General features: G+C 60.4%; 106 protein-coding genes, 1 other RNA gene, 1 pseudogene and 1 riboswitch (2 of these 109 running past the window's edge). Of the genes and pseudogenes, 39 read left to right on the top strand and 69 right to left on the bottom strand.

The features are described from left to right. The 3 genes from ABWL43_RS04905 to ABWL43_RS04895 form a co-directional block, all read right to left on the bottom strand. A protein-coding gene (locus ABWL43_RS04905; protein WP_404488369.1) for a transporter substrate-binding domain-containing protein crosses the window boundary here: on the bottom strand, window positions 1-622 show its 5' portion. It extends 542 nt beyond the left edge of the window; only the first 622 of its 1,164 coding nucleotides appear in the window; it begins with the start codon at window positions 620-622; its stop codon lies off the left edge, out of view. 529 nt (window positions 623-1,151) lie between these two features. Next, window positions 1,152-1,943, bottom strand: coding sequence for a transporter substrate-binding domain-containing protein (locus ABWL43_RS04900; RefSeq protein ID WP_404486970.1), 792 nt, complete (start codon window positions 1,941-1,943; stop codon window positions 1,152-1,154). Between the two features lie 164 nt (window positions 1,944-2,107). After that, complete coding sequence (locus tag ABWL43_RS04895; RefSeq protein ID WP_106579552.1) at window positions 2,108-2,341, bottom strand: hypothetical protein; 234 nt, start codon at window positions 2,339-2,341, stop codon at window positions 2,108-2,110. Between the two features lie 219 nt (window positions 2,342-2,560). On the opposite strand from ABWL43_RS04895, the gene ABWL43_RS04890 reads away from it, so the two are divergent. The 4 genes from ABWL43_RS04890 to ABWL43_RS04875 are packed head-to-tail and all read left to right on the top strand — an operon-like array spanning window position 2,561 to window position 8,861. Then, window positions 2,561-3,727, top strand: coding sequence for an efflux RND transporter periplasmic adaptor subunit (locus ABWL43_RS04890; RefSeq protein ID WP_404486968.1), 1,167 nt, complete (start codon window positions 2,561-2,563; stop codon window positions 3,725-3,727). Beyond that, window positions 3,724-6,819, top strand: coding sequence for a multidrug efflux RND transporter permease subunit (locus tag ABWL43_RS04885; RefSeq protein WP_106579554.1), 3,096 nt, complete (start codon window positions 3,724-3,726; stop codon window positions 6,817-6,819). The genes ABWL43_RS04890 and ABWL43_RS04885 overlap by 4 nt, the downstream gene beginning before the upstream one ends. A gap of 10 nt (window positions 6,820-6,829) precedes the next feature. Further along, entirely contained in the window at window positions 6,830-7,507 is a 678-nt protein-coding gene (locus ABWL43_RS04880; RefSeq protein ID WP_053254480.1) for a heavy metal response regulator transcription factor, read from the top strand. Next, window positions 7,497-8,861 (top strand): heavy metal sensor histidine kinase, encoded by a 1,365-nt coding sequence (locus ABWL43_RS04875; protein ID WP_404486965.1) that lies wholly within the window; start codon window positions 7,497-7,499, stop codon window positions 8,859-8,861. The genes ABWL43_RS04880 and ABWL43_RS04875 overlap by 11 nt, the downstream gene beginning before the upstream one ends. Before the next feature lie 925 nt (window positions 8,862-9,786). On the opposite strand, the gene ABWL43_RS04870 is transcribed toward ABWL43_RS04875, so the two are convergent. Then, window positions 9,787-10,911, bottom strand: coding sequence for an IS481 family transposase (locus ABWL43_RS04870; RefSeq protein ID WP_262207404.1), 1,125 nt, complete (start codon window positions 10,909-10,911; stop codon window positions 9,787-9,789). A 442-nt stretch (window positions 10,912-11,353) separates the two neighbouring features. Here ABWL43_RS04870 and ABWL43_RS04865 point away from each other — a divergent pair, with 442 nt between their 5' ends. The 3 genes from ABWL43_RS04865 to ABWL43_RS04855 all read left to right on the top strand — a co-directional run bounded on the left by ABWL43_RS04865 (window position 11,354) and on the right by ABWL43_RS04855 (window position 15,811). Continuing rightward, the gene (locus ABWL43_RS04865; protein ID WP_404486962.1) at window positions 11,354-12,676 is read left to right on the top strand and encodes an OprD family porin; all 1,323 of its coding nucleotides are present in this window, start codon (window positions 11,354-11,356) and stop codon (window positions 12,674-12,676) included. Window positions 12,677-12,763: 87 nt separating this feature from the next. Further along, the gene (locus ABWL43_RS04860) at window positions 12,764-14,257 is read left to right on the top strand and encodes a diguanylate cyclase (RefSeq protein ID WP_404486960.1); all 1,494 of its coding nucleotides are present in this window, start codon (window positions 12,764-12,766) and stop codon (window positions 14,255-14,257) included. A 60-nt stretch (window positions 14,258-14,317) separates the two neighbouring features. Then, on the top strand, window positions 14,318-15,811 hold the full coding sequence (locus tag ABWL43_RS04855) for a diguanylate cyclase (protein ID WP_404486958.1): 1,494 nt from the start codon (window positions 14,318-14,320) through the stop codon (window positions 15,809-15,811). Window positions 15,812-15,934: 123 nt separating this feature from the next. Here ABWL43_RS04855 and ABWL43_RS04850 read toward each other — a convergent pair whose 3' ends face one another. From ABWL43_RS04850 to rsmI, 19 genes are all read right to left on the bottom strand, one after another. Continuing rightward, window positions 15,935-16,933: a hypothetical protein gene (locus ABWL43_RS04850; RefSeq protein WP_404486956.1), complete on the bottom strand. Its 999-nt coding sequence runs from the start codon at window positions 16,931-16,933 to the stop codon at window positions 15,935-15,937. 260 nt (window positions 16,934-17,193) lie between these two features. After that, window positions 17,194-18,105: a UDP-3-O-acyl-N-acetylglucosamine deacetylase gene (gene lpxC / locus ABWL43_RS04845; RefSeq protein WP_003216227.1), complete on the bottom strand. Its 912-nt coding sequence runs from the start codon at window positions 18,103-18,105 to the stop codon at window positions 17,194-17,196. A gap of 112 nt (window positions 18,106-18,217) precedes the next feature. Beyond that, on the bottom strand, window positions 18,218-19,423 hold the full coding sequence (gene ftsZ, locus ABWL43_RS04840) for a cell division protein FtsZ (protein ID WP_017138180.1): 1,206 nt from the start codon (window positions 19,421-19,423) through the stop codon (window positions 18,218-18,220). A 66-nt stretch (window positions 19,424-19,489) separates the two neighbouring features. Further along, window positions 19,490-20,755 carry a cell division protein FtsA gene (ftsA, locus tag ABWL43_RS04835; protein ID WP_017138181.1) on the bottom strand — a complete coding sequence of 422 codons (1,266 nt, stop codon included), beginning with the start codon at window positions 20,753-20,755 and terminating at the stop codon, window positions 19,490-19,492. Between the two features lie 15 nt (window positions 20,756-20,770). Next, a complete protein-coding gene (locus ABWL43_RS04830; RefSeq protein WP_106579561.1) occupies window positions 20,771-21,640 on the bottom strand; it encodes a cell division protein FtsQ/DivIB in 870 nt (289 codons plus the stop codon). A gap of 4 nt (window positions 21,641-21,644) precedes the next feature. Next, window positions 21,645-22,601: a D-alanine--D-alanine ligase gene (locus tag ABWL43_RS04825; protein WP_145166181.1), complete on the bottom strand. Its 957-nt coding sequence runs from the start codon at window positions 22,599-22,601 to the stop codon at window positions 21,645-21,647. Further along, window positions 22,598-24,043 (bottom strand): UDP-N-acetylmuramate--L-alanine ligase, encoded by a 1,446-nt coding sequence (gene murC, locus ABWL43_RS04820; RefSeq protein WP_145166180.1) that lies wholly within the window; start codon window positions 24,041-24,043, stop codon window positions 22,598-22,600. Before murC ends, ABWL43_RS04825 begins: the two co-directional genes overlap by 4 nt. Continuing rightward, window positions 24,036-25,106, bottom strand: a complete 1,071-nt coding sequence (murG, locus tag ABWL43_RS04815) for an undecaprenyldiphospho-muramoylpentapeptide beta-N-acetylglucosaminyltransferase (RefSeq protein ID WP_145166179.1) — start codon at window positions 25,104-25,106, stop codon at window positions 24,036-24,038. Before murG ends, murC begins: the two co-directional genes overlap by 8 nt. Next, on the bottom strand, window positions 25,096-26,313 hold the full coding sequence (gene ftsW / locus ABWL43_RS04810; protein ID WP_106579565.1) for a putative lipid II flippase FtsW: 1,218 nt from the start codon (window positions 26,311-26,313) through the stop codon (window positions 25,096-25,098). The genes murG and ftsW overlap by 11 nt, the downstream gene beginning before the upstream one ends. After that, window positions 26,310-27,656 carry a UDP-N-acetylmuramoyl-L-alanine--D-glutamate ligase gene (gene murD, locus ABWL43_RS04805; RefSeq protein WP_169368248.1) on the bottom strand — a complete coding sequence of 449 codons (1,347 nt, stop codon included), beginning with the start codon at window positions 27,654-27,656 and terminating at the stop codon, window positions 26,310-26,312. The genes ftsW and murD overlap by 4 nt, the downstream gene beginning before the upstream one ends. A 6-nt stretch (window positions 27,657-27,662) precedes the next feature. Then, a complete protein-coding gene (gene mraY / locus ABWL43_RS04800) occupies window positions 27,663-28,745 on the bottom strand; it encodes a phospho-N-acetylmuramoyl-pentapeptide-transferase (protein ID WP_003171875.1) in 1,083 nt (360 codons plus the stop codon). After that, entirely contained in the window at window positions 28,745-30,115 is a 1,371-nt protein-coding gene (gene murF / locus ABWL43_RS04795; RefSeq protein ID WP_404486950.1) for a UDP-N-acetylmuramoyl-tripeptide--D-alanyl-D-alanine ligase, read from the bottom strand. Before murF ends, mraY begins: the two co-directional genes overlap by 1 nt. Continuing rightward, window positions 30,108-31,571, bottom strand: coding sequence for a UDP-N-acetylmuramoyl-L-alanyl-D-glutamate--2,6-diaminopimelate ligase (locus ABWL43_RS04790; protein WP_369303435.1), 1,464 nt, complete (start codon window positions 31,569-31,571; stop codon window positions 30,108-30,110). Before ABWL43_RS04790 ends, murF begins: the two co-directional genes overlap by 8 nt. After that, entirely contained in the window at window positions 31,571-33,313 is a 1,743-nt protein-coding gene (locus ABWL43_RS04785; protein WP_164487968.1) for a penicillin-binding protein 2, read from the bottom strand. The genes ABWL43_RS04790 and ABWL43_RS04785 overlap by 1 nt, the downstream gene beginning before the upstream one ends. Continuing rightward, window positions 33,313-33,606, bottom strand: coding sequence for a cell division protein FtsL (ftsL, locus tag ABWL43_RS04780; protein WP_016974244.1), 294 nt, complete (start codon window positions 33,604-33,606; stop codon window positions 33,313-33,315). Before ftsL ends, ABWL43_RS04785 begins: the two co-directional genes overlap by 1 nt. Further along, complete coding sequence (gene rsmH / locus ABWL43_RS04775) at window positions 33,603-34,550, bottom strand: 16S rRNA (cytosine(1402)-N(4))-methyltransferase RsmH (protein WP_012722289.1); 948 nt, start codon at window positions 34,548-34,550, stop codon at window positions 33,603-33,605. The genes ftsL and rsmH overlap by 4 nt, the downstream gene beginning before the upstream one ends. Further along, window positions 34,547-35,002: a division/cell wall cluster transcriptional repressor MraZ gene (mraZ, locus tag ABWL43_RS04770; protein ID WP_003171868.1), complete on the bottom strand. Its 456-nt coding sequence runs from the start codon at window positions 35,000-35,002 to the stop codon at window positions 34,547-34,549. The genes rsmH and mraZ overlap by 4 nt, the downstream gene beginning before the upstream one ends. A gap of 355 nt (window positions 35,003-35,357) precedes the next feature. Beyond that, an RNA gene (rnpB, locus tag ABWL43_RS04765) (RNase P RNA component class A) lies at window positions 35,358-35,711 on the bottom strand. A gap of 96 nt (window positions 35,712-35,807) precedes the next feature. Next, window positions 35,808-36,713 (bottom strand): 16S rRNA (cytidine(1402)-2'-O)-methyltransferase, encoded by a 906-nt coding sequence (gene rsmI / locus ABWL43_RS04760; protein ID WP_262210207.1) that lies wholly within the window; start codon window positions 36,711-36,713, stop codon window positions 35,808-35,810. A 165-nt stretch (window positions 36,714-36,878) separates the two neighbouring features. Here rsmI and ABWL43_RS04755 point away from each other — a divergent pair, with 165 nt between their 5' ends. The 4 genes from ABWL43_RS04755 to ABWL43_RS04740 all read left to right on the top strand — a co-directional run bounded on the left by ABWL43_RS04755 (window position 36,879) and on the right by ABWL43_RS04740 (window position 40,325). Beyond that, window positions 36,879-38,690, top strand: coding sequence for a penicillin-binding protein activator (locus ABWL43_RS04755; RefSeq protein WP_145166210.1), 1,812 nt, complete (start codon window positions 36,879-36,881; stop codon window positions 38,688-38,690). Continuing rightward, entirely contained in the window at window positions 38,690-39,061 is a 372-nt protein-coding gene (locus tag ABWL43_RS04750) for a YraN family protein (RefSeq protein ID WP_145166209.1), read from the top strand. The genes ABWL43_RS04755 and ABWL43_RS04750 overlap by 1 nt, the downstream gene beginning before the upstream one ends. A gap of 92 nt (window positions 39,062-39,153) precedes the next feature. Next, window positions 39,154-39,747, top strand: a complete 594-nt coding sequence (locus ABWL43_RS04745; RefSeq protein ID WP_003216190.1) for a phosphoheptose isomerase — start codon at window positions 39,154-39,156, stop codon at window positions 39,745-39,747. Next, on the top strand, window positions 39,744-40,325 hold the full coding sequence (locus tag ABWL43_RS04740) for a BON domain-containing protein (RefSeq protein WP_106579572.1): 582 nt from the start codon (window positions 39,744-39,746) through the stop codon (window positions 40,323-40,325). Before ABWL43_RS04745 ends, ABWL43_RS04740 begins: the two co-directional genes overlap by 4 nt. A gap of 68 nt (window positions 40,326-40,393) precedes the next feature. Here the strand turns inward: ABWL43_RS04740 and ABWL43_RS04735 are convergent, their stop codons facing one another. From ABWL43_RS04735 to ABWL43_RS04705, 7 genes are all read right to left on the bottom strand, one after another. After that, window positions 40,394-41,176, bottom strand: a complete 783-nt coding sequence (locus tag ABWL43_RS04735) for an OmpA family protein (RefSeq protein ID WP_106579573.1) — start codon at window positions 41,174-41,176, stop codon at window positions 40,394-40,396. 222 nt (window positions 41,177-41,398) lie between these two features. Further along, entirely contained in the window at window positions 41,399-42,040 is a 642-nt protein-coding gene (locus ABWL43_RS04730; RefSeq protein ID WP_262210211.1) for an MBL fold metallo-hydrolase, read from the bottom strand. 55 nt (window positions 42,041-42,095) lie between these two features. Beyond that, window positions 42,096-44,825, bottom strand: a complete 2,730-nt coding sequence (locus tag ABWL43_RS04725) for a LuxR C-terminal-related transcriptional regulator (protein WP_404486944.1) — start codon at window positions 44,823-44,825, stop codon at window positions 42,096-42,098. A gap of 285 nt (window positions 44,826-45,110) precedes the next feature. Next, entirely contained in the window at window positions 45,111-46,475 is a 1,365-nt protein-coding gene (locus tag ABWL43_RS04720) for a DUF1329 domain-containing protein (RefSeq protein WP_106579575.1), read from the bottom strand. A gap of 43 nt (window positions 46,476-46,518) precedes the next feature. Beyond that, a complete protein-coding gene (locus ABWL43_RS04715; protein ID WP_106579576.1) occupies window positions 46,519-48,378 on the bottom strand; it encodes a DUF1302 domain-containing protein in 1,860 nt (619 codons plus the stop codon). A 333-nt stretch (window positions 48,379-48,711) separates the two neighbouring features. Beyond that, on the bottom strand, window positions 48,712-50,394 hold the full coding sequence (locus ABWL43_RS04710) for a fatty acid--CoA ligase (protein ID WP_404486942.1): 1,683 nt from the start codon (window positions 50,392-50,394) through the stop codon (window positions 48,712-48,714). Between the two features lie 1,045 nt (window positions 50,395-51,439). After that, window positions 51,440-52,072 carry a LysE family translocator gene (locus tag ABWL43_RS04705; protein ID WP_404486940.1) on the bottom strand — a complete coding sequence of 211 codons (633 nt, stop codon included), beginning with the start codon at window positions 52,070-52,072 and terminating at the stop codon, window positions 51,440-51,442. Window positions 52,073-52,156: 84 nt separating this feature from the next. Here ABWL43_RS04705 and ABWL43_RS04700 point away from each other — a divergent pair, with 84 nt between their 5' ends. The 3 genes from ABWL43_RS04700 to ABWL43_RS04690 all read left to right on the top strand — a co-directional run bounded on the left by ABWL43_RS04700 (window position 52,157) and on the right by ABWL43_RS04690 (window position 54,996). Continuing rightward, a complete protein-coding gene (locus ABWL43_RS04700) occupies window positions 52,157-53,122 on the top strand; it encodes a 2-hydroxyacid dehydrogenase (protein WP_124416452.1) in 966 nt (321 codons plus the stop codon). Window positions 53,123-53,152: 30 nt separating this feature from the next. Beyond that, window positions 53,153-54,151 carry a methyltransferase gene (locus ABWL43_RS04695; RefSeq protein WP_404486938.1) on the top strand — a complete coding sequence of 333 codons (999 nt, stop codon included), beginning with the start codon at window positions 53,153-53,155 and terminating at the stop codon, window positions 54,149-54,151. A 51-nt stretch (window positions 54,152-54,202) separates the two neighbouring features. Beyond that, a riboswitch (yybP-ykoY riboswitch) is annotated at window positions 54,203-54,322 on the top strand. 89 nt (window positions 54,323-54,411) lie between these two features. Beyond that, complete coding sequence (locus ABWL43_RS04690; protein ID WP_016974259.1) at window positions 54,412-54,996, top strand: TMEM165/GDT1 family protein; 585 nt, start codon at window positions 54,412-54,414, stop codon at window positions 54,994-54,996. A 121-nt stretch (window positions 54,997-55,117) separates the two neighbouring features. Here the strand turns inward: ABWL43_RS04690 and ABWL43_RS04685 are convergent, their stop codons facing one another. Further along, window positions 55,118-55,936 carry a M48 family metallopeptidase gene (locus ABWL43_RS04685; RefSeq protein ID WP_145165144.1) on the bottom strand — a complete coding sequence of 273 codons (819 nt, stop codon included), beginning with the start codon at window positions 55,934-55,936 and terminating at the stop codon, window positions 55,118-55,120. A 228-nt stretch (window positions 55,937-56,164) separates the two neighbouring features. Between ABWL43_RS04685 and ABWL43_RS04680 the strand changes: the two are divergent. Further along, window positions 56,165-57,445, top strand: a pseudogene (locus ABWL43_RS04680) (HAMP domain-containing protein); the annotation flags it as partial. Window positions 57,446-57,460: 15 nt separating this feature from the next. Continuing rightward, complete coding sequence (locus tag ABWL43_RS04675; protein WP_370004727.1) at window positions 57,461-58,303, top strand: methyl-accepting chemotaxis protein; 843 nt, start codon at window positions 57,461-57,463, stop codon at window positions 58,301-58,303. A 117-nt stretch (window positions 58,304-58,420) separates the two neighbouring features. Here ABWL43_RS04675 and ABWL43_RS04670 read toward each other — a convergent pair whose 3' ends face one another. Genes ABWL43_RS04670 through ABWL43_RS04660 form a run of 3 tightly spaced genes read right to left on the bottom strand, consistent with a single transcriptional unit; the run spans window position 58,421 to window position 59,532 of the window. Beyond that, window positions 58,421-59,041: an SOS response-associated peptidase gene (locus ABWL43_RS04670; protein ID WP_262206924.1), complete on the bottom strand. Its 621-nt coding sequence runs from the start codon at window positions 59,039-59,041 to the stop codon at window positions 58,421-58,423. A gap of 36 nt (window positions 59,042-59,077) precedes the next feature. After that, entirely contained in the window at window positions 59,078-59,338 is a 261-nt protein-coding gene (locus tag ABWL43_RS04665; RefSeq protein WP_106578701.1) for a putative signal transducing protein, read from the bottom strand. A gap of 11 nt (window positions 59,339-59,349) precedes the next feature. After that, window positions 59,350-59,532, bottom strand: coding sequence for a CPXCG motif-containing cysteine-rich protein (locus ABWL43_RS04660; protein ID WP_145165150.1), 183 nt, complete (start codon window positions 59,530-59,532; stop codon window positions 59,350-59,352). A gap of 131 nt (window positions 59,533-59,663) precedes the next feature. Between ABWL43_RS04660 and ABWL43_RS04655 the strand changes: the two genes are divergently transcribed. Further along, a complete protein-coding gene (locus ABWL43_RS04655; RefSeq protein WP_178119739.1) occupies window positions 59,664-60,827 on the top strand; it encodes a 1-acyl-sn-glycerol-3-phosphate acyltransferase in 1,164 nt (387 codons plus the stop codon). A 121-nt stretch (window positions 60,828-60,948) separates the two neighbouring features. On the opposite strand, the gene ABWL43_RS04650 is transcribed toward ABWL43_RS04655, so the two are convergent. Then, entirely contained in the window at window positions 60,949-61,206 is a 258-nt protein-coding gene (locus tag ABWL43_RS04650; protein WP_145165154.1) for a hypothetical protein, read from the bottom strand. Window positions 61,207-61,389: 183 nt separating this feature from the next. On the opposite strand from ABWL43_RS04650, the gene ABWL43_RS04645 reads away from it, so the two are divergent. Further along, a complete protein-coding gene (locus tag ABWL43_RS04645; RefSeq protein ID WP_106578697.1) occupies window positions 61,390-61,599 on the top strand; it encodes a hypothetical protein in 210 nt (69 codons plus the stop codon). Window positions 61,600-61,656: 57 nt separating this feature from the next. On the opposite strand, the gene ABWL43_RS04640 is transcribed toward ABWL43_RS04645, so the two are convergent. Beyond that, window positions 61,657-62,241 (bottom strand): YajG family lipoprotein, encoded by a 585-nt coding sequence (locus tag ABWL43_RS04640; RefSeq protein WP_064450736.1) that lies wholly within the window; start codon window positions 62,239-62,241, stop codon window positions 61,657-61,659. 182 nt (window positions 62,242-62,423) lie between these two features. Here ABWL43_RS04640 and ABWL43_RS04635 point away from each other — a divergent pair, with 182 nt between their 5' ends. Both ABWL43_RS04635 and mqo read left to right on the top strand, forming a co-directional pair. Then, window positions 62,424-62,657: a hypothetical protein gene (locus ABWL43_RS04635; RefSeq protein WP_145165156.1), complete on the top strand. Its 234-nt coding sequence runs from the start codon at window positions 62,424-62,426 to the stop codon at window positions 62,655-62,657. A gap of 724 nt (window positions 62,658-63,381) precedes the next feature. Continuing rightward, a complete protein-coding gene (mqo, locus tag ABWL43_RS04630; RefSeq protein ID WP_106578695.1) occupies window positions 63,382-64,890 on the top strand; it encodes a malate dehydrogenase (quinone) in 1,509 nt (502 codons plus the stop codon). Between the two features lie 69 nt (window positions 64,891-64,959). Here mqo and ABWL43_RS04625 read toward each other — a convergent pair whose 3' ends face one another. From ABWL43_RS04625 to ABWL43_RS04610, 4 genes are all read right to left on the bottom strand, one after another. Next, complete coding sequence (locus tag ABWL43_RS04625; protein WP_145165158.1) at window positions 64,960-65,247, bottom strand: PA4642 family protein; 288 nt, start codon at window positions 65,245-65,247, stop codon at window positions 64,960-64,962. A gap of 266 nt (window positions 65,248-65,513) precedes the next feature. Beyond that, window positions 65,514-65,999 carry a hypothetical protein gene (locus ABWL43_RS04620; RefSeq protein WP_404486933.1) on the bottom strand — a complete coding sequence of 162 codons (486 nt, stop codon included), beginning with the start codon at window positions 65,997-65,999 and terminating at the stop codon, window positions 65,514-65,516. Window positions 66,000-66,034: 35 nt separating this feature from the next. Further along, window positions 66,035-66,502 carry a WbuC family cupin fold metalloprotein gene (locus tag ABWL43_RS04615; RefSeq protein ID WP_242194683.1) on the bottom strand — a complete coding sequence of 156 codons (468 nt, stop codon included), beginning with the start codon at window positions 66,500-66,502 and terminating at the stop codon, window positions 66,035-66,037. Window positions 66,503-66,505: 3 nt separating this feature from the next. Continuing rightward, a complete protein-coding gene (locus ABWL43_RS04610) occupies window positions 66,506-67,063 on the bottom strand; it encodes a hypoxanthine-guanine phosphoribosyltransferase (RefSeq protein WP_025856323.1) in 558 nt (185 codons plus the stop codon). A gap of 164 nt (window positions 67,064-67,227) precedes the next feature. On the opposite strand from ABWL43_RS04610, the gene upp reads away from it, so the two are divergent. Continuing rightward, on the top strand, window positions 67,228-67,866 hold the full coding sequence (upp, locus tag ABWL43_RS04605) for a uracil phosphoribosyltransferase (protein WP_017138223.1): 639 nt from the start codon (window positions 67,228-67,230) through the stop codon (window positions 67,864-67,866). 2 nt (window positions 67,867-67,868) lie between these two features. Continuing rightward, a complete protein-coding gene (locus tag ABWL43_RS04600; RefSeq protein WP_106578691.1) occupies window positions 67,869-69,143 on the top strand; it encodes a uracil-xanthine permease family protein in 1,275 nt (424 codons plus the stop codon). 128 nt (window positions 69,144-69,271) lie between these two features. On the opposite strand, the gene hisC is transcribed toward ABWL43_RS04600, so the two are convergent. The 10 genes from hisC to ABWL43_RS04550 all read right to left on the bottom strand — a co-directional run bounded on the left by hisC (window position 69,272) and on the right by ABWL43_RS04550 (window position 77,353). Further along, window positions 69,272-70,324 (bottom strand): histidinol-phosphate transaminase, encoded by a 1,053-nt coding sequence (gene hisC, locus ABWL43_RS04595; protein WP_404486930.1) that lies wholly within the window; start codon window positions 70,322-70,324, stop codon window positions 69,272-69,274. A gap of 3 nt (window positions 70,325-70,327) precedes the next feature. Continuing rightward, window positions 70,328-71,653 carry a histidinol dehydrogenase gene (gene hisD, locus ABWL43_RS04590; protein WP_369302598.1) on the bottom strand — a complete coding sequence of 442 codons (1,326 nt, stop codon included), beginning with the start codon at window positions 71,651-71,653 and terminating at the stop codon, window positions 70,328-70,330. A gap of 127 nt (window positions 71,654-71,780) precedes the next feature. Continuing rightward, the gene (hisG, locus tag ABWL43_RS04585) at window positions 71,781-72,416 is read right to left on the bottom strand and encodes an ATP phosphoribosyltransferase (RefSeq protein WP_003188599.1); all 636 of its coding nucleotides are present in this window, start codon (window positions 72,414-72,416) and stop codon (window positions 71,781-71,783) included. 256 nt (window positions 72,417-72,672) lie between these two features. Then, complete coding sequence (murA, locus tag ABWL43_RS04580; protein ID WP_106578687.1) at window positions 72,673-73,938, bottom strand: UDP-N-acetylglucosamine 1-carboxyvinyltransferase; 1,266 nt, start codon at window positions 73,936-73,938, stop codon at window positions 72,673-72,675. 23 nt (window positions 73,939-73,961) lie between these two features. Beyond that, window positions 73,962-74,201, bottom strand: a complete 240-nt coding sequence (locus ABWL43_RS04575; protein WP_008434291.1) for a BolA family protein — start codon at window positions 74,199-74,201, stop codon at window positions 73,962-73,964. Between the two features lie 114 nt (window positions 74,202-74,315). Beyond that, on the bottom strand, window positions 74,316-74,621 hold the full coding sequence (locus tag ABWL43_RS04570) for a lipid asymmetry maintenance protein MlaB (protein ID WP_106578686.1): 306 nt from the start codon (window positions 74,619-74,621) through the stop codon (window positions 74,316-74,318). Beyond that, window positions 74,618-75,268, bottom strand: a complete 651-nt coding sequence (locus tag ABWL43_RS04565; RefSeq protein WP_119736621.1) for a phospholipid-binding protein MlaC — start codon at window positions 75,266-75,268, stop codon at window positions 74,618-74,620. Before ABWL43_RS04565 ends, ABWL43_RS04570 begins: the two co-directional genes overlap by 4 nt. A gap of 11 nt (window positions 75,269-75,279) precedes the next feature. Next, window positions 75,280-75,747, bottom strand: a complete 468-nt coding sequence (mlaD, locus tag ABWL43_RS04560) for an outer membrane lipid asymmetry maintenance protein MlaD (RefSeq protein WP_005784855.1) — start codon at window positions 75,745-75,747, stop codon at window positions 75,280-75,282. Continuing rightward, the gene (gene mlaE, locus ABWL43_RS04555; RefSeq protein ID WP_106578684.1) at window positions 75,747-76,544 is read right to left on the bottom strand and encodes a lipid asymmetry maintenance ABC transporter permease subunit MlaE; all 798 of its coding nucleotides are present in this window, start codon (window positions 76,542-76,544) and stop codon (window positions 75,747-75,749) included. Before mlaE ends, mlaD begins: the two co-directional genes overlap by 1 nt. Beyond that, complete coding sequence (locus ABWL43_RS04550) at window positions 76,544-77,353, bottom strand: ATP-binding cassette domain-containing protein (protein WP_262207110.1); 810 nt, start codon at window positions 77,351-77,353, stop codon at window positions 76,544-76,546. The genes mlaE and ABWL43_RS04550 overlap by 1 nt, the downstream gene beginning before the upstream one ends. A gap of 319 nt (window positions 77,354-77,672) precedes the next feature. Here ABWL43_RS04550 and ABWL43_RS04545 point away from each other — a divergent pair, with 319 nt between their 5' ends. From ABWL43_RS04545 to ABWL43_RS04500, 10 genes are all read left to right on the top strand, one after another. After that, window positions 77,673-78,647, top strand: coding sequence for a KpsF/GutQ family sugar-phosphate isomerase (locus ABWL43_RS04545; protein ID WP_404486924.1), 975 nt, complete (start codon window positions 77,673-77,675; stop codon window positions 78,645-78,647). After that, window positions 78,648-79,172, top strand: coding sequence for an HAD family hydrolase (locus ABWL43_RS04540; protein ID WP_145165171.1), 525 nt, complete (start codon window positions 78,648-78,650; stop codon window positions 79,170-79,172). It abuts the gene before it with no gap. An 8-nt stretch (window positions 79,173-79,180) separates the two neighbouring features. Next, complete coding sequence (gene lptC / locus ABWL43_RS04535; protein WP_242194688.1) at window positions 79,181-79,753, top strand: LPS export ABC transporter periplasmic protein LptC; 573 nt, start codon at window positions 79,181-79,183, stop codon at window positions 79,751-79,753. Next, complete coding sequence (lptA, locus tag ABWL43_RS04530) at window positions 79,740-80,315, top strand: lipopolysaccharide transport periplasmic protein LptA (protein ID WP_145165175.1); 576 nt, start codon at window positions 79,740-79,742, stop codon at window positions 80,313-80,315. The genes lptC and lptA overlap by 14 nt, the downstream gene beginning before the upstream one ends. Further along, the gene (gene lptB / locus ABWL43_RS04525; protein WP_016974288.1) at window positions 80,315-81,040 is read left to right on the top strand and encodes an LPS export ABC transporter ATP-binding protein; all 726 of its coding nucleotides are present in this window, start codon (window positions 80,315-80,317) and stop codon (window positions 81,038-81,040) included. Before lptA ends, lptB begins: the two co-directional genes overlap by 1 nt. A 184-nt stretch (window positions 81,041-81,224) precedes the next feature. Beyond that, complete coding sequence (locus ABWL43_RS04520) at window positions 81,225-82,718, top strand: RNA polymerase factor sigma-54 (protein WP_145165177.1); 1,494 nt, start codon at window positions 81,225-81,227, stop codon at window positions 82,716-82,718. Window positions 82,719-82,792: 74 nt separating this feature from the next. Then, entirely contained in the window at window positions 82,793-83,098 is a 306-nt protein-coding gene (hpf, locus tag ABWL43_RS04515) for a ribosome hibernation-promoting factor, HPF/YfiA family (RefSeq protein ID WP_106578678.1), read from the top strand. A 9-nt stretch (window positions 83,099-83,107) separates the two neighbouring features. After that, a complete protein-coding gene (ptsN, locus tag ABWL43_RS04510) occupies window positions 83,108-83,572 on the top strand; it encodes a PTS IIA-like nitrogen regulatory protein PtsN (RefSeq protein ID WP_058419319.1) in 465 nt (154 codons plus the stop codon). A 2-nt stretch (window positions 83,573-83,574) separates the two neighbouring features. Then, entirely contained in the window at window positions 83,575-84,432 is an 858-nt protein-coding gene (gene rapZ, locus ABWL43_RS04505; protein WP_145165179.1) for an RNase adapter RapZ, read from the top strand. 16 nt (window positions 84,433-84,448) lie between these two features. Then, the gene (locus ABWL43_RS04500; RefSeq protein ID WP_049709983.1) at window positions 84,449-84,721 is read left to right on the top strand and encodes an HPr family phosphocarrier protein; all 273 of its coding nucleotides are present in this window, start codon (window positions 84,449-84,451) and stop codon (window positions 84,719-84,721) included. A 102-nt stretch (window positions 84,722-84,823) separates the two neighbouring features. Here ABWL43_RS04500 and ABWL43_RS04495 read toward each other — a convergent pair whose 3' ends face one another. The 6 genes from ABWL43_RS04495 to pmbA all read right to left on the bottom strand — a co-directional run bounded on the left by ABWL43_RS04495 (window position 84,824) and on the right by pmbA (window position 90,093). After that, on the bottom strand, window positions 84,824-85,717 hold the full coding sequence (locus ABWL43_RS04495; RefSeq protein WP_262207105.1) for a ZIP family metal transporter: 894 nt from the start codon (window positions 85,715-85,717) through the stop codon (window positions 84,824-84,826). Window positions 85,718-85,749: 32 nt separating this feature from the next. After that, complete coding sequence (locus ABWL43_RS04490; RefSeq protein ID WP_242194692.1) at window positions 85,750-86,361, bottom strand: superoxide dismutase; 612 nt, start codon at window positions 86,359-86,361, stop codon at window positions 85,750-85,752. Window position 86,362: 1 nt separating this feature from the next. Next, window positions 86,363-86,806, bottom strand: coding sequence for a hypothetical protein (locus tag ABWL43_RS04485; protein ID WP_404486919.1), 444 nt, complete (start codon window positions 86,804-86,806; stop codon window positions 86,363-86,365). 27 nt (window positions 86,807-86,833) lie between these two features. After that, the gene (locus tag ABWL43_RS04480; RefSeq protein ID WP_145165187.1) at window positions 86,834-88,210 is read right to left on the bottom strand and encodes a lyase family protein; all 1,377 of its coding nucleotides are present in this window, start codon (window positions 88,208-88,210) and stop codon (window positions 86,834-86,836) included. Continuing rightward, a complete protein-coding gene (locus tag ABWL43_RS04475; RefSeq protein WP_404486917.1) occupies window positions 88,203-88,598 on the bottom strand; it encodes a FagA protein in 396 nt (131 codons plus the stop codon). Before ABWL43_RS04475 ends, ABWL43_RS04480 begins: the two co-directional genes overlap by 8 nt. 148 nt (window positions 88,599-88,746) lie before the next feature. Further along, window positions 88,747-90,093, bottom strand: coding sequence for a metalloprotease PmbA (gene pmbA, locus ABWL43_RS04470; protein ID WP_124416442.1), 1,347 nt, complete (start codon window positions 90,091-90,093; stop codon window positions 88,747-88,749). Window positions 90,094-90,201: 108 nt separating this feature from the next. On the opposite strand from pmbA, the gene yjgA reads away from it, so the two are divergent. Then, entirely contained in the window at window positions 90,202-90,723 is a 522-nt protein-coding gene (yjgA, locus tag ABWL43_RS04465; protein ID WP_083360139.1) for a ribosome biogenesis factor YjgA, read from the top strand. Window positions 90,724-90,768: 45 nt separating this feature from the next. On the opposite strand, the gene tldD is transcribed toward yjgA, so the two are convergent. The 8 genes from tldD to mreB form a co-directional block, all read right to left on the bottom strand. Next, window positions 90,769-92,211: a metalloprotease TldD gene (gene tldD / locus ABWL43_RS04460; protein ID WP_145165191.1), complete on the bottom strand. Its 1,443-nt coding sequence runs from the start codon at window positions 92,209-92,211 to the stop codon at window positions 90,769-90,771. A gap of 16 nt (window positions 92,212-92,227) precedes the next feature. Next, the gene (locus ABWL43_RS04455; RefSeq protein WP_404486914.1) at window positions 92,228-93,076 is read right to left on the bottom strand and encodes a carbon-nitrogen hydrolase family protein; all 849 of its coding nucleotides are present in this window, start codon (window positions 93,074-93,076) and stop codon (window positions 92,228-92,230) included. Window positions 93,077-93,124: 48 nt separating this feature from the next. Further along, entirely contained in the window at window positions 93,125-96,940 is a 3,816-nt protein-coding gene (locus ABWL43_RS04450; RefSeq protein WP_404486912.1) for a YhdP family protein, read from the bottom strand. Window positions 96,941-97,016: 76 nt separating this feature from the next. Beyond that, entirely contained in the window at window positions 97,017-98,474 is a 1,458-nt protein-coding gene (rng, locus tag ABWL43_RS04445; RefSeq protein WP_010213134.1) for a ribonuclease G, read from the bottom strand. A 70-nt stretch (window positions 98,475-98,544) separates the two neighbouring features. Beyond that, window positions 98,545-99,141: a nucleoside triphosphate pyrophosphatase gene (locus ABWL43_RS04440; protein ID WP_262207095.1), complete on the bottom strand. Its 597-nt coding sequence runs from the start codon at window positions 99,139-99,141 to the stop codon at window positions 98,545-98,547. A gap of 51 nt (window positions 99,142-99,192) precedes the next feature. Further along, window positions 99,193-99,681, bottom strand: coding sequence for a rod shape-determining protein MreD (gene mreD, locus ABWL43_RS04435; RefSeq protein ID WP_017138250.1), 489 nt, complete (start codon window positions 99,679-99,681; stop codon window positions 99,193-99,195). Beyond that, on the bottom strand, window positions 99,681-100,820 hold the full coding sequence (gene mreC, locus ABWL43_RS04430; protein ID WP_404488368.1) for a rod shape-determining protein MreC: 1,140 nt from the start codon (window positions 100,818-100,820) through the stop codon (window positions 99,681-99,683). Before mreC ends, mreD begins: the two co-directional genes overlap by 1 nt. 139 nt (window positions 100,821-100,959) lie before the next feature. Then, on the bottom strand, window positions 100,960-101,997 hold the full coding sequence (gene mreB / locus ABWL43_RS04425) for a rod shape-determining protein MreB (protein ID WP_002555108.1): 1,038 nt from the start codon (window positions 101,995-101,997) through the stop codon (window positions 100,960-100,962). A gap of 210 nt (window positions 101,998-102,207) precedes the next feature. On the opposite strand from mreB, the gene gatC reads away from it, so the two are divergent. The 6 genes from gatC (at window position 102,208) to ABWL43_RS04395 (ending at window position 107,434) form a co-directional block, all read left to right on the top strand. Further along, window positions 102,208-102,495, top strand: a complete 288-nt coding sequence (gatC, locus tag ABWL43_RS04420; RefSeq protein ID WP_003171764.1) for an Asp-tRNA(Asn)/Glu-tRNA(Gln) amidotransferase subunit GatC — start codon at window positions 102,208-102,210, stop codon at window positions 102,493-102,495. A 16-nt stretch (window positions 102,496-102,511) separates the two neighbouring features. Next, entirely contained in the window at window positions 102,512-103,963 is a 1,452-nt protein-coding gene (gene gatA / locus ABWL43_RS04415; RefSeq protein ID WP_242194709.1) for an Asp-tRNA(Asn)/Glu-tRNA(Gln) amidotransferase subunit GatA, read from the top strand. Window positions 103,964-103,973: 10 nt separating this feature from the next. Continuing rightward, on the top strand, window positions 103,974-105,419 hold the full coding sequence (gatB, locus tag ABWL43_RS04410; RefSeq protein ID WP_404486907.1) for an Asp-tRNA(Asn)/Glu-tRNA(Gln) amidotransferase subunit GatB: 1,446 nt from the start codon (window positions 103,974-103,976) through the stop codon (window positions 105,417-105,419). Between the two features lie 158 nt (window positions 105,420-105,577). Beyond that, the gene (locus ABWL43_RS04405; RefSeq protein ID WP_404486905.1) at window positions 105,578-105,949 is read left to right on the top strand and encodes a septal ring lytic transglycosylase RlpA family protein; all 372 of its coding nucleotides are present in this window, start codon (window positions 105,578-105,580) and stop codon (window positions 105,947-105,949) included. A 58-nt stretch (window positions 105,950-106,007) separates the two neighbouring features. Further along, window positions 106,008-107,054 (top strand): calcium/sodium antiporter, encoded by a 1,047-nt coding sequence (locus ABWL43_RS04400; RefSeq protein ID WP_145165304.1) that lies wholly within the window; start codon window positions 106,008-106,010, stop codon window positions 107,052-107,054. Next, window positions 107,051-107,434, top strand: coding sequence for a carboxymuconolactone decarboxylase family protein (locus tag ABWL43_RS04395; RefSeq protein WP_106578660.1), 384 nt, complete (start codon window positions 107,051-107,053; stop codon window positions 107,432-107,434). The genes ABWL43_RS04400 and ABWL43_RS04395 overlap by 4 nt, the downstream gene beginning before the upstream one ends. Window positions 107,435-107,543: 109 nt before the next feature. On the opposite strand, the gene ABWL43_RS04390 is transcribed toward ABWL43_RS04395, so the two are convergent. The 5 genes from ABWL43_RS04390 to kdgD all read right to left on the bottom strand — a co-directional run. After that, window positions 107,544-108,485, bottom strand: a complete 942-nt coding sequence (locus tag ABWL43_RS04390) for an AEC family transporter (RefSeq protein WP_404486903.1) — start codon at window positions 108,483-108,485, stop codon at window positions 107,544-107,546. Window positions 108,486-108,713: 228 nt separating this feature from the next. Continuing rightward, window positions 108,714-110,267, bottom strand: a complete 1,554-nt coding sequence (gene garD / locus ABWL43_RS04385; RefSeq protein WP_404486901.1) for a galactarate dehydratase — start codon at window positions 110,265-110,267, stop codon at window positions 108,714-108,716. A gap of 11 nt (window positions 110,268-110,278) precedes the next feature. Next, the gene (locus tag ABWL43_RS04380) at window positions 110,279-111,646 is read right to left on the bottom strand and encodes an MFS transporter (RefSeq protein ID WP_145165211.1); all 1,368 of its coding nucleotides are present in this window, start codon (window positions 111,644-111,646) and stop codon (window positions 110,279-110,281) included. Between the two features lie 162 nt (window positions 111,647-111,808). Then, window positions 111,809-113,254: an aldehyde dehydrogenase family protein gene (locus ABWL43_RS04375; protein WP_017138260.1), complete on the bottom strand. Its 1,446-nt coding sequence runs from the start codon at window positions 113,252-113,254 to the stop codon at window positions 111,809-111,811. Between the two features lie 54 nt (window positions 113,255-113,308). Next, window positions 113,309-114,110, bottom strand: partial view of a 5-dehydro-4-deoxyglucarate dehydratase gene (gene kdgD, locus ABWL43_RS04370; RefSeq protein WP_064450699.1) — the 3' portion only. Its footprint extends 110 nt past the window's final position; the window shows 802 of its 912 coding nt (coding positions 111-912); the start codon falls outside the window, past its right edge; the stop codon is at window positions 113,309-113,311.

Raw genomic sequence — 114,110 nt, 5'->3', positions numbered from 1 at the left:
CCGCGAAGGCAAACCCTTTGCCTTGAGGGGTGTTCAGCAACGCCTGGGTGATTTCAACCGTGTCTTGCAAGGTCGCGTCCAACTCACCGGCCTTCAAGGCCTTGATCAGCTCGGCATTGAGGTTGAATTGACGTACCTGCACGCCTTGAGGCGCCCACCGTGCCAGCGCAAAAGCGGCTCGACTGGTGCCCGTCAGTACGCCCACGCGTTTGCCTCTGAGCGAACCGGGGGTTGGCAAAAGGCTGGAACCTGTGGGCGCGACCAATCGGCTTTCAAGGGCATAGAGCGGATGGGTGAAGTCGACTGTTTCGCGCCGTGGCGGCGTCGCGGTCATCGGCATGATGGCGTCAAAACGCCCGGCCTGAAGCGCGGCAAGGTTGGTTGCATAAGGCTGATCGACCCACACGCAGCGCGCGTTGAGCTCAGCACACAAGGCGTTGCCCAGCTCGATATCCAATCCGACGAGTTCGCCTTGCTCATTGCGATATTCAAACGGCGGTACATCCGCCTCGACCCCGAAGCGAATTTCGCTCCACGGGTTTACGGGAGGGGGAGCCACCGCGCATCCGCTCCCGGCCAACATTATCAGCGCCAGAGCCAATATTCTTTTTGCCGTAGTCATAGACCTGTCCTGTTCAAAAGTGGTGTGAGACGTCCGTGCTCTATCACTCACGGCCCGAACGCACCCGACGTTCTAACAAGCACTGACTGGTCTTTAACTACGACACGCCTGTTTGTTTCATAGGAGAATTCCCAAATTCAGCCTAGACGCTTTTTGGCGTCAGCGCCGTTGGCCCCAGAACGCCTGCGCAAGCAGACGTAAATCTTGCGCCAGCGCCGCCACGTCGCCTGAGCTGCATTGGCTCTGCTGTGTGCCACGGCTTGCACCGCATCGCGGGCTGCGCCTTGCAGGGTGTTGATCACGCGCTGGACTTCATTGGTCGATTGCTGGGTGCGCTGTGTCAGCGATCAATCGCGCGCGGGTCCGGCTTGGTGCGCACTGACTGATACTCCACCGTCGCCCCTTCCCGGGTCACCGGCGTGGCATAAGCGCGCTCGTAATTATTGGAGGAGTCGGCAGGTCGTCGACGCTAAGCGCGCCCATGGGGCGAACACTGATCCCGCTCATGTTCCGCGCAATTAATCAGCCATCACTGGTCGGAAGGCGGCTCGTTCAGATTGTAGGGCTGCACGATGCGCTGGTATTCACCGCTCTGGCGCAGTTGTTCAAGCGCACGGTTGAGGTCCTGGCGCAAGGCGGTGTCCGGTTTGCGCACCGCGATGGCCGCGCCGTCACCCAGCAGTTCGGCCGACACAACAGGACCCAGGAAGTCGAAATCCCGACCCTGCGCGGTGTCGAGCAGTGCCGTGCGGATTTCCACCGTGCCTTGCAGCGTCGCATCGATATGGCCGGCCACCAGGCTGCGCGTCAATTCGTCATTGAGCCAGAAACTCTTGATGATGACGCCCGCTGGCGCCCACTTGATTCGAGCAAAGGCTTCGCGGTTGCTCCCCAGCAGCACGCCGACCCGCTTGCCCCTGAGCGACTGCAGTGTCGGCATCAGGCCGGAGGTCTTGCGCCCTACCAGCCGAGTGGTGAACGGGTACAGCGTATCGGTGAAGTTCACCCATTGGCGCCGCCTGGAGGTGGGCGCCATGCCCATGATCGCATCGAACCGTCGGCCCTCAAGCGCAGGAAAACTCTCCATCAGCACCTGATCAACCCAGGTACAACGCACACCGAGTTGCTGGCACAACGCGTTTCCCAGGTCGATATTGAGCCCCACCAGTTGATCGTGCTGGTTGCGGCTTTGGAACGGCGGGAATTGCGCGGCGACCGCGAAACGGATCTCGCGCCGTGGTTCGTCAGCTGTTGCAGGTGTGCAGAAAACAGCGACCAGCAGGGATAAGGCAGGCGCAACACAGACACGTATCGAAACCACAAGGTACGTCCTTTTCCGGAAAGTCCAGCCTCACCACGCCCCGGCGCATTCCACCTGGGCGAAGCAAATGCTGTGCAAGCTTTCAAGAAACGGTCGTGCACCTGCAATCAGAAACGTCAGCGAGCGATGTAAGGCAATGCCGACAAATACGTGACCGATTACTCTCAGCGTTTACCCATCGAACGACGAGTGCCCGGCGGTGCCATACCTGGCGACTTGGTATGGCCGTTTTTGGCGCCATTTTTGTACCAAGGCTGGGCCGCATTCTTGGCCCCGGCCAGTTCACCCGGCTTGAACGGAAACTTGAACGCCGGGATCTCGGCTTTTTCAACGCTTTCAGCGCTGGCCGGATCGACGAGGTCGGCCGCTTCAACAGGGGATTGTGTCGGGGAAGTCATGGAAGCTCCGGGGCATGCAGAAAATGAGGCGGCGGCCGGCTTGCGGGCCGCGCTGGCGCGCAGTATACCTGCGCGCCCCGGATCTTTAACCACCGCCTGTACGAATGGTCTGCCTTTACTGACAGCGCTGTCAGTTAGCAGTCACCGTGCTGACCGGGTCGGCGGGCTATAAAGAAAGCATCTTAACTTTCCCACCCCTTTGCCCCGGCGCCTCACCCCATGCACATTCAACGAAAAACCGCCCTGACCGTGGGTGTCCTCGTGGTAGTGGCGATTGCAGCCTGGGCCGTGACCCGGCCCGCCAAGACCAAACTGGCGGCGCCGAGCGCAATCCCGGTGCGGGTGGTGAGCGTCGTGCAACAGGACATTTCCCGCTTTGTCAGCGGCATCGGCTCGGTGCTGTCGTTGCACAGCGTGGTGATCCGCCCGCAAATCGACGGCATCCTCACCAAGTTGTTGGTCAAGGAAGGCCAACTGGTCAAAACCGGCGACCTGCTCGCCACCATCGATGACCGCTCAATCCGCGCGAGCCTCGACCAGGCCAAGGCGCAACTGGGGGAAAGTCAGGCGCAACTGCAAGTGGCATTGGTCAACCTCAAGCGCTACAAGGAATTGAGCATCGACGACGGCGTGTCAAAACAGACCTACGACCAGCAACAAGCCTTGGTCAACCAGCTCAAAGCCACGGCGCAAGGCAACCAGGCTGCCATCGACTCCGCTCAGGTACAGCTTTCCTACACCCAGATTCGCTCTCCGGTGACAGGTCGCGTCGGCATTCGCACGGTGGATGAAGGCAACTTCCTGCGCATGAGCGATACCCAGGGATTGTTCTCCGTGACGCAAATCGACCCGATTGCGGTGGAGTTCTCACTGCCGCAACAAATGCTGCCGACCCTGCAAGGCCTGATCGCATCGCCGACTCAAGCCAGCGTCGATGCCTACATGGGCGCCGACACCGACGGCCAGACCGGCGACTTGCTCGGTGAAGGCCACCTGAGCCTGATCGACAACCAGATCAGTTCCACCACCGGCACGCTGCGCGCCAAGGCCGAGTTCAAGAATGCTTCGCAGCGCCTGTGGCCGGGGCAACTGGTGACCATCAAGATCCAGACCGCCCTCGACAAGAACGCCCTGGTGGTGCCGCCGACCGTGGTGCAGCGCGGCCTGGATGCGCATTTCGTGTACCGGGTCAACGGTGACAAGGTCGAGATTGTGCCGGTGCAAATCGCCTATCAGGACAGCGACGTGAACATCATCAAGGGCGTGCAGGCCGGTGATGTATTGGTCAGCGACGGCCAGTCGCGGCTCAAGGCCGGCGCCCAGGTCGAGGTGCTCAAGGAGCCGCCACAAGCCATCCAGACGGTAGACGCCAAGGTGCAGCCATGAGCGGCAGCCGTTCGCCGTCGGCCTGGTGCGTCGACCACCCGGTCGCCACCCTGCTGCTGACCTTTGCCTTGGTGCTGCTGGGGTTGATTGCCTTCCCGCGCTTGGCCGTCGCCCCACTGCCAGAAGCGGAATTTCCGACGATCCAGGTCACCGCGCAGCTGCCCGGCGCCAGCCCGGACACCATGGCATCGTCGGTGGCCACCCCGCTGGAGGTGCAATTCAGTGCCATCCCCGGCATGACGCAAATGACCTCCAGCAGCGCCTTGGGCTCCAGCCTGCTGACGCTGCAATTCACCCTGAACAAAAGCATCGATACCGCCGCGCAGGAAGTGCAAGCGGCGATCAACACCGCCTCCGGCAAGCTGCCCAGCGATATGCCAAGCCTGCCGACCTGGAAGAAGGTCAACCCGGCGGACAGCCCGGTGCTGATCCTCAGCGTCAGTTCCGACAGCATGCCCAGCACCGAACTCAGCGACTACGTAGAGACCTTGCTGGCCCGTCAGATCAGCCAGATCGACGGCGTCGGCCAGATCAACATCACCGGCCAGCAGCGCCCGGCGATTCGCGTACAGGCTTCGCCCGACAAACTCGCGGCGATTGGCCTGACCCTCGCCGATGTGCGTCTGGCTATTCAGCAATCGAGTTTGAACCTGGCCAAGGGCGCGATTTACGGGGAGAACAGCGTGTCGACCCTGTCGACCAACGACCAGCTGTTTCACCCGGATGAATACGGCCAGTTGATTGTTTCCTACAAGAACGGCGCACCGGTTCAACTGCGTGATATCGCCAAAGTCATCAACGGTTCGGAAAACGCCTACGTACAGGCCTGGTCGGGCGACACGCCCGGCGTGAACCTGGTGATTTCGCGCCAGCCCGGCGCCAACATTGTCGAAACCGTGGACCGCATTCAAGCCGAGCTGCCGCGCCTGGAAGGCATGTTGCCGGCCTCGGTGCAGGTCAGCGTGTTGACCGACCGCACCAAGACGATTCGCGCCTCGTTGCATGAAGTGGAAGTGACGTTGCTGATTGCCATCTTGCTGGTGGTGGCGGTGATGGCGCTGTTCCTGCGTCAATTGTCGGCGACGATGATCGTGTCCAGCGTGCTCGGCGTGTCGCTGATCGCCAGTTTTGCGCTGATGTATGTACTGGGTTTCAGCCTGAACAACCTCACGCTGGTGGCGATCGTAATCGCCGTGGGCTTTGTGGTGGACGACGCCATCGTGGTGGTGGAGAACATTCACCGCCATCTGGAGGCGGGCCTCGATAAACGCGAAGCGGCGATCAAGGGTTCCGGCGAGATTGGCTTTACGGTGGTGTCGATCAGCTTCTCGCTGGTGGCGGCGTTTATTCCGCTGCTGTTCATGGGCGGCGTGGTCGGACGGCTGTTCAAGGAGTTTGCGCTGACGGCCACCTCGACCATCCTGATTTCGGTGGTGGTGTCACTGACGCTGGCGCCGACGCTGGCCGCGCTGTTCATGCGCGCGCCCACCCATCACGCCCACGACAAACCCGGTTTCAGCGAACGCCTGCTGGCCGGCTACGCGCGCAACCTGCGTCGCGCGTTGGCCCATCAACGCACGATGGCGGCGATCTTCATGGTGACCCTGGCCCTGGCCGTGGTCGGCTACATCTTTATCCCCAAGGGTTTCTTCCCGGTGCAGGACACCGGCTTCGTGCTCGGCACCAGCGAGGCCGCGGCCGACGTGTCGTACCCGGACATGGTCGCCAAGCACAAAGCCCTGGCCGAGATCGTCAAGGCCGACCCGGCGGTGGAAGCGTTTTCCCACTCGGTGGGCGTGACCGGCAGCAACCAGACCATCGCCAACGGCCGCTTCTGGATCGCCTTGAAAGACCGCGGTGATCGCGACGTGTCCGCCAGCCAGTTCATCGACCGCATCCGCCCGAAACTGGCCAAGGTGCCGGGCATCGTGCTGTACCTGCGCGCCGGCCAGGACATCAACTTAAGCTCCGGCCCGAGCCGCGCCCAGTACCAATACGTGCTCAAGAGCAACGACGGCCCGACGCTGAACACCTGGACCCAGCGCCTGACTGAAAAACTGCGCGCCAACCCGGCCTTTCGCGACCTGTCCAACGACCTGCAACTGGGCGGCAGCATCACCCACATCAGCATCGACCGCCAGGCCGCCGCGCGCTTCGGCCTGACCGCCACCGATGTCGACCAGGCGCTGTATGACGCCTTCGGTCAGCGCCAGATCAACGAGTTCCAGACCGAAATCAACCAGTACCAAGTGGTGCTGGAACTCGACACCCAGCAACGCGGCAAGGCCGAGAGCCTGAACTACTTCTACCTGCGCTCGCCGCTGACCAACGAGATGGTGCCACTGTCGGCGCTGGCCAAGGTCGACCCGCCCACCGTGGGGCCCTTGTCGATCAGCCATGACGGCATGTTCCCGGCCGCCAACCTGTCGTTCAACCTTGCGCCTGGCGTGGCGTTGGGCGATGCGGTGATCATGCTTAACCAGGCCAAGAACGAAATCGGCATGCCGTCCACCATGATCGGCACGTTCCAGGGCGCGGCCCAGGCGTTCCAGAGTTCGCTGGCCAGCCAGCCCTGGCTGATCCTTGCGGCGCTGGTGGCGGTCTACATTATTCTGGGTGTGTTGTACGAGAGTTTCGTGCACCCGCTGACGATCATCTCGACCTTGCCTTCAGCAGGCTTGGGCGCGCTGATCATGCTGTGGCTGCTGGGCCAGGACTTTTCGATCATGGCCCTGATCGGCCTGGTGTTGCTGATCGGTATCGTGAAGAAGAATGGCATCCTGATGATCGACTTTGCCCTGGACGCCCAGCGCGTGCGCGGGCTGCCGCCCGAGGAGGCGATTTATGAAGCCTGCGTCACGCGGTTCCGGCCGATCATCATGACCACCCTCGCCGCCCTGCTCGGCGCGGTACCGCTGATGCTCGGCTCCGGCCCGGGCGCGGAGTTGCGCCAGCCGCTGGGGATTGCGGTGGTCGGCGGCTTGCTGGTGAGCCAGGCGCTGACGCTGTTCACCACGCCGGTCATATACTTGTACCTTGAGAAGTTTTTCCACAGGCCCAAACCAGCGCTGGCGCTGGCGACCACACACTGAAGGCGGGGTCATGCGCGTCCTGATTATTGAAGATGAAGAAAAAACGGCGGACTACTTGCACCGTGGCCTGACGGAACAGGGCTACACCGTCGATGTGGCGCGTGAAGGCGTCGAGGGCTTGCACCTGGCGCTGGAGAACGATTACGCGGTGATCGTGCTCGACGTGATGCTGCCCGGCCTCGACGGCTTCGGCGTGTTGCGCGCGCTGCGGGCGCGCAAGCAAACACCGGTGATCATGCTCACCGCACGCGAGCGCGTGGAAGACCGCATTCGCGGCTTGCGTGAAGGCGCCGACGACTATTTGGGCAAACCGTTTTCGTTCCTCGAACTGGTGGCGCGCCTGCAAGCGCTAACCCGCCGCAGCGGCGGGCATGAGCCGGTGCAGGTCACCGTCGCTGACTTGTGGATCGATTTGATCAGCCGCAAGGCCAGCCGCAACGGCCTGCGCCTGGACTTGACCGCCAAGGAGTTTTCGCTGCTCAGCGTATTGGCGCGGCGCCAGGGTGAAATCCTCTCGAAAACGGCAATTGCCGAGATGGTCTGGGACATCAATTTCGACAGCGACGCCAACGTCGTCGAAGTGGCGATCAAGCGCCTGCGCGCCAAGCTCGACGGGCCGTTCGAGCACAAACTGCTGCACACCATTCGCGGCATGGGGTATGTGCTGGAGAACCGCAGTGTCGGCTAACTCCATCGCCCTGCGCCTGAGCGGCATGTTCACGCTGGTGGCGCTGCTGATCTTCGTGTTGATCGGCGGCGCGCTGTACCAGCAAGTGGACCGCGGCCTTGGGTTGTTGCCGGGCGCCGAGCTGGATGCGCGCTACAGCGTGCTCGAATCCTCGGTGAACCGCTTTGGCACGCCGGACCATTGGGCGAAAATCACCGCCAAACTGAAATTGCTCGGCGAGGAAGACAAGCGCATCCGCTTCTGGGTGGTGAGCAGCGATCCGAACTACGAGTACGGCAACCCGGATGCGCAGATCCGCGCGTTCGCCGCAGGGCCGACCGGTAAGCGCGACTTGCGCCTGCCGGGGCGCGAGTACCCGTTCAAGGTGTTGGTGAGCCAGTTCGCGGCGAAAGAACAGCGCCCGCCGCTGCGCTTTATGATCGCCATCGACACTGAAAACTTCCGCGCGACTCAGCACCAGTTGCTGGTGGCGTTGATTGGCCTGGCGTTTGTCGGCGTGGTGCTGGCGGCGCTGTTGGGGTTCTGGGTGTCGCGCATCGGCCTCAAGCCGTTGGGCAAACTCTCGGATGAAGCGCAGAAGCTTGCGCCGCCCAAGCTCTCGGGGCGCTTGCAACTGTCGCCGTTGCCGCCGGAGCTGAGCCAGTTCGTCAATTCATTCAACTCCACGCTGGATCGGGTGGAACAAGCTTATTCGCGCCTGGAATCGTTTAATGCCGATGTGGCCCATGAGCTGCGTTCGCCGCTGACCAACCTGATCGGCCAGACGCAGGTGGCGCTGACGCGCGGGCGTTCGGCCGAGCATTATTTCGAGGTGCTGCAATCCAATCTTGAAGAGTTGGAGCGGCTGCGTTCGATCATCAATGACATGCTGTTTCTCGCCAGTGCTGACCAGGGCAGCAAGGCCACCAAGCTGATCGAAAGCTCCCTGGCGGATGAAGTGGCGACCACGCTCGACTACCTGGATTTCATCCTCGAAGACGCCCAGGTTCAAGTGCGGGTGCGTGGCGATGCGTTGGTGCAGATCGAGAAAGCTCACTTGCGCCGCGCGTTGATTAATCTGCTCAGTAATGCCGTGCAGCACACCGCGGCGGGGCAGGTTATTGAGGTGGATATTGAGGTGCAGGAACATCAGGTGGCGATTGGGGTGACCAACCCTGGGGATGCGATTGCCAGTGAGCATTTGCCGCGGCTGTTCGAGCGGTTTTATCGGGTAGATGCGTCGCGCAGCAACAGCGGGGCGAATCATGGGCTGGGATTGGCGATTGTGAAGGCGATCGCTTTGATGCACGGCGGGGATGTGTTTGTGCGCAGTGAGGGTGGGGGAAATACGTTTGGCATAACCCTGCCGGTGTAGGGGGTGGTTTGCTGGGGGTATATCCGTTATTTGGGTGATGGCCGCTTTGGGGTTCCGCCCTTACGGCGGGTCACTTTTGAAAAGAGCCCAAAAGTAACCAAAAGGCTCTTGCCCCACCACTCGGCACCTCGCTTAGGCTCGGTGTGCCCTCACTCCGGCCAGCGTGGTTTAACGGGGCGCCTAAGATCAAGATCAAAATCTACAGCACGGCGGCCTAGTAGCCGACCTGAGTGGTAGAAGCAAAACCGAGGCGGCCTGACAGCCGACCTGAGTGGTAGAAGCAAAACCGAGGCGGCCTGACAGCCGACCTGATTTTGGAAGCTGAACTCAATCAAATGTGGGAGCTGGCTTGCCTGCGATGGCATCAACTGGTTATGCCTGACACACCGAGTTGTCTGCATCGCAGGCAAGCCAGCTCCCACAGAAAAGCAAAGCAGTGCGGTGGTGGAGGCTGAACTCGGTGAAATTGTGGGAGCGGGCTTGCTCGCGAAGCCAGTGTGCCAGTGACACATGAGCTGACTGACCCACCGCATTCGCGGGCAAGCCCGCTCCCACATTTGGAGCTCAGTACATCAGATAGAGGTGTGTTGATCTGCTGTTGCCCTGCTTTTGCTTCTACCACTCAGGTCGGCTACTAGGCCGCCGTGCTCTGCTTTTGATCTTGCTTTTGATCTGACAGGCCCCGTCAACCACGCTGGCCGAACGCAGGCTTGAATCCGTGGGTAACCCGGCAGGACGCCGGGTTAGCCGTGTTGGGCCATGGATGGCCCGTCGCGGCGGCCCACGGATTCAAGCCGGAGTGAGGGCATGCCGAGCCTAAGCGAGGCACCGAGTGGTGGGGCAAAGACCTTTTGGTTACTTTTGGGGCGTTTGCTGTACGGACCGGACACATGGTGGACACATGTGCGGGGACATGGTTGACACATTATGAACCATAGTCAGGTTTGCTCATGTCGATCGTTCGTAGGAAGTGGTGGCAGAAGTAGACGTCAAAGAGCCCGTCACTTTCAGGGTTGGGTCGAACTGCGATGTGCTGCCCAACCAGCCCCTTGGCGATGCTGAAATAACGTTTCTGAAAGCGAAATCGGCTGTGATAAACCTTGGCCAGCACATCATCCGGCCCATATTCAAATTCCGATAGCTGCTGCGGATAAGCCCAAGGGCTTGCTCGGTACCGGTCCATAGGCACCTTGTAATCCAGTGCTTGGTGAGGGCGTTTTAAGTTATAGACCTCACGCCATTGATCAAACGCTGTTTGAGCATCCTTGATCGTAGAGAATTGACGCCCATCAAGCACCTCCGCTTTGAGTGAACGATGAAAACGTTCAATCTTTCCATTGGTTTGAGGGTGGTAAGGACGACTGAAGCTGATCCTGATCCCCAAGCGAATCAACCAGATACTTAGTTCTGTGATTTCCCCAGGGTTGCGTGGCGAGCCCCATGGTGGTCCATTGTCAACGTTGATGCGAGCCGGTAACCCAAAGCGCTGAAATACCTCGATCATCTTTTCCTTCACCGTGATTCCACGCTCGTTATCACAAGCTTGAATCGCCAAATTGAATCGTGAGTGATCGTCCAACAACGTCAGGGGATGGCATCGGCCTTCTTGTGTCGGGAAGTGCCCTTTGAAATCCATCTGCCAAAGATCGTTAGGTGCATCGTGTTCAAATCTCAGCTTTGCTTCTTGTTCCTTCTGAACAAGCTGAATCAGCCCGCATCGGTGCAAAACATTGGTGACGGTGCTAGGAGCAATCTGCTTTTTCAAAAGGCTGCTGATTGTGCGTCCGCCCCAAGCGGGATGTGCTTGCCTAAGCGCTATGACCTGCGCCTCCAAAGCTGGCGCGGTTAGCTTTGGGCTAGTCGCAGGTTTTCGGGATTTCTCTTGCAGCCCAGACTGCCCATGCATTTCATAGCGTTTCAACCACTTATAGGCCGTTTGCGGACTGATGCCGAACCGTCGACACAGCTCTCGTTTATTGCTGCCGGGTTGCCGTGCTAAGGCAATGAACTCTTCTTTCAGGCTCATGGTATCTCTCGTGTCCCAGGGCATGATGGCTTTCCGGCGAAGTTGGCTCGCCAAAAGTGTCCACCATGTCCCCGCACACCCGTCAACCATGTGTCCGGTCCGTACAGGGCGTTTGCCAAAAGTGACCCGCTGTAAGAGCGGAACCGCCAGCCGCCGTTACCGCAGCAACGGATATGTACTCACTCCCCCTACAAAAGCCCCCCGCGACTGTTGCAATTTGGGCAACAGTCATTATCTTGTTACACTCTGTACCGCACCGCTCACCTGCGCTAATTTGACGCACCGTTGAGCGCGACGGCAACCACAGCTTCCCGCTCACCCAAATTTCCCTCGACTTATTTCCAGGGCTCTACACTGGGAATCTGTTCAAAGCCGCTGACTTCAGCGGCTTTTTTTTGCGGTAAAAAAAGGCCAGGCACACCCCCACGACATTGGCCGCTTACGATTGACCAAAGGAGCTCCACCGGTGAAGAACTCGCTGACGTTCACCCCGCTATTCCTAGCGATTGCAACAACGATCGCCCCCCTGGCCCAAGCGGCAGACACCACCCCCGCCGACGGTTTCGTCAACGGCGCAAGCCTCAAGATCAACACCCGCAATTACTACATGAACCGCGACCGTCGCGACATCCACACCGATGACAGCAAGGAATGGGGCCAAGGCTTCATCGGCACCTTCGAATCCGGCTACACCCAGGGCACCGTCGGCCTCGGCCTGGACCTTAACGCCATGCTCGGCCTCAAGCTCGACGGCGGTGGCGGCACCGACGGCTCCAGCATCCTGCCGTATGGCAGCGGCAACGGCAAAGCGCCCGGCTCGTTCTCCACCGCAGGCGGCACCTTGAAAATGCGCGCCTTCGACACCGAGCTGAAAGCCGGCGACCTGTTCCTCAACAACCCGGTAATCGCCGGCGGCATGACCCGCATGCTGCCGCAGGATTTCCGCGGCGTAAGCCTGACCAACCACAGCTTCGACGGCTGGATGCTTGAAGGCGGCCAGGCCAGCTTCACCAAGCTCTACAACCAGAGCGGCCACCGGCGCATCGGCACCAGCTACGGCGCGCTGCCAGACCACGCCGACAGCCAGCACCTGAACTGGGCCGGTGTGTCGTTCAGCGCCATCCCGGGCGTCACCAGCAACCTGTACGCTTCCGAACTCAAGGACGTGTGGCACCAGTACTACTACGACCTGGATTACACCTACGCGCTGAACGACCTGGTCAGCCTCAACCCCGGCCTGCACTACTACCACACCCAAGACACCGGCCGGTCGCTGCTGGGCAGCATCGACAACAACACCTACAGCCTGCATTTCACCGTGGGCGTGGGCAACCACAGCCTCACCGCCGCCTACCAGCGGGTCAACGGCAACACGCCGTTCGACTACATCAGCCAGGGCGACAGCGTCTACCTGGACAACTCCCAGCAATACTCGGACTTCAACGGCCCCAACGAGCGCTCGTGGAAACTCAAGTACGCCTATGACTTCGCAGGCCTGGGCATGCCAGGGCTGACGTCTGCCGTTTCCTACATCAGCGGCAAGACCGACCTGACCAAGGTCGACCCCAACAGCCGTGGCTACAGCGCCTGGTACAGCGCCGATGGCAAGGACGCCAAACACTGGGAGCGCGACATCGATTTGAAGTACGTGGTGCAAGGCGGCAAAGCCAAGGACTTGGCCGTGCGCCTGCAATGGGCGACCAACCGCGGCGGAAATGGCTACGCGGCGGTGGATCGGGATGTGGACGAATACCGGGTGATCGTGGACTACCCGATCAATGTGTTCTAACCCGCCAATCTTTCTTTTTTAGCCCATGCCCTAATTTTCATCGCGTAGAACTAAACTGCCAGTATCTTATCTGTTGAAGTCTGCGCGATGAGTCAACTCCGCCCTCCTTCTTTACCTGCACGCTCGGAGCTTTTGCTGATTCTGGGCAGTAGCCTGACCGTCACCCTGATTGTGATTATCGTCGCGGCGCTGCTGAACCGCGAACACGCCAGCACCGTCCAGGCCGCCCAGCGCGCGACCACCAACATCACCCAACTGATCAATGCTGACGTGCTGCGTAACGTCGAGCTCTATGACCTGGCGCTGGAGGGTCTGATCAAGGCCACCACCCGCAAGGACCTGGCGCAGGCGTCACCGGACATCCGGCACATGGTGCAGTTTGACCAGTCCACCGCAGCGCCCTTCAAAGGCGAAGTGCTGTTGCTGGATGCCAACGGTGCAGTGGTTGCCGACTCCTCGACGCTGTGGCCAACGCCACGCAATTTCGCTAACCGCGATTACTTCCAGGCGCATCGACAGAATGCCCAGGCCGGCCTGTTTATCAGCCGCCCTTTCAGGATTCGCTGCAACTGCGATCAAGTCTGGCGCATCGCATTCAGTCGCCGCGTCACGGGGCCGGACGGCGAGTTTGCCGGTGTCGCGGTGGCAACGATGCGCCTGGCGTATTTCGATCAATTGTTCAACCGCCTCACCATCGGCAATGGCAGCTCGGTGAACCTGCTGAACAACCAGGGGATTCTTCTCGCCCAGCAGCCGTTGCTGGAGCGCGACATGATCGACAGGGACCTCAGCGATCGGCCCAACTTCAAACGCATACTGCGCGAAGGCGAAGGCAGCTTTCGGGCGATCTCGGCCATCACTGGCAGCGAGCGTTTGTACACCTTCACCAATGTCGGTGAATTACCGCTGATTGTGGTGGTGGCGCTGGCCAGCGAAGACGTGTTCGCCCCGTGGAAACGCGCCGCGCTGCTCACCAGCGGCGCCACCGGCGTGCTCTGCATTGGCCTGTTATGGCTGACCTGGATGCTGCGCCGCGAACTGCGCCGTCGCTATCGCGCCGAGCAAGTGCTGTCGGAGCTGGCCGCCACCGATGACCTGACCGGCCTGGCCAACCGTCGCACTCTGGACCAGCGACTGCGCCTGGAATGGGACCGCGCGCAGCGCTCCACCGAGCCACTGACGCTGTTGATGATCGACGTAGACCATTTCAAGGCTTTCAACGACCGCCACGGCCACCACGGCGGTGATGAGGCACTGCGCACGGTCGCCCAGGTGATCGCCAACAACATCCGTCGTCCCGCCGATCTGGCCGCGCGGTATGGCGGGGAAGAGTTTGCGGTGGTGCTGCCGGACACCGACGCCAAGGGCGCCTGGGTGATCGCCGAGCATATCCGCAGCGGCGTCGAGCACCTGCCGCGCGTCGCCGGCGCTGAACAGCCGATCACCGTGAGTATCGGCATGAGTACCTGGGATAAACGCAGTCACCTGTCACTCGAGACGCTGCTGTTGCACGCGGATCAGGCACTGTATGAGGCCAAGCACAGTGGGCGAAACCGGATTGTGGAGGCCACCGGGCCCTGACCTGCTGCAACGCCGTACACGGACTACGCTAATGGCATCCTCGACGCAGAAGTACGCCCGATGAGCCCGAGCCTTTCTCGCTCTACACGTCGCCCGGAACGCCTGCTGATCCTTGGCAGTGTCCTCACGGCCCTGCTGATCGTGGCGATCGTGGCGGTGCTGCTGATTCGCGAACACGCCAATACCCTGCAGACCGCCACGCGCACCGCGAACAACATCACCCAACTGATCGACGCCGATGTACTGCGCAACGTCGAGCTCTATGACATGGCCCTCAAGGGCCTGATCGCCGCCACCGAGCGCAACGACCTGCAAAGCGTCTCCGCCGATATCCGCCATCTGGTGCAGTTCGACCGCTCCGCGGCCGCGCCCTACAAGGGCGACATCCTGCTGCTGGACGCCAATGGCGAGGTGATCGCCGACTCGTCCCTGCTCACGCCCAAGTCCGGCAACTTCGCTGATCGCGATTATTTCCAGGTGCAGCGCAAAGACCCCGACATCGGGCTGTACATCAGCCGCCCGTTCATGGCGCGCTGCGTGTGCGACGACCAATGGCGCATTGCGTTCAGCCGCCGCGTTTCCGGGCCGGACGGGCGCTTTCAGGGGGTGGCGGTGGCCTCCATGCGCTTGTCTTATTTTCACCAGCTGTTCAGCAGCCTGAATATCGGCAGCAACAGCACCATCAACCTGATCAACCAGCAGGGCATTCTGCTGGCGCAGCATCCCATGCTCGAAGTGGACATGATCGACAAGGACCTGAGCCAGCAGCCAAATGCCGGGCGCATGCTCAAGGAGCGCGATGGCAGCTTTCGCGGCGTCTCCAGTGTTGACCACCGAGAGCGGCTGTACAGCTTTTCCACGGTCGGCAATTTGCCGCTGATCGTCGCGGTGGCACTGTCCACCGATGAGGTATTTGCCCAATGGAAACGCGCGGCCTTGCTGATCAGCCTGGCGACGGGCGTGCTGTGCATCGGTCTGCTGTGGCTGAGTTGGATGCTCAGCAACGAGCTGCGCCGCCGCCACCGCGCCGAGCAAGTGCTGTCAGAACTGGCAGCCACCGATGCGCTGACCGGCCTGGCAAACCGTCGCATCCTCGATCAGCGCCTGCGCCTGGAATGGGACCGCGCGCAACGCTCGACCGAACCGCTGACGCTGCTGATGATCGACGTGGATCACTTCAAGGCCTTCAACGACCGCCATGGTCACCACGGCGGTGACGAGGCTCTGCGCACGGTGGCCAGGGTCATTGAAGACAACATCCGCCGCCCGGCTGACCTGGCGGCGCGTTATGGCGGGGAGGAGTTTGCCGTGGTGCTGCCGCACACCGACGCCAAAGGCGCCTGGGTGATCGCCGAGCATATCCGCAGCAGCGTGGAGCACTTGCCACGGTGTGCCGGCGCCGAACGGCCGATTACGGTGAGTATCGGCATGAGTACCTGGGACAAACGCAGCCGCGTATCGCTGGAGGCATTGTTGCTGAGCGCGGATCAGGCGCTGTATGAGGCCAAACACAGCGGGCGCAACCGCATCGTGGATGCCGCAGCCTTTCCCTGAAGAGCCTGCCACCTGGGCCACTCAGTCACCGCTCGCCGCACCGTCAGCTAGGGTTTGATCCCGACGCTGACGGTGCCTCCTGCTGATGACAGTGAGTCAGTACATTTTTCACAGCGGCAGCCTTTACAGCGTGTAGCTGCCACCTCCTGACACCGAGACTCTCGGGTCAGCACCCACTTGCGCTGTAACACTCAATGGAAACTGCGGTGGCAACAGAGACACGCTTAAACCGAAGGAGCCATCGACCGAAACGCCCGATGTTGCGGAAAACTCGTGTTTTGGCGGGGACTTGCTGGTCAGGTCGGTACTGAAAGTAACTTTGTGTTGAAGGGTAAATGACGGTGACACGCCTGCTCCGCCATTGGCGCCCACCTGTCCTGCTCGAATATTCGCGTTAATACTTGTCCGGGGGAAAAAGGTATAACTATTGGCGATGGATAATGTGTTGTCGGCGTTTTGCGTGATAGTCGGTTTACCAGTGGGAGACAGTGTGAATTGAAGACCCGCCCCGCCGACGTTTATATGTTGCCCAGTCATATGCGTAACACTTTGGTTCACGCCGCCGCCCACACTAACGCCAGAACTGGCAAGGCTGCCCTCAAGACCGCCATTCACACTCAGTGATTGCTGACTGACAATTGAAGGCTTCAAATTAGCGTTAAAGTTTAATTCACCACTTGGATGGACAGTGGCGCTGAATTCCGGTGCGCCAAACGTAAATCGCTGTGAAACGCTGCCCCCCACATTAAAACCCACACCCGTGCCTAAAATATTGGGAATGCCGGCCCTCAAACTGCCGCCGACTTCCAGCTGCATCTTGGGTGCGAAGCTGACGGTGAGGCCGCCGCTGTCATTGGGCCGTAAGCTGATGACGGGATCAAACCGAGCCGTTGCGCTCACGCCCGCGCTCGGGCCGCCAGCTATCGGGGTGACCCTGGCGGCGATGGTGGCATAGGTTCGCGGAAAAAAAGACACCGTGGGGATCGGCTGAAACTTCGCTTCACCGCCGAACACATTCGCGGTATAGGGCGCGGCAAAAGAGCGCTCGGGTGGGTTATTGTTGACGTGTTGTTGCTGAGGGTCAGGGCTGCGATATACAGCGGCTGGAGCGATAGCGTTCATGATCGGTATTCCTTCAACAGTAATAGGTATGTATTCACTGATCTCGCGTTAATTCAAAACTCGTTTAGCTGTTGGTACTTTATTCAACGGCCTCACGAAGACTGTGTGGTACACGAAAAAGTATCAGTTCCTACAAAAACACCGTCGAAAGTTGCAACACGTTTCACGACAATGTCATTACCGCGCAACTTGCTATTTTTTAAGCATAAAAAAAGGCCACCCGAAGGTGGCCTTTCAAAACTAAAGAAGAGAGTTGTTACTTACACCGCCGCAACGGGACGCATGTAAGAGATCGGTGCGGTGCTGGCATCTTCGAAGGTCACGACTTCCCAAGCATCTGTCTGTGCAATCAACTTGCGCAGCAGCTGGTTGTTAAGGGCGTGGCCCGACTTGAAGCCTTTGAACTCGCCTATCAGGCTATTGCCCAGCAGGTAGAGGTCACCGATTGCATCGAGGATTTTATGCTTCACAAATTCGTCTTCATAGCGAAGGCCGTCTTCGTTCAGTACACCATCCGCGTCGACCACGATGGCGTTTTCAACGCTGCCGCCGAGTGCGAGGTTGTGCTTGCGCAGGTACTCGATGTCACTCATGAAACCAAAGGTACGGGCGCGGCTGACTTCTTTTACGAACGAAGTGCTGGAAAAATCCACGCTTGCACTTTGTGTGCGGTCACGGAATACCGGGTGATCGAAATCGATCTCAAAGCTCACTTTAAAGCCTTCGAACGGGACGAAGGTGGCGCGCTTGTCGCCGTCTTCTACTGTCACTTCCCGCAGAATGCGTATGAACTTCTTGGCTGCGTCCTGTTCTTCCAGGCCGGCAGATTGAATCAAGAATACGAAGGGTCCAGCGCTGCCATCCATGATAGGGACTTCGGACGCGGAGAGCTCGACGTAGGCGTTATCGATGCCCAGGCCAGCCATGGCCGAGAGCAAGTGCTCCACCGTGTCCACTTTGACGTCACCGTTGACCAGTGTGGTCGACATAGTGGTTTCGCCAACGTTTTCCGCGCGAGCAGGAATCTGCACCACAGGGTCCAGGTCGGCACGAACAAACACGATGCCGGTGTCGACAGGCGCGGGCTTGAGGGTCAGGTATACCTTCTCCCCGGAGTGCAGACCTACACCTGTGGCACGGATAATATTCTTCAGGGTGCGTTGTTTAATCATGGCTTGGACCGCTTCAGCGCAAATTGCGAACTGGTATCAACAAAGGCTGGCGATAATAACAGACCAGACCTTTGCTGAACACCAATCACCTTCATAGCCCTGATACATTCCATTAATCGGCCTGACGACGCAGGAATGCCGGGATGTCCAGGTAGTCCAGATCATCTTGCGGATTCGGGCTACGGGACGCCGCAGCACCGGCCTGAGCCTGGTTGCGCATCACGGTCGGACGGTCCAGATCACGGTAGTTCACCGACGGCAATTCCTGGCGCGCAGGCGCTGGAGCGGCAGCTTGCTGGCTGGCGTGACTGTTGTGGCCGGTGTGAACGGTATTGTCGATGACCTTTACAGGCTTCTCGATTTTTGCGCCCAGGCCGGTAGCAACCACGGTCACGTGCAGTTCATCACGCATGTCCGGATCGATAACGGTACCGACTTTGACCATCGCGTGCTCGGAAGCGAAGGCTTCGATGATGCTACCCACGTCGGAGTACTCACCCAGGGACAGGTCAGGACCGGCGGTGATGTTCACCAGGATGCCGCGTGCGCCTTGCAGGTTCACGTCTTCGAGCAATGGGTTGCGGATCGCCGCTTCAGTAGCTTCACGTGCACGGTTCGGACCGCTGGCGCAGCCAGTGCCCATCATCGCCATGCCCATTTCGCTCATCACGGTACGTACGTCGGCAAAGTCGACGTTGATCATGCCTGGGCGCTTGATGATGTCGGAAATACCGCGAACGGCACCGGCCAGAACATCGTCAGCCTTGGCAAATGCGGACAGCAGGCTTGCGTCCTTGCCCAGGATAGTCAGCAGCTTCTCGTTGGGAATGGTGATCAACGAGTCAACGCTTTCAGACAGCAGACGGATACCTTCGTCGGCAATCTGCATGCGCTTGCGACCTTCGAACGGGAACGGACGCGTTACGACAGCAACGGTCAGAATCCCCATTTCCTTGGCCACTTCGGCAATGATCGGGGCCGCACCTGTACCGGTACCGCCGCCCATGCCGGTGGTGATGAACACCATGTTGGTGCCTTGCAGCACTTCAGCAATACGCTCGCGGTCTTCCAGCGCGGCTTGACGGCCGACTTCCGGGTTGGCGCCAGCGCCGAGGCCTTTGGTCACAGCTGTGCCCAATTGCAGGATGGTCCGCGCGCCGATGCTTTTCAGCGCCTGGGCATCAGTGTTGGCGCAGATGAATTCAACGCCTTCAATGTTGCTCTTGACCATGTGGTTGACAGCGTTGCCGCCGCCACCGCCGACACCGATTACTTTGATAACCGGGCTTGCGGGGATGTTGTCTACGAGTTCGAACATGTTCCCTCTCCTTTCGTTTTCTCTAGTTTTTTCGCCTACTGCTTATTACGGTGTTGCGGTAAATCTTTAGAAATTGCCTTTCACCCAAGCCTGCAAGCGCTCGAACAACGGCGCTTTGGCTTCATCGTCGCCACCGCGGTAGCTGTCACGAATGCTCGGGCCCGACAGGGAAATGCCGTCGGTCTGCTTTTGCAGCCCGTACAACAGCAAGCCCACACCGGTGGAATAAATCGGGTTGCGCACTACGTCGCCCAGGCCTTTCACGCCATGGGGCACGCCCAGGCGGACCGGCATGTGGAAGATTTCCTCAGCCAGTTCGACCGCGCCTTCCATCTTCGAGGTGCCACCGGTCAGCACGATGCCGGCCGGGATCAAATCTTCGTAACCGCTGCGGCGCAGCTCAGCCTGGATCAGGGTGAACAGCTCGTCGTAGCGTGGCTCGACCACCTCGGCCAGGGCCTGGCGCGACAGCTCACGCGGTGGGCGGTCGCCGACACTTGGCACCTTGATGGTTTCACCGGCACCGGCCAGTTTGGCCAGGGCGCAGGCATAGCGAATCTTGATTTCTTCGGCGTACTGGGTCGGTGTACGCAGCGCCATGGCGATGTCGTTGGTGACCTGGTCGCCGGCAATCGGGATCACGGCGGTGTGACGGATCGCACCCTCGGTGAAGATCGCGATGTCGGTGGTGCCGCCGCCGATGTCGACAAGGCACACGCCCAGCTCTTTTTCGTCGTCGGTCAATACCGAGTAGGCCGACGCCAACTGCTCAAGAATGATGTCGTCGATTTCCAGACCGCAGCGGCGCACGCATTTTTCAATGTTCTGTGCAGCGTTGACGGCGCAGGTCACCACGTGAACCTTGGCTTCCAGACGTACGCCCGACATGCCCAGCGGCTCGCGAACGCCTTCCTGGTTGTCGATCACGTAGTCCTGCGGCAGGGTGTGCAGCACGCGCTGGTCAGCCGGGATCGCCACAGCCTGGGCCGCGTCGAGTACACGCTCAAGGTCCGCCGAGCTGACTTCACGGTCGCGGATGGCCACGATGCCGTGGGAATTCAGGCTGCGGATATGGTTGCCGGCCACGCCGACAAACGCCGAGTGAATCCGGCAGCCGGCCATCAGCTGCGCTTCTTCAATGGCGCGCTGGATCGATTGCACGGTGGACTCGATGTTCACCACCACGCCCTTCTTCAGGCCCCGGGACGGATGCGTGCCGATACCGACGATTTCGATAACACCGTCTTCCCCGACCTCGCCGACCAGCGCCACCACCTTGGAGGTGCCGATATCGAGACCGACGATCATTTTTCCGCTTTGCACGTTTGCCATGGGTCCTGCCTCTTCTTAATTCTTCGCGACAGCGGGTTTGGCTGTCGTCGGCGCAGCTGGTTCACGCCAGCCGACGGCCAGGCCGTTGGCGTAACGCAGGTCGACGCTCGCAATGTTCGTAATCTGTTCTTTCAAGGTCTTGTCATAGATGGCAATAAAGCGGCGCATCTTTTCCACCAAGCGGTCGCGTCCCAGCAACAACTCGATGCCCGGGCCGGAACTGCCTGCCCCGGTAGTCAAAAACCAGCTGCCCCGCTCACGCAATTCCAGGCGTGCGATGGAGAAGCCCAGTGGCCGCAGCATCTGGCTCAAGGCCTGGTACTGCTGCATCACTTGCTGTTGCGCCCGCTGCGGCCCGAACAGCTGCGGCAGGTGCTCATAGTTGGCCAGCTCACGCGGGGTGAACGCCTGGCCCTGGTTGTTCAACAGCGCTTCATCGCCCCAACGGGCCACGGGCAGTTGTTCTTCCAGGCGGATCGTCACCTGGTCCGGCCACACGCGGCGCACTTCGGCATGGGCGATCCACGGCATCTGCTCCAGCTCCGAGCGCATACCGGCCAGGTCGATGGTAAAGAAGCTCGCCGCCAGGTACGGGCCGATGCGCTGCTGTACCGCTTGCTGGCTGATGTAGCTCAAGTCGCCCTGCACACTGATCTTGGTGATCGGCCGGTCGGCATACGGCAACAGGCGCTGCGCACCCTCGTATGTGCCAAAGCCCAACGCCACCAGCAGCACCGGCCAGAACAGCGCCTTGAGGAAACCAAAGTTGGCTTTCGGCAGGCGCGCCGACATCGGCTCTTTAGCCACCATCCGGCTGGCACCCCGTGGCACCGGCTTGCGGCCGGGTGCTGGTGGGGGCTGATGACGAAGCGATGCGCCGTTCATGTGTTTAGCCTCTTGGCTCAATGCTGTCAGCGAGGATCGCCAGCACCAACTGCTGGAAATCCAGACCGGCTGCACGGGCTGCCATAGGTACCAGGCTGTGATCGGTCATACCCGGCGCAGTGTTGACTTCAAGGAACCAGAAATTCCCCTGGTCATCCTGCATCACGTCTGCCCGCGCCCAACCGGCGATACCCAGCGCCTCACAGGCTTTCGCCGTGAGGTCCATCAATTCCTGTTCCTTGGTTGCGTCAAGGCCACACGGGATCCGGTACTGAGTATCGGAAGCCACGTACTTGGCGTCGTAATCGTAAAAGGTGTGGGGCGTGCCCAATGCGATAGGCGGCAATACCTGGCCACGCAGGGTGGCGATGGTGTACTCGGGACCTTGGATCCACTGTTCCACCAACACTTGCGAATCGTAGGTACTTGCCGCCTTCCATGCGTCGATCAATTCGGCGGCCGAGTTCACTTTGGCCATGCCGATACTGGAGCCTTCATGGGCTGGTTTGACGATCAAAGGCAGGCCCAGTTCCTTGGCTGCAGAAATACAATCGTCTTCGCTGCACAGCACGCTGTGACGTGGGGTTGGAATACCCAGGCTGTGCCACACCTGCTTGGTGCGCAACTTGTCCATCGCCAGTGCCGAGGCAAGAATGCCGCTGCCGGTGTAAGGGATGCCAGCGCACTCGAGCAAGCCTTGCATGCTGCCGTCTTCACCGCCGCGACCGTGCAGGATGATAAAGGCACGGTCGATTTTTTCGGCCTGCAGGCGGGCGAGGAAATCATCGCCCACGTCGATACCGAACGCATTCACGCCGGCGCTTTGCAGTGCCTCAAGCACGGCATTGCCGGACTTGAGCGAGACTTCACGCTCTGCACTCTTGCCGCCAAACAGCACCGCTACGCGGCCGAAGTCGGCAGGCGTGATCGTGGAAAACAGGGCGTCGTAGTTCGTGGTCATTTCGACTTCCCCTGCGCAGTTGCGAACAAGGGGCTCGCGAGCAATTTAGGCGCGAGGCCACCGATATCACCGGCGCCCTGGCACAGCAGGATGTCGCCGGCACGCAGCAGCGGCTTGACGATGGGCGCCAGGTCCACACCGCGCTCGATGTAGATCGGGTCCAACTGGCCACGCTGGCGGATGCTGTTGCATAGCTTGCGGCTGTCGGCGCCCGGGATCGGCTCTTCACCGGCCGGGTAGACTTCCATCAGCAGCAGCACGTTGGCATCGGCCAATACATTGACGAAATCGTCGTACAGATCGCGGGTACGGCTGTAGCGGTGCGGTTGGTACACCATCACCAGGCGGCGCTCCGGCCAGCCACCGCGCACGGCTTTGATCACGGCGGCCACTTCGGTCGGGTGATGACCGTAGTCGTCGACCAGCATCACGTCGCCGCCGTCTACCGGCAGTTGGCCGTAGACCTGGAAGCGACGACCAACACCGGCAAAACGCGACAGGCCTTCAACGATGGCTTCATCGCTGACGCCCTCATCGGAGGCAATGCAGATGGTCGCCAGAGAGTTGAGCACGTTGTGGTTGCCCGGCATGTTCACCGAGACATCCAGCGGCTCGCGGTCAGGGCGCAGCACGGTGAAGAAGGTTTGCATGCCTTCCTGGCGCACATTGATCGCGCGCACGTCAGCGTCTTCGCTGAAGCCGTAGGTCACGGTCGGACGCTTGACCTGCGGCAGGATTTCACGCACTACCGGATCGTCCAGGCATACCACCGCCAGACCGTAGAACGGCAGGTTGTGCAGGAACTCGACGAAGGTTTTCTTCAACTTGTTGAAGTCACCGTCGTAGGTTGCCATGTGGTCTTCGTCGATGTTGGTAACCACCGCGACCAGCGGCTGCAGGTGCAGGAAGCTCGCGTCACTTTCATCGGCTTCGGCGATCAGGTAGCGGCTGGTGCCGAGCTGGGCGTTGGTGCCAGCTGCATTCAGACGGCCACCGATCACGAACGTCGGGTCCAGGCCACCGGCGGCGAACACCGAAGCGATCAGGCTGGTGGTGGTGGTTTTGCCGTGCGTACCGGCAACGGCAATGCCGTGGCGGTAGCGCATCAGCTCGGCGAGCATCTCGGCGCGCGGCACCACCGGAATACGGCGCTCAAGGGCGGTGGCCACTTCCGGGTTGGAGGTGTTCACGGCACTGGAAACCACCAGTACATCAGCCTCGGCAGCGTTTTCGGCGCGGTGGCCGATAAAGATCTGCGCACCGAACGACTTCAGGCGCTCGGTGACCGGCGACTCTTTCAAGTCAGAGCCGGACACCTGGTAGCCCAGGTTCAGCAGCACTTCGGCAATCCCGCACATGCCCACGCCGCCGATGCCGACGAAGTGGATGCGACGGATGCGGCGCATCTCAGGTTGTGGCATGGCTTTCTGATTCTCAACCATGGGCCACCTCCAGGCAGATGTCGACCACGGTGCGGGTTGCGTCAGGTTTGGCCAGGCGGCTTGCGGTGCTCGCCATGCTGTTGAGTCGTTCCGGTTGCATCAAAACCTCGGTCAGGCGTGCGGCCAAATCGGCGGCGCCAGTCGTTCTTTGCGGCAGCAGGAAGGCAGCGCCCTCCCCGGCCAAATATTCGGCGTTGCGGGTCTGGTGATCGTCAATCGCGTGGGGCAAAGGCACCAGCAAGGACGGCAGACCGGCGGCGGCCAGTTCACTGACGGTCAGCGCACCAGCGCGACAAACCACCAGGTCGGCCCAGCCATAGGCGTGGGCCATGTCTTTGATGAAGGGCTGCACATTCGCCTCGACACCGGCCTCGCGGTAGCGAGCAGCGGTGATTTCATCGTGATTCTTGCCGGCCTGATGGAAGATCTCCGGGCGCAACTCCACGGGGAGTTGAGCCAACGCTTCGGGCAGCAATTTGTTCAGTGGCTCGGCACCCAGGCTTCCGCCGAGGATCAGCAGATGCGCCTTGCGCCCGGCCAGCGCCTCACGGGCAATGGCCATGAACAGTTCGGTGCGCACCGGGTTGCCGGTGGTGCGCAACTTGTCCGAGGCTGCAAAGGTTTTCGGGAACGCTTCACACACACGCGAGGCCAACGGCACCAGCAGGCGGTTCGCGGTACCGGCGACGGCGTTCTGCTCGTGCACGATCACCGGCACGCCAGCCAGCTTGGCGGCAACGCCGCCAGGGCCGGTCACATAACCGCCAAAACCCAGCACGCATACCGGCTTCACTGCACGCATGACTTTGCGCGCCTGCCACACTGCCTTGAGCAACACGAACGGCGCCTTGAGCAGGGACAACTTGCTCTTGCCGCGCAAGCCGGCGACGTTGATCAAATGCAGTGGCAAGCCGGCGTTCGGCACCAATTCATTTTCGATGCCGCGCGGCGTGCCGAGCCAATGCACGGTGTAGCCGCGGTTCTGAAATTCACGCGCGCACGCCAGGGCCGGGAACACGTGGCCCCCGGTGCCGCCCGCCATGATCAGCACGTTAGCGCCCATGGTTCGGCTCCTCGGCAAAATCGCTTTCGCTGAATTCCATCTCTTCGCTGCCCAAGTGGGTTCGACTCTCCCACTCGATGCGCAGCAGCAACCCCAGGCACGCGCAGCAAATCACCAACGAACTGCCGCCGTAACTGAGGAACGGCAAGGTCAAGCCCTTGGTCGGCAGCAGGCCGACGTTCACGCCGATGTTGATCAGGAACTGGCCGATCCACAGGAACGACAAGCCGTACGCCACATACGCGGCGAAATACTGTTTGGCCTTCTCGGCCCACAAGCCGATGTACATGCCGCGTACACACACGAACACGAACAGCGCGACGGTGCACAGCGAACCCACCACGCCAAGCTCTTCGGCAAGTACCGAGAACACGAAGTCGGTGTGCGCTTCGGGCAGGTAGAACTGCTTCTGCACGCTGTTGCCCAGGCCCACGCCCAGCCACTCGCCGCGGCCAAAGGCGATCAACGCCTGGGTCAGCTGGTAGCCGGAACCGAACTGGTCGGACCACGGGTCGGTAAAGGTAATCAGACGGGCCATCCGGTAGGGTTGCGCCTGCACCAGCACCGTCACGGCGGCCACGGCCAGCACCACCATCAAGGTGAAGCGGAACAGGCCGACGCCACCGAGGAACAGCATCGCGGCGGCCGCGCCCATCATCACGACGGTGGCACCGAAGTCGGGCTCCATCAGCAACAGGCCGGCCATTGGCAGCAGCACGATGAATGGCTTGAAGAAGCCCATCCAGCTTTCGCGCACTTCCTTCTGACGGCGTACCAGGTAACCGGCCAGGTAGATCACCACGAACACCTTGGCGATTTCCGACGGCTGCACGTTGAACGCACCGAAGCCGATCCAGCGCATCGAACCGTTCACCTCGCGGCCGATGCCGGGCAGGATCACCATGATCAGCAAGCCGAACGCACCGATCAGCATCATCCAGCCCAGGCGCTGCCAGGTGGCGATCGGGATCATCATGGTGACGATGCACGCGCCAAGGCCGATCACCAGGTACACCAAGTGGCGGATCATCATGTACAGGGTGTTGCCCGACTGCACGGCGGCCACTTCGGAGGACGCCGAGGTGATCATCACCAGGCCCAGGCCCAGCAGCGCCAGACACCCGGCGAGCATCGGGAAATCAAGGTCGACGCCGCGCCCGGTAATGATCGGCGACGGGTACGGTTTGATGATATTTCTGAAATTCATGCCAAGGCCTCCACGGCGCGAGCGAACAGCTGGCCGCGCTCTTCGTAGTTCTTGAACATGTCGAAACTGGCGCACGCTGGCGACAGCAGCACGGCATCGCCCGGCTGGGCCAGGGCTTTGCACTGAGCGATAGCGTCGTCCAGGGACGTCGCGCGCACTTGCGGCACGGCGTCACCGAGGGCAGCGGCGATCAAGTCAGCATCACGGCCCATCAGCACCACGGCGCGGCAATGGGCAGCCACCGGACCTTTAAGGTCCTTGAAGTCGGCGCCTTTGCCATCGCCACCGGCGATCAGCACCAGCTTGCCTTCGATATCGGCGCCAAGGCCTTCGATGGCAGCCAAGGCGGCACCGACGTTGGTGGCCTTGGAATCGTTGTAATAGCTGACGCCGTTGAGGTCGCGGACCCACTGGCAGCGGTGCTCAAGCCCGGCGAATGTGCGCAGGCTTGCGAGCATGGCATCGAACGGCAGGCCAACAGCGTGACCGAGTGCCAGCGCCGCCAGGGCATTGGACTGGTTATGCGCGCCACGGATTTTCAGCTCGCGCACCGGCATCAGGTTCTGGAATTCGAAGGCCAGGTATTTCTCGCCGTTCTCTTCGCGGATGCCGAAGGCTTTGAAGTCAGGTTTGCCGAGGCCGAAGGTCCAGCACGGCAGGCCTTCGCCCATCAGCGGACGGCTCAGGGCGTCCTGGCGGTTGACCACCACTTGCCGGGCACCGCGGAAGATCCGGTGCTTGGCCAGGTGATAGGCCGGCAGGCCGCTGTAACGGTCCATGTGGTCTTCGCTCACATTCAACACGGTGGCGACTTCAGCGCCGAGGTCGTGGGTGGTTTCGAGCTGGAAGCTCGACAGTTCCATCACGTACAGCTCGACGTCGTCGCTGAGCAGGTCCAACGCCGGCGTGCCGAGGTTACCGCCCACGGCCACGCGCTTGCCGGCCGCAACCGCCATCTCGCCGACCAGGGTGGTCACGGTGCTTTTCGCGTTGGAGCCGCTGATGGCCACAATCGGCGCTTTCGCGTTACGCGCGAACAGGTCGATATCGCCGGAGAGCTTCACGCCACGTGCGGCGGCGGCTTGCAAAGCCGGTGTCGCCAGGGCCAGGCCGGGGCTCACGTACAGTTCATCGGCGCGGCACAGAAACTCGACATCCAACTCGCCACAACGCACTTCCACGTGCGGGTAGTCACGGCGCAGCGTGACCAGCTCCGGTGGATTTTCCCGCGTATCGGCGACGGCAAACGACGTGCCCCGGTTCGCCAGGAAGCGAACCAGGGACATGCCGCTCTTGCCGAGGCCGACAACGATGCGGAAGTGGTCTGAAGCGATCAGGGACACTCGTTTCTACCTCAGTTTCAGGGTGGCAAGGCCGACCAGTACCAGAATCACGGTGATGATCCAGAAACGGACAATCACGCGTGGCTCGGGCCAGCCCTTGAGTTCAAAGTGGTGGTGAATCGGCGCCATGCGGAACACGCGGCGCCCGGTCAATTTGAAGGAAGCCACCTGGATGACCACCGACAGGGTTTCCATCACGAACACACCGCCCATGATGAACAGCACGATTTCCTGGCGAACGATCACCGCGATGGTGCCCAGAGCTGCGCCCAGCGCCAGTGCGCCGACGTCGCCCATGAAGACTTGTGCGGGATAGGTGTTGAACCACAAGAAGCCCAGGCCGGCGCCGATCAGCGCGCCGCAGAACACAATCAGCTCGCCCGCGCCCGGTACATACGGGATCAGCAGGTATTCAGCGAATTTCACGTTACCCGACAGGTAGCAGAAAATGCCGAGCGCACCGCCGACCATCACCGTCGGCATGATCGCCAGGCCGTCGAGGCCGTCGGTCAGGTTCACCGCGTTGCTGGAGCCGACGATCACAAAGTAGGTCAGCACCACGAAGCCGATGCCCAGTGGAATGCTGGCGTCCTTGAGCATTGGAATGATCAAGGTGGTTTCCACCGCGCTTGGCGCGGTGGTGTACAGGAAGATCGCGGCGGCAAGGCCGAATACCGACTGCCAGAAATACTTCCAGCGGCTTGGCAGCCCCTTGGAGTTTTTCTCGATCACTTTGCGGTAGTCATCGACCCAGCCGATGGCGCCGAACAACAGGGTCACCAGCAGCACCACCCACACGTAGCGGTTATGCAGGTCGGCCCAGAGCAAGGTGCTGATGCCGATGGACGAGAGGATCAGCGCACCGCCCATGGTCGGGGTGCCGGATTTGGACAGGTGCGACTGCGGGCCGTCATTGCGAACCGATTGACCAATTTGCAGGTTCTGCAGGGTGCGGATCATCCACGGCCCCAGGAACAGCGACAGAGACAGCGCGGTCAGCACACCCAGAATCCCGCGCAGGGTCAGGTACTGAAAGACCGCGAAGCCTTTGTGGAACTGTTGCAGATACTCAGCCAGCAGCAGCAGCATTAATGTTTCTCCGTACTTGAGCCACACAAGGCCGCGACGACGTTTTCCATCACCGCGCTGCGCGATCCCTTGATCAAAATGGTTGTGTGTTTGTCTTGTTCAGCCACGCCCAGCGCCTGGATCAGCTCGGCCTGGGTTGCGAAATGCCGCGCGCCGAGGCCAAAGGCATCGACGGCGTGCGCCATGTTTGGGCCGACGGCGTAGAGCGCGTCGACTTTTCCGCTGGCGTAGGCACCGACTTCGCGGTGGCCTTGCTCTGCCCAGTCGCCCAATTCGCCGATATCACCCAGCACCAGAACCTTGCGCCCGGCAAAGCCCTTCAACAGGTCAACAGCGGCATTAATGGAGGACGGGTTGGCGTTGTAGGTGTCGTCGATCACGCGCATGCCGTTGGTCGCCAGCTGCGCGACGGTGCGGCCCTTGACCGGCTGCACTGCGCCCAGGCCGGTAGCGATACCGAACAGCGACACACCCAGGGCATGCGCAGCGGCGGCGGCGGCCAAAGCGTTGGCAACGTTGTGGTTGCCGAGCAGATTCAATTGCACGTGCTCGTCGCCTTGCGGGGTGTGCAAGGTGAAGGACGGGCAGCCTCGGGCATCAACGGTGATGTTGGAGGCGTGAAAATCAGCGGCGGCATTGGCCACGGCAAACGTCAGCACCTTGCGACCGGCGGCACGTACACGCCAGGTCTCGAAGGCCTTGTCGTCGAGGTTCAATACAGCGGTGCCGGATGCATCGAGGCCTTCAAGGATTTCGCCCTTGGCTTCGACGATTTTTTCCGGGCCACCGAACTCGCCAACATGGGCGGTGCCGGCGTTGTTGATAATCGCCACGTGAGGCTTGGTCAGCGCCACGGTGTAGGCGATTTCGCCGATGCGCGAAGCACCCAGTTCGATCACCGCCGCCGTGTGTTCCGGGGCCAGCTCGAGCAGGGTCAGCGGCGCGCCGAAATCATTGTTCAGGTTGCCACGGGTGGCGAGCACCGGCCCGCGCGTGCGCAGGACACCGGCGAGCAATTCCTTGACCGTGGTTTTGCCGCTGGAGCCGGTGATGGCTGCAACCGGCTTATCAAAGGCGGCGCGGTTCAATGCACCCAACTGGCCCAAGGCCAAACGGGTATCTGCAACCAGCAATTGCGCCAAGGTGGAATCGGTCACTTCACGCTGCACCAATGCACCCACGGCACCTTTGGCAGCGACGTCGTTCAGGTAGTCGTGACCATCAAAACGCGGGCCGGCCAAGGCCACAAACAATTGCCCAGGCTTGATGTTACGGCTGTCGATACTGACGCCGTGGAAGCTGCAATCGCTCGACACTACGCGGGCCGACAGGGCCTGGGTCAGTTCGCTGAAGGTCATCGCTTTAAGCATGGGCAACCTCCCAGGCGGTCAAGGCATGGTCGGCCTCGACCAGATCGGAGAAGGCATGGCGCTCGCCGTTGATTTCCTGGTAGTCCTCGTGACCTTTGCCAGCCAGCACTACCACGTCGTCAGCGCTGGCGCTGGCAATCAATTGGGCAATGGCGGCGCCGCGACCGGCCACGAAAGTAGCCTTGGACGCGTCTTTAAAGCCAACACGGATGTCGTCGAAAATCTGGCTTGGGTCTTCGCTGCGCGGGTTGTCGTCGGTAACCAGCACGCCATCGGCGAGACGCTCGACGATCTCGGCCATCAACGGACGTTTGCCGCGGTCACGGTCACCGCCGCAGCCGAACAGGCACAGCAACTTGCCCTTGGCATGTGGGCGCAAGGCTTCGAGGACTTTTTCCAAAGCGTCCGGGGTGTGGGCGTAATCGACCACCACCAGCGGCTGCGAGCCACCGCCCAAACGCTGCATGCGACCGGCCGGGCCTTCGAGCTTGGGCAGCACGCGCAGGATTTCATCCAGTGCGTAATCCAGGCCAAGCAGCGCGCCGATGGCAGCCAGCACATTGCTCAGGTTGAAACGGCCGAGCAAGGTGCTGCGCAAGTGGTGCTCGCCCTGCGGCGTGACCAGCGTGGCGAGCACGCCTTCATCATTGAATTGGGCTTCGCGGCAATACAGGTAGGCGCTGGAATCTTCCAGGCTGTAGGTGATCAGGCGCGATTCGCTGTCCTCGGCAGCCAGCTGGCGGCCAAAAGCGTCATCGAGATTCACCACCCGGCATTTCAGGTCATTCCAGGCGAACAGCTTGGCCTTGGCGGCGGCGTACGCCTCCATGGTGCCGTGGTAGTCGAGGTGATCGCGGGACAGGTTGGTCATCACCGCCACATCGAAGGCCAGCGCGGTAACACGGCCCTGGTCCAGACCGTGTGAGGAGACTTCCATGGCAACCGCCTTGGCACCGGCCTTTTTCAGGTCGGCCAGGGTCGCTTGTACGGCAATCGGGTTTGGCGTGGTGTGCAGGCCGCTTTGCAGCGCGCCATAAAAACCAGTGCCGAGCGTGCCGACAATGCCGCAGTGCTGACCCAGCAGGTCAAGCGCCTGGGCGACCAACTGGGTCACGCTGGTCTTGCCGTTGGTGCCGGTCACGCCGATCAGGTTCAGTTGACGGCTTGGGTCGCCATAAAAGCGCCCGGCGATGTCCGAGAGCTGCGCAGCCAGGCCTTTGACCGGAATCAATGGCACGTCGGTGATCGGCAGCACGGTGGCACCGTCCACTTCGTACGCCACGGCTGCCGCACCACGTTGCAGGGCATCGGCGATGTGCGCACGGCCATCGAACTTGCCGCCAGGCACGGCCAGGAACAGGTCACCGGCGCGTACGTTACGGCTGTCCAGGCTCAATTCGCGGATCAGCAGATCGCGTCCGGCGTGGGCAAAAATCTTGTTCAAGCTAAGAGACATCAGCCGCGCCCTCCATTGGCTTTGGCAGCAGCGGCCGGTGGACCGGCGTTCGCTTGTTGAGTCGGCGGCAGGTTGTCCGGCGTAATGTTCATCAGGCGCAGGGTGCCGGACATCACTTTGCTGAACACCGGTGCCGATACCAGGCCACCGAAGTAGCCGGCCTTGCTTGGCTCATCGATCACAACAACGATGGCGTAGCGCGGATCGCTCATCGGGCCGAAGCCGGCGAACAGCGAGCGGTACGAGTTCTCGGCGTAGCCTTTGGTGCCGACCGACGTTTTACGTGCGGTACCAGACTTGCCTGCCACGTGATACGCCGGCACCTGGGCACGGAACACACCACGCGGCGCTTCGATCACTTGTTGCAGCATGCCTTGCATGGTCTTGGCGACGTTTTCCGGGATCACCTGGGTGGCTTTCGGTGCTTCGTCGACGTGGATCAGGCTCAGTGGAACCATGCGGCCATTGTTGGCCAATACAGAGAATGCGTGAGCCAGCTGGATCGCGGTCACCGACAGGCCATAGCCGTAGGAAAGCGTGGCTGTCTCGGCCTTTTTCCAGTCGCGGTAGTTCGGCAGGTTGCCCACGCGCTCGCCTGGGAAGTCCAGGCCGGTGGGTTGGCCCAAGCCGATTTTTTGCGCCAGGTGATAGATGGTTTCGCCGCCGATATCGAAGGCAACTTTACTCATGCCGACGTTACTGGAGTTGATCAGAATACCTGTCAAATCCAGCACCGGACCTTCAGTGCGGGACACGTCACGAATGGTGTATTTGCCCAGCTGCAAGGTGCCTGGATAAACCTCGACTTTGTCGCTCGGCTTCCAGCGCCCGGTTTCCAGGGCAGCACTCATGGAGATGGCTTTCATGGTCGAACCCGGCTCGAACACGTCGATCATTGCGCGGTTACGCATCATCGCCGGTTGCAGGTTGCGACGGTTGTTCGGGTTGTAGGTCGGCTGGTTGACCATGGCGAGGATCTCGCCGGTCTTCACGTCCATGATTACCAGGCTGCCGGCCTTGGCGCCGTTCTCGATGATCGCGTTACGCAGCTCGCGGTTGGCCAGGTATTGCAGGCGCAGGTCAATCGACAACGCCAAGGGCTTACCGGCCTTGGCGTTTTTGGTGACCTGGACATCCTTGATCAGTCTGCCGCGTCGATCCTTGATGACCTGCCGTTTGCCGGGAACCCCGGCCAGCCATTCGTCGTAGGCCAGTTCCACGCCTTCACGGCCGTGGTCATCGATGTCGGTAAAGCCAACCATGTGCGCGGTGGTTTCACCGGCCGGGTAGAAACGACGAAACTCCTCGATGCCATAGACACCGGGGACTTTAAGGTCGAGCACCTGTTGGCCCTGTTCAGGGGTCAGGCCGCGAACCAGGTAGATGAATTCTTTATTGGCCTGGGCTTCCAGGCGCTCGGACAAGGCTTTTGGGTCCTGGCCCAGGGCGGCGGCCAGTTCCGGCCACTTGTCCTTGGCAACCTGCAATTCCTTGGCGTTGGCCCACAGGGTGGTTACCGGAGTACTGACGGCCAGAGGCTCGCCATTACGGTCGGTGATCAGACCGCGGTGCGCAGGAATCGGGATATGCCGCAGGCTCCGGGCGTCGCCCTGGCCGATCAGGAAGTCACGGTCAACCACTTGCAGGTCGATGATCCGCCAGGCAATCGCGCCCACCATCAAGGCTAGCAAACCCAGCATCAGGCGGAAGCGCCAAGGGTAGAGTGCGCCTTCAAGTTTCATCATGGCGCCACCATCCGAACTTCGGCCGCGCCCGGAATGTGCATCTTCAACTGCTCGGTCGCCAGCACTTCGATGCGGCTATGGGCGGTCCAGGTGCTTTGCTCGAGGATCAACCGGCCCCACTCCGCCTGCGCTTTATCACGCACGCTCAATTCCCCGTACAGGGTATTGAGCAATTGGCGGTTGTAGTGGGCGCTGTAGGACACCGCAATCGCGGACACCAGCACGCCGATAAAGAGCAGCAACATAAAGAAGCTGCCGCCCGGAAGGGGCTTGGCGAAAAGCTTGCTCACCGCAACTTCTCCGCAACGCGCATGACGGCGCTACGGGAACGTGGGTTGGCCTTGAGTTCGGCTTCGGAAGCGAACTGCGCTTTGCCATGGATTTTGATTTTCGGCACAAAGGCTTCGAAACGCACCGGCAGGTTGCGCGGCAGGTTATCGGACTCGCCCTTGACCAGACGACGCATGAACAGTTTGACGATGCGGTCTTCCAGGGAGTGGAAGCTGATCACCACCAGGCGACCGCCCACTTCCAGGGCTTCCAGTGCGGCTTCGAGGCCGGCTTCCAGATCGCCCAATTCGTTGTTGACGTGAATGCGCAGGCCCTGGAACGCACGGGTCGCCGGGTTCTTGCCCTTTTCCCAGGCAGGGTTGGCGACTTTCAGCACTTCGGCCAGGTCAGCGGTGCGTTCGAACGGCTGGATTTCACGGCGTTCGACCACGGCACGGGCCATGCGGCCGGCGAAGCGTTCTTCACCGTATTCCTTGAACACGCGGGCAATTTCTTCCACCGGCGCGGTGGCGATGAACTGCGCGGCACTGACACCACGGGTAGGGTCCATGCGCATGTCGAGCGGGCCGTCGTTCATGAAACTGAAGCCACGTTCCGGGTCATCGAGCTGCGGCGAAGACACGCCCAGATCGAGCAAAACCCCGGCCACCTTGCCTGCCATGCCGCGCTCGGCGACTTCGGCACCCAGCTCGGCAAAGCTGCGCTGTACAACGACAAAGCGGCCGTCTTCGGCCGCTAGCGCTTGCCCGGTGGCAATCGCTTGAGGGTCTTTGTCGAACCCGAGGAGCTTACCGTCGGACCCGAGCTGGCTGAGTATCAACCGACTGTGCCCGCCCCGGCCGAAGGTGCCATCCAAATAGCAGCCATCCGCGCGTACGGCGAGAGCCTCAACGGCTTCGTCAAGCAGTACGGTGATGTGGTTAAAGCCGCTATCAATAGTCACAGGATCAAATCACGCAGTTCATCAGGCATCGCGCCCGGTTGTTGAATAGCAGCCAGGTCCGCTGCAGAAACAGCATCCCAGGCATCTTCGTCCCACAATTGGAACTTGTTCAGTTGGCCCACCAGCATTGCGCGCTTATCCAGCTTGGCGTACTCGCGCAAACGCGGTGGCACCAGAAAACGCCCACTGCCATCGAGTTCAAGGTCGACGGCATTACCAATCAGCAAACGCTGCAGGCGGCGGTTTTCTTCACGCAATGAAGGCAGAGCGCGCAACTTGGTTTCGATCAGCTCCCACTCATCGAGCGGGTAAACACACAAACAAGGGTCAACGGCATCAATCGTGATGATTAACTGGCCTGAACTTCGCGAAATGAGCTCGTCACGATACCGGCTCGGCATGGCGAGACGGCCTTTTGCATCGAGACTGATAGCGTTAGCTCCGCGAAACACAGATGCGTTTCTCCAAATTTTAGCGTTTTACGTTCAAAAAACCCACTTTGTGCCACTTTCCGCCACTTGCGCACACTATAGGAATGCGCCCACCACACCGTCAAGGCGCGGATTCAAGGAAAAGCCTTACAGAACGGAGATTTAGGAGTGTAAAAGGAGGAGAAACGCGAGTTCGGCGATGTTTTTGACTCAACAACCGCAAATAGCTCATGGAGCTATGGCTTAAAGTTAAAGTGATTTATTAAGAGTAAGATTTTTTTGGTATTACGAAGATGCATCTGCCAATGATTTGGCAGGGAGGGATTCTTGCGTTACTACCGGGTTTCTGCACGAGATTCGGACAGAAGGAAAAAAGGTGGAGAGTCGATCTGTAAGCCGGGTTCTGTCTTGAACAGTCATTCGTCTACGATGGCCATCACTGGACATCTTTAGCAACCTACCCGGTCCCAGCGCGGGCCACGCCTTGGGACCCTATTTGGTCTTGCTCCAAGTGGGGTTTACCTAGCCACGAACTGTTGCCAGTCGTGCGGTGCGCTCTTACCGCACCTTTTCACCCTTACCGGCACCGAAGTGCTTAGGCGGTTATTTTCTGTGGCACTTTCCGTAGGCTCACGCCTCCCAGGCATTACCTGGCACTTCGCCCTATGGAGCCCGGACTTTCCTCCCCCCCCTAATTTTCATAGAAGGCAGCGACTGTCCAATCGACTCTCCGCCGCGCAGGTTAACGGCACGGCGGGCTGAGGACAAGCATTAAAAGTGCAGCAATGCCATCACGTTCGGACGGAATGCCGGTTCGCCCCCGGAACTATTCGGCTTTCTGTTTATCCAGCGCAACCTGATACAGCACATTCTTGCGCACGCCGGTAATTTCAGCGGCCAGCGCCGCAGCCCGCTTGAGGGGCATTTCCTTGAGCAGCAGATCGAGTATGCGCATGGCCTCGCTGCCCACAGCATCCTCATCCTCCGGCGCTGTCCAACCGGCCACCAGCACCACACACTCGCCACGCTGTTGATTGCTGTCGCCTTCGACGAAGGCCCGCAACGCTTCCAACGGCAGGCCCTTGAGGGTTTCGAACGTCTTGGTCAGCTCACGCGCCAGCAGCGCGAGGCGCTCGCCGCCAAACACCAGCTCCATGTCTTGCAGGCATTCAAGGATGCGGTGCGGGGCTTCATAGAAGATCAACGTACGCGGTTCTTCCTTGAGTGCCTGAAGACGCGCGCGGCGCCCAACGGTCTTGGCTGGCAGGAAGCCCTCAAAGATAAAACGATCCGACGGCAACCCGGCAGCCGATAATGCAGCAATCAGCGCGCACGCTCCCGGAACAGGCACTACATTGATACCAGCGGCTCGCGCCTGGCGGACCAAGTGGTAGCCGGGATCGGAAATCAACGGCGTACCGGCATCGGAGATCAGCGCCACATCGTCACCGGCCAGCAGGCGCGTGATAAAACGACTGCCTTCTTCGCGTTCGTTATGTTCGTGGCAGGCAGCCAGGGGCGTGCTGATACCAAAATGCTGCATCAACCGCTGGGAATGCCGCGTGTCTTCCGCCGCGATCAATTTTACGTCGCGCAACACTTTCAGCGCCCGGGCACTGATGTCGTCCAGGTTGCCAATGGGCGTCGCCACGACAAAAAGCGAGCCTGCAGTGGAATTCAAAGGACCTGGAGCAGTCAAAACGCACACCTCGATGGTTGGGAAAAGTCGCATTGTAGCGCGTAGGCGCCTCGATAATATGCCCTCAAGGTCGGCCGTCGATGGCTGTTGGCAGCATTTGCACGACCTAAATCGACGGTTTCACGCCAGTAACATCGCGCCTGGGCCAGTGCTTGGGTACACTTCCACGCTAATTTGATCGGTATCAGGAACACTTACATGATCGCTTGCCTGCGGCTGCTCTCCGCCCTCTGCCTCGCTGCCTTATTGGCTGCCTGTGCCAGCTCGCCCTCGTCCAGCCTTGGCGACCTCCCCCGGACCCCGGATGCCAGTATCGAGCAACTGCTCGAACAGGCTACCTCCGCCAACACGCCAGAAAAGGCCGCGATGCTGCGCCTGAGTGCGGCTGATCTGGCCTACCACCAGAACAACCCTGGGCGTTCGTCGCAGATTCTCGCGCAGGTGCCCCTGGATGTCCTGAAGCCAGCCGCGCAAGTTTTTGCCAGCACCCTGGCCGCCGAACTGGCCATGGCGCGCAATCAGCCCAAAGCTGCATTGGCAGCCCTGAACCATCCCAGCCTGCAAAGCCTGAAGGAGCTGCCGACAGACCAGCAGATCCGTACCGGCACCGTGCATGCCCGCGCCTATGAAGCCGATGGCCAGACCCTGGCCGCCGCGCGTGAGCGTGTCGCCATGGCTCCGCTGCTGACGGGCGACGCTGCCAACAGCAACCACGAAGCCATCTGGGCGCTGATTGCCGCGCTGCCGGCTGACCAGTTGCAAGCCAGCGGCAACCCGACGCTTGATGGCTGGATCAGTCTGGCCAAAGCCGTCAAAGGCGCCGGCACCCTGGAGCAACAACAAGCCGCGATCGACACCTGGCGCGCGCAGAACCCTGGGCACCCGGCCGCAGTGCAACTGCCGACGCCGCTGACCAAGCTCAAGGAACTGGCCAGCCAGCCGCTGAACAAGATCGCCCTGCTACTGCCGCAGGACGGTCCGCTGGCTGCGGTCGGCAAGGCGCTGCGCGAAGGCTTCATGGCGGCTCACTACCAGGCCGAACAAGCCGGGCAGAAACCGCCGGTCATCGAGTTCTATGACAGCTCGCGCCTGACCTCCCTCGACGACTTCTATGCCAAGGCCCAGGCCGCCGGCGTACAACTGGTTGTCGGCCCGCTGGAAAAACCGCTGGTCAAACAACTCGCTGCTCGCCCGCAACTGCCGATCACGACGCTGGCGCTGAACTACAGCGAACTGAATGAAAACCCGCCGCAACTGTTCCAGTTCGGCCTGGCCGCTGAAGACGAAGCCCGCGAAGTCTCGCGCCGTGCCCGCGCCGACGGCCTGCACCGCGCCGCCGCCATGGTGCCGCGTGGCGAATGGGGTGAGCGTGTCTACAAAGCCTTCCGCCAGGATTGGGAAGCCAATGGCGGCACCGTCGTCGGCGTCGAGTACGTTGACCAGCCGGTTGCCCTCGCCCAGCAGATTGCCGACCTGTTCCAGCTGCGCAAAAGCGAAGGTCGCGCCAAGAGCCTGCAAAGCGCCGTTGGCACTGATGTAGCAGCACAACCGTCGCGCCGCCAGGACATCGAGTTCATCTTCCTGGCTGTGACGCCGCAATTGGCCCAGCAGATCAAGCCAACCCTGAACTTCCAGTACGCCGGCGACGTGCCTGTGTATGCGACGTCCCACGTGTTCAGCGCCAGCGGCGACAAGAACCAGTACCTGGACATGACCAACGTCATGTTCTGTGAAACCCCTTGGCTGCTCAACACCACCGACCCGCTGCGCAACCAGGTTGCCGCGCAATGGCCACAAGCCAATGGCAGCCTGGGCCGCCTGTACGCGATGGGCGCCGACGCCTACCGTCTGGCCCCGCGCCTGGGCCAGCTCAAGGCGCTGCCGGATACGCGTGTTGACGGTCTCTCCGGCAGCTTGGGCATCAGCGCCAACCAGCGCGTTGACCGCCAGATGCCGTGGGCGAAATTCGTTGGCGGCGACATCCAGCGCCTGCCGGACACCTCGCGCTGATGCCCGAGCGGTCCAGCGCACAAAGCGGCAAGGATGCCGAACTTCAAGCCCTCCAGTATCTGCAACAACAGGGTCTGCGCCTTCTGGCGCAGAACTGGTTGTGTAAACGCGGTGAGCTTGATCTGGTCATGCTTGACGGCGATACAGTAGTATTCGTCGAAGTCCGCTACAGAAAACACGCACAATGGGGTGGCGCGCTCGCCAGTATCGACGGGCGCAAGCGTCAGAAGCTGATACTCGCCGCGCAGTTTTTCCTGCAAAAAGAGCATCGCTGGGCTGACTCCCCCTGCCGTTTCGATGTGGTTGCCATAGAAAGCACACCGTCTGGCCCCGCTGATCTGAATTGGCTTAAAAATGCCTTCGACAGCTGATTCACCGGACATCTTCACCACACACTTTTGCTCTTTGCTTTGCGGGCTGCACATTCCTGTGCCAAACAGCCGCGCTACTTAAGGTCACACAGATGGACATGCAATCCCGAATTCGCCAGCTTTTCCAGGCCAGCATCGACACCAAGCAACAGGCGATGGACGTACTTGCACCGCACATCGAGCAAGCCAGTCAGGTCATGGTCAATGCCTTGCTCAACGAGGGCAAAATGCTTTCGTGCGGCAACGGCGGTTCGGCCGGTGATGCCCAGCACTTTTCCTCCGAGCTGCTCAACCGCTTCGAGCGCGAGCGCCCGAGCCTGCCGGCCATTGCCTTGACCACCGACACGTCGACGATCACCTCGATCGCCAACGACTACAGCTACAACGAAATCTTCTCCAAACAGATTCGCGCCCTGGGCCAACCCGGCGACGTGCTGCTGGCGATCTCCACCAGCGGCAACTCGGCGAACATTATTCAAGCGATCCAGGCCGCACATGATCGCGAAATGATTGTCGTAGCATTGACCGGTCGCGACGGCGGCGGCATGGCCTCGCTGCTGTTGCCGGAGGACGTTGAAATTCGCGTCCCGGCCAATGTCACTGCACGCATTCAAGAAGTCCACCTGCTGGCGATCCACTGCCTGTGCGATCTGATCGACAGCCAACTGTTCGGGAGTGAAGAATGACCGTTAACCGCCTCAGCCTTTTGGCCATCACGCTGTGCCTTGCCATCAGCGGCTGCAGCACGGCAATCACCGCGACACGTGACACACCGATTCAGGATGACCGGGGCACGCGTACTTTCGGCAGCACAATCGACGACTCGCTCATCGAAACCAAGGTCAAGGTGAACGTCGCCAAGGCCGCTACAGACTTGGGCAACGGCGCCTCGCGCATTGTGGTGACCAGCTTCAACGGCGTGGTACTGCTGGCCGGCCAGACGCCGCGTGCGGAGCTCAAGGCCCAGGCAGAACAAGCCGCCTCGTCGGTTCAGCGGGTCAAGAAGGTCCACAATGAACTGCAGGTCATGGACCCTATTACCCTGCTGGCCATCAGTAACGATGCGTTGCTGACCACCAAAATCAAGGCGCAGATGCTTACCGACAGCGCCGTACCGGGCTCGCGCATCAAAGTCGTCACCGATAACGGCATCGTTTACCTGATGGGCCTGCTGACCCAGGCGGAAGCCACCCGCGCGTCCAACCTGGTTCAGGGTGTCTCCGGCGTACAGAAGATCGTAAAGGTGTTCGAATACATCGACTGATGTGATTCGCAGCCACAAAAAAGGGCGCCGTGCATTGACTGCACGGCGCCCTTTTTAGTGGTCTGCGTTTATTGGTACTGCTGGTACGGGTTGCCCTGGAACTGGTTGTTCTGCTGCGGCGCCTGTTGCTGTTGTTGCTGCTGACCTGGTTGGCCGTATTGCTGGCCAGGGATCGGGCCGAGGTTGACCTCTACGCGACGGTTCTGGGCACGGCCATTCACGTCGGCGTTGCTGGCAATCGGGTTATCCGGGCCGGCACCGCGTGCACTCAGGTTGGTCGGGCTCACGCCTTGGGAGGTCAGGTAGTTGGCCACGCTCTGCGCACGACGCTGGGACAGGTCCATGTTCAACTGGCGGCTGCCGGTACTGTCGGTGTAGCCAACAATCTGGATGGTGTTCTGGTTGAACTGCTTCAGCGAGTTCGCCAGGTTGTTCAGCGGCGTATAGAAGCTGCTGGCGATCGCGTCCGAGTTGGTGGCAAAGGTAATGTTACCCGGCATGATCAGCTTGATCTGGTCGCCCTGGCGCTGCACTTCAACACCGGTGTTGGCCATGCTTTCACGCAGTTTCTTTTCCTGCTGGTCGGCGTAATAACCGTAACCGGCGGCGCCGATACCGGCGATTGCACCACCGATCAGTGCACCCTTGCCACGGTTGTTATGGTCGATGGCAGCACCGGCCAATGCGCCAGCCAGCGCACCCAGGCCGCCGTACTTGGCGGTTTTGCTGATACCGCCTTGCGAACCATCATTTGCCTGCCCCTGGCTGCCGTCGTAAGGATTAGGCGAGGCGCAACCGGACAACAGGGCTACGGCGGTGGCAACAACAAGAAGACGACGCGGAGTAAACATGAAGGGAGCTCCTACTTTTGCATTCTGTGGTGCAAAGGACATTGGCAATGGACCTGTGCCGGGTTTTGAACGCGACAAACGGTAAAAATTCCGTGGCCATCGCCCCTGCTGTGACAAAGGCGGGCCAGCATCACCGCTAAGTAAACCGTATCAGACCCAGGCTGAACGCAAGCTGCGACGACGATTCTTTGTATAGAACAGCCCCAGCCCCGTGGTTATTCCCTACGCCCGCACAAACGGATTCTCACGCATCTCATCGCCCAACCGGGTGTCCGGCCCGTGCCCGGTAACCACCGTCGCGCCCTCATCCAGTGTGTACAAACGCTGCTTGATCGAACGCACGATGGTCGCCTGGTCCCCGCCCCACAGGTCGGTGCGCCCCACGCCGCGCTTGAACAACGTGTCGCCGGCAATCAACAACTTGGCATCGGCAAACCAGAAGCTCATCGAACCCGGTGTATGCCCTGGCGTGTGCAAGGCCACGCCGCAACCGCAGGCCAACGCCTCATCATCTTCCAGCCAGCGATCCGGCGACGGCACCGGCGTATAAGGCACGCGAAACATCTGGCATTGCATTTCCAAGTTATCCCACAGGAATTTATCGTCCTTGTGCAGATGCAAGGTGGCGCCAGTTTTCTCTTTCAATTGACCGGAGGCCAGGAAGTGATCGAGGTGCGCATGGGTATGGATGATGCTCACCACCTTGAGGCCCAACGCCTCCAGGCGAGCCAGGATCAGCTCATGATTGCCGCCGGGGTCGACCACGATGGCGTTTTTGGTGATCGGGTCACCGATGATGGTGCAGTTGCACTGCAACGGGCCGACGGGGAAGGTTTCGCGGATCAGGGCAGGTAGCTGAGACATCAGAGCGAACTCGATCATTTGTAAGTCAGCGATTTTGGCACAAATGCGTTGCCCCCTACCCCAACAACCCCATCTCCTGCGCCCGCGCTACCGCCTGGGTTCGGCGCTCCACGCCCAGCTTGCTGTTGATATGGCTGGCGTGGGTTTTCACCGTGTGCAGAGAGATAAACAACTGGTTGCTGATCTCCTGGTTTGAGCAGCCTTGGGCGATCAGTTGCAGCACTGCCAGCTCGCGGGTGCTGAGGGTTTCGTGCGAGGGCAAGGCCTCGGCGGCGGCAACCACCGGCAGCAGCGCCAACAGGTTTTGGTTCAACAACGCATGCGGGGTCTTGCCGAGTTGTTCGCGCATCCAGTCAGGGTAACGCTCCAGCAGCCGCTGGAACGGTTGCAGTGCGCCACCAGCGCCCGTCTCAAGCGCCTGGGCCACGATTGGCCGCGCCTTGGCTTCATGGCCGCACTCCAGCAATACATTCGCCTGCTGGGTCAGGGCCATCAGGGCAATCATCTGGCGCCCGCTGTTATGCGCCTGCTGTGCCAGCTCTTCGAGGCGCTGCAGGGCCGCAGCCGGTTGATGGCGGATCGCATCGAGTGCGGCCTGCTGCAGCCCGATGTGTTGCGCCAGGTGTGGATGAAACTCCGGTGCGGCGGCGGCGTGCTCACCGTTATAGGTCTGCCCCAGGCGGGTCAGCCAGGCGTCGGCAAGGTCGGTGCGGCCTTGGGCCAGCCATAATTCGCATTTGATCAGGGTGATCATCGCCAGGTAATAGATCGGCGGCACGTCCCAGATATGCATCAGGCGCTCGGCTTCGGCGAGTTCGGCGAAGGCCTTGGCGAAATCACCGCGCCGCCCTTCGAAATTGGCAATCACACAATGCCCGATGAGTACGCTGATATCGCGGCAGGCACGGGCTTCGCTCAGGCCGGCACGCAAACGGGCAAGGCCAGCGTCAGACTGATAACGCACCAGCAGCAAATAACCTTCGTAGAGCAATAACCGCGCACGTACGGCGTACAGCCGTTGGGGCGCAAGGCCCTGCAGGCGTTGCAGCCCTTGGCGCACTTCGTCCAGAGAACGCAGAATTTCGCCGCGCGCCTGCAACACGCGCGCGCGGTCGTAATGGGCCAGGGCCTCGAACAGCGGGTTGCCGACGCGCTGCGCCAGCTCCAGGGACTCGCGATTCAGGCCACGCGCGCGCCACAGGTCGGCATCGACAATGGCCAGGTTGGACAGGGTCGACAGGCACATCAGGCGCTGGCCATAGCGTTTGTGCGGCAGGCTTTCCAACGCCTCGCTGCAGTAACGCTGGGTCAACTCACGATCACCTCGCCCACGGGCGATGATCCCGCTCAGCGCCAGCCATTGGGCCAGCATCGACTTTTGCGCAGTGGCCGACGGCGCCGGCAGGAAGCGACTGAGGTAGCCTGACAATTCTTCCGCCGCATCCAACTGGCACGCCAGCCCCAGCGCCCAGCTGTAGAGCACGATCAAGCGCGGCGTGCTGATCAGCAGGCTGTCGGGCAAGTCCATCTTCCAGCGCAGCAGCATGCCCACATTCTGCTCGGCCAGCAGTTGCTCCTCTGACAGGTTCTGCACCAGGTTTGCCGCCACATCGAGGTGCCCGGCGCGCAACGCCTGCTCCACGGCTTCGTCGATAAAACCCTGGGCGTTGAACCAACGACAGGCCCGCAAGTGCAGGCTGGCAATCGGCAAGGTGGCATTGCTCGCGCGGCGCGTGCGCAGCAAATCGGAAAACAAATGGTGGTAACGGTACCAGTGGCCCTGTTCGTCCAGCGGCACCAGAAACACCTGATGGGCCTGCAGATAGCGCAGGATTTCCGCGCTGTCATGGGCCTCGCGCACGGCGTCGCACAGCTCGCCGCAGAAACGATCCTGAGGCGCCGTGTCGTACAGGAACGCCTGCACTTCAACCGGCAGGCAGTCGATGACCTCTTCGAGCAGGTAATCGCGAATCAGCCCTTCGCCACCGTGCAAGCTGTGCGGCAACGCGCTTTCATTGCCTGCTTCGGCGATGGCCAACAGCCAGAAACGCAGGCCGGCGACCCACCCTTCACTGCGCCGGATCAAGTTGTCCAGCGCCTCGCCGCGCAACGAGCTACTGTGCCGATCCAGCACGGCCAGCGACTCGTCGTGGGTCAGGCGCAGGTCTTGTTCATGCAGCTCCAGCAGGTGCCGGGACAGCCGCAGGCGCGCCAGGTGCCAGTCGGGACGTTGGCGGCTGGTGACCATGACCACCAGCCCATCGGGTAAATGATTCAGGAAAAACTGCAGGCAACGATCCAGCACCGGGCCCTGGGCCAGATGGTAGTCATCCAGTACCAGCAACAAGGGCGCGCGCGTGGACAAGTGCAACGTCAGCTCATCGAGCAGGCCGTCGAGCCATTCTTCAAAGGCAAAGGGTTGGTGACGCTGGCGCATTTTCAGCAGGCCCAGGGATTGGGCGCCGAGTTGCGGGAAGTACTGTTGCAAACCGTCGAGCAGGCGCTCGAGGAAACGGCCCGGGTCGTTATCGCGTGGGCTCAGGCCCAGCCACAGGCTTTGCCAATGCGCCGGCAACCCCTGGCAGAACTCCACCGCCAGCGAACTCTTGCCGAACCCTGCCGGAGCGCTGACCAGTAGCAGTCGCCCCTCCAGACCAGCACTCAGCCGTTCGCACAGGCGCGGGCGCAGCACATAGCCGTCAGGCAAAGGTGGCCTGTAGAAGCGCGCTTCCAGCGTCGGAATTACTGCGCTTGCAGGCCCTTGGATTCGGGACAGATCAGTCATCGCCGGGCTCTTGTAGAAGGCTGTTGTCGGCATTGCAGATGTCCGCAGACTAGCGGTAAAAGCGGCGGGTTTGTAGATCTTTGCAACATTTACCTGAAAAAGAACTACGACAAAAAATGTGGGAGCTGCCTAGCGCAAGGCTGGCTTGTGTGGGAGCTGGCTTGCCTGCGATAGCATCAACTCGGTGTAACTGATACACCGAGGCGCCTGCATCGCGGGCAAGCCCGACTCCCACACAAGCCAGCTTTACACAAGCCAGCTCCCACATTGTCGAGTGAGTGTTGCTTAGCGCACACCATCCTGGCGCAGGGCCGCCGGGGTGAAGTCGCTGGTGGTGGCGGTGAAGCCGAAGTCATACGCCTGCTTCTCTTCGTTCTTCATGCCCAGGGCCAGGTAGCGGCCGGACTGCAGGTCGTAGAGGGTTTCGAGGGCATACCACGGCACTTGTTTGTCGTAGTAGTTCTCGGCGTGAGCTTCAGCCACGCGCCACAGTTGGCCACGGCCGTCGTAGTGGTCGATCACCGCGGCTTGCCAGGTGTCTTCGTCGATGAAGAAGTCACGCTTGGCATAGATGTGGCGCTGGCCTTCCTTCAAGGTTGCGACCACGTGCCAGACGCGGCGCAGCTCATAACGTGCCAGGTCCTGGTTGATGTGGCCGGCCTTGATGATGTCGACGTACTTGAGCTTCGGATCGTCGATCTTGTAGCTGTTGGAGGCGATGTAGATTTCTTTTTTGCCTTCCAGCTTCCAGTCGTAGCGGTCCGGTGCGCCGTTGTACATGTCGAGGTTGTCGGAGGTACGCAGACCATCGGCGGCGGTGCCCGGCCCGTCATAGGACACTTGCGGCGCCCGGCGAACACGGCGTTGGCCGGCGTTGTAGACCCACGCCGAACGCGGCTCCTTCACCTGGTCGAGAGTTTCGTGCACCAGCAGCACACCACCGGCCAGACGTGCCGGCGCGGTCACTTGCTGCTTGAAGTAGAACAGCACGTTGCCCGGGTTTTTCGGGTCGTAGTCCTTCATCTTGTCGCGGAACACAAACTGATCGCGAAAATACACCAGGCTGAACGAGCCGTTGGTTTGCGGCGTGGCCTGAGTGACCAGACGCGTCACGCTGCCGCCGCGATAGCGGGTGATGTGATTCCAGATCACTTCCACGCCGCTTTTCGGGATCGGAAACGGCACCGCGGTTTCGAAATTTTCCAGGCCGTTGCCGCCAGACACGAGGTTGGTGTTGGTGGCGTTCTTCTTGATGGCGGCGAACACATCAGCCGGCACGGTGGCGCCGCGATGGGTCGGGTAGACCGGCATCTTGAAGGTGTCCGGGTAACGCTTGAACATCGCGTACTGCCCCGGCGCCAGCTTGTCTTTGTACTGCTCGACGTTCTGCGCGGTGATCGTGAATTGCGGCTGCTCGCTGGCATACGGGTTGGCGAGGAAACCACGGGCATCCACGGCGCCGGCATTGGTGGGCAGCGGCGACCATTTGGGGATGGTGCCGGCCGCGTTGCCCGCCATTTCGGCGCCCATCGGGGTCAGGGTCGTGCCCAACTTAGCGGCTTCATCGGCCGAGACTGCCGCCATGACGCTACCCGCCATGATCGACAGCCCAAGCACACCCACGTGCAACAGACTTTTAGTTATTTTCATGTTCTGGCTCTTCCTGAAATGCATGCATCTGAAAAAGAAAGTCTTAGAAGTTCACGCCGGCGCTCAAGGCGATAAAGTCGCGATCGTCCACCGTGGTGAACCGGCCACCAAAGAAGTTGGTGTAGTTCAGGCCGACGGTGTAGGTGTTCTGGTACTCGGCATCGACGCCCAGGCTGACGGCCTTGCGACCCTCTTCAAAGTTGCCGCCAGGGCCTGGCGAATACCCTTTGACGTCATGAGACCAGGCCACGTTGGGCTTGAGGTTCACACCGGCAAACACATCCGGGTATTCCCAGATCGCCCGGGCGCGATAACCCCAGGACGTCGCGGTGGTGTAGCCGTCGTTGTTGCAGTTGGTGTTCAAGCCGGATGCATTCGGCAGGCCCGCACCTTGAGCGGTCGAATTGTTCAGCGCGTTGCAGAAACCACCCGGCAGCGTGCCAGGGCCGAACACTGGATCACGGCCATAACGCGCAGTGTTTTTGCTTTCCAAGCCGCCCACATGGGTTACGCCGATTTCGCCCACGGTGGTCAGGCGGGTCGCGCCCATCACCTGGTCGAAGAAGTGCGTGAAGGTGGTCTGGAACTGGGTCACTTCCTTACGGTTGTAGCCGTGCAGGTCTTGGCCCGGTGTGCCCTTGAGCACCGATGCATTTTCATAGCCCCGAATCGGCGTAACGCCCGCATACAGAATATCGGTGGTGCTCAGTTGTACCGGCGCGTTTGGCCGGTAGCTCAATTCACCACTCCAGGCGGTGCCGGTAGGCAGCGTGGTGGAGAAGCTCAGGCCGTAGAGGCGGATATCTTCCGGGTACTCGACAAAGTACTGGGAACTGCCGGCCACGATCAACGGACGCAAAGCCGCCAGTTGCCCCAGCGGACGGGTGTAGGCCGAGTTTGGCGCGCCGGTGGCGCTGAAGATTGGCGCACGGCTGTGGTAGTTCATGAAGTACGCGCCGAACTCCGTGTCCAGTGGCTCGAAGTTGTAGTGCATGGCCACGCCGAACTGGCCGCTGTCCCGTGCATCACGGTCACCGCCACGTTTTACCAGCACGCCCTCATTGTTCACGTCCACACCCAGCGCGTTCAATGTCGGCAAGGCCGCGCCAGGGATGGTGGAGCGCTTGTTCAAGACCCGCAGGTTATTGCTGCAACCGTCGGCAATCACGTCTGGCTGGGAGAAAAACGTGCCGCAGTTATCCACCACGGTCTGGTCCCACTCCAACTGGTAGAACGCCTCTGCGGAGAGGTTGTCGGTGAGGGTCTGGGACACGTAGAACATGTTGACCGGAATCAAGCCTTCCTTGATCTCGGCGCCCGGACGACGGAATGCAGACACGTCGATCGGGTTGATCGAGTTGATACCGCCACCAATGAACGTACTTTCGCCCCAGCTCACTACCTGCTTGCCGAAGCGCACGCTGCCTGGCTCATCGGCAACGGTGTAGTTGTGATAAATGAACGCATCGAGAATCTGCCCGCCCGAGGACTTGGCGCCCTCTTTGCGGTTGTTGTTGCTGACGTTCTTGAAGTCCAGGTCTTCGTTTTGCAGCGCGAAGTCGTACCAGTACTTGCCACGCACAAAAATGCCGGTGTCGCCGTATTTCAATTCAAGGTCATGGATACCCTTGAAGATCTTCGAGAAGGAATCACCCTTGTTGAAGTTCAGGTGGCCGTCATCGGAGGTCTGTGAAAGCCCCTTGCCGCCGTTGTTGACACCAATCAGGTCTTTATTGCGACCCGCAGTCGACCAGCTCGCCCCCACCGACAGGGATGAGTCAAAGCTGCCTTCGATTTCACCGATGTTGAAACTGACGCCGAATGCGGGCCCGGCGAGCGTAGAAGCGAGACTGACGGCCAGGGGCAGTCTTGCCCGGCGCCAGAACTGGTTTACTGAGGTCATCGACGCTACTCCATGTGCATTATTGTTATGGCAGTGAGTTCTTTCTTGTGGATGCGTGTAACGGCCGGAATACAACGATTCCAATGCCGAACGGCAACCGAGCCCCCATGGCCCGAAGCGCAACATCCTTGAAAAACTCTGAGATGGACTATAGCCAGCAGGGGGTACCGCTTGATCCCTCTAAAGTGTGATTTGCATCACCAACCCGTCTGCCACAGTCCTTTCGCCACACCGACGAAGGCCGGCGCGGCAAGGATGGCTGAAAATTGGCAAATCACAAGTGAAGGCTTGAGATAGAGCATTGCCGCGCCCGATCGGGCGCGGCGAGGGGCATCAGAGGGTGGACAGGAACGTGCTGTTATTGGCTTGCCATTCAATGATGTCGATACGGATACGTTTTTTGTCGAGTTTTCCTACACTGGTCTTGGGAATTTCAGTAACAACGGCAATCTGGCTTGGAATCGCCCACTTGCTCAAATGGCCCAGTTCGACAAAAGGCTTGAGGTGTTCCTTGAGCTCGCGAGCACCTATCACATGGCCATCACGGACCACCAGCAACGCAAACGGGCGCTCGCCCCACTGCGGGTCGGCGATGCCCACCACCGCTACTTCGCGTACCGCCGGGTGACGGCTGACCAGGTCTTCGAGGGCCAGGGAGGAGATCCACTCGCCGCCGGTCTTGATCACATCCTTGATGCGGTCGCGAATGTCGATCACGCCAAATGCATCGAGGGTGGCCACATCGCCGGTGTGCATCCAGCCACCCTCCCACAGCTCGGCGCCCTTTTGCGGCTCGTTGTAATAGCCCTCGGTCAGCCACGGCGCGCGCAGCACCAGCTCACCCTGGGACTCGCCGTCAGCGGGCAGGAAGTTGCCTTCGCTGTCGACAATCGCCGCTTCCACCAACGGCCCGGGCACGCCGGCCTTGATGCGGTAGGTGGTGCGCTCGTCCTCGGTGCCGGCCATCAGTTCTTCGTTGAGGTGGGCACACGACACCAGCGGCCCGGTTTCGGACATGCCGTACGCGGCAGTCAGTTGAATACCGCGCGCCTTGGCGGCTTCATACAGCGTGCGATTGAGCGAGCTGCCGCCGATGACGATTTTCCAGCCGCCAAAATCCACGCCTTGCGCCGCCTTGGCGTTGAGCACCATTTGCAGGATGGTCGGCACGCAGTGGGAGAAGGTGACCTTTTCCTTGCGCCACAACTCCACCAGGTATTCCGGGTCGTAGCGGCCTGGATAGACCTGCTTCAAACCGAGCATGGTTGCCACGTACGGCAAGCCCCAGGCGTGCACGTGGAACATCGGCGTGATCGGCATGTACACGTCGTTGGTGCCCAGCAGGCGCACGCTGTCGACGCTGCCCATGATCGTCGCAACGCCCATGGTGTGCAGCACCAGTTGGCGGTGGGTGAAGTACACGCCTTTGGGGTTGCCGGTGGTGCCGGTGGTGTAGAAGGTGGTGGCGACGGAGTTTTCGTCGAAGTCCTGGAAGTCGTACGTGGGGCTGGCGGCCGCCAGCAGGGTTTCGTACTCGCCGACCAGGTTGGGCAGCTCGGCGGTTTTTTCGTCGCCGTCGGTGAGCAGCAGCGTTTTGTCGACCGTGGTCAGGTGGCCGGCGATGGCCTGGTAAAGCCCCACGAACTCGCTGTTGACCAGCACGAAGCGGTCCTCGGCGTGGTTCATGGTGTAGAGAATTTGTTCCGGCGACAGACGCACGTTGATGGTGTGGATTACTGCGCCGATCATCGGGATGGCGAACATGCATTCCAGGTAACGGTGGCTGTCCCAGTCCATCACGGCGACGGTGTCACCGGCCTTGACGCCGGCCTCGGTCAGCACGTTGGCCAGGCGCGCGACGCGCTCGATGAGGGTGGGGTAGGTGTAACGCAGTTTGTCGCGGTAGATGATTTCCCGGGTTTTTTCGTAGCGGGTCCCGGACATCAGCAGGCGTTTGATCAACAGTGGGTATTGGTAAGCGCCTTCGGCGGGTGGGATAACACGGGTCTGCAACATACGAATCCCTTATCTGACTGCACGGTGTTGGCTTGAAGACCTGCACTTTAGAGAGCTTATGTGTCAGCTAAATCAGCCAAAGGAATGATTTGCAGAGGCCGATGAATGCTAGCTTTGCGCCATCATGCAGGTGCTGCCGGCTGGGGGCATATCCGTTATTTGGGTGATGGCCGCTTGGGGTTCCGCCCTTACGGCGGGTCACTTTTGAAAAGAGCCCAAAAGTAACCAAAAGGCTCTTGCCCCACCACTCGGCACCTCGCTTAGGCTCGGTGTGCCCTCACTCCGGCTTGAATCCGTGGGCCGCCGTGACGGGCCATCCATGGCCCAACACGGCTAACCCGGCGTCCTGCCGGGTTACCCACGGATTCAAGCCTGCGTTCGGCCAGCGTGGTTTAACGGGGCGCCTAAGATCAAAGTCAAAAGCAGATCAAGATCAAAAGCAGAGCACGGCGGCCTAGTAGCCGACCTGAGTGGTTAGATCAAAAGCAAAAGCGAGGCGGCCTGACAGCCGACCTGATTCTGGAACCTGAACTCAATCAAATGTGGGAGCGGGCTTGCTCGCGAAAGCGGTGGGTCAGTCAGCTTATGTATCACTGATCCACCGCATTCGCGGGCAAGCCCGCTCCCACATTTGGAGCTCAGTGCATCAGATAGAGGTGTGTTGCTGTGCTGTTGCCCTGCTTTTGCTTCAACCACTCAGGTCGGCTACCAGGCCGCCGTGCTCTGCTTTTGATCTTGATTTTGATCTGACAGGCCCCGTCAACCACGCTGGCCGAACGCAGGCTTGAATCCGTGGGTAACCCGGCAGGACGCCGGGTTAGCCGCGTTGGGCCATGGATGGCCCGTCGCGGCGGCCCACGGATTCAAGCCGGAGTGAGGGAATGCCGAGCCTAGGCGAGGCACCGAGTGGTGGGGCAAAGACCTTTTGGTTACTTTTGGGGCGTTTGCCAAAAGTGACCCGCTGTAAGAGCGGAACCGCCAGCCGCCATTACCGCAGCAACGGATATGCCCCCCCCTTCCCACAGCACAAACCAAACCCCACCCCTCACTTCATACTCGTAAACGCAAGCTTCACACCAATCGCAATCAAAACCGCCCCCATGGTCCGATCAAACCAATGCCCCATCCGCGCAAACCCTGCACGCACCCGCTGCTGACTGAACAACATAGCCACCAGGCAAAACCACAACGCCGTCGCCACCGCCAGGTACACACCGTACCCAGCCTGAATCGCCAGCGGCGTGTGCGGATTGATCACCACCGTAAACAGCGACAGAAAAAACAGCGTGGCCTTGGGATTCAAACCATTGGTCACAAACCCCGCGGTAAACGCCGAACGCGGAGTGCGCTCACCCACTTCAGGCTGCAACTCACCCTCGGCAACCGGCTTGGCCGGCTGCGCGCGCAACGCTTTGAAACCGATGTACAGCAAGTACGCCGCCGCCGCCCACTTCAGTGCGTTAAACAGCACGATGGACTGCGACACGATCAAACCAATCCCCAGCAGCGAGTAGCCCACGTGCAGGAAAATCGCCGAGCCCACCCCCAGCGCGGTCCAGGTGCCGGCGCGACGCCCATGGGTCACACTCTCGCGCACCACAACAGCGAAATCCGGGCCGGGGCTGGCCACCGCCAACAAGTGAATCAGGGCTACGGTCAAAAACTCGGCGGCGTACATGCTCACTCCATTAAGTAACTGATTATTTCATCTGATAGGCTCGGCAGATTACGCCTTCGAACCCTGTCGCAAAAGGTACAGTTGATGACGAACAATCGCCGCGCCGTCTTCCTTGATCACCCGTCCCTGGACCTTGGGGACCTGGACCTCAGCGAATTGCGCAACAGCTTCAGCGACCTGCAACTTTACGCGCACACCACGCCGCAGAATGTGGTCGAACGCCTGCAAGGCGCCCAAGTGGTCATCAGCAACAAAATCGCGCTGAATACCGAAACGCTGCAAGCCTGCCCCGAACTCAAGCTGATCCTGGTCTCGGCCACCGGCACCAACAACGTCGACCTCGCCGCCGCCCGTGCCCATGGCATTACGGTGAGCAACTGCCAGGGCTACGGTACGCCGTCGGTGGCGCAGCACACGATCATGCTGTTGCTGAATCTGGCGACACGCCTGAACGACTACCAACGCGACGTCAGCGCGGGCAAATGGCAACAAGCCAAGCAGTTCTGCCTGCTGGACTACCCGATTGTCGAGCTGGAGGGCAAAACCCTCGGCCTGCTCGGCCATGGCGAACTGGGCAGCGCCGTCGCGCGCCTGGCCGAAGCCTTCGGCATGCGCGTGGTGCTCGGCGCGATTCCGGGCCGCCCTGCCCGCGCTGACCGCGTGCCCCTGGATGAACTGCTCGCGCAAGTCGACGCGCTGACCCTGCACTGCCCGCTCAATGAACACACCCGCGACTTTATCGGCGCCCGCGAATTGGCACTGCTCAAGCCCGGCGCGTTTATCGTCAACACCGCGCGCGGTGGCTTGATCAACGAACAAGCCCTGGCAGACGCGTTGCGCAGCGGCCATCTGGGCGGTGCGGCCACCGATGTGCTGAGCGTGGAGCCACCGGTCAATGGCAACCCGCTGCTGGCCGGCGATATTCCTCGCTTGATCGTGACGCCCCACAACGCCTGGGGCAGTCGCGAAGCGCGGCAGCGCATCGTTGGTCAACTGGCGGAAAACGCCCGCGGCTTTTTCAACGGCACCCCGCTGCGCGTCGTCAGTTGATAAACTGCGCCCCTTTTCAAGGAGCAGACCATGGATCCGCGCAGTGAAGTACTGCTTCGTCAGGCCGAACTTTTTCAAGGCAACCTGCTGCTGGTAGGTTTGCCCGCCGACGATTTGCTCGGCCGCCTGCCCAATGCCCACGGCTGGAGCTGGCATGCCGGCGACCAGGCGGCGCTCGATGCGCGCTTCCCCGAGCGCAGCCATTTCGGCGTGAACGCGCCCGAGCGCGATTTTGATGCGGCGGTGATTTTCCTGCCCAAGTCCAAGGACCTCACCGACTATCTGCTCAACGCCGTGGCCGCACGCCTGCCCGGCGCTGAGCTGTTTCTGGTGGGCGAGAAAAAAGGCGGTATCGAAAGCGCCGCCAAGCAGATGATTCCGTTCGGCAAGCCCCGCAAGCTCGACAACGCGCGGCACTGCCAGCTGTGGCAGGTCACCGTGGCCAATGCCCCGCAAGCAGTCGAACTGGAAAGCCTGGCGCAGGTGTTTGACGTGCCGCTGGCCGAAGGACCGCTCAAGGTTGTGAGCCTGCCGGGCGTGTTCAGCCACGGTCGCCTGGATCGCGGCACCGAGCTGTTGCTTGCACACCTGGACAAGTTGCCCAGCGGGCACTTGCTCGACTTTGGCTGCGGCGCCGGCGTGCTGGGCGCTGCGGTCAAGCGTCGCTACCCGCACAACACGGTGACGATGCTTGACGTGGATGCGTTCGCCGCCGCCAGCAGCCGCCTGACCTTGGCGGCCAATGGCCTGGAAGCCGAGGTGTTGACCGGTGACGGCATCGACGCTGCGCCGATGGGTTTGAACGCGATTTTGAGCAACCCGCCGTTCCATGTCGGCGTGCACACCGACTATTTCGCCACGGAAAACTTGCTGCGAAAAGCGGCGAAACACCTGGCAAAAGGCGGCGAACTGCGCTTGGTGGCCAACAGTTTCCTCAAGTACCAACCGCTGATCGAAGAGCACTTGGGCGTGTGTGCAATCAAGGCCGAAGGCAATGGTTTTCGCATTTATCGTGCCAAACGCGGCTGATGGCTTTTTGAAAAAGAAGGCTTGCCGAATGGGTTTTGCCTAGGCAGAATCCGCTCCGTCCTAGGGGAGTAGTCTCCCACGAGCGCCATGCTCGTCCGGCATACGTCAACATACTTGGTCAGCAGACCATGGCGTATGCGACCCAGGAGTCCGCACAGACGGACCGGGGTTTGACAAGACCTATGACACGCACACCTTACCCGGGGCGGGAAGGCTGTACGTGTCATAGCCGTGTCGACCCGCCCCTGGAAACTTACCTGATGCTGGATTCATTACTCGTTCCTACCGCAATCGTTGCCCTGGCCGAAATCGGCGACAAGACGCAACTGCTCGCGCTCATCCTTGCTGCTCGCTTCCGCAAGCCCTGGCCCATCATCGCCGGCATCGTCGCCGCGACCCTGGCCAACCATGCGGCCGCCGGTGCCGTGGGGGCCTGGTTCGGCAGCTTCTTCTCGGATGCGGTGTTGCACTGGATCCTCGCGGCGAGCTTCTGCGCCACGGCGCTGTGGACCCTGGTGCCGGACAAACTCGACGACGACGAAGCCAGTACCACGCGTAAATTCGGGCCGTTCCTGACCACGCTGATTGCGTTCTTCCTCGCCGAGATCGGTGACAAGACGCAGATCGCCACGGTGATGCTGGCCGCGCAATACCCTGAGCTGTGGCTGGTGATTATCGGCACCACCCTGGGCATGCTGATTGCCAACGTGCCGGTGGTTCTGGCGGGGAATTTCGCCGCGGAGAAACTGCCGCTGACCCTGATTCGTCGACTGGCGGCTACGGCGTTCTTCGTTCTGGCGGTGGTGGCGGTGTACAAGGCCATGCAAAGCAGCGGCTGGATCTAGACCTGTAACCCCAATCCAATGTGGGAGCTGGCTTGCCTGCGATAGCATCAACTCGGTATTTCTGAATGACCGAGCCGCCTGCATCGCAGGCAAGCCAGCTCCCACATGGGTCCGCGTTAACTCAGGATTTTTTGGCCTGCTGGTAAAGCGGCATTACTTTCGGAATCGCCGCCTGCAACGAGGCGATTCGGCTGTCGGAGGCCGGGTGTGTGCTCATGAACTCCGGCGGCGCACCTTCCGAAGCCTTGGCCATCTTGTTCCACAGCGTGATGGCCGCGTTCGGGTTGTAGCCGGCCCGGGCCGAGAGCTCCAGGCCGATCAGGTCGGCTTCGTTTTCATTGGCGCGGCTGTTGGGCAAGGTCATGCCGTAGTTGGCCACCGTATCGGCCAGCGCCAGGCTGTCCTGGCCCAAACCGAACAAGGCACCGGCGCCCTGCTTGGCCATCTCGATGCCGTAGGCCTTGGACATGGCTTCACGGCCGTGTTCGCGCAAGGCGTGAGCGATTTCATGGCCCATCACCGCGGCCAGTTCGTCATCGGTGAGCTTGAGGTTGTCGATCAACGCGCTGTACACGAAGATCTTGCCGCCAGGTCCGCAATTGGCGTTCATCTCATCGCTTTTGATCAGGTTCACTTCCCACTTCCACTGCGCCGCATCCGGGCGAAAGGTCGGCGCCTGGGCGATCAGTCGGTTGGCAATGGCCTGCACGCGCTTGGCGTTGGCACTGGTCTTGTCGAGCATGCCTTTGCCACTCGCCTCACCCAGCGTCTGCTGGTAGGACTGGGCATACATCTGGTCGACTTCCTGACTCGACAACATGCTGAACATGTACTGCTTGCGCTCTACCCCGACGGCGCCGCCGCTGGTGGTGTTTACCGACTGGCAACCCGCCAGCAGCATCGCCGCAACCAAACCACTTACCGCCAATGACTTCTTCATGAACACGCTCCCTGAAAACATGGCGCGTATCCTAGGCGCTCATGTGTATCGGCGCCAGATACAACAGACGTGTAACCGCTAACTTTCAGATACATCCCACATGCCCACAGCGGCGGCCACCAGTCCATTTGCGACATTCGGCACTATTTCGCCCGCCAAGCCTTAAGCCTCCCGAGCCCGTGGCCGATACACATAGGCAGCCCACCTGCCCTTGCGCCCGGAGCGTTCATGAAATTCAAGTCGATTCAGTTTTCTGTCGCAGCACTGACCGGCGCCATTGTGCTGAGTGTGGTCGCTGTCCTGGTGCTTTACGCGGTGTTCGCCGGCGCGCGCACCCAGGAACTGGTGCAGCAACGCACCCAGGCGCAGTTCGAGCAGATCATCGAGCAACGGCTCACCGCCCTGGCGCAAACCCAGGCCACATTGATCCAGCGTGAATTGGAAGCGCCATTGGTGACCGCCAAAGGCCTGGCCACAGCCAACGCCCTGCTCGGCATGAAAGACGCCAAGGGCGAACCGGCCTTGCAGGTGGGCCGCGAACAACTGATCAACCTGCTGCACGAAACCGTGGTGCGCAACCCGAAAATCCTCGGCGCCTATATCGGCTGGGAGCCCAATGCGATCGACCACAATGACGCCGCCTACGTGAACACGCCGATCGTCGGCATGGCCGCCGACGGGCGCTTCCTGCCGTGGTGGTACCGCAACGCCGATGGCAGCCTGGGCCTGGATAAACTCGCCGACGTCAACGACCAGAACATCCTCGCCACCGGCGTGCGCGCCAGTGAGTACTACCTGTGCTCCAAAGAAAGCAAAAAGCCCTGCGCCATCGACCCTGCGCCTTACAAGGTCGGCAATGCGATGGTGATGCTGGCCTCGTTTATCGAACCGATCATGATTGATGGCACCTTTCAGGGCATCGTCGGTGCCGACCTGTCGGTGAACTTCATCCAGGACATGCTCACCCGCGCCGACCAGAACCTCTACAACGGCGCTGGCGAAATGGCGCTGATTTCCAACAATGGTCGCCTGGTGGCCTACACCAAGGACGCGAGCAAGCTGGGCGAAAAAGCCACTGACTTGCTCGACAGCAACGAGCTGGCCAATCTCGGCCAGTTGAAAGTCGGCGAAGTGCGCTACGACATCGACAAGGAACACGGGCACATCGAGCTGTTCCTGCCCTTCAACATCGGCCAGGCCGAAGCACGCTGGACGTTGATGCTGCAACTGCCACTGAGCGCGGTGATGGCCGATTCGCAAAAACTGCAAAGCGACCTGCAAGCCCAGCGCAAGACCGACACCTTCGGCATGGCCATGGTGGGCCTGTTGATTGCCGGCATCGGCTTGCTGGTGATCTGGCTGGTGGGCCACGGCATCGCCCGCCCACTCAAGCAAATGGTGGCCATGCTCAATGACATCGCACAGGGCGAAGGCGACCTGACGCGCCGCCTGACCAGTGACCGCGCCGACGAACTGGGCGCGATTGCCACTGGCTTCAATACCTTCCTGATCAAGCTGCAGGGCATGATCACCCAGGTGGTGAGTTCGGTGCAGAAGGTCAGCGATTCGTCGGAGCACACCGCCGACATCGCCATTCGCACCAACCAGGGCGTGCACAAACAGATGGTCGAGATCGACCAGGTGGCCACCGCCGTGCATGAGATGACGGCCACCGCCCAGGACGTGGCGCGCAACGCCACCCAGGCCGCGCAAGCCGCCAGCCACGCTGACCAGGCCGCAAGCCAGGGCATGCTCATCGTGCGCGACACCTCTACGTCTATCGGCGCATTGGCGCAGGAAATCGGTAAAGCGGTGGGCGTGGTGCAAACCCTGGCCAAGGACAGTGAGAACATCAACGCGATCCTCACAGCCATTCGCGGGATTGCCGAGCAGACCAACCTGCTGGCCCTCAACGCCGCCATCGAGGCAGCGCGGGCCGGCGAGCAAGGCCGTGGTTTCGCGGTGGTGGCCGATGAAGTGCGCAACCTGGCGCAGAAGACGCAGAAGGCCACCGAAGAAATCCAGACCATGATCCAGCAGTTGCAACAAGGCACGCGCGATGTGGTGAAGGTGATGGAAGACAGCCAGAACCGCACCGATGAAAGCGTGCAGCATGCGGCGAAGGCGGCCGAGGCGCTGGAGACAATTACTCAGGCGGTGTCGGTGATCAACGACATGAACACCCAGATCGCCAGCGCCGCCGAGGAGCAGAGCGCGGTGGCCGAGGACATCAATCGCAATGTGATCAATATCGGCCAGGTGGCCAATGAAGTGGCGGGCGGCGCGGATGAATCGAGCGCAGCCAGCGCGGAGTTGACCAAGCTGGCGGAGCAGCAGCGGCGGTTGATCAATCAGTTCAAGGTTTAGGGATTTGTGGCGGGTTTGAGGCCGCCATCGCAGGCAAGCCAGCTCCCACATTTGGATGGGTGAATACCGTCAAATGTGGGAGCTGGCTTGCCTGCGAAGGGGCCAGTGGCTCCAACCTCAACCCGGGGTCAGGCACTCCGGCCCATTCAGCTTCGGATCATTGACCATATTGGCCAACACTCGCTCGCGCAACGCAGCCGGCTCACTGGCCAGCAAACCCTGCAACACAGGCAACGGCGTTTGTGGATCCAGCCACGCCTCCTGCCCCGCCGCATCCAGAATCAACGGCCGCCGCTGACTCTGCGCCGCCTGGGTCACCACCGCGGTGCTCAGCCACACCTGCTCCTGCACCGGATACGCTTCCCAGATCGCCGCAAAAAACAGGGTCGAGCCCTCGCCCGGCGTCAGCCAGTACGGGCGCTTGCGCTGGGTACCGCGCCACTCGTAAAACCCGTTGGCGGGCAGCAGGCAGCGGCGCTGGCGAAAGGCTTCGCGGAACATCGGCTGTTCGGCCAGGGTTTCGGCGCGGGCGTGGGCCGGGGTGCGGGAAAGGTCAGTCAGCCAGGGCGGCGTCAGGCCCCAGCGTGCACGCGCCAGGGTGCGCTGGCCTTCGCTCAAGCGCTGAATCAGCACCGAATCATTCGGGGAGATGTTCCACTGCGCCTGCTGGTCGGCCGGGAATCCCGGCAAGGCAGCAAACGTAGGGTTCCAGCGAAACAGGGCATAACGTCCACACATGGGGCAACACGACTCTTGGGTAAACCGACCGACAGCCTAACAGACCAATACGTCGGGAAAGCTGTCGGGTTCATCGCCGGGCAACGGTTGCGCGCCGATGTAGGCCGTAATCAGCTCACGGGCGTAAACGGCCTGGTCGTTGTCTACCTCCAGGCCCAGCAGGCCGAAAATCGGCAATTCGCCGGTACCACCGAGTAAATGGCGCCCCACCAGGTGCGCCTCGATGCCCTCGCTGGCGAGCATTTGTTGCAGCAACTCGCCTTCCATCAGGTTTTCCGGTTCATAGATTCGCTGCATGGGCGTACCTGTTACTCGTTTTCGCTGCGGACCGTGAGCATCCATTCGTCACCGTGTACCTGCAGATCAAAGATTATCGGCCGGCAACACACCGGGCAGTCTTCAATGTATGACTGATCGCCGCCGGAAAGATCCAGCACGGCCTCAGCCGGCTCACCACAATAAGGACAATCGTACGACTCGGTTTCCAGCATCGCGGTCTCCCAGGTGACTTGTGCGTATAATCGCCGGTCTATTTACAGGGCTATTCACGGCAGAGCCAATATTGCGGCCGCACCCTGATATTTCCTTTACTTACACTAGCCGTTTCTAACAAGAGAGCATGATGGGCGAATTCGATACCATCCGACCTTACAACGACAGCGAAGTCCCGGCAGTGCTGGCACGTCTGTTCAGTGACAAGGCCTTTCTGGACATCCTGACCCACTTCCGCTTCCCGCGCTTTGCCGGCGCCCTGGGCTGGCTGCTCAAGCCGATGATCGCCCGCAAGCTGCGCCGCGAGTTCGCCGGTGTCACCACCGTGGCCACGCTGCAGGACAAAGTCGAATATTACGTCGACCACACCATTGACCGCGCAACCGACGGCGTTACCTATACCGGCGTCGAGCAGCTCAAGTCCGGCACCGCCTACCTGTTTCTGGCCAACCACCGCGACATCGTGATGGACCCCGCCTTCGTCAACTACGCCGTGTACCACGCCGGCCTGCCGACACCGCGCATTGCCATTGGCGACAACCTGCTGCAAAAGCCGTTTGTCAGCGACCTGATGCGCCTGAACAAGAGCTTCATCGTGCACCGCTCGATCACCGGGCGAAAGGAAAAGATGGCGGCGTATAACCTGCTGTCGGCCTACATCAACCATTCGATCCGCAACGACTGTCAGTCGATCTGGATCGCCCAGGCCGAAGGCCGCGCCAAGGATGGCGATGATCGCACCGAATCGGCGATCCTCAAGATGTTTCACGTCAGCCGCAAGGATGAGCCGTTTGCCGAGGTGATCCAGTCGCTGAACCTGACGCCGGTGTCGATCAGCTACGAATACGACCCCTGCGACACGGCCAAGGCCCGTGAACTGTATATCCGCGCCACCACCGGCACCTACAGCAAGGCGCCGGGCGAGGATGATGTGAGCATCGCTCTGGGCATCACCGGCTACAAGGGCCGTGTGCATGTGAACTTTGCGCCGCCGATCACCGAGCGTTTCGAGGACACCAAGCTGCTGGCGGTGGAAATGGACCGGCAGATTCTCGGCGGCTATCGCCTGTTCCCGGTGCATTACCTGGCGTACGCGCAGTGGAGCGACGCCGACCCGCAATTGCAGGTGCCGACGGCGGCCGAGGTGTTCCCGGCCGATGAGCTGGCCAAGGCGCAAGCGGAGTGGGAGCGGCGCTTGAGTGAGTGCCCGGCCGAGCATCGCCCGTACCTGGTGGTGCAGTACGCGACGCCGGTGAGGAATCAATATCGGGTTAAAGCCGGGATTCCACTGTAAACACCGAAGCAAAATGTCGGAGCGGGCTTGCTCGCGAAAGCGGTGGTTCAGTCAAGGATGTATCGACTCAGACCCTGCATTCGCGGGCAAGCCCGCTCCCACATTTGTTTTGTGGTGTTTTTTAGAGGTGAGTACTGAGCCAGGACGTGGCCAGCGCCAGCCCAAGGCAGGCAAACCCGACGCGGTAAGCCAGACGATGCGCCCGTTCGGTGCGCACATCCAGAAACAACATCGGCTGGTCAATCGCGCGATCTTCGCTTTGCGCGGTCAGATCGGCCAGTGCGCGCTGCTCGCGCAAACGGGTAATGAACAGCAGCGCTGCGCCTGGGCAGGCCACCAGTAGAGCCACAACATTGATCAGCAGTGCAGGCAGCGCCATCGCAAACCTCAGTCGTACAGTGTGCTGGTATCAATTCAGATACAAACCTGAGTGATATCGGCCTCCTGCCGCTGAAACGTTCCGTCCCCCAAGTACGATTAATGTATCCATTAATTTACAGCGTCACCTGAACGTCACCTTAACAAGCCACTCTGTTGCCCTTCGAACACCCGGGAGCTTGTCATGCTGCATGCGCAAAACCAGGATCGGCTGTATTTGATCGCCCCAAACGATGAGCAAGAGGCGCTGGTTGGCGCACTGGCCTTCAATGTCCAGGATCGCCACTGGCTGGTGTATTGCGCGTTGGGCGGGCACCAGCACGCCGACCTGCCGGAGCTGGACCTGCTCACCGGTGTGAGTGTGCTGGACTTTTATGTCGAAACCGCGGCGTGAAAGCGACAGGCGTAAAAAAACCGGGCTCATCGCTGAGCCCGGTTTTTTTATGCGGGGTTACTGCGCGCTGAGCAGTTGGCCGATGCTTGGGTCTTTGAACAGGCGAGTCAGGGCGTCGCTGAGGACGTCGCTGACCAGCTTGGTGTTGGTCTCCTGGTTGGGCGACATGCCGAAACGCTGATTCAGCGATGCGCCGTAGCGGCCACTGTAGCGACGGGTGCCAGCACTGACGTCGGACTTGAACGTCGCGCCAATGGAAGCTTCAGTCACGTACAAGCCTTCTTTGGGCGACTGGTATTTCAGTTCGGCCAGGGTGATGGTCAGCTGAGGCGCGCCCGGCGAGTTGGCAGGTGTGAAGCCCAACAGGCGCACGGCGGCTTCGGCCTGGGCCTGCAGCTTGGGCAGCACGTCTTGACCGGTGACCGAAATAAGCGCGGTCTCAGGGTACAGCCCGCCACGCGAACCCAGCGTCGGCGACGGACGACCGTCCACCACACGCACCGATACCGGCTGACCGTGACCGACAGGCGCCAGCTGCGCGGTGACTTTAGGTTGCGGGCTGAGTTGTTGCGGGCTGTTGGCGCAGCCAACCAGGGTCAAACTGGTCACAGTGATCAAACCGAACAACAGGCGTTGCAACATACTCATTTCTCCAGGACTAGATGCAAACAGGGCGCCAGTATAACGGTGCATGCGCGCCACTCACCAGCCATCCTGAACGGCAGCTGAAGGCATGCTCAAATTACAATTTCGCATAAATCCGTCATTCCAATGTCATGCCACACTGGCAACCTTCAAGCATGTAACGCAACAGGTACAAAGCCATGCGCCTTCTCAAGTCATTGTTCATGCAACACGCCCGTCATCGCCACTATGCGCTGCTTGATGCGCACGGCCATTGCCTGGCGTTCAAGCAGTGCAGCCTGCCGCCTGTCGGCGAAGGTTGGGTGGAAGTGTCGGAGACTCACCTGGGCTGGATGCACCGCCCGCTGCCGGCAAGCGCGCGGGTCAGCCCGAAGGTTACGCACGCACAACCGCGGCATGCGTTGGCCTCCTGACCAAGACACGAATAAAAGTCATAAAACACGCCCATTTCCCCGGCGTTCTTCGCTACAATCTCCCCCCGATTATAAGGACGTCTCCTGATCGGGCCTCGCAGCATCGTTAATGCCTCGGTATTAACCCAACAATCGCCCACAGAGAGCCGCCCACACAGATCGAGTGAAGCTGGCGCGCTTGCTGTTTTCTTTGCAACCCACCCGCCTTACCGAATCTGCCAGAGCTGCCATTGCGCTCGGCCACTTGAGTTGTTTGCCCGTTTTGCCGCGTGTCGGCAGAGGTTTGCGGGCCAGGTGCCAGGCTGGGGCAGCCCTTTTTTGAGGTTCACGTCTTCAAAAGAGCGTGAAAAAACGGGTTTTCACAACTTCACAAGAGTGTGGCGAGCAAATGAATAGTTTGGCGTTTGTACAAGCACCATCAGCGTCTGGAACAGCCCAACCACACAGGACCGAGCACTCCTCAAACACCGGAGCTTGAGCCTGTCCGCTACGGATTGGTTGCACAAATCGCACGCTTTGACCATAAGTCGAATTGCCACAGGCGCCTATGAATGCGTTCATAGGCAGATTAGCCCGGCAGGAAGCGTGTGCTGAAGTTGCAAAGAATTGCGAATCGGACATGGCGATCCTGGCCATGGGTAACCTGGGGCAACACGTGAACCGCCCCGTCACTCCTGGCAGCCATGCCGTCAATTTGGTGCTGCAGATTTTGGAGACGCGTTAAATGGCGCATAACGAAGCAGTCGACGTAGTACTGGTAGGGGCCGGCATCATGAGTGCCACCCTGGCCGTACTGCTCAAAGAGCTCGACCCCGGCCTCAAGCTGGAAGTCGTTGAGCTGATGGATTCGGGTGCCGCGGAAAGTTCCAACCCGTGGAACAACGCCGGTACCGGTCACGCCGGGCTGTGTGAGCTGAACTACACGCCGCAGGCCGCCGATGGCTCCATCGACATCAAGAAAGCCGTGCACATCAACACCCAGTTCGAGGTGTCGAAGCAGTTCTGGGCGTACCTGACCAAAAAAGGCACCTTTGGCTCGTCCAAATCCTTTATCAGCCCGGTGCCGCACCTGAGCTTCGTGCAGGGCGACAAAGGCGTGTCCTTCCTCAAAAAGCGCTTTGAAACCCTCAGCCAGCACCACGCGTTTTCGGACATGCACTACACCGAAGACCGCAGCGAGATGGCCGAGTGGATGCCGCTGATGATGCCGGGCCGCCCGCTCGACGAAAAAATCGCTGCCACCCGCGTGATGAATGGCACCGACGTCAACTTCGGCGCCCTGACCAATCAATTGCTGTCGCACCTGACCAGCGCACCGGATGCGCAGGTCAAGTACTGCAAGCGCGTCACTGGCCTCAAGCGCAACGGCGCGGGCTGGACCGTGAGCATCAAGGACGTCAACAGCGGCAACAGCCGCGAAGTCGACGCCAAGTTTGTGTTCCTCGGCGCCGGTGGCGCGGCCCTGCCGCTGCTGCAAGCCTCGGGCATCGAAGAAAGCAAAGGCTTCGGCGGCTTCCCGGTCAGCGGCCAGTGGCTGCGTTGCGACAACCCGGAGGTGGTCAAGCACCACCAGGCCAAGGTCTACAGCCAGGCCGCCGTGGGTTCGCCGCCAATGTCCGTGCCGCACCTGGACACCCGTGTGGTCGATGGCAAGAAATCCCTGCTGTTCGGGCCATACGCCGGCTTTACCACCAAGTTCCTCAAGCACGGCTCGTTCCTGGACCTGCCAATGTCGATTCGCGCCGGCAACATCGGCCCGATGCTGGCCGTGGCTCGCGACAACATGGACCTGACCAAGTACCTGGTCAGCGAAGTGCGCCAATCCATGGAGCAACGCCTGGAATCCCTGCGCCGCTTCTACCCTGAGGCGAAAGCCGAAGACTGGCGCCTGGAAGTCGCCGGCCAACGGGTGCAGATCATCAAGAAAGACCCGAAAAAAGGCGGGGTGCTGCAATTTGGCACCGAGCTGGTTGCGGCCAAAGACGGCTCGTTGGCCGCCCTGCTGGGCGCGTCTCCAGGTGCTTCGGTGACCGTGTCGATCATGCTGGAACTGATCGAGCGCTGCTTCCCGCAAAAGGCTGCGGGCGAGTGGGCGGCCAAACTGCACGAGATCTTCCCGGCGCGCGAAAAAGTCCTGGAGACCGATGCCGAGCTGTATCGCAAGATCAATACGCAGAACAACATCAGCCTGGAACTGGTTGAGCAAAGCAACGAAGCCGAAAGCTACGCATAAGGCGTTGACGCAATAAAAAACGCCCCGCTCTCGGCATGAGAACGGGGCTTTTTTTTAGGTCTCGGGCACTCAGCTGCGAGCAGCGTTGATCAACTCGATGTACTCATCGGCGTTGCGCTGATCCTTGATCAGGTCAACGAAGGTCTGACCATGCTCGTCCTTGCCATCTAGATCCAGGCCGGCTTCCTTGAAAAAGCCCAGGAACCGCGCGAAGTCGTCGATACGCAAGCCACGGTAGGCTTTGATCAGTTTGTGCAGGGACGGTGAAGTCGCGTCAACCGGCTCGAAGTCCAGGAACAACTTGATCTGGTCGTCGCCAATCTCGTCACCAATCACCTGTTTCTTATCTTTACGCATTACCGACTCCAGCCTGCAGACATTACACGGGAAACGCAGTTTACCTGCGGCACACACGCTTCGGAAGCGACCAAGAACCTATGTGGGAGCTGGCTTGCCTGCGATGGCGGTGCATCGGTGACAGTTGGGCCCACTGACCCGCCACCATCGCAGCATAAAAGGCCGCCACATCCCGTGTGGTGAGCGGGCTTGCCCCGCTCACCACAAAAGCTCGCCTGCTACAGATTTTGTGTTCGCCAGCAGTTGTGTAGATACCTGCGGCCTCACTATTTAGCGCGGACGGCGCCGGTGTGCAGGTCCGCCCAAATGTGCCCGTTGGCATAGCTGAGGAACTGCACATACACCGTGTCGTTGCGCAGCAGGTCAACGATCACGCGGTACTGGGCCACCGGGTAAGACAAGGTCAGGGTCTTACTGCTCTCATCGAACACCGGCTTTTTCAGGCTTTTGCTTTCGGCATCAAAATTGAGCACCACCTGGGCGATGGTCGCGCCTTTGTTCAAGGGTTTGCCCTTGAGGCGAATCATCAGCGGTGACGTCACCGGGATCGGCTGCTGGGTCGATTGGCGCTGATTGCCGACCACCACCGCATACTCGGTGATTTGCAGCAGCTGCTGCTGGTCGGGGGTTTCGGCGCGCACAGTCAGGTCGTCCGGCGGCAGGAATTGGCTGTGCATCGGTGCCGGAGCCGCCGCCAACGGCAAACTGAAGGTCAACGCCAGGACGGCGCAGGTGCGTTTCAACAGGCTCATGGGCCGCTCCGAGAGAGATGGCCGAGCACTGTAGCTCAATCGAACTGGGCGAGCATCCAGCGTCGATACTCGGCAACGCCGGCATCGCCTTCGTGTGGCGCCCAGTCAGCCAACTCGCCCTCGCCTACGGGTCGATATGGCCCGGCCTTGCATTCAAACAACACGCTGTCGGGCTCCAGCACCACCAGGCCGTGAAATACACCGGGCGGCAGGTCGACACCGGCACACTCGCCGCCCGCCTGCAGGACGCGCTTGGCGATCACCTCACCGGTTTCGCTGAAAACCAGCAGGCCCAGGGTGCCCTTGAGCACCATCAGGGTCTCTGCCTTGTCCGCACTCAGGTGCCGATGCGGCGGCACATAGGTGTCGGGTTGCATGCCAACGGCCAGGCGATGGCAAGGCTCTTCCATCTGATGAAAGTTATGATGGTGCCGGCCACGGGGGCTGGCAGCCGCTTTCTCGGCCAGTTCGGTGAACAGTGTTTGATCAAGAAAGCGGACCATGGCTTACATCCCTTTGACGGCGAAGATCCCATTGGCATTACGCCAGTAGCCTTTGTAATCCATGCCGTAACCGAAAATGTAGCGGTCGATGCATGGCAGACCGACGTAATCGGCTTTCAGGTCCGGACGTGCCTTGCGGTCATGGTCTTTGTCGATCAGCACGGCGGTGTGCACTTTGCGCGCGCCGGCGTGTTTGCAGAAGTCGATGATCGCGCCCAGGGTGTGCCCTTCATCAAGGATGTCGTCGATGATCAGCACGTCGCGGTCGATGAACGAGACTTCCGGCTTGGCTTTCCAGAACAGGTCGCCGCCGCTGGTTTCGTTGCGATAACGGGTGGCGTGCAGGTAGGAGGCTTCCAGCGGGAATTGCAGGTGAGTCAGCAATTTGCCGGCGAAGATCAGGCCACCGTTCATCACGCAGAAGACCACCGGGTTGGTGTCAGCCATTTCGCGGGTGATGTGCGCGCCGACCTTGGCGATCGCCTCTTCGACTTGCGCTTCGGTGTACAGGCAGTCAGCCTCGCGCATGATTTGACGGATATGCTCGAGATCAGCGGACATGGCGCTCTCCAAGGGGGTGCTGTGGCAAGAAAAGCGGGCAAAGGTACGCATGTGAGGCGCAACGTTCAAGCCTTAATGGACTAACGTACTAGATGTCTATAGGACAACACCCTCGGATAGATTAATCTAGGCCGGTTTTTTTGCCCGCCGCCGGAGCTTTTCCCATGCCCACTCGCGAGATCCGCCACCCGCTGATCAGACACAAACTCGGCCTTATGCGCCGTGCCGACATTAGCACGAAGAACTTCCGTGAGCTTGCTCAGGAAGTCGGAGCGCTGCTCACTTACGAAGCAACCAAAGATTTGCCCCTGGAAACCTACGAGATTCCTGGTTGGGCCGGCCCCGTCCAGGTCGAGAAAATCGCCGGTAAGAAAATCACCGTGGTGCCAATCCTGCGCGCCGGTATCGGCATGCTCGAAGGCGTCCTCAGCCTGATCCCGGGCGCCAAAGTCAGCGCCGTCGGCGTGGCCCGCAATGAGGAAACCTTGCAGGCCCACACCTACCTGGAAAAACTCGTTCCGGAAATCAACGAGCGCCTGGCCATGATCATCGACCCGATGCTCGCCACCGGCAGTTCCATGGTCGCCACCATCGACCTGCTGAAAAAAGCCGGCTGCAAAGACATCCGCGCCATGGTGCTGGTGGCTGCGCCCGAAGGCATTGCTGCCGTCGAGAAGGCCCACCCGGACGTGCAGATCTACACCGCGTCCATCGATGAGCGCCTGAACGAACACGGCTACATCATCCCAGGCCTGGGCGATGCCGGTGACAAGATCTTCGGCACCAAGCAGAAGGACGCGTGAACATGCAGGATGATTTCAACGACCCGCTTTGGCGCCAGATCCTGTCTGGCGCACAGATGCTCTTCGTAGCATTTGGCGCGTTGGTGTTGATGCCGCTGATCACAGGTCTTGATCCAAACGTCGCACTGTTTACCGCTGGCCTGGGCACGTTGCTGTTCCAGGTGGTGACAGGGCGGCAGGTGCCGGTATTCCTGGCATCGAGTTTTGCGTTTATCACCCCGATCATTCTCGCCAAGGGCCAGTTCGGCCTCGCGGCGACCATGGGTGGGGTGATGGCGGCCGGTTTCGTTTATACCTTCCTCGGCCTGGCGGTGAAGGTCAAAGGCACCGGCTTTATCGACCGGCTGCTGCCGCCCGTGGTCATCGGCCCGGTGATCATTTCCATCGGCCTGGCCATGGCACCGATTGCCGCCAACATGGCGATGGGCAAAGCCGGGGATGGCAGCGAGCTGATCCATTACCAGACGGCGATGCTGATCTCGATGCCAGCGCTGCTGACCACGTTGATCGTGGCGGTGTTCGGCAAAGGCATATTCCGCCTGGTGCCGATCATTTCCGGTGTGCTGGTGGGCTTTGCCATGTCGTTCTACTTTGGTGTGGTCGACACGGCGAAGATCGCCGCTGCACCCTGGTTCGCCCTGCCCCACTTCACCGCGCCGGAGTTCAACTGGCAGGCGATTCTGTTCATCGTCCCGGTGGCCCTGGCCCCGGCGATCGAGCATATCGGCGGTGTGATTGCGGTGGGCAGCGTGACCGGTCGCGACTACCTGAAGAAACCTGGCCTGCATCGCACGCTGTTGGGTGACGGCATTGCCACCACGGCCGCCGGCCTGTTTGGCGGCCCGCCGAACACCACCTACGCCGAAGTGACCGGCGCGGTGATGCTGACCAAGAACTACAACCCGAAAATCATGACCTGGGCGGCGGTATTTGCCATCAGCCTGGCGTTTATCGGTAAGTTCGGCGCACTGCTGCAGAGCATCCCGGTGCCGGTGATGGGCGGCATTCTGTGCCTGCTGTTCGGCTCGATTGCGGCGGTGGGCATGAACACGCTGATCCGCCACAAGATCGACCTCGGCGAGGCGCGTAATCTGGTGATTGTGTCGGTGACCCTGGTGTTCGGGATTGGCGGCGTGCTGGTCGGCACCGGCACCGGCCCGGATGATTTCGGCCTCAAAGGCATCGCCCTGTGCGCGGTGGTAGCGATTGGTTTGAACCTGCTGCTGCCGGGCAATGATGGCTGGAAGAACAAGAAGCCGGATGAGCCGCTGATCTAACTGCCAACGCAAAACGAATGTGGGAGCGGGCTTGCTCGCGAATGCAGTGTGTCATTGAGCACATCAGTGACTGAACCACTGCATTCGCGAGCAAGCCCGCTCCCACATTTTTTGAGCTTCAGTGTGGCTTAGAGCTCGCCCAATGCATCAATCAGCGCCTGGTTCTGCTCTGGCGTACCGATGCTGATCCGCAGGAACTGGGCAATCCGCTCCTGTTTGAAGTGCCGCACAATCACCCCTTGCTCACGCAACTTGGCTGCCAGGCCGGCAGCGTCGTGCCGTGGGTGACGAGCAAAGATGAAGTTGGCCGCCGATGGCAACACTTCAAAGCCCTTGGCTTGCAACTGCGCGACCACCTTGTCGCGGCTGTCGATCACCTGTTTGCAGGTCCTCTCGAAATATTCACGGTCGTCGAACGCCGCCGCCGCGCCGACAATCGCCAGGCGATCCAGCGGGTAGGAGTTGAAGCTGTTCTTGACCCGCTCCAGCGCCTCGATCAGGTCCGGGTGGCCCACGGCCAGGCCTACACGCAAACCGGCCAGTGAGCGCGACTTGGACAGGGTCTGAGTCACCAGCAGGTTCGGGTAACGGTCCACCAGGCTGATAGCGGTTTCGCCGCCAAAGTCGATATAGGCTTCATCGACGACCACTACCGAATCCGGGCTGGCCTTGATGATTTGCTCCACCGCGTCCAGCGCCAGTACGCAGCCGGTGGGCGCGTTCGGGTTGGGGAAGATGATCCCGCCGTTGGGCTTGGCGTAGTCGGCCACACGAATCTGGAACTGCTCGTCCAGCGGCAGCGGGTCGGACTTGATGCCATACAGGCCGCAGTAAACCGGATAGAAGCTGTAGCTGATGTCCGGAAACAGCAGCGGCAAATCGTGCTGGAACAGGCCATGGAAGATGTGCGCCAGGACTTCATCGGAACCGTTGCCGAGGAAGACCTTGCCGGCGTCGATCCCGTAATACCTGGCCACCGCCTGCTTGAGCAGGTCGCTGTTGGGGTCCGGGTACAGGCGCAAGTTGTCGTTCAACTCGGCCTGCATCGCCGCGAGCGCCTTGGGCGATGGGCCGTAGGGGTTCTCGTTGGTGTTGAGCTTGACCAGCTTGGTCAGCTTGGGTTGCTCGCCGGGCACGTACGGCACCAGGTTCTTGACGAAGGGGCTCCAGAATTTGCTCATGTCTTAGTTCCCCTTCTTGTCTTCAAGGATGCGATATTCGGCGCTGCGAGCGTGCGCGCTCAGCGATTCACCACGGGCCAGCACCGAGGCGGTCTTGCCCAGCTCGGAAGCGCCTTGTGGCGAGCAGAAGATGATCGAGGAGCGCTTCTGGAAGTCATACACGCCGAGCGGCGACGAGAAACGCGCGGTGCCGGAGGTCGGCAGCACGTGGTTCGGGCCGGCGCAGTAGTCGCCCAGGGCTTCACTGGTGTGGCGGCCCATGAAGATCGCGCCAGCGTGGCGAATCGACGGCAGCCAGGCTTGTGGGTCGGCCACTGACAACTCCAGGTGCTCCGGCGCGATGCGGTTGGCCACCTCAATGGCCTGCTCCATGTCGCGTACCAGGATCAGCGCGCCACGGCCATTGATCGACTTCTCGATGATCTCGGCGCGTTCCATGGTCGGCAGCAGCTTGTCGATGCTGGCGGCGACCTTGTCGAGGAACTCGGCGTCAGGGCTGACCAGGATCGCCTGGGCGTCCTCGTCATGCTCGGCCTGGGAGAACAGGTCCATGGCGATCCAGTCCGGGTCGGTCTGGCCGTCACACACCACCAGGATTTCCGAAGGGCCGGCAATCATGTCGATACCGACTTGGCCGAACACATGGCGCTTGGCGGTGGCGACATAGATGTTACCTGGGCCGACCACTTTGTCGACCTTCGGCACGCTTTCGGTGCCATAGGCCAGCGCCGCGACAGCTTGAGCGCCGCCGATAGTGAACACACGGTCAACCCCGGCGATGCACGCGGCAGCCAACACCAACTCGTTGATTTCGCCGCGCGGCGTTGGCACGACCATGACCACTTCGGTCACGCCCGCCACTTTGGCCGGGATAGCGTTCATCAACACCGACGACGGATACGACGCTTTACCGCCCGGCACGTACAGCCCGGCGCGGTCCAGCGGCGTGACCTTCTGGCCCAGCACAGTGCCGTCGGCCTCGGTGTAGCTCCAGGAATCCTGTTTCTGTTTTTCGTGGTAGCTGCGTACGCGTGCCGCTGCGACTTCCAGGGCTTCACGCTGCGGCGCGGTGATGCGCGTCAGCGCCAGCTCAAGGCGTTCGCGCGGCAGGATCAGATCGGACATCGACGCGACGTCGAGGCCGTCGAACTGGCGGGTGAAGTCCACCAGCGCCGCATCACCGCGCTCGCGCACGGCCTTGATGATGTCGAGCACCCGCTGGTTGACCGAGTCGTCGGACACGCTTTCCCAGCTCAGCAGATGATCCAGATGATGGGCGAAATCCGGGTCGGCAGCGTTGAGTCGGGCAATTGCAGTGGACGTGGTCATAGCGAGGGCCTCAATAGAATTGGCAAAAACTCAGGCGCCCTAAACTAGCAGTCGTTTCCGCTTGGGCACCTGAGAATTCTGGCTATGAGGCGGATAGACGGGCGCGACCTACGGCCGCGCAGGTGAGTCAACCGCGGTGTCGAGACTCCACTGCCTTGCGCAGGGTGTCGATCAACGCCTGGATTCGGGCGTGTTGCATTTTCATCGAAGCTTTGTTGACGATCAGTCGCGAGCTGATGTCGGCAATGAAATCCTGAGGCTCAAGACCGTTGGCACGCAGCGTGTTGCCGGTGTCGACTACGTCGATGATCTTGTCGGCCAGGCCGATCAGCGGTGCCAGCTCCATCGAGCCGTAAAGCTTGATGATGTCGACCTGGCGACCTTGCTCGGCATAGTAACGCTTGGCGACGTTGACGAACTTGGTCGCCACGCGCAGGCGGCCTTTAGGCTCGACGTCACCGACACGGCCGGCGGTCATCAGCTTACACAGGGCGATACGCAGGTCCAGCGGCTCGTACAGGCCCTGGCCGCCGTATTCCATCAACACGTCTTTACCCGCGACACCGAGGTCGGCTGCGCCATGTTCAACGTAAGTCGGCACGTCAGTGGCACGCACGATCAGCAGGCGAACGTCGTCCTGGGTCGTGGGGATGATCAGCTTGCGGCTCTTGTCCGGATTCTCGGTCGGCACGATGCCCGCTTCAGCCAGAAGCGGCAAAGTGTCGTCAAGGATGCGGCCCTTGGACAGTGCGATGGTCAACATGGGAAACGTCAGTCCTTCATCAGGCTATTGCTGTCCGGTCGCAAACGGCGCCAGACACAGATCGAGGCCATTACAGCCTCGATTTGAAACAAGTTCAGCAGGGACACGCTCAGTTAACAGCAAAACACCATCCCGTGGCGAGCAGGCTTGCCCAGCGCTGGACTGCATAGCAGTCCCGTTTTGGGGTCGCTACGCGGGCGGTGCGACGACTCGACAAGCCCGCTCGCCACAGTGACGGTGTTTACAGCTACTGGACCTAGCCCGGTACGCGGCGGATCTTGGCGCCGAGCATCTGCAGTTTTTCTTCGATGCACTCGTAACCACGGTCTATGTGGTAGATGCGGTCGATCAAAGTGTCGCCGTCAGCGCACAGCGCCGAGATGACCAGGCTGGCCGACGCACGCAGGTCGGTGGCCATCACTGGCGCGCCCTTGAGCTTATCGATACCGGTGACGATGGCCGTGTTGCCTTCGACCTGGATCTTGGCGCCCATGCGGTGCAGTTCATACACGTGCATGAAGCGGTTTTCGAAGATGGTTTCGATCACGGCACCGGTGCCTTCGGCAATCGCGTTCAAGGAAATGAACTGCGCTTGCATGTCGGTCGGGAACGCCGGGTAAGGAGCGGTCCGCACGTTGACGGCTTTAGGCCGCTTGCCGTGCATGTTCAGCTCGATCCAGTCGGCACCGGTGGTGATTTCAGCACCGGCTTCCTTGAGTTTTTCCAGGACGGCTTCAAGGATGGTCGGATCGGTGTCCTTGACCTTGACGCGGCCACCCGTGACGGCAGCCGCCACCAGGTAGGTGCCGGTCTCGATACGGTCCGGCATCACTTTATAAGTGGCCGAGTGCAGACGCTTAACACCGTCGATGGTGATGGTGTCAGTGCCGGCGCCGGTGATGTTGGCACCCATGGCGATCAGGAAGTTGGCCAGGTCGACGACTTCCGGCTCGCGCGCGGCGTTTTGCAGGACGCTGCGGCCGTTGGCCAGAGCGGCGGCCATCATGATGTTCTCGGTACCGGTCACGCTGACGGTATCAAAGAAGAAGTTGGCACCACGCAGGCCGCCTTCCGGCGCCTTGGCCTTGATGTAGCCGCCTTCGACGTCGATGGTTGCGCCCATGGCTTCAAGGCCACGGATGTGCAGGTCGACCGGACGCGAACCAATGGCGCAACCGCCAGGCAGTGCCACTTCAGCCTCACCGAAACGGGCAACCATCGGGCCCAGCACCAGGATCGACGCACGCATGGTTTTCACCAGCTCGTACGGAGCGATCAGGGTCTTGATGGTGCGCGGGTCGATTTCGACGGACAGTTTTTCGTCGATCACAGGCTCAATGCCCATGCGACCGAACAGTTCGATCATGGTGGTGATGTCGTGCAAGTGCGGCAGGTTAGCCACAGTTACCGGGCCATCGCACAGCAGGGTCGCTGCCAGAATCGGCAAGGCGGAGTTTTTCGCACCGGAAATGCGGATCTCGCCATCAAGGCGGGCACCGCCGGTAATAATCAATTTATCCATAAGAATCTCGACGCCTTGGGGGCTCAGGTGCGCTCGGCCCAGGCCGCGCGGCTGAAAAATTTCATAGTGACCGCGTGGATGCTGCCATCGGTGATCCACGGGTTTAAATGGGCATAGATCTGCTGTTGACGCTTGACCGGGCTCAGTGCCGCCAGTTCATCGCTAATCACGTTCAGCTGGAAATTGCAGCCTTCGCCTTCAACTTCTACGTTCGTTTCGGGCAGCTTTCCTTCAAGGAAGCTTTTAACTTCTAGGGCCTGCATGCTCAACCTCTATCGGCGCCCAGTGCGCACGGGTCGCACATCATACAAAAAAGCCCCGCGCCTGCGAACCCCGCATAGCAGGACTCTGACGGGGGGCTTCCTTGATATTGGCTATTAAGGATGCGCCAGAAGCTCGGTCAGACCGGAAACCTCGGCAATTTCGCGCATATCCTCAGGCAACGCACGGATGCTGACCGGTTTTTTGACCGCCTCGGCATCCCGCATGAAGCACAGCAACAATGACAAACCGACGCTGCTGGACTTGGTCACTGCCGAGCAATCCAGCACCAGCGCAGGCGCGTTGCTGCTGTTGATCAGCGCCTGGCCCTGCTTGCGCAGGTCAGGCCCGGAGCGGTAATCAAGCACGCCGCTCAGGAATAATTCGCCGGCGTCACCAAGCCGAACAGCCGACTCGGTCATTGCGCAGGCTTCCCGGCAGCTTGTTTGTCGGTTTCTTCCTTGGCCTTGGCAACTTCACCGGCCCAACCATTGATGGTCTTGTCCAGGTCGTTGCCATTGCGCTGCATGGCGTCAGCGAACTGATCGCGGAACAGCTTGCCAATGTTGATGCCGTTAATGATCACGTTGCGCAGCTTCCACTCGCCTTTGACCTTCTCCAGCGTGTACTGCACAGGGTAGACGGCGCCGTTGGTGCCCTTGACGGTCATGTTGACGCTGGTGCGATCACCTGACTCATCCCCGGCCGGAGCAACGGTAATCCCCTGGTTGTTGTATTCCAGCAGGGCATTACCGTAGAACTGGAACAGGCCCTTTTTGAAGTTTTCCTGGAAGGTCTGCATCTGCGCAGGCGTTGCCTTGCGCGAATACTTGACCGTCATGATGCTGCGGGAAATGCCTTCGGCATCAACCACTGGCCCAACAATGGTGTTGAGCGCATCGTAGAACTTGCTTGGGTCTTGCTTGTACTGCTCTTTGTTGGCGGTCAGGTCAGCCAACATTTTGTTGGTCGTGTCCTGCACCAGATCGTGCGCAGAACCCGCCGCGTTGGCCATCAGGGGCAGCGCTGCAAGCAGCACCAGCAGGCCACGTCGCAAGGTAGAGATCATGAACAGATTCCTCATTTGGCGTCTTTATTGACCGTATTGAGCAGGAATTTACCGATCAAGTCTTCAAGCACCAGCGACGACTGTGTGTCGTGGATTGTCGAACCATCCTTGAGCAGGGCTGTTTCCCCGCCCACGCTGACGCCGATGTACTTCTCGCCCAGCAGACCCGCAGTGAGAATAGATGCAGTGGAGTCAGTCGGCAGATTATCTACCTTCTTGTCTACCTGCATGGTCACTCGCCCGGTGAAGCTGTCGCGATCCAGATCGATTGCCGTGACCTTGCCGATGGTTACACCGGCCATGGTCACTTTAGCTCTGACAGTCAAACCGGCGATATTGTCGAAGTAAGCGTAAAGTTTATAAGTATCGGCGGTCGGGCTGGCCGAAAGGCCACTGACTCGCAGGGCCAGCAAGAGTAAAGCCAGGATGCCAGCCAGCAAGAAAAGGCCGACACCGATTTCCACAGTGCGGTTTTGCATCAGAAATCTCCAAACATCAAGGCGGTCAAAATGAAGTCAAGGCCCAGTACCGCCAGCGAGGCGTACACAACGGTCTTGGTGGTGGCGCGACTGATCCCTTCAGAAGTGGGCTCACAGTCATAGCCTTGGAATACGGCGATCCACGTCACTACAAAGGCGAAAACGATGCTTTTGATGATGCCATTGAGCACGTCGCCGCTGAAGGTCACGCTGTTTTGCATGTTGCCCCAGTACGAGCCGTCATAGACGCCCAACCAGTCAACCGCCACCCACGAACCGCCCCAGATGCCCACCACGCTGAAAATCATCGCCAGCAGTGGCAGGGAAATGAAGCCGGCCCACAGGCGCGGGGCAACAATGTACTTGAGTGGGTCCACGCCGATCATTTCCAGGCTGGACAACTGCTCGGTGGACTTCATGTTGCCGATCTCGGCAGTCAGCGCAGAACCTGCGCGCCCGGCAAACAGCAAGGCGGTGACCACCGGGCCCAGCTCACGCAACAGCGTCAGGGCGACCATCTGCCCCACTGCCTGCTCCGAGCCGTAGCTGGAGAGGATATTGAACCCCTGCAACGCCAGCACCATGCCGATGAAAATCCCGGAAACCACGATGATGACCAGGGACATCACGCCTACGGAGTGCAGTTGCTTTAGCAGCAGGCCAAAGCCGCCACCGATGCCGCCGCGACCGAGCAACGCGTGAAACAGGAAAATCGTCGAACGCCCAAGCACTTCGACCATGTCGATGCCCGAGCGACCGAAAAGGCGAACCTTTTCGATGAGAGATGTCTTGCGCATCAGCGCTTCCCCAGAAGATCTGAGCGGTAGTCCGCTGCCGGAAAATGAAAAGGCACCGGGCCATCGGGATCGCCGGTCATGAATTGGCGAATGCGCGGGTTGTCAGCGTTCATCAGCTCTTCAGGCGTGCCCTGCCCCAACACCTGGCCATCGCCTACCACATAGAGGTAGTCGGCGATGCTCGCGGTTTCAGCCAGGTCGTGGGACACCACGATACTGGTGATGCCGAGCGCATCGTTGAGCAGGCGGATCAGCCGCACCAGCACACCCATGGCAATGGGGTCCTGACCGACGAAGGGCTCGTCATACATGAGGATCTGCGGATCGAGAGCAATGGCACGCGCCAACGCGACACGGCGCTTCATGCCGCCGGACAATTCGTCAGGCATCAGGTCGATGGCACCGCGAAGGCCCACGGCCTGCAGTTTCAGCAACACGATGTCACGAATCATTTCATCGGACAGCTGGGTATGCACCCGCAGCGGAAACGCCACGTTTTCGAAAACATCGAGGTCGGTGAACAAGGCACCGCTCTGGAACAGAACGCCCATATGCTTGCGGGCATCGAACAGATCGCTGCGCGACAGTGTCGGCAGGTTCTGGCCGTTGACCCACACTTCGCCGGCGCTAGGGCGCAATTGCATGCCCATCAGGCGCAACAGGGTGGTCTTGCCGCAACCGGAAGGCCCCATGATGCCCGTGACTTTACCGCGGGGAATGCGAATATCGATGTTATTGAAGATGCTGCGCGTCCCGCGCTTGAAGGTAAGGCCCTTCAGCTCGACCGCGTAGGCGTTATCGGCACTCATCTAATCTCCTTGGGATGCAGCCTTTCACTCAGACACCATGTTTGCGACATTCGTTTGCAATGGGTGCGCAATAGTTTGCAACAGGTGCGCATTCATTAGTCACATGGGTTGGGCGGACCGAACTGGCGGCGAACTATATCACTGGTGGTACAGAGCCCCCAAGGCCGGAACAGCGCTCGTTCAGATTCGGGACAGGCAAAAAACCTTGCTGGGCATGATTCTCGTGCACTAGCAGAATAAACCCTGACGAACTTGCGTGAGGGAATTGATCATTACCGCTATAATCGCCGACTTTTCGTCAGGCTATACGATTTCAGACATGAGCCAATCCAGCGACCTTATTCAATCCGCACAACGCACCATCCGCCTCGAGCTAGAAGCCGTAGAGGGCTTGCTGGCCCATATCGACGCGGATTTCGTACGTGCCTGCGAGATGATTCTGGCCAGCAAAGGCCGCGTTGTCGTGGTTGGCATGGGCAAGTCAGGCCACGTTGGCAACAAGATTGCCGCCACGCTGGCCAGCACCGGAACCACGGCTTTTTTCGTACATCCGGCCGAAGCCAGCCACGGCGACATGGGCATGATCACCAAGGATGACATCATCCTCGCCTTGTCGAACTCCGGCACCACCAACGAAATCGTGACCCTGCTGCCGCTGATCAAGCGCCTGGGCATCAAGATGGTCAGCATTACCGGCAACCCGGATTCGACGCTGGCCAAGGCCGCGGAAGTGAACTTGAATGTTCACGTAGCCCACGAAGCCTGCCCGCTGAACCTGGCGCCGACGTCCTCGACCACCGCCGCACTGGTCATGGGCGATGCCTTGGCCGTGGCGCTCTTGGAAGCTCGCGGTTTTACAGTTGAAGATTTCGCGTTTTCGCATCCAGGCGGCGCTCTCGGCCGTCGCCTGTTGCTGAAAGTGGAAAATGTCATGCATTCGGGGGATGAACTGCCCCACGTCCAGCGCGGCACCCTTTTAAAGGACGCGCTGATGGAAATGACCCTCAAGCGCCTGGGCATGACTGTCATTCTGGAGTCCGACGGGCGTCTGGCCGGCGTTTTTACTGACGGTGACCTGCGCCGCACGCTGGACCGCAATCTCGACATTCAAACGGCTACGATCGATGAAGTCATGACCCCTCACGGCAAGACCGCACGCCCGGAAATGCTCGCGGCCGAAGCGTTGAAGATCATGGAAGACCACAAGATTCTTGCGCTGGTAGTTGTCGACGGCGACGATCACCCGGTTGGCGCACTGAACATGCACGACTTGCTGCGTGCGGGAGTGATGTAAATGACCAGCGACCTGCTGCAACGCGGTAAAAACATCAAACTGGCAATTTTCGACGTCGATGGCGTGCTGACCGACGGCCGCCTGTACTTCCTCGAAGATGGCAGTGAATTCAAGACGTTCAACACCCTCGATGGCCAAGGCATCAAAATGTTGATGGCCGCGGGCGTGCAAACTGCGATTATCAGCGGTCGAAAAACACCGGTTGTGGAACGCCGTGCACAAAACCTGGGTATTCCTCACCTGTATCAGGGCCGTGAGGATAAACTGGTGGTTCTGGACGAGCTTCTTGGCCAACTCAACCTAAGCTATGAGCAGGTCGCCTACTTGGGCGATGACCTGCCTGACCTCCCGGTTATCCGCCGCGTAGGCCTGGGTATGGCCGTCGCCAATGCGGCGACTTTTGTTCGCGAGCACGCCCATGGCATCACCACAGCCCGTGGCGGCGAAGGTGCCGCCCGCGAGTTCTGCGAATTGATCCTGCGTGCCCAGGGCAGCCTTGAAGCGGCACACGCCGCCTACTTATAGAGCGTTTTATGCTGAGCAAAAAGATTCGCAATTTCCTGCTGTTCGGGGTCATCGCCGCACTGTTTCTGGCGGTAGGCTACTGGAATATCAGCCCCGAACGCTTTCTCGACAGATCTGGCGCGCAGGTTGACGAAGGCGCTATCGACTATTACGCCATCAATGCCTACAGCGTGCAGTTCCTGCCGGATGGCAAGCTTCAGTACGAGATGAACTCGGACAAAGTCGAGCACTTGAAGTCGTCCGAAGTCACGTTGCTGACCAACCCGGACATGAACCTGTACCGCGGCACTGAGTTCCCTTGGCATGTCACCAGCAAGCATGGCGAGGTCAACCCGGACGGTACTCAGGTAGAACTGATCGACTCGGTACGTGTTGCACGTACTGACGATAAGAACCGCGACACTATTATTACCAGCAGTCGCATGACCGTTTTCCCACAACAGCAATATGCGCAGACCGAGCAAGACGTTAGAATCGACGGCGCTGGCGGTGTATCGACTGGCAAGGGAATGAAAGCGTATTTGAAAGAAAGCAGGATACACCTGCTATCGAACGTAAGAGGACAGTATGAGGCTCGTTAAAACCCTCCCTATTTTGCTCGGTCTGGGCGCAGCACTGGGAAGCGTGAGCGCCTGGGCTCTGCCGAACGATAGCCAGCAACCGATCCACATTCAGGCTGACGATGCGCAGCTGGATGACAAGCAAGGCGTTGCAACCTATACCGGCGCCGTGATCATCACCCAAGGTTCGATGAAAATTACCGGCAACACGGTGACGCTCACGCGTACGCCTGCGGGTGACATCGACGTGGTGACTTCGGTGGGTAACCTGGCCTATTTCGAACAGAAGCAGGCTGCTGCAGACCCTGCTCCGATGAAGGGCTACGGCAAGACCATCCAGTATCACGCCCAGCAAAACCGTATCATCCTGATCGATCAGGCCAGGGTTGTGAGCAGCGATGGCAACACCACGGACGGTGAGAAAATCACCTATGACACCGTGAAGCAGATCGCTCAGGCGGGTCGCGCCACTGGCGCGAAGATCGGCACGCCGAAGCCGCGTATCGACATGGTTATCCAGCCCAAGCAGAAAGACGCTGCCGCTCAGCCTGCGCCTAAACCCGCTGCGAAGAAGGCGAACTAATGGCAACCCTTAAAGCCCAGCATCTGGCCAAGGCTTACAAAAGCCGTCAGGTCGTGCGCGACGTCAGTCTGTCGATCGACAGCGGCCAGATCGTCGGCCTGCTCGGCCCTAACGGTGCCGGTAAAACTACATGCTTCTATATGATCGTCGGACTGGTCCAGGCGGATCAGGGCCGTGTATTGATCGACGACCTCGACGTGAGCCACCAGCCGATGCACGGCCGCGCACGCGCAGGTATCGGCTATCTCCCACAGGAGGCGTCGATCTTTCGCAAACTGTCGGTGTCGGACAACATCATGGCGATCCTCGAGACCCGCAAGGAGCTCGACCGTGACGGCCGCCGCAAGGAGCTGGAAAGCCTGCTTCAGGAATTCCACATCAACCACATTCGCGACAACCTCGGCATGAGCCTGTCCGGTGGTGAGCGCCGTCGCGTGGAAATCGCACGTGCACTGGCAACCGCACCGAAGTTCATCCTGCTGGACGAACCGTTTGCCGGCGTTGACCCGATCTCGGTCGGCGACATCAAACAGATCATCCATCACCTCAAAGCCAAGGGCATCGGCGTGTTGATCACTGACCACAACGTCCGTGAAACCCTCGATATCTGTGAAACGGCTTATATCGTCAACGATGGCCAGCTGATCGCCGAGGGCGATTCAGCCACAATCCTGGCTAACGAACTGGTCAAGGAAGTGTATCTGGGCCACGAGTTCCGCCTGTAAGCACCGTGGTGTCACGGCTGTTCGCCAAGGCGCGCGGGAGTCAATAAAAACCTCTTTTTTTTATTGTTACCGCGCTCTAGGCAAAGCCCCCGACATCAGGCATATAATTTGCTTATGTTTGGCGCTCACGCGCCCTGTCGTGGATGGCGCATTGCGCCGGCGAATAAGGTGTTAAGCCCCTGCCATGAAACCATCGCTAGTCCTGAGAATGGGCCAGCAGCTGACGATGACACCTCAGCTGCAACAGGCCATCCGCCTGCTCCAATTGTCGACCCTGGACCTGCAACAGGAAATCCAGGAGGCCCTGGAGTCCAATCCGATGCTCGAACGCCAGGAAGAAGGCGACGACTTCGATAATGCAGACCCGCTGGCCGACAACATCGAGCAAAAACCCAACTCCGACGTGCAGGAACCCTCCTATCAGGAAACCGCCCCAACGGTGGATAACCTTGAGGAAGGAGAATGGAACGAACGCATCCCCAACGACCTTCCCGTGGATACCGCGTGGGAAGACGTTTACCAGACCAGCGCCAGCAGCCTGCCCAGCAATGACGATGACGAATGGGATTTCACCACCCGCACGTCCGCTGGCGAAAGCCTGCAAAGCCATTTGTTGTGGCAACTTAACCTAGCGCCGATGTCCGACACCGATCGCCTGATCGCTGTCACTCTGATCGACTGCATCAATAACCAGGGCTACCTGGACGAAACCCTTGATGAAATCCTCGAGGCCTTCGACCCGGAGCTGGACATCGAGCTGGACGAAATCGAAGCCGTCCTTCACCGCATTCAACAGTTTGAGCCCGCCGGCATCGGCGCTCGCACCCTCAGCGAGTGCCTGTTGCTGCAATTGCGTCAACTGCCCGCCAAGACGCTTTGGCTCGCAGAGGCCCAGCGCCTGGTCACCGATTACATCGACCTGCTGGGCAGCCGCGACTACAGCCAACTGATGCGCCGCATGAAGCTCAAGGAAGACGACCTGCGCCAGGTCATCGAGCTGGTACAGAGCCTCAATCCGCGCCCCGGCTCGCAAATCGAGTCCAGCGAAGCCGAATACGTCGTTCCCGACGTGATCGTGCGCAAGGACAACGAGCGCTGGCTGGTGGAGCTTAACCAGGAATCGGTGCCACGCTTGCGCGTCAACCCGCAATACGCAGGCTTTGTGCGCCGCGCCGACACCAGTGCCGATAACACCTTCATGCGCAACCAGTTGCAGGAAGCGCGCTGGTTCATCAAGAGCCTGCAAAGCCGCAATGAAACCCTGATGAAAGTGGCCACCCAGATCGTCGAACACCAGCGCGGCTTCCTGGAATATGGCGACGAGGCAATGAAACCGTTGGTGCTGCATGACATTGCCGAGGCGGTGGGCATGCACGAATCAACGATCTCCCGGGTGACCACGCAGAAGTTCATGCATACCCCACGGGGTATTTATGAGTTGAAATACTTTTTCTCCAGCCATGTCAGCACCTCTGAAGGCGGCGAATGCTCGTCCACGGCGATCCGCGCGATCATCAAAAAACTGGTTGCTGCGGAAAATCAGAAAAAGCCGTTGAGTGACAGCAAGATCGCTGGTTTACTGGAGGCACAAGGCATTCAGGTCGCCCGTCGAACCGTCGCCAAGTACCGCGAGTCCCTCGGGATCGCGCCTTCCAGCGAGCGTAAGCGTTTGATGTGACGGGCGGGCCATAGCGTTCCAGTGGCAGGCGTTTTGCCTGCCGCTTTATGCACTGGCAACGAAGGAGAAGCTGTATGCAAGTCAACATCAGTGGACACCAACTGGAAGTTACCAAGCCCCTGCGTGAGTACACCGAGAGCAAGCTGAACAAGCTTGCGGGGCATTTTGACAAGATCACCAACGTGCAGGTCATCATGGAGGTCGACAAGCTCAAGCAAAAAATCGAGGCCACCCTGCACGTACCGAATGCGAAGCTCGTCGCCAATGCGGAGCATGAAGACATGTACGCAGCGATTGACTCGCTCTACGACAAGCTGGACCGCCAACTCATAAAGCATAAGGAAAAGTATCTGCACCTGATGCAAGGTACAGGTCGTTAACTCTCCCCCATGATCCAACTTGAAACCATCCTGACCCCCGGCCGTTCACTCGTGAACGCGCCGGGCGGCAGCAAGAAGAAAGCACTCGAACACATCGCCAACCTGATCAGCCGTGAAGTGCCTGAGCTGGATGAGCAAGTTGTGTTCAAGGCCCTGATTGACCGTGAAAAGCTGGGTTCGACCGGTTTTGGTAACGGCATCGCCATTCCTCACTGCCGCCTTGAAGGCTGTACTTCTCCCGTAAGTGCACTTTTACACCTGCAAGAAAAAATCGATTTTGATGCCATCGACGGTGCCCCGGTTGACCTGCTGTTCGTTCTGCTGGTCCCGCAAGCTGCTACCGATGCACACCTGGAACTGCTCCGGCAGATCGCCAGCATGCTCGACCGCAAGGAAGTACGCGACAAACTGCGCAGTGCCAGCAGCAACGAGGCGCTCTATCAGGTTGTCCTGGATGAACAAAACAGGCAGTAATCATGCGTTTGATCATCGTCAGCGGCCGTTCCGGCTCGGGTAAAAGCACCGCACTCAATGTCCTTGAAGACAATGGCTTCTATTGCATCGACAACCTGCCCGCCGGCCTGCTGCCGGAGCTGGCCGAGCGTGCGCTGATTCACACTGAGTTGGCGCAGCCGCTGGTTGCCGTTTCAATTGATGCACGTAATCTCCCCAGCCACCTCTCGCGATTTCCTGAATTGCTCGAAGAAGTGCGGGCCAAGCACATCCATTGCGACGTGCTGTACCTGGATGCCGACGAAGAGACGCTGCTCAAGCGCTTCTCTGAAACCCGTCGACGTCACCCTCTGAGCAGCCCTCACCGCTCGCTGGCCGAGGCCATTGAGGACGAGACCACGCTGCTGGGGCCGATCATCGACCTCGCCGATCTCAAGATCAACACCACCGGCCTGAACTTGTATCAGTTGCGCGACGCCATCAAACTACGCCTGCTGAATCAACCAGAGCCTGGCACGGCATTTCTCGTCGAGTCGTTTGGCTTTAAACGAGGCATGCCGGTCGATGCCGACCTGGTGTTCGATGTTCGCTGCCTGCCCAACCCTTACTGGAAGCCGGAGCTGCGTGATCAGTCGGGGCTGGATCAGCCGGTGGCCGAGTACCTGGCTGCGCAACCGGATGTCGAAGAGATGTTCCAGGACATTTCCAGCTACCTGCTTAAATGGTTGCCACGTTTTGCCGCGAGTAATCGTGCCTATGTCACCATCGCCATCGGCTGCACCGGCGGCCATCACCGTTCTGTCTACCTGACTGAACGCCTGGGCCAGGTGCTGCAACAAACCCTCAAGAACGTCCAGGTTCGCCACCGCGACCTTAGCTGAAAGGAACACCTGTTCGATGCCCGCTCTGGAAATTGAAATCATCAACAAGCTGGGCCTGCACGCTCGCGCTTCCGCCAAATTCGTCGGTGTGGCCGGGCAGTTCCCTTGCCAGATCCGGGCCGGGCGCACTCCTGAATCCATGGTCGACGGCAAGAGCATCATGGCCATGATGATGCTGGCTGCCGGCAAGGGCACCAAGATTCACTTGAAGACTGAAGGCGAGCAAGAACAGGAAGCGATGGACGCGCTGGTAAAGCTGATCAATAACTTCTTTGACGAAGGCGAATAACCACGTCCAGGCATCGGCTTGCTGGCGGGACGCCCTCAAGCCCTGCCGTCACCGGGCGGACGCCAACGTTGCCAAGCCTGGCCTGTAATAATGGGCCGAGGTTTATCCCAGAGCAGTATCCATCACCATCATCAAGCAGAACCCGATGCACAGTCCCAGACTGGCAAGCTTTTCGTGACCATTGCGGCGCGATTCGGGAATCACTTCGTGCGTCACCACCAGCAACATCGCCCCAGCCGCCAATGCGAGCCCCAGCGGTAACAAAATTTCCGCCAGGCTCACCAGCCAGGCACAGAGCACCGCAAATACCGGTTCGACCAACCCTGACGCAGCGCCGATCAGGAACGCTTTGATCCGCGACATCCCTGCCCCGGCCAAGACCAGCGCAATCACTAAACCTTCCGGAACATCCTGCAGGGCAATGCCCATTGCCAGGCTGTCGGCATCCGGCATGCCGCCACCCGCCGAGACACCTACGGCCATGCCCTCCGGAATGTTGTGGGCAATGATGGCAAACACGAACAACCAAATGCGCGGTGGAATCACCGGCTTGTCCGGCGTGCCCACCAGCATTTCCGGGCTGGCGCCGGAGACCTTGCGGTCAACCAGGTACAACCCGAACGCACCGAGCATGATGCCGAAGCTGATCAAACCACTGGCTCCCCAAGGCGATAGCCCAAGGCCTTCAGCGGCCGCAATACCTGGCACGATCAGCGAAAAGGCCGTCGCCGCCAACATCACACCGGCGCCAAATCCCAGCAGGGTATCGCTGAGCGCTACCGGCATCCGGCGAATCACCAGCACCGGGACTGCGCCCAGTGCCGTCCCAAGCGCGCAGATCGCCCCGCCCTGCAAGGCGCGCAGGATGCGCGGCTCAAGATCCAGCCAGGCCAGCCCGTGGGCCACCAGCAATGCAGTGCCTGCCAATAGCAGCAGCGAACCAAACGCATAACGAAACATTCGTCCGCTGCTGATCGCCAGTGTTTCAGTGCCCATAGTCGGCCTTAGATCTTGTTATTGGATGAATATCAGGCCACGGCGGCCTGGTAGCGTGCGGCGACTTCCGGCCAGTTGATGACGCTGTAGAAGGCGTTGATGTATTCCGGGCGGCGGTTCTGGTAGAGCAGGTAGTAAGCGTGCTCCCAGACGTCCAGACCGAGGATCGGCGTGTTGCCGTTCATCAGTGGGCTGTCCTGGTTGCCGCTGCTTTCGACCACCAGAGTTTTTTGCGGCGTGACGCTCAACCAGGCCCAGCCGCTGCCGAATCGGGTCAAGGCCGCCTTGGTGAAGGCGTCCTTGAAACTGTCGAAACCGCCCAGTTGTGTCTCGATCGCTGTGCCTAGCGCGCCCTCGGGTTTGCCACCGCCTTTGGGAGACATCACCGCCCAGAACAACGAATGGTTAGCGTGACCGCCACCTTGGTTAATCACCGCTGCGCGTAGTTTTTCCGGCAGTTGCTGGACGCTGGAGACCAGCTTTTCAACCGGCCAGCCCGCGAACTCGGTGCCCTCGACCGCTGCATTCAGATTGTTGATGTAGGTCTGGTGATGCTTGGTGTAGTGGATTTCCATGGTCTGCGCATCGATATGCGGCTCCAGGGCATCATAGGCGTAGGGCAAGGCAGGCAAGGTGTAGGACATATCAATGTGCTCCGTAATAGGGACTGTTGCGGGTCGACGCTTGCGGTTGCGCCGCAGTGCCACCCAGCAAGCGATAGGTCCGCGGGTACTCGCCGTGATCACTGATGAAGTTCAACAGTTCGACGTAGGTCTTGCTGCTCTGGCGCAGCGCCGCCTCGCGCAATTGCGGGCTCAGGCGCGGGTCCTGCATGGTCTGCAACAGGCGTTGATGGATAGCGCACAGGTATTCCGCACTTTCCTCGGGCTGGTTCAGGCGCAGGTGCAAGTCCGCCAGGTTGTGATGGGAGATGACGCAAGCCGCCACTGCTTCGTCGGCATCCGCCCAGCGCTCGAATAACACTTGAGCCAGGGCCAGGGCTTGCAAATAGGCCTCGCGAGCGTCAACCAATTCGCCCTGCATAAAGCAGCGATTGGCTCGTTCGATCGTGCGTTTCCAGTGCTCCATGGTGAGCCTCCAAAGCAGAGTCGGTGATTACACACCGCCGGCCGTGAGCTTTTCCGGATCCAGCAGGATCTCGAGTTGGCTACGTGACAAGTCGGTGTGCTCGAGGGCGACATCAATTACCGGACGGCCTTGCTGGTAGGCCTTCTTGGCAATTTCAGCGGCTTTTTGGTAACCAATGATCGGGTTGAGGGCCGTGACCAGAATCGGGTTGCGCGACAGCGCTTCCTTGAGCTTGGCCTCGTTCACTTTGAAGCTGGCGATGGCCTTGTCTGCCAGCAGTCGGCTGGAATTAGCCAGCAGTTCGAGGCTGCTGAGCAGGTTTTGGGCAATGATCGGCAGCATCACGTTGAGTTCAAAGTTGCCGGACTGACCCGCAACAGTGATCACGGTGTCATTGCCGATGACTTGCGCAGCAACCATGGCAGTCGCTTCAGGGATCACCGGATTGACCTTGCCAGGCATGATCGAAGAGCCCGGCTGCAAGCCCTCCAGTTCGATTTCACCCAGGCCCGCGAGCGGTCCGGAGTTCATCCAGCGCAAATCGTTGGCAATTTTCATCAGCGAGACGGCGGTGGCTTTCAGCTGGCCGGAGACGGCCACAGCGGTGTCCTGGGAGCCAATCAACGCGAACAGGTTCTTGCCCGGTGTGAATTTCACGCCGGTCAGGGTGCTCAGTTGCTGGCTGAAACGCGCGGCGAATTCCGGGTGTGCGTTGATCCCGGTGCCGACCGCCGTGCCGCCCTGGGCCAGGGCTTGCAAGCTCGGCAGCAAGTCCTGCAAGTGACCAATATTGGCTTTGAGTTGTTGCGCCCAGCCGTTAAGCACTTGGCTCATACGCACCGGCATGGCGTCCATCAAGTGGGTGCGGCCGGTTTTGATGAACGGGTGGACCTCCTCGGCCTTGTGTTCGATCACCTGCACCAGGTGCAGCAAGGCCGGCAGCGTTTGCTCGTGCAACACCAATGCGGCGCTGACGTGAATGGTGGTCGGAATAATGTCGTTGCTGCTTTGGCCGCAGTTCACGTGGTCGTTGGGGTTGACCGCTTCGCCCAGCAAACGACTGGCGAGGGTCGCAATCACTTCGTTGGCGTTCATGTTGGAGCTGGTGCCGGAACCGGTCTGGAAGATATCCACCGGAAAGTGCGGCATGTAATCACCTTCCAGCAAACCCTGAGCGGCGTCGACAATGGCTTTGCCTTGCGCTTCGCTGATCTGCTTGAGGTCGACGTTAACCTTGGCGGCGGCGGCCTTGGCCAAAATCAGGGCGCGAATGAATTGCGCCGGCATACGCTGGTTGCTGATTGGGAAATTGTTCACCGCGCGCTGAGTTTGCGCGCCATACAAGGCCCCGGCAGGCACTTGCAGTTCGCCCATGCTGTCGCGTTCGATACGGGTGTTACTCATCGGAAGATCCTTGCACCAGGTCAGAAACGGAAATGGAGGGCAGCAATTCGCAGGTCGCCAATTGCCAGGCAAAGGTCTGCCAGCGCTTGAGGCGGCAGGCACAGTGAGAGAGTTTTTCCAGGTCACGCAGCGGGCGCCACGCCTGGTCCAAGCACATGGATCGCCAATGCCAGGGCAAGGCGACATCGCTGGCGGTGTCGATCAACAGACGGAATGATGTTTCAGCGATCGTCCACGGATGGGTCGCGGTGCAGCAAGCCAGGTATCGACCCTCATTGAGGTAATGTTCGATCAGGCGAGGTTCATTGGGATCGAGGCCGCATCGAATCTGACGACTCATCCAGCGCCAGCTTTCCAGGTACGGATCCTCATGCAGGACAGAACTCATGATCCACACTCATTCGGTAATGATATTTATTATTAAATGATATTGAGAATCAAAACAAGGGTGGCACGTGAATCCACCCATGGCGCGAGCACAAAAAAAGGCGCGCCATCTGTAGGATGGCGCGCCTTTTTTTTGAGACGTTGAGTGTTTAGCTGCCGGCGACGGTCATCCGCTCGATCAACACCGACCCCGTGCGAATATTGCTGCGCAACTCCAGATCGTTACCGACGGCAACGATCTGCTTGAACATGTCGCGCATGTTGCCAGCAATAGTCACTTCCTGGACGGCGAACTGAATCTCGCCGTTTTCCACCCAGAAACCGGCGGCGCCGCGGGAATAGTCACCCGTGACCATATTCAGGCCACTGCCCATCAACTCGGTCACCAGCAGGCCGCGGCCCATGCGACGCAGCAGCGCAGCCTGGTCTTCGTCGCCATGGGTCACGAACAGGTTGTGCACGCCACCGGAGTTGGCCGTGCTCGGCAGCCCGAGCTTGCGACCGGCGTAAGTGCCCAACACGTACGAGACCAGCTCGCCCTTCTCGACGAACGGCTTGGCATAGGTCGCCAGGCCATCACCGTCGAAGGCGGAACTGCCCATGGCACGCATTAGATGAGGACGCTCATCGATGGTCAGCCACTCAGGGAACAACTTCTGGCCGATTGCGCCCTCAAGGAACGAGGACTTGCGGTACAGATTCCCACCGGAAATCGCCCCCAGGAAGCTGCCAAACAGGCCTCCGGCAAGTTCGGCCGAGAACAGCACCGGCACTTCACACGTCGGCACCGGACGCGCGCCCAAACGGCTCGCCGCGCGCTGCGCAGCGCGCTGACCAATACTGACCGGGTTCGCCAGCAATTCACCCTGACGGCTTACGTCGTACCAATAATCACGCTGCATCTGGCCATCGGCTTCGGCGATCATCACGCAGCTCAAGCTATGGCGAGTAGAAGCGTAACCGCCGATAAAACCGTGGCTGTTGCCGTAAACACGGCAACCCTGATGGGTGCTCAAGGTGGTGCCATCAGCATTCTTGATGCGGGGATCGGCATCAAACGCCGCAGCTTCGCAGATCAGCGCCTGCTCGATAGCCTGCTCAGGCGTGATGTCCCAGGCGTGAAAGAGGTCGAAATCCTTCAAGTCCTTGGCCATAAGCGCTTTGTCGGCCAAGCCCGAGCTTTCGTCTTCGGACGTGTGCTTGGCAATCGCCAACGCAGCAGCGACAGTTTCGCGAATCGCTTCCGGACCGCTGGCCGACGTACTCGCCGAGCCTTTGCGCTGCCCCGAATACAAGGTGATACCAAAACCCTGATCGCGATTGAATTCGACAGTTTCCACTTCCCGCTGGCGCACCGACGTCGACAGCCCCTGCTCCAGCGATACGGCCACTTCACAGGCACTGGCACCCTGGCGCTTGGCCTCGGCAAGGATCTGCTCGACTTGTTCCTGCAGTGCCGGTAACGCTTGCGGACCGACGCTTTGGGCTGCACTCATGGTTTTCTCCACTCAAATTCTGCTTTCGGTTAAGGCCATCGAGCGACCGGGCCGGACAAGCGGCCCCCGACTGGTTATCATGGCGGCGTTTCTTTGCGGACTGCCACCATGGTTGATTCTTACGACGACTCCCTCGATGGGGAGAAAAGCAAAACCCAGGTCAAACGCGAGCTGCATGCTCTGGTTGACCTTGGCGAGCGCCTTACAACGCTCAAGCCGGATTTGGTTGCAAAACTGCCACTGACCGACGAAATGCGCCGGGCCCTGGCGGATGCGCCCAAGCACACCGCGAATATCGCGCGTAAACGGCACATCATGTTTATCGGCAAATTGATGCGCGATCAGGACACTGACGCCATTCTGACGTTGCTCGATCAACTCGATGCCTCCACTCGCCAGTACAACGAACGTTTCCATAACCTGGAACGTTGGCGTGACCGCCTGATTTCGGGCGATGACGCTGTACTGGAGAAATTCGTGGTGGACTACCCGGACGCGGACCGCCAGCAACTGCGCTCCCTGATCCGTCAGGCCCAGCACGAACTGGCGCAAAACAAGGCTCCGGCCACCAGCCGTAAAATTTTCAAGTACATCCGTGAGCTGGACGAGACTCAACGCGGCCTGCGCTGATCCTCTTCCCCGGGTGGCGTTCTGCGCCACCCGAAGCTCCACCGCTTACGACCCCGTGCCACCCACGGTGATCGCATCAATCTTCAAGGTTGGCTGGCCAACGCCGACCGGCACCGACTGCCCATCCTTGCCGCATGTGCCCACGCCGCTGTCCAGCGACAGGTCGTTACCGACCATCGACACCTTGCTCATGGCTTCCGGCCCGTTACCAATCAACGTCGCCCCTTTGACCGGCGCGGTAATCTTGCCGTCTTCGATCAGGTACGCCTCGCTGGTGGAGAACACAAACTTGCCGCTGGTGATATCCACCTGGCCGCCGCCGAGGTTGGCGCAGTAGATCCCGCGTTTGACCGAGGCGATGATTTCCGCCGGATCGCTTTGGCCACCGAGCATGTAGGTATTGGTCATACGTGGCATCGGCAAGTGCGCGTAGGACTCGCGACGGCCGTTACCGGTGCGCGCCACGCCCATCAGGCGCGCATTGAGTTTGTCTTGCATGTAGCCCTTGAGCACACCGTTTTCAATCAGCGTGGTGCACTCGGTCGGCGTGCCTTCGTCATCAACGCTCAACGAACCACGGCGACCCGCCAAGGTACCGTCGTCGACAATGGTGCACAGCTTGGACGCGACCATCTCGCCCATGCGCCCGCTGTAGGCCGAACTGCCCTTGCGATTGAAGTCGCCTTCCAGGCCGTGGCCCACCGCTTCGTGCAGCAAAACCCCAGACCAGCCCGAACCCAACACCACCGGCAAGGTACCGGCGGGTGCAGGGATGGCTTCCAGGTTAACCAGCGCCTGGCGCAGCGCCTCGCGGGCATAGCCCATGGCGCGGTCATCAGAAAGGAAATAACGGTAGTCGGTACGCCCGCCGCCGCCATGGCCACCGCGCTCGCGGCGACCATTCTGCTCAACGATCACGCTGACATTAAACCGTACCAACGGCCGTACATCCGCCGCCAGCCCGCCGTCGGTGGACGCCACCAGAATGCGTTCCCACACACCGGCCATGCTCACGGTCACTTGCTGTATGCGCGGGTCGAGGGCGCGGGTAGCGGCGTCGATACGCTTGAGCAAATCGACCTTTTCCGCACGGCTGATCACTTCCAGAGGGTTATCCGGCGCGTACAACTGCGCCACATCCTGGGTACTGAACGCCTGCACCGTGCCGTTCTGGCCAGCGCGGGAAATCGAGCGCGCTGCGCGGGCCGCCAGACCCAGCGCTTCAAGGGTGATGGCATTACTGTAGGCAAACCCGGTCTTTTCACCGGATTGCGCACGCACGCCCACGCCCTGGTCAAGGTTGAAACTGCCTTCCTTGACGATGCCGTCTTCGAGGGCCCATGACTCGGAAATCTGCCCCTGGAAATACAGGTCCGCCGCGTCGATGCCTGGCCCGGCCAGGTCGCCGAGCACGGTTTGCAAGCTTTCGATGGTCACGCCACCGGGTGCCAGGAGGTGTTCACTGACTGAGGACAACAACTCGCTCATAGGTTTGGCCTTAAATTCATCGTTCCGAAGCAGGCCGCTGCGCGCCCTGCGAGAAAAAGCGCCGATGGTTGACCACCGGCATGCGCGCCCGTATCGACGCTTGTTCATTGCTATCGCGTTCGGCCAACAACACCGCTTCGCCCTGATCCTGTTGTGTCAGCACGCGCCCCCAAGGGTCGACAATCGCTGCGTGGCCAAAGGTTTCCCGTGGGCCTGGGTGTACGCCGCCTTGGGCAGCTGCCAGCAAGTAGCACTGGGTTTCAATGGCTCGCGCCCGAATCAGTACGTCCCAATGCGCAGCACCGGTTACCGCTGTAAACGCCGAGGGGGCGGTAATCAATTCAGCCCCCGCCGCGCGCAATTCGCTGTACAGCTCGGGGAACCGCAGGTCGTAGCACACCGTCAGGCCCAATCGCCCCACCGGCGTGTCCGCTACTACCACATTGCTCCCGAAAGCATAGTCGTCAGATTCGCGATAACGACCCCGCGCATCTGCTACATCCACATCGAACAAGTGCAGCTTGTCGTAACGGGCGACGATTTCGCCCTGATCATCGATCAGCAGCGAGCAAGCGTTGGACTTGGCATTGGGTTGGTCCTTGGGCGGCAACGGCATAGTACCGGCCACTATCCATAAGGTGAGGTCGCGAGCGGTCTGTTTCAACCACGGCAGGATCGGGCCTTCGCCCAAAGCTTCGGCGCGGCCGAGATCGGCTATGTCACGGCGGCCCATGGCGGCGAAGTTCTCCGGCAGTACCGCCAGCTTCGCGCCGCCCGCCGCCGCTTGCTCCAGCAAGCGCCTGGCCTGGGCCAGGTTGGCCAGAACATCGCTCTGGCTGACCATCTGAATTACCGCAAAGGACATAGGCCGACACTCCGAAAAGGGCATGCGGCCATGCTACTCCACAGCCTCTCAGTTTGGTTTTTCAAATGGCTTGTCGAAGGTGATTTTTGGATCCTTCCAAGGCCCTTGCACCTTGTACTGCACGCTGGCGAAGCGCGAAACACGATCGCCAATCAACTTGTCGATCAAAAACAGCGCGCCACCAATGGCCGGTGCACCGACAATCAAAGCGGCAATTGGCAGGTTATTGGTCACCGGCAACGTGACCAGCAGCTTGGCGTCGACGCGGTCGGCTACCAGGTCCAGCGTGCCGTTGAGCTCCAGGTTGGTGGAAGGCCCGGTCATGGTGATGGGTTCACGCGTCACGAACACGCCATTGCTGGCCGCGAGCAAGCCTTTGACCCGGTCATAGCTCAAGCCTTTGCCGAGCAAGTCCGAGAAGTCCAGACGCAAACGGCGCCCGATGGAGTTGAAATTCAGCAGGCCAAATACCCGCAGAGCCTGCGCGCCACCTTCGACCTCAACGAACTGGCCTTTGCGGAACGCTGCATCCAGGCTACCGGAGAAACGCTTGGGACCGACCCAAGCCGGCGAGCCCGGCCAGCGACCGTCCACATCCAGATGGAAGTCTTCACTGGTTACCGTCGGCGCGAACCCCCAGCCTTTGAGCACATCGGCGATGTTCTTGCCGTCCAGGCGGCCTTTGTACCAACTGCTGCTGTTACCCGGCGCGCCTTCCCAACCACCAGCGCCGTTGAGCTGCATGCCTTTGAGGCCAAGGTCCAGATTGTTGAAGGCCAGGCCTTTGGCCGTCGGCCGTACTTTCAGTGACCAGGCGCCCACCAAGTCCGGCCCCTGGAACAGTTGATTGATGGAGATATCCAGCGCTGGAATGTCCTTGGGGTCGACATCCGCCAACGGGTCTGGCGCGTTTTCGTCGGCCTGTGCCTTCGGATCCACCGCTGGCAATTTCACGTACTGCAGGTTGATTGCAATAGGCGCGCCCTTGGCATCCGGAAGGTTCACAGCACCTTTGGCTTGCTGACTGTCGAACTGCAACCCCCATGCGGCCGGTTTGCGGTCAAGTTGCAGGTTGACCTGGTCAAATTGGGTACCAAAACCGCTCAACTTGCCCACCTTGAAATCAGCACCGCTGAGCAGTTGCTTGGCATTGCCGCCTGGGTCATTGCCGGCGTAACGGTCGACCAGTTTTTTCCATGGGTCTATATCCAGCTCCGACAGCACGCCACGAATGCGCAAGCCTTTGGCAGCCGGCAGCACGGCATCACCGTCCCCCAGGAACAACTCCCCACGACCCTCATTGAATTTGTCCGGAGGCGACGCAAAGGTGAAGCTCGCCAGCTCGCCATAATCGAACCAGTAGCGGCGCTCGGCCCCCTGCAAGGTCATGCGGAACACGCTGTCGCGCCCCTGGCTGGCGGGCATGCCAAACGGTGCGGGCAGATCGACCGCTACGCCTTTCATGTTGGAACTGACCATCAGTTGGCTGTCGGCGCCGTCCAGCGTCACTTGCAATTGGTAGGGGATATCGCCGGACACCGGCAGCGGCTGGCTAATTTTCAACCAGTCCGTCAGGCGCTTGACCGTGACCTGCCCCTTGGCGGTGATACGCGTGCTGATAGTGCCCGGTTTGCCATCAGCAACGATCTGCGCGGTGATCGGACGATCAAACGCCTGGGCGGAGATGTTCTGGCCGCTCAGCCCCTTGGTGCTGTCGAAGCGGAAATCGCCCTTGAGCTGGCTCAAATCCAGAGTCGGCTCGGCCAATTGCAGGCGGGACTTGTCGGTCTGGAAATCCACCACGATCTTGGGTTCGGTGCCTTTGACCAGCGGAATATCCAGGTCCAGCTTGCCTTGCAGGTCGCCCTCGCCTTTCCAGCCGGCAAACGTCGAGCCAGTGCCGATCGGCGCGTCCTGAAGGATCTTCAAGCCATCCCCCAGGCCACCTGCGAATCCACCGGTGATCAGCAAATGACTGTCTTTACCGGCTGGCGCGTGAGGAATATTGACGTAAACGTCCTTGACCTTGGTGTCGAGCAATTGGCCCTTGCTCGCCAGGATGCGCACGCCGCTCTCCTCGACAAACACTTCACCATTGACCTTGCTCACATGCGGCCAGCCGGGCTGGAACGCCAGTTCGGCATCGTGCACCTTGAAGAACAGACTGATATTGCGTGCAGCCGGCAGCCCGTCATGGTTCAGCGAACCTTGGTACTGGAAGAAACCTTGGTCAACCGCGCCTTTGAGAATCGCTGTGCGCAACCACTCATCCAGCGACGGGCTCAATACCGCCGGCAAATACTTGGGTGTAAAACGGCCATCGCCATCGACCATGCCGACCCGCAGGTCCATATAGTCTTCCTGGCTATGGTCGAAATGCAGACGAATCAGGAAGTCTGCCGCAACCTTGCCTTCTTCGCCGAGCACCTTGATGTAGGGGGCGATCAGGGTGAAACCTTCTTTATCCAGCTTCCAGGTCAGGCGTGCATTGGCCTGGATGTACTGCCACGGTTTGGCAAAGATCGGGTACAGGTGCAAGGAGAAGTCCTTGCTGTCCATGCGCAACTCACCGTGCCCCAAGTCGCCGCTGATACTGCCGGATACGTTGCGCGCAGCCGGTGCGCCGAAGTAGGCATCAAACCCGATGCGCTCGAGGTTGGCGGCAAAACTGACCTTCTGATCGCTCGTATCCTGGGGACGGAAATCCACCAGCACGTTGCGTAGCATGCCAGTGGCCTTGAGGTGTTCGACGGTTTTGGCAAAGCCTTCCGGCAGGGGCGCCAAGGCATTCAGCAGCGGCGTGATCGGCGTCAGGTCAAGGCGGTCGGCCTGCAGTTTCCAGACTTCCAGATCCTTGTCGGTAGCCAGGCTCTGCTGCAATTGCAGGCGCGACTCCCAGCGCGTTTCACCAATGTTCATCGCCAGCGAGTCAAACAGCACGTTGAGGCCGCTTTCACTGCGTTGCAGGTAAGCCGTAAGGGCAAGGTTTTCGATATGGACCGGCTTGCGGTCGGCGTAGCTGCCTTTGAGCTGGGGTGAGTTCAGACGCGCCACTGCGCTTTGCACGGTGCCTTTGGCCCAGGTCAGCCAGAATTCGCCGCCGGCCTTGAACTGCGTGACATTCCATTGCTGGGTCAGCCTGCCGGGTATCCATTTGGCCCAGTCGCTTTGCGGCAGGCTCAGGTAAGCCTGGACTTCACCGTCTTTCCAAGCGCTGGCGCGAATACGGGTACGCAGGTTTACAGCCAGTGGCTGGCCATCCGGCAGGGTCAGGCGCGCATCGAGGCGCTGGCGATTGGCGCCGGTGTGCAGGCTCAGGCCCACGTAAGTCAGGGTCAGCGGCGCCTGGCCGAACGGTTGCAGCGTGACCTGGCTATCGAGCAAGGACACGCGCTTGACCATCTGCATGCGCGTCAGCACCTGCTCAGGGTCCAACGGTTGGTCATCTTGCACCGGCAGGCCTTGGAGCGCCCAGTGGCCGTCCTTGTCTTCCTTGACGCTCAACTGCAGCCCGCTGACTTCCAGGTGGGCTATACGCACTTCGCGGGCCATCAGGCTGGCCCAGATATCCGGCACCACCTCAACCTGGTCCAGGCGCAAGGCACTGCTGCCCTCGCCGACCATCACGTCGTGGGCCAGCAACACGGGAGCGAAACCGCTCCAGCGGCCTTCAAGGCTGCCGATTTGCACGGGCATGTCCACCGCAGCCTGAGCCTTGGCTTCGATTTCGGCGCGGTATTCAGCCACCAGCGGGGTCAATTCACGACCCAGGCTCACGTACACCGCAGCCAACACCAGCAGCAAGGCACACAAGCCCAGGCCCCAACGGGTCAAAGCGGCAAAAAAGCGTATCAGACGCTCCATGTCAGGCGACCCTCAAAGCAGTGGACGGACGGCAGATCAAGGTCTGCCGTTCTCGAAGAAATTAAGCGATTGGGGATCAGAGCAGCACCACGTCATATTGTTCCTGGGAATACATGGTTTCGACCTGGAAGCGAATCGTGCGCCCGATAAAACCCTCCAGTTCAGCGACGTTACCAGACTCTTCATCCAGTAACCGATCGACGACTTTCTGGTTGGCGAGCACTCTATAACCTTCGGCTTGATAGGCGCGTGCCTCCCGTAAGATTTCGCGGAAAATCTCGTAGCAAACCGTTTCCGGGGTCTTCAGCTTGCCGCGCCCCTGGCAGCTGCTGCAGGGTTCGCAGAGCACTTGCTCAAGGCTTTCGCGGGTACGCTTGCGGGTCATCTGCACCAGGCCCAGCTCGGTGATGCCGATGATGTTGGTCTTGGCGTGATCGCGCTCCAGTTGCTTCTCGAGGGTACGCAGCACCTGGCGCTGGTGCTCTTCGTCTTCCATGTCGATGAAGTCAATGATGATGATGCCGCCCAGGTTGCGCAGGCGCAGTTGGCGGGCAATCGCGGTGGCGGCTTCGAGGTTGGTCTTGAAGATGGTCTCTTCGAGATTGCGGTGGCCGACAAACGCGCCGGTGTTGACGTCAATGGTGGTCATGGCCTCTGCCGGGTCCACGACCAGATAGCCGCCGGATTTGAGCGGCACTTTGCGCTCCAGGGCTTTCTGGATTTCGTCTTCTACGCCATAAAGATCGAAGATCGGCCGCTCGCCCGGGTAATGCTCGAGGCGGTCGGCTATTTCCGGCATCAATTCGGCGACAAATTGTGTGGTGCGCTGGAAGGTTTCCCGCGAGTCGATGCGAATTTTCTCGATTTTCGGGCTGACCAAATCGCGCAACGTACGCAGCGCGAGGCCAAGGTCTTCATAGATCACGCTCGGCGCGCCAATGGTTTTGATCTGTGCGCCGATCTGGTCCCACAAGCGCCGCAGGTACCTGATGTCCATGAGGATTTCATCGGCGCCGGCGCCTTCTGCGGCCGTGCGCAGGATAAAACCACCCGCTTCCTTGATGCCCTCGGCAGCCACGCAGTCGCTGACCACCTTTTTCAGGCGCTCACGCTCGGCTTCGTCTTCGATTTTCAAAGAAATACCGACATGCGCAGTGCGCGGCATGTACACGAGGTAACGCGAAGGAATCGACAGTTGAGTGGTCAGCCGCGCGCCCTTGGAACCGATCGGGTCCTTGGTGACTTGCACCACCAGGCTCTGCCCTTCGTGTACCAGCGCGCTGATGCTTTCAACCGCAGGGCCTTCGCGCAGGGAGATTTCCGATGCATGGATAAACGCGGCGCGGTCCAGGCCGATGTCGACGAATGCCGCCTGCATGCCCGGCAACACGCGCACCACTTTGCCTTTATAGATATTGCCGACAATGCCGCGCTTCTGGGTGCGCTCGACGTGCACTTCTTGCAGAACACCGTTCTCTACCACCGCCACGCGCGATTCCATCGGCGTGATATTGATCAGAATCTCTTCACTCATGGCTGGGTCTCGTTCAGGCGTTTTCACAATAGTGACCGATCGCTTAAGGCTTGGCGCTGGAATACGGCGTTCAGCGCGCGGTAAGGTTTTGCCAACAGGGTATGCCGAATTGACCAAGCAGTTGCGCGGTTTCGCACACAGGCAGGCCTACCACGGCGGAATAGCTGCCATTGAGCCCGGCGACAAACACCGATCCAAGCCCCTGGATAGCATAGCCGCCCGCCTTGTCCTGAGGTTCGCCGCTGCGCCAGTAGGTTGTAGCCTCCTCGACAGAAATAGCGCGAAAACGTACCCGGCTGCTCACACATCGAGTTTCGCTGCGCTCGCCGTCGGTGACGGCAATGGCGGTGAGGACTTCATGCTCGCGTCCCGACAGGGCCATCAACATCGCCAGGGCGTCGGCCTGGTCAACCGGTTTGCCAAGGATCTGACCATCAACGATCACGGCCGTGTCGGCGCCGAGCACGCAGGCGCCGGCAGTCTTTTCAAGCGCAGCAAAACCCGCCGTGGCCTTGCCGTGCGCAAGGCGCTCGACGTAGGCAACGGCGGATTCGTTTGTAAGAGGAGTTTCATCAATGGCGGCGCTGACCACGGTGAAAGGCACACCGATCTGCGTCAGCAGTTCACGCCGCCTTGGGGAGCCCGAGGCCAGATAAAGCGAATTCATTGCAGACTCTCCCTGTAGGGTTCGATAACCAGGCAGAGCCTCGCAATCCATTCAATTGATTTTATAGCGGCGACGTAAACCACGCAGGCCGAAGCTGACCCAAGGCCACAGCAATGCACTGACCAGGGCCGGCAATACCAGGGCAAGGGTCGGCTGGCGGTTACCGGTCAAGGCGCTGAGCCACAGCTGCACCAACTGCGCCAGGCCGAAGATCACCAGGATCACCAGGCACTGCTGCCACATCGGGAACATGCGCAACCGCTGCTGCAATGACAGCACCAGGAAAGTAATCAGGGTCAGGATCAGCGCGTTCTGGCCCAGCAAGGTGCCATAGAGCACGTCCTCCGCCAAGCCCAGGCACATCGCCGTGACCATGCCTACCTTGTGCGGCAAGGTCAGCGACCAGAACGCCAGGAGCAAGGCGAGCCAGAGCGGTCGCAGGATTTCCATGAATTGCGGCAACGGCGAAACGCTGAGCAGCAAGCCGATGGCGAAGGTCAGCCAGACGATCCAGCCATTGCGCGAATGCGTACCGGCCATTATTCCTCCCTCTGCCGCGTGGTTGCCGGCGCTGCGGCCGCTGGTCGGGTTGCCGACATGGCAGGCGGTTTAGCCGCTGGCGCGGTGGCGGCCGGCGTGGTGACCGTTGGCTTGGCCGCAGCCGGTTTGGCCGAGCGAGCGCTGTGGGCCGCAGGTTTGACGGGCGTCGCCACTGGCGCGACCGAGGTCGCCGCAGGTGCAGGCGGCCCCACGAAGGCTGGTTTTGGCACCGTGGCAGGAATGACCGGCGCGGTGCCGTTCTGCTTGTCTTCTGCTTCCTGCGCCTGGGCAGCGTCGTTGGCACGCTCTTCCGGCGTACGGTTGTCGCTGAACACCAGCAACAGGTAACGGCTGCGGTTCAAGGCCGCCGTCGGTACCGCACGCACAATGGCGAACGGCTGGCCGGAATCGTGGATGACTTCCTTGACCGTCGCTACCGGGTAACCCGCGGGGAACCGCTGACCCAGGCCGGAACTGACCAACAGGTCGCCTTCCTTGATGTCGGCAGTGTCGGCCACATGGCGCAACTCAAGACGCTCCGGGTTACCGGTACCGCTGGCAATCGCGCGCAAGCCGTTGCGGTTGACCTGTACGGGAATGCTGTGGGTGGTGTCCGTCAGCAGTAATACGCGCGAAGTGTAGGGCATCAACTCGACCACCTGGCCCATCAGGCCACGGGCGTCGAGCACCGGTTGACCCAGGACCACACCGTCGCGCTCACCCTTGTTGATGATGATGCGATGGGTAAAAGGGTTGGGGTCCATGCCGATCAACTCGGCCACTTCGACCTTCTCGTTGACCAATGCCGAAGAGTTAAGCAACTCGCGCAGCCGAACGTTCTGCTCGGTGAGGGCCGCCAGCTTTTGCATGCGCCCCTGCAACAGCAGGTTTTCAGTCTTGAGTTTTTCGTTCTCGGCGACAAGCTCAGTGCGGCTGCCGAACTGGCTGGCCACGCCCTGATAGAGCCGTTGCGGCAGGTCGGTGATCCAGTAAGTCTGCATCAACACCAGCGACATCTGGCTACGCACGGGCTTGAGCAGTGCAAAGCGGGCATCGACCACCATCAGCGCGACCGAAAGCACGACCAGCACCAATAAGCGCACGCCCAATGAGGGGCCTTTGGCGAAAAGCGGTTTAATAAGCCGCTCCTCCCGGGCAAATGTTCTCTTTATTCATACGGCATCAAACCGGCCTGGATGCAGATTGAAGAAGATAAACGCCAACAGGCAGCACTGCAAAGTGCTGCCTGCGGGCGAAGCATGAACCATTCCGGCAATCTTATTCGCTGGAAAGCAGGTCCATGGTGTGTTTATCCATCATTTCCAGTGCACGGCCACCACCACGGGCGACGCAGGTCAGCGGGTCTTCGGCGACGATCACCGGCAGGCCTGTTTCCTGGGCCAGCAGCTTGTCGAGGTCGCGCAGCAAGGCGCCACCACCGGTCAGCACCAGGCCACGCTCGGCGATGTCGGAAGCCAGCTCCGGAGGCGATTGCTCCAGGGCGCTCTTCACTGCCTGAACAATGGTGGCCAGGGACTCTTGCAGAGCTTCCAGCACTTCATTGGAGTTCAGGGTGAAAGCACGTGGAACGCCTTCGGCCAGGTTGCGACCGCGAACATCAACTTCGCGAACTTCGCCGCCCGGGTAAGCGGTGCCGATTTCCTGCTTGATGCGCTCGGCGGTGGATTCGCCGATCAAGCTGCCGTAGTTACGACGCACATAAGTAATGATCGCTTCATCGAAACGGTCGCCGCCTACACGCACGGATTCGGCGTACACCACACCGTTCAGGGAAATCAGGGCGATTTCAGTGGTACCACCACCGATATCCACCACCATCGAACCGCGCGCTTCTTCGACCGGCAAGCCGGCGCCGATAGCGGCAGCCATAGGCTCTTCGATCAGGAATACTTCGCGGGCACCGGCGCCAAGGGCCGATTCACGGATGGCACGACGCTCAACCTGGGTGGACTTGCACGGAACGCAGATCAGCACACGAGGGCTGGGCTGCAGGAAACTGTTTTCGTGAACCTTGTTGATGAAGTACTGCAGCATCTTCTCGCAGACGCTGAAGTCGGCGATCACGCCGTCCTTCATCGGACGAATGGCAGCGATGTTGCCTGGTGTTCGGCCGAGCATGCGCTTGGCCTCGGTGCCAACGGCAACGACACTTTTCTGATTACCATGGGTCCGAATGGCCACAACCGATGGCTCATTCAGAACGATACCGCGCTCGCGCACGTAAATAAGGGTGTTGGCAGTGCCCAGGTCAATGGAAAGATCGCTGGAAAACATGCCACGCAGTTTCTTGAACATGGGGAAAGGACCCTAGGCAACGCGTGGGTAAAAAAGTGCGGCAAACTCTAACAACGACAGGGATTTTGGGCAAGGCGCCAATGTGCTAAATTGGCCGACTTTCTGTGCACCAACCCCCACAATCGCGGCCATATGACCGTAGAAATGCGGTAGTGTTCCGACAATCTAACACACGGACGCCCTCCGTTCTGTTTTCCACTGGAGAATCCCATGGCGCTTGAACGCTCCGACGTGGAAAAAATCGCTCATCTGGCCTCGCTTGGCCTGAATGAAGCCGATCTTCCACAGACCACCGCAGCCCTGAACAGCATTCTCGGGCTGGTTGACCAAATGCAGGCCGTCAATACCGACGGCATCGAGCCCCTGGCTCACCCGCTGGAAGCCAGCCAGCGCCTGCGCGCAGACGTTGTGACCGAGCGAAATAATCGCGAGGCCTACCAGTCCATCGCGCCAGCGGTCGAAAACGGCCTGTACCTGGTTCCGAAAGTCATCGACTAAAGGGAAAGAGCCTTTCATGCATCACATGACTCTGGCCGAGATCGCCCGCGGTCTCGCCGACAAAAAGTTTTCTTCCGAAGAGCTGACCAAGACCCTGCTTGCGCGCATCGCCGAGCTTGATCCGAAGGTCAACAGCTTCATCAGCCTCACCCAGGAACTGGCCCTGAGCCAGGCCAAGGCCGCCGACGTACGTCGCGCCAACGGTGAGAATGGCGCACTGCTGGGCGCACCAATCGCCCACAAAGACCTGTTCTGCACCCAGGGCATTCGCACCAGTTGCGGCTCGAAGATGCTCGACAACTTCAAAGCGCCCTACGATGCCACCGTGGTGTCCAAGCTGGCCGCCGCGGGCGCAGTGACCCTGGGCAAGACCAACATGGACGAATTCGCCATGGGTTCTGCCAACGAGTCGAGCTACTACGGCGCCGTGAAAAACCCGTGGAACCTGGATCACGTGCCAGGCGGTTCGTCCGGTGGTTCGGCTGCCGCCGTTGCCGCGCGCTTCCTGCCGGCGGCTACCGCTACCGACACCGGCGGCTCGATCCGTCAGCCCGCCGCGTTCACCAACCTCACCGGTTTGAAGCCGACCTACGGTCGTGTTTCGCGTTGGGGCATGATCGCCTACGCCTCCAGCCTGGATCAGGGCGGCCCGCTGGCACGCACCGCTGAAGACTGCGCGATTTTGTTACAAGGTATGGCCGGGTTTGATAAGCAGGACTCCACCAGCATCGATGAGCCGGTGCCGGACTACAGCGCCAGCCTCAATACCTCGCTCAAAGGCCTGCGTATTGGCGTGCCGAAAGAGTATTTCAGCGCCGGCCTCGACCCGCGTATCGCCGAACTGGTGCACAACAGCGTCAAGACGCTGGAACAGCTCGGCGCCGTGATCAAGGAAATCAGCCTGCCGAACAACCAGCACGCGATTCCGGCCTACTACGTGATCGCGCCGGCAGAAGCCTCCTCCAACCTGTCGCGTTTCGACGGCGTGCGCTTCGGCTATCGCTGTGAAAACCCGAAAGGCCTCGAAGACCTGTACAAACGCTCGCGCGGCGAAGGCTTCGGCGCCGAAGTCCAACGTCGGATCATGGTCGGTGCCTACGCCCTGTCCGCCGGCTATTACGACGCGTACTACCTCAAGGCGCAGAAAATCCGTCGCCTGGTCAAGAACGACTTCATGGCTGCCTTCGAAGAAGTCGACGTGATCCTCGGCCCAACCACGCCGAACCCGGCCTGGAAGATCGGCGCCAAGACCGGCGACCCGATCGCCGAGTACCTGGAAGACCTGTACACCATCACCGCCAACCTCGCGGGCTTGCCGGGCTTGTCCATGCCCGCCGGTTTCGTCGATGGCCTGCCGGTCGGTGTGCAATTGCTCGCCCCGTATTTCCAGGAAGGCCGCCTGCTCAATGTGGCGCACCAGTACCAGTTGAACACCGACTGGCACACTCGCACCCCTACCGGCTTCTGAGGAGAACACTATGCAATGGGAAGTTGTGATCGGGCTGGAGATTCATACCCAGCTCGCCACCCAATCGAAGATTTTCTCCGGTAGCGCCACCACGTTCGGCGCAGAGCCCAACACCCAGGCCAGCCTGGTAGACCTGGGCATGCCCGGCGTGCTGCCGGTGCTGAACCAGGAAGCGGTGCGCATGGCGGTGATGTTCGGCCTGGCGATTGATGCCGAGATCGGCCAGCACAACGTGTTCGCGCGCAAGAACTACTTCTACCCGGACCTGCCCAAGGGCTACCAGATCAGCCAGATGGAACTGCCGATCGTCGGCAAGGGCTACCTCGACATCCCACTGGAAGACGGCACCATCAAACGGGTCGGCGTGACCCGCGCGCACCTGGAAGAAGACGCCGGCAAGAGCCTGCACGAAGAATTCCCGGGCGCTACCGGCATCGACTTGAACCGTGCCGGCACGCCGTTGCTGGAAATCGTCTCCGAGCCGGACATGCGCAGCGCCAAGGAAGCCGTGGCCTACGTCAAGACGATCCACGCGCTGGTGCGTTACCTGGGCATCTGCGACGGCAACATGGCCGAAGGCTCGCTGCGTTGCGACTGCAACGTGTCGATCCGTCCTAAAGGCCAGGTCGAGTTCGGCACCCGCTGCGAGATCAAGAACGTCAACTCGTTCCGCTTCATCGAAAAGGCGATCAACAGCGAAGTGCGTCGCCAGATCGACCTGATCGAAGACGGCGGCAAGGTCATCCAGCAAACCCGCCTGTACGACCCGAACAAAGACGAAACCCGTGCCATGCGCAGCAAAGAGGAAGCCAACGACTACCGTTACTTCCCTGACCCGGACCTGTTGCCGGTCGTCCTTGAGGATTCGTTCCTCAATGACATCCGCGCCACCCTGCCGGAATTGCCGCAGCACAAACGCGAGCGCTTCCAGGCGCAGTTCGGCCTGTCGGTCTACGATGCCAGCGTGTTGGCTTCCAGCCGTGAACAAGCCAACTACTTCGAAAAAGTCGTGAGCATTGCTGGCGACGCCAAGCTGGCGGCCAACTGGGTGATGGTTGAGCTGGGCAGCCTGTTGAACAAACAGGGCCTGGAAATCGACGAAGCCCCGGTGACCGCCGAGCAACTGGGCGGCATGCTGCTGCGCATCAAGGACAACACCATCTCCGGCAAAATCGCCAAGACCGTGTTTGAAGCGATGGCCGCAGGCGAAGGCAGCGCCGATGAGATCATCGAGAAGCGCGGCCTCAAGCAAGTCACCGACAGCGGCGCGATCTCGGCCGTGCTCGATGAAATGCTGGCGGCCAACGCCGAACAGGTCGAACAGTACCGCGCCGCAGACGAAGCCAAGCGCGGCAAAATGTTCGGCTTCTTTGTCGGCCAGGCGATGAAAGCCTCCAAAGGCAAAGCCAACCCGCAACAGGTGAACGAATTGCTGAAAAGCAAGCTCGAAGGCTGATTCGCGGTGAAAGGGTCCGGGCGGGATTTCCTACCCAACTCGGCCCCATGTGGGCGCTGGCTTGCCTGCGATAGTATCGCCTCGGTGCAACTGAAACACCGAGGTGCCTGCATCGCAGGCAAGCCAGCTTCCACATTTATAATGGGGACTTACTTAAAGTGAAGCGTCTACTCGGCCTCCTGGCCCTGTTCTCTGCGCTGGCCGGTTGCGCCAGCGGCCTCATCGACCCCAACGGCTACGACGAAACCGGCACCGCCTCCTATTACGGCGCCAAGCACCATGGCAACAAGACTGCCAGCGGTGAACCCTTCAACCAGAACACCCTGACCGCCGCCCATCGGCGCCTGCCCTTCGGCACTCAGGTCAAGGTGACCAATCTCAACAACAACAAATCCGTGGTCGTGCGCATCAATGATCGCGGCCCGCATACCCGTGGGCGCCTGATCGACGTTTCACGCAAGGCTGCCGAACAACTCGGTATGCTGGGCAGCGGCACTGCACGGGTTCGCGTGCAGGCGCTGAGCAACTGATAAAGGAGCCTTGGCCATTTTCGGATTAACCGCCCTCTCGCCCTGGAGCCTGATCGAACTGATCAGCGGCCTGGTGTTGCTGATCGTCGGCGCCGAAATCCTGGTGCGCGCCGCCGTGCGCCTGGCAGCCAGCCTCAAGGTGCGGCCACTGATTATCGGCTTGAGCATCGTCGCTTTCGGCAGCAGTGCGCCGCAGATGACCGTCAGCCTGCAGGCCACCCTGGCCGGCAATACCGATATCGCCGTGGGCAGCGTCATCGGCAGCAGTATCTTCAACACCCTCGTCACCCTGGGCCTGGCGGCGTTGATCATTCCGTTGCGCGTCTCTCGGCAGCTGGTGCGGCTGGACATTCCGGTGATGATCTTCGCCGGCCTCTTGGTGTTTACCCTGGCCGCCAATGAAGAACTGACACCGCTCGACGGCCTCTTTTTAGTGGTTGCGCTGATAGCCTACCTCGGTGTGTTGCACTACCAGACCCGCCATTCTCGCCGTCCGCGCACGCTGGACACGGTGGCCCGCGCGCCCTGGCTGAGCAGCGCGTTGTTGATGCTGGGCGGGTTGTTGATTCTGGTGCTGGCCGGGCATTTGCTGCTGGGCGCAGCGGTGGATGTGGCAAGCGACCTGGGCCTGTCCGAACGCATCATCGGCCTGACGCTGATCGGTGTCGGCACCTCGCTGCCGTGCCTGGCCACTTCGCTGATTGCCGCGCTGCGCGGCGAGCGCGAAATTGCCGTGGGCAACGTGATCGGCAGCAACCTGTTCAACCTGCTCGGCGTGCTGGGGTTCACCGCGCTGGTGGCGCCCTCGCCGTTGTCGGTGTCGCCCAACGCACTGGATTTCGACTTGCCGGTGATGCTCGGCGTGGTGGTGTTGTGCCTGCCGGTGTTCTACAGCGGCTACCGCGTCACCCGCGCTGAAGGCCTGGTGTTTCTGGGGTTGTATCTGGCGTATGGGCTGCATGTGGTGTCGTTCACCTTCGGCATGCCGCTGGCCACCCGGCTTGAACAATTGATGCTGTATTACGTCCTGCCAGCGCTGGTCGCGTTTGTGTTGTTCACCTCGCTGCAAGCCTGGCGCCGCCAACACAAGAGGGAATCGCAATGACCGAACAGAAAAAGTCCGGGGTTGAAATGCGTCGCCAGGTCATGGGCGATGTGTTCGTCGACCGCGCCCTGGGCAATGCCACCGAGTTCACCCAGCCGCTGCAGGATTTCGTCAATGAGCATGCATGGGGCAGCGTGTGGAACCGCGAAGGCCTGCCGTTGAAGACGCGCAGCCTGATCACACTGGCCGCCCTCACCGCCCTCAAGTGCCCGCAGGAACTCAAGGGCCACGTGCGCGGCGCGCTGAACAATGGCTGCACAGTGGAAGAGATTCGCGAAGCACTGCTGCATTGCGCGGTGTATGCCGGTGTGCCGGCGGCGATTGATGCGTTTCGGGCGGCGCAGGAAGTGATTGAGGCGTATCAGGCGGATAAGCCGTGACGGCTGGATAGTCATCGCAGGCAAGCCAGCTCCCACTTATGACTGTATTCACAGATCAAACAGTGGGAGTTGGCTTGCCTGCGATTGGCCCTCAACCCCACCACAACCTTCAGATCCAGCCACCCGCCTGCAACACAAAAATCCCGATATTGGTGGTCACCGCCGCCATCAAGGTCGTGATCACAATAATCGCCGCCGCCAGCTCATGATTGCCCTCGGCCGCCCTGGCCATGACAAAACTCGCCGCCGCGGTCGGTGCGCCAAAGTACAAAAACAGAATCCCCAGCTCCGGGCCCCTGAAGCCCAGCAGCCATGCGCCCAGCGTCGCAACTAGCGGCAAACCGATCATCTTCACCAGGCTGGCACTCAGGGCCATGCTTCCGCTTTTGCGCAAGGCCGCCAGCGACAAGGTGCCGCCGATGCAGATCAATGCCAGCGGCAAGGTCATGTCCGCCAGGTATTGCCCGGACGACTCCAGCCACCCCGGCAGGCCGATCTTGAAAATCGCGAACGGTGCGGCCGTAATCACGCTGATGATCAGCGGGTTGGCCACCACGCTTTTGAAGATGCTCCACGGATCGGACTTGATCACCGGGCTGTACACCGCCAGCACGATGGTCGACAGGGTGTTGTAGAACAGAATCACCAGCGCCGCGAGGATCGCGCCCAGGGAAATGCCGTAGTCGCCATACATGCTGGCCGCCAGCGCCAGGCCGATCACGCCGTTGTTACCGCGAAACGCACCCTGGGTGTAGATACCGCGGTCTACGCGCGGGCAACGATAGATCGCCCAGCCCCACGCCAACGCAAAGCTCAGCAACGTGGCCACCGCAAAGTAGATCAGCAGACCTGGCTTGAGCGCCGCGTGCAGGTCGGCGTGCAGGATGCCGAGGAACAGCAGCGCCGGCATGGTCACGTTGAAGACAAGGGAGGAGGCGGTGTGGATAAAGTTGTCGTTGATCCAGTTGATGCGCTTGAGCAGCACACCCAGAAACAGCATGGCAAACACCGGCGCGGTGATGGTGAGGGTGGTGAGGAAGATAGCCAGCATGCCGGGGAGAACCTTGGTGGGTGTCGTCAGGTGGCTAATGATAAGCCATGCGGCTGTGCGGCGTCTGGTAGGCCGCCTTCGGGGGCAAGCCCCCTCCCACATTTGAAGGTATTCACTAATCAACTGTGGGAGCTGGCTTGCCTGCGATTGCAGTGTGTCAGTCAGCACATGGGTTGCTGACACTGCGCTGTCGCAGACAAGCCTGCTCCCACAGGGGCCGCGTCGGTCTCAGGTGATGGGCGCCGGGTTGAACAGCGTAATGTCGTTGTGCAGCTTATGCCGCTCCGCCCACGTCTGCTTCTTGCCGCTGGCCACATCCAGGTAGAAGTGGAACAACTCCCAGCCCAATTCCTCAATGCTCGCACGCCCGGTGGCGATGCGTCCGGCGTCGATATCGATCAGGTCCGGCCAGCGCTGCGCCAATTCCGTACGCGTCGAGACCTTCACCACCGGCGCCATCGCCAGTCCATACGGCGTGCCACGCCCGGTGGTGAACACATGCAGGTTCATCCCGGCCGCCAGTTGCAAGGTGCCGCAGACAAAATCACTGGCTGGCGTGGCGCAAAAGATCAGGCCTTTGCCCGTGAAACGCTCGCCCGGGCCAAGCACGCCAGTGATCGCGCTGCTGCCCGACTTGACGATGGAGCCCAGGGACTTCTCGACGATATTCGACAACCCACCCTTCTTGTTGCCCGGCGTGGTATTGGCGCTGCGGTCCGCCTCGCCTTTGGCCAGGTAGCGGTCGTACCAGTCCATTTCCCTGACCAGCGCCTGGGCCACTTCTTTGCTCCGGGCACGAGCGGTCAGCAGGTAAATGGCGTCACGCACTTCAGTCACTTCGGAAAACATCACCGTCGCCCCGGCCCGCAACAGCAGATCCGAGGCAAACCCCAGCGCCGGGTTGGCGGTAATGCCGGAAAACGCATCACTGCCGCCGCACTGCATGCCCAGAATCAGCTCCGACGCCGGCACGGTTTCGCGACGGCGCTGGTCGAGTTTTTTCAGGCGGATTTCGGCCAGGCCCATGATCTGTTCGATCATCTCGGTAAACCCATGGCTGGAATCCTGCAGCCGATACAGCCATGGCTCGCTGAGGTCGACAGAACTGTCGTTGTCGTGCATCACCTGCCCGGCCTGCAGCTTCTCGCAACCCAGGCTGATCACCAGCGCTTCGCCACCCAGGTTCGGGTTACGCGCCAGGTTGCGCACGGTGCGGATCGGGATGTACGCGTCTGTTGCCGTGATCGCCACGCCACAGCCGTAGCTGTGGGTCAGCGCCACCACGTCATCGACGTTCGGGTATTTGGGCAGCAACTCATCCTTGATGCGCTTGACCGCATGGTCCAGCACACCGGTGACGCACTGCACCGTGGTGGTGATGCCCAGAATATTGCGCGTGCCCACGGTGCCGTCGGCGTTGCGGTACCCCTCGAACGTAAAACCTTCCAGCGGCGCCTGGGTTTCAGGCACTTCGGTAGACAGCGGCAGGCTGTCCAGCGGTGGCGCGGTGGGCATGCGCAGTTGGTCTTCCTGCACCCAACTGCCACGTGGAATCGGCGCCAGGGCGTAACCAATGGTCTGCCCGTAGCGAATAATCTGACCGCCTTCAGGGATATCTTCCAGGGTCACCTTGTGGCTCTGCGGGATGAAATCCACAGTTACCAGGCCATCAGGGAACTCGGTCCCGGCCGGTACGCCTTGATCGTTGACCACGATCACTACGTTGTCGCGCTCGTGCAAACGGATCGAGCGCGGCGAGTCGGCATGTTCAATCAACTGCATTACATCGCCCCTCAGGAATGCGCTTGGATAAATTGGGTCAGCTCAGGCCCTTTGCTGCTGGGCGGCTCTTTGAGCACCACACGCTTGATCGGGCCGACGATCACCAAGTAGCTGAACACCGCCAGCAAGGCGTTGGCGCCGACGAACACCAGGGCCCACTTGAACGAGCCGGTGGTGGCGATGATGTAGCCGATCACAATCGGTGTGCTGATGGAGGCCAGGTTGCCAAACATATTGAACAGACCGCCACTGAGGCCGGCGATTTGTTTCGGCGAGGTGTCAGACACCACCGCCCAACCCAGTGCGCCAACGCCTTTACCGAAGAAGGCCAATGCCATGAAGCCCACCACCATCCATTCGATATCCACGTAGTTGCACGCCACGATGCTGCACGACACCAGCAACCCGCCAATGATCGGTGCCTTGCGCGCAAACGTCAGGGAATGGCCTTTGCGCAGCAGGTAATCGGAAATCAAACCACCCAACACCCCGCCGACAAACCCACAGATGGCCGGCAGAGAAGCAATAAACCCCGCCTTGAGGATGGTCATGCCACGCTCCTGCACCAGGTACACAGGGAACCAGGTCAGGAAGAAATAGGTGATGCCATTGATGCAGTACTGGCCCAGGTACACGCCGAGCATCATGCGGTTGGTCAGCAGCTGGCGGATGTAGTCCCACTTCGGACCGTCGGTTTTCTGGCCCTTGGTCTTCTCCTGATCCATGTCGACCATTGCACCGTTCTCGCAGATGTACTTGAGTTCGGCCTCGTTGATCATCGGGTGCTGGCGCGGGCTGTGGATAATTTTCAGCCAGATCAGCGAGAACAGCACGCCAATCCCGCCCATCACGATAAACACGTGCTGCCAGCCGAAGGTGTAGACGATCCAGCCCATCAGCGGCGCGAACAGCACCGTGGCGAAGTACTGCGCCGAGTTAAAGATCGCCGAAGCCGTACCGCGTTCGGCGGTGGGGAACCAGCCGGCCACAATGCGCGCATTACCGGGGAACGACGGCGCTTCCGCCAAGCCCACCAGAAAGCGCAGCATAAACAGCGCGACGATCGCGGTGGAAACGCCAAACTCGCCGACATAGCCTTGCAGAATGGTGAACAGCGACCAGGTGAAGATGCTCAGGGCATAGACTTTTTTCGAGCCGAACCGGTCCAGCAACCAGCCACCGGGGATTTGCCCGGCCACGTAGGCCCAACCGAATGCGGAGAAGATATAACCGAGGGTGACCGCGCTGATACCGAGGTCTTTTTGCAGGCTGGAGCCGGCGATGGCGATAGTGGCCCGGTCGGCGTAGTTGATCGTGGTCACCAGAAACAGCATGAGCAGGATCAAATAGCGGACGTGGGTCGGCTTGGTCGCTTGCATGAAGATGTACTCCCACTAATTATTTTTTTTGCGGGTAAGCATTTCTGTTTTAAGTGCAGGAACCGCTTTCTGTGGGGGCTGGCTTGCCTGCGATGGCGGTGTATCAACGCTATCGCAGGCAAGCCAGCTCCCACACAAGCCGGTTCCCACGGGTGTTACGAGTTACGAACCGATGTAGCTGGTCTTCACCACGGTGTAGAACTCTTGCGCGTAGCGACCTTGCTCGCGCGAACCATACGAGGAGCCCTTACGGCCACCGAACGGCACGTGGTAATCCACACCTGCAGTCGGCAGGTTGACCATCACCATCCCGGCCTGGGAGTGGCGTTTGAAGTGGTTGGCGTACTTGAGCGAGGTGGTGGCAATGCCCGCCGACAGGCCGAATTCGGTGTCGTTGGCCATGGCCAGCGCCGCTTCGTAATCCGCTACGCGCACCACGTTGGCTACTGGGCCGAAGATCTCTTCACGGCTGATCCGCATGGCGGCTTCGCTGTCGGCAAACAGCGTCGGCGCCAGGTAGTAGCCTTCGGTGTCGCAGGTCACCAGGCCGCCACCACTGACCAGCCGCGCACCTTCGCTTTGGCCGATGTCGATGTACTTCATGTCCTGGTCCAGCTGGGCCTGGGAAACCACCGGGCCGATGTCGGTGCCGCTTTTCAGCGCGTGGCCGACTTTGATCGACTTCATGCGCTCAGCCATGGCCGCAACGAACTGGTCGTGGATACCGGCGGTGACGATCAAGCGGCTGGAGGCGGTGCAACGCTGGCCGGTGGAGTAGAACGCGCTCTGTACCGACAGCTCGACGGCCTGCTTGAGGTCGGCGTCGTCGAGGATGATCTGCGGGTTCTTGCCGCCCATTTCCAACTGCACTTTGGCCTGGCGCGACACGCAGCTGACGGCGATCTGACGGCCCACGCCGACCGAACCGGTAAAGCTGATGCCGTCGACTTTCGGGCTGTTGACCAATACGTCGCCAACCACGCGGCCGCTGCCCATCACCAGGTTGAACACACCGGCGGGGAAGCCGGCGCGGGAGATGATCTCGGCCAGGGCCCAGGCGCAGCCCGGCACCAGTTCGGCCGGTTTGATCACCACGCAGTTGCCGTAGGCCAGGGCCGGGGCGATTTTCCAGGCGGGGATCGCAATCGGGAAGTTCCACGGGGTGATCAAGCCGACCACTCCCAGGGCTTCGCGGGTGACTTCCACATTGACGCCCGGGCGCACGGACGGCACGTAGTCACCGGACAGGCGCAGGCATTCACCGGCGAAGAACTTGAAAATGTTACCGGCGCGGGTCACTTCGCCGATGGCTTCGGGCAGGGTCTTGCCCTCTTCACGGGCCAGCAGGGTGCCGAGTTCTTCACGACGGGCGAGGATTTCACTGCCGACTTTGTCCAGCGCATCGTGGCGAGCCTGGATGCCGGAGGTCGACCAGGCCGGGAAGGCGGCGCGGGCGGCATCGATGGCGGCGTTGACTTGAGCTACGTCAGCCTTGGCGTATTCGCCGATGACATCGGACAACTCCGACGGATTGATGTTGTTGCAGTAATCGGCACCGGCCACCCACTCGCCGTTGATGTAGTTCTCAAAACGTTTGGCTTGGGACACAAATCTTCTCCTGACGCAAAAGGCCGCTGATCTCTCAGCGGCCTTGTTGATAAGTTACTGCGGACCTTGCTTGTCGATCAGCGCGGCCAGGGCTTCGTATTCTTCCGGCAGCAGGTCGGTCAGCGGCGTGCGCACAGGGCCTGCGTCATAGCCGGCGATTTTTGCCCCGGCCTTGACGATGCTCACGGCATAACCCGCCTTACGGTTGCGGATGTCGAGGTAAGGCAGGAAGAAGTTGTCGATGATCTTGCCGACGGTGGCGTGATCGTCCTTGGCAATCGCGTGGTAGAAGTCCATCGCGGTTTTCGGGATGAAGTTGAACACCGCCGAGGAGTACACCGGCACGCCCAGGGCCTTGTAGGCAGCGGCGTAAACCTCTGCAGTCGGCAGGCCGCCGAGGTAGCTGAAACGGTCACCCAGGCGACGGCGGATCGACACCATCAACTCGATGTCACCCAGGCCGTCCTTGTAGCCGATCAGGTTCGGGCAGCGCTCGGCCAAGCGTTCCAGCAGAGGCGCAGTCAGGCGGCACACGTTGCGGTTGTAGACCACCACGCCGATTTTGACCGACTTGCACACCGCTTCCACGTGGGCGGCGACGCCGTCCTGGCTGGCTTCGGTCAGGTAGTGCGGCAGCAACAGCAAGCCTTTGGCACCGAGGCGTTCAGCCTCTTGGGCGTACTCGATGGCCTGACGGGTCGACCCACCCACACCGGCGAGAATCGGCACGCTGGTGGCGCAGGTATCAACAGCGGTCTTCACCACTTGGGAATATTCGCTGGCAGCCAGGGAGAAAAACTCACCAGTGCCACCGGCGGCGAACAAGGCGGTGGCGCCGTAGGGGGCGAGCCATTCC

The organism is Pseudomonas sp. HT11 (assembly GCF_044875395.1).
Taxonomy (GTDB): domain Bacteria; phylum Pseudomonadota; class Gammaproteobacteria; order Pseudomonadales; family Pseudomonadaceae; genus Aquipseudomonas.
The sequence above is the reverse complement of the archived record's forward strand: the minus strand, read 5'-3'. Positions and strand labels throughout refer to the sequence as shown.

Excerpts from the sequence above, each read along its gene's own strand:
- murC (WP_145166180.1), bottom strand. The coding sequence starts at position 24,043 with ATGGTTGAGAATCAGAAAGCCATGCCACAACCTGAGATGCGCCGCATC.
- ABWL43_RS04720 (WP_106579575.1), bottom strand. The coding sequence starts at position 46,475 with ATGAAAATAACTAAAAGTCTGTTGCACGTGGGTGTGCTTGGGCTGTCG.
- ABWL43_RS04700 (WP_124416452.1), top strand. The coding sequence starts at position 52,157 with ATGACGAACAATCGCCGCGCCGTCTTCCTTGATCACCCGTCCCTGGAC.
- mreB (WP_002555108.1), bottom strand. The coding sequence starts at position 101,997 with ATGTTCAAGAAACTGCGTGGCATGTTTTCCAGCGATCTTTCCATTGAC.
- ABWL43_RS04610 (WP_025856323.1), bottom strand. The coding sequence starts at position 67,063 with ATGTCCGCTGATCTCGAGCATATCCGTCAAATCATGCGCGAGGCTGAC.
- ABWL43_RS04550 (WP_262207110.1), bottom strand. The coding sequence starts at position 77,353 with ATGAGTGCCGATAACGCCTACGCGGTCGAGCTGAAGGGCCTTACCTTC.
- gatA (WP_242194709.1), top strand. The coding sequence starts at position 102,512 with ATGCATCACATGACTCTGGCCGAGATCGCCCGCGGTCTCGCCGACAAA.
- ABWL43_RS04850 (WP_404486956.1), bottom strand. The coding sequence starts at position 16,933 with ATGAACGCTATCGCTCCAGCCGCTGTATATCGCAGCCCTGACCCTCAG.
- hpf (WP_106578678.1), top strand. The coding sequence starts at position 82,793 with ATGCAAGTCAACATCAGTGGACACCAACTGGAAGTTACCAAGCCCCTG.
- ABWL43_RS04600 (WP_106578691.1), top strand. The coding sequence starts at position 67,869 with ATGCAGGATGATTTCAACGACCCGCTTTGGCGCCAGATCCTGTCTGGC.
- pmbA (WP_124416442.1), bottom strand. The coding sequence starts at position 90,093 with ATGAGTGCAGCCCAAAGCGTCGGTCCGCAAGCGTTACCGGCACTGCAG.
- murA (WP_106578687.1), bottom strand. The coding sequence starts at position 73,938 with ATGGATAAATTGATTATTACCGGCGGTGCCCGCCTTGATGGCGAGATC.
- hisD (WP_369302598.1), bottom strand. The coding sequence starts at position 71,653 with ATGACCACGTCCACTGCAATTGCCCGACTCAACGCTGCCGACCCGGAT.
- ABWL43_RS04480 (WP_145165187.1), bottom strand. The coding sequence starts at position 88,210 with ATGAGTAACACCCGTATCGAACGCGACAGCATGGGCGAACTGCAAGTG.
- ABWL43_RS04880 (WP_053254480.1), top strand. The coding sequence starts at position 6,830 with ATGCGCGTCCTGATTATTGAAGATGAAGAAAAAACGGCGGACTACTTG.
- ABWL43_RS04855 (WP_404486958.1), top strand. The coding sequence starts at position 14,318 with ATGAGCCCGAGCCTTTCTCGCTCTACACGTCGCCCGGAACGCCTGCTG.
- ABWL43_RS04705 (WP_404486940.1), bottom strand. The coding sequence starts at position 52,072 with ATGTACGCCGCCGAGTTTTTGACCGTAGCCCTGATTCACTTGTTGGCG.
- yjgA (WP_083360139.1), top strand. The coding sequence starts at position 90,202 with ATGGTTGATTCTTACGACGACTCCCTCGATGGGGAGAAAAGCAAAACC.
- ABWL43_RS04650 (WP_145165154.1), bottom strand. The coding sequence starts at position 61,206 with ATGGCGCTGCCTGCACTGCTGATCAATGTTGTGGCTCTACTGGTGGCC.
- ABWL43_RS04640 (WP_064450736.1), bottom strand. The coding sequence starts at position 62,241 with ATGTTGCAACGCCTGTTGTTCGGTTTGATCACTGTGACCAGTTTGACC.
- ABWL43_RS04870 (WP_262207404.1), bottom strand. The coding sequence starts at position 10,911 with ATGCCCTGGGACACGAGAGATACCATGAGCCTGAAAGAAGAGTTCATT.
- ABWL43_RS04635 (WP_145165156.1), top strand. The coding sequence starts at position 62,424 with ATGCGCCTTCTCAAGTCATTGTTCATGCAACACGCCCGTCATCGCCAC.
- ftsW (WP_106579565.1), bottom strand. The coding sequence starts at position 26,313 with ATGAATTTCAGAAATATCATCAAACCGTACCCGTCGCCGATCATTACC.
- ABWL43_RS04715 (WP_106579576.1), bottom strand. The coding sequence starts at position 48,378 with ATGACCTCAGTAAACCAGTTCTGGCGCCGGGCAAGACTGCCCCTGGCC.
- ABWL43_RS04575 (WP_008434291.1), bottom strand. The coding sequence starts at position 74,201 with ATGCAGGCCCTAGAAGTTAAAAGCTTCCTTGAAGGAAAGCTGCCCGAA.
- ABWL43_RS04620 (WP_404486933.1), bottom strand. The coding sequence starts at position 65,999 with ATGAGCCTGTTGAAACGCACCTGCGCCGTCCTGGCGTTGACCTTCAGT.
- mqo (WP_106578695.1), top strand. The coding sequence starts at position 63,382 with ATGGCGCATAACGAAGCAGTCGACGTAGTACTGGTAGGGGCCGGCATC.
- hisC (WP_404486930.1), bottom strand. The coding sequence starts at position 70,324 with ATGAGCAAATTCTGGAGCCCCTTCGTCAAGAACCTGGTGCCGTACGTG.
- rapZ (WP_145165179.1), top strand. The coding sequence starts at position 83,575 with ATGCGTTTGATCATCGTCAGCGGCCGTTCCGGCTCGGGTAAAAGCACC.
- ABWL43_RS04485 (WP_404486919.1), bottom strand. The coding sequence starts at position 86,806 with ATGGAGCACTGGAAACGCACGATCGAACGAGCCAATCGCTGCTTTATG.
- rsmI (WP_262210207.1), bottom strand. The coding sequence starts at position 36,713 with ATGCGACTTTTCCCAACCATCGAGGTGTGCGTTTTGACTGCTCCAGGT.
- ABWL43_RS04495 (WP_262207105.1), bottom strand. The coding sequence starts at position 85,717 with ATGGGCACTGAAACACTGGCGATCAGCAGCGGACGAATGTTTCGTTAT.
- ABWL43_RS04655 (WP_178119739.1), top strand. The coding sequence starts at position 59,664 with ATGGGCGAATTCGATACCATCCGACCTTACAACGACAGCGAAGTCCCG.
- ABWL43_RS04615 (WP_242194683.1), bottom strand. The coding sequence starts at position 66,502 with ATGGTCCGCTTTCTTGATCAAACACTGTTCACCGAACTGGCCGAGAAA.
- mreD (WP_017138250.1), bottom strand. The coding sequence starts at position 99,681 with ATGGCCGGTACGCATTCGCGCAATGGCTGGATCGTCTGGCTGACCTTC.
- ftsA (WP_017138181.1), bottom strand. The coding sequence starts at position 20,755 with ATGGCAAACGTGCAAAGCGGAAAAATGATCGTCGGTCTCGATATCGGC.
- ABWL43_RS04390 (WP_404486903.1), bottom strand. The coding sequence starts at position 108,485 with ATGCTGGCTATCTTCCTCACCACCCTCACCATCACCGCGCCGGTGTTT.
- ABWL43_RS04790 (WP_369303435.1), bottom strand. The coding sequence starts at position 31,571 with ATGTCTCTTAGCTTGAACAAGATTTTTGCCCACGCCGGACGCGATCTG.
- mlaE (WP_106578684.1), bottom strand. The coding sequence starts at position 76,544 with ATGCGCAAGACATCTCTCATCGAAAAGGTTCGCCTTTTCGGTCGCTCG.
- ABWL43_RS04570 (WP_106578686.1), bottom strand. The coding sequence starts at position 74,621 with ATGACCGAGTCGGCTGTTCGGCTTGGTGACGCCGGCGAATTATTCCTG.
- gatC (WP_003171764.1), top strand. The coding sequence starts at position 102,208 with ATGGCGCTTGAACGCTCCGACGTGGAAAAAATCGCTCATCTGGCCTCG.
- ABWL43_RS04675 (WP_370004727.1), top strand. The coding sequence starts at position 57,461 with ATGATCACCCAGGTGGTGAGTTCGGTGCAGAAGGTCAGCGATTCGTCG.
- ABWL43_RS04750 (WP_145166209.1), top strand. The coding sequence starts at position 38,690 with ATGCCCGAGCGGTCCAGCGCACAAAGCGGCAAGGATGCCGAACTTCAA.
- lpxC (WP_003216227.1), bottom strand. The coding sequence starts at position 18,105 with ATGATTAAACAACGCACCCTGAAGAATATTATCCGTGCCACAGGTGTA.
- ABWL43_RS04450 (WP_404486912.1), bottom strand. The coding sequence starts at position 96,940 with ATGGAGCGTCTGATACGCTTTTTTGCCGCTTTGACCCGTTGGGGCCTG.
- ABWL43_RS04660 (WP_145165150.1), bottom strand. The coding sequence starts at position 59,532 with ATGCTGGAAACCGAGTCGTACGATTGTCCTTATTGTGGTGAGCCGGCT.
- lptA (WP_145165175.1), top strand. The coding sequence starts at position 79,740 with ATGAGGCTCGTTAAAACCCTCCCTATTTTGCTCGGTCTGGGCGCAGCA.
- garD (WP_404486901.1), bottom strand. The coding sequence starts at position 110,267 with ATGCAGTTGATTGAACATGCCGACTCGCCGCGCTCGATCCGTTTGCAC.
- ABWL43_RS04740 (WP_106579572.1), top strand. The coding sequence starts at position 39,744 with ATGACCGTTAACCGCCTCAGCCTTTTGGCCATCACGCTGTGCCTTGCC.
- ABWL43_RS04380 (WP_145165211.1), bottom strand. The coding sequence starts at position 111,646 with ATGCAAGCGACCAAGCCGACCCACGTCCGCTATTTGATCCTGCTCATG.
- ABWL43_RS04440 (WP_262207095.1), bottom strand. The coding sequence starts at position 99,141 with ATGAATTCGCTTTATCTGGCCTCGGGCTCCCCAAGGCGGCGTGAACTG.
- ABWL43_RS04860 (WP_404486960.1), top strand. The coding sequence starts at position 12,764 with ATGAGTCAACTCCGCCCTCCTTCTTTACCTGCACGCTCGGAGCTTTTG.
- ABWL43_RS04890 (WP_404486968.1), top strand. The coding sequence starts at position 2,561 with ATGCACATTCAACGAAAAACCGCCCTGACCGTGGGTGTCCTCGTGGTA.
- mlaD (WP_005784855.1), bottom strand. The coding sequence starts at position 75,747 with ATGCAAAACCGCACTGTGGAAATCGGTGTCGGCCTTTTCTTGCTGGCT.
- ABWL43_RS04545 (WP_404486924.1), top strand. The coding sequence starts at position 77,673 with ATGAGCCAATCCAGCGACCTTATTCAATCCGCACAACGCACCATCCGC.
- ABWL43_RS04665 (WP_106578701.1), bottom strand. The coding sequence starts at position 59,338 with ATGCAGCGAATCTATGAACCGGAAAACCTGATGGAAGGCGAGTTGCTG.
- ABWL43_RS04670 (WP_262206924.1), bottom strand. The coding sequence starts at position 59,041 with ATGTGTGGACGTTATGCCCTGTTTCGCTGGAACCCTACGTTTGCTGCC.
- mraY (WP_003171875.1), bottom strand. The coding sequence starts at position 28,745 with ATGCTGCTGCTGCTGGCTGAGTATCTGCAACAGTTCCACAAAGGCTTC.
- ABWL43_RS04785 (WP_164487968.1), bottom strand. The coding sequence starts at position 33,313 with ATGAAACTTGAAGGCGCACTCTACCCTTGGCGCTTCCGCCTGATGCTG.
- lptC (WP_242194688.1), top strand. The coding sequence starts at position 79,181 with ATGCTGAGCAAAAAGATTCGCAATTTCCTGCTGTTCGGGGTCATCGCC.
- ABWL43_RS04710 (WP_404486942.1), bottom strand. The coding sequence starts at position 50,394 with ATGTTGCAGACCCGTGTTATCCCACCCGCCGAAGGCGCTTACCAATAC.
- ABWL43_RS04830 (WP_106579561.1), bottom strand. The coding sequence starts at position 21,640 with ATGAACGGCGCATCGCTTCGTCATCAGCCCCCACCAGCACCCGGCCGC.
- ABWL43_RS04540 (WP_145165171.1), top strand. The coding sequence starts at position 78,648 with ATGACCAGCGACCTGCTGCAACGCGGTAAAAACATCAAACTGGCAATT.
- ABWL43_RS04895 (WP_106579552.1), bottom strand. The coding sequence starts at position 2,341 with ATGACTTCCCCGACACAATCCCCTGTTGAAGCGGCCGACCTCGTCGAT.
- ABWL43_RS04690 (WP_016974259.1), top strand. The coding sequence starts at position 54,412 with ATGCTGGATTCATTACTCGTTCCTACCGCAATCGTTGCCCTGGCCGAA.
- ABWL43_RS04520 (WP_145165177.1), top strand. The coding sequence starts at position 81,225 with ATGAAACCATCGCTAGTCCTGAGAATGGGCCAGCAGCTGACGATGACA.
- tldD (WP_145165191.1), bottom strand. The coding sequence starts at position 92,211 with ATGAGCGAGTTGTTGTCCTCAGTCAGTGAACACCTCCTGGCACCCGGT.
- ABWL43_RS04490 (WP_242194692.1), bottom strand. The coding sequence starts at position 86,361 with ATGTCCTACACCTTGCCTGCCTTGCCCTACGCCTATGATGCCCTGGAG.
- ABWL43_RS04695 (WP_404486938.1), top strand. The coding sequence starts at position 53,153 with ATGGATCCGCGCAGTGAAGTACTGCTTCGTCAGGCCGAACTTTTTCAA.
- ABWL43_RS04685 (WP_145165144.1), bottom strand. The coding sequence starts at position 55,936 with ATGAAGAAGTCATTGGCGGTAAGTGGTTTGGTTGCGGCGATGCTGCTG.
- ptsN (WP_058419319.1), top strand. The coding sequence starts at position 83,108 with ATGATCCAACTTGAAACCATCCTGACCCCCGGCCGTTCACTCGTGAAC.
- ABWL43_RS04745 (WP_003216190.1), top strand. The coding sequence starts at position 39,154 with ATGGACATGCAATCCCGAATTCGCCAGCTTTTCCAGGCCAGCATCGAC.
- ABWL43_RS04885 (WP_106579554.1), top strand. The coding sequence starts at position 3,724 with ATGAGCGGCAGCCGTTCGCCGTCGGCCTGGTGCGTCGACCACCCGGTC.
- ABWL43_RS04625 (WP_145165158.1), bottom strand. The coding sequence starts at position 65,247 with ATGCGTAAAGATAAGAAACAGGTGATTGGTGACGAGATTGGCGACGAC.
- ABWL43_RS04395 (WP_106578660.1), top strand. The coding sequence starts at position 107,051 with ATGACCGAACAGAAAAAGTCCGGGGTTGAAATGCGTCGCCAGGTCATG.
- upp (WP_017138223.1), top strand. The coding sequence starts at position 67,228 with ATGCCCACTCGCGAGATCCGCCACCCGCTGATCAGACACAAACTCGGC.
- ABWL43_RS04565 (WP_119736621.1), bottom strand. The coding sequence starts at position 75,268 with ATGATCTCTACCTTGCGACGTGGCCTGCTGGTGCTGCTTGCAGCGCTG.
- ABWL43_RS04455 (WP_404486914.1), bottom strand. The coding sequence starts at position 93,076 with ATGTCCTTTGCGGTAATTCAGATGGTCAGCCAGAGCGATGTTCTGGCC.
- ABWL43_RS04475 (WP_404486917.1), bottom strand. The coding sequence starts at position 88,598 with ATGAGTTCTGTCCTGCATGAGGATCCGTACCTGGAAAGCTGGCGCTGG.
- ABWL43_RS04725 (WP_404486944.1), bottom strand. The coding sequence starts at position 44,825 with ATGACTGATCTGTCCCGAATCCAAGGGCCTGCAAGCGCAGTAATTCCG.
- ABWL43_RS04735 (WP_106579573.1), bottom strand. The coding sequence starts at position 41,176 with ATGTTTACTCCGCGTCGTCTTCTTGTTGTTGCCACCGCCGTAGCCCTG.
- hisG (WP_003188599.1), bottom strand. The coding sequence starts at position 72,416 with ATGTTGACCATCGCACTGTCCAAGGGCCGCATCCTTGACGACACTTTG.
- rng (WP_010213134.1), bottom strand. The coding sequence starts at position 98,474 with ATGAGTGAAGAGATTCTGATCAATATCACGCCGATGGAATCGCGCGTG.
- ABWL43_RS04825 (WP_145166181.1), bottom strand. The coding sequence starts at position 22,601 with ATGACCACGAACTACGACGCCCTGTTTTCCACGATCACGCCTGCCGAC.
- ftsZ (WP_017138180.1), bottom strand. The coding sequence starts at position 19,423 with ATGTTCGAACTCGTAGACAACATCCCCGCAAGCCCGGTTATCAAAGTA.
- ABWL43_RS04500 (WP_049709983.1), top strand. The coding sequence starts at position 84,449 with ATGCCCGCTCTGGAAATTGAAATCATCAACAAGCTGGGCCTGCACGCT.
- ABWL43_RS04755 (WP_145166210.1), top strand. The coding sequence starts at position 36,879 with ATGATCGCTTGCCTGCGGCTGCTCTCCGCCCTCTGCCTCGCTGCCTTA.
- murG (WP_145166179.1), bottom strand. The coding sequence starts at position 25,106 with ATGGGCGCTAACGTGCTGATCATGGCGGGCGGCACCGGGGGCCACGTG.
- ABWL43_RS04730 (WP_262210211.1), bottom strand. The coding sequence starts at position 42,040 with ATGTCTCAGCTACCTGCCCTGATCCGCGAAACCTTCCCCGTCGGCCCG.
- ABWL43_RS04645 (WP_106578697.1), top strand. The coding sequence starts at position 61,390 with ATGCTGCATGCGCAAAACCAGGATCGGCTGTATTTGATCGCCCCAAAC.
- gatB (WP_404486907.1), top strand. The coding sequence starts at position 103,974 with ATGCAATGGGAAGTTGTGATCGGGCTGGAGATTCATACCCAGCTCGCC.
- murF (WP_404486950.1), bottom strand. The coding sequence starts at position 30,115 with ATGCTTAAAGCGATGACCTTCAGCGAACTGACCCAGGCCCTGTCGGCC.
- lptB (WP_016974288.1), top strand. The coding sequence starts at position 80,315 with ATGGCAACCCTTAAAGCCCAGCATCTGGCCAAGGCTTACAAAAGCCGT.